Source organism: Amycolatopsis sp. PS_44_ISF1, from assembly GCF_032335455.1.
Lineage (GTDB): Bacteria > Actinomycetota > Actinomycetes > Mycobacteriales > Pseudonocardiaceae > Amycolatopsis.
This window is the reverse complement of record NZ_JANUXO010000004.1, coordinates 1-112,743: the sequence shown is the minus strand read 5'-3', so window position 1 is coordinate 112,743 and position 112,743 is coordinate 1. Positions and strand designations below refer to the sequence as shown.

At 71.3% G+C, this 112,743-nt stretch carries 106 protein-coding genes, 4 tRNA genes and 3 CRISPR repeat arrays (1 of these 113 only partly in view); of the genes, 53 read left to right on the top strand and 57 right to left on the bottom strand.

Annotated elements, in window-relative coordinates; translation table 11 throughout:
- Positions 1–107, top strand: the end of a protein-coding gene (locus NYF13_RS30450) for an iron-containing redox enzyme family protein (protein ID WP_315661378.1). Its footprint begins 931 nt before the window's first position; 107 of the gene's 1,038 nt are visible here — the last part of the coding sequence; the start codon falls outside the window, past its left edge; the stop codon is at positions 105–107.
- A gap of 136 nt (positions 108–243) precedes the next feature.
- Positions 244–552 (top strand): CDGSH iron-sulfur domain-containing protein, encoded by a 309-nt coding sequence (locus tag NYF13_RS30445; protein WP_315661377.1) that lies wholly within the window; start codon positions 244–246, stop codon positions 550–552.
- 74 nt (positions 553–626) lie between these two features.
- Here the strand turns inward: NYF13_RS30445 and NYF13_RS30440 are convergent, their stop codons facing one another.
- Positions 627–2,147, bottom strand: coding sequence for an alpha-L-arabinofuranosidase B (locus NYF13_RS30440; RefSeq protein ID WP_315661376.1), 1,521 nt, complete (start codon positions 2,145–2,147; stop codon positions 627–629).
- A gap of 638 nt (positions 2,148–2,785) precedes the next feature.
- Positions 2,786–3,541, bottom strand: a complete 756-nt coding sequence (locus NYF13_RS30435; protein WP_315661375.1) for an SDR family oxidoreductase — start codon at positions 3,539–3,541, stop codon at positions 2,786–2,788.
- Positions 3,542–3,619: 78 nt separating this feature from the next.
- Between NYF13_RS30435 and NYF13_RS30430 the strand changes: the two genes are divergently transcribed.
- Positions 3,620–4,048: a MarR family transcriptional regulator gene (locus NYF13_RS30430; protein WP_315661374.1), complete on the top strand. Its 429-nt coding sequence runs from the start codon at positions 3,620–3,622 to the stop codon at positions 4,046–4,048.
- 7 nt (positions 4,049–4,055) lie between these two features.
- Here NYF13_RS30430 and NYF13_RS30425 read toward each other — a convergent pair whose 3' ends face one another.
- The 4 genes from NYF13_RS30425 to NYF13_RS30410 all read right to left on the bottom strand — a co-directional run bounded on the left by NYF13_RS30425 (position 4,056) and on the right by NYF13_RS30410 (position 5,805).
- A complete protein-coding gene (locus NYF13_RS30425) occupies positions 4,056–4,697 on the bottom strand; it encodes a cation transporter (protein ID WP_315661373.1) in 642 nt (213 codons plus the stop codon).
- Entirely contained in the window at positions 4,694–5,056 is a 363-nt protein-coding gene (locus NYF13_RS30420; RefSeq protein WP_315661372.1) for a metalloregulator ArsR/SmtB family transcription factor, read from the bottom strand. Before NYF13_RS30420 ends, NYF13_RS30425 begins: the two co-directional genes overlap by 4 nt.
- Positions 5,050–5,268, bottom strand: coding sequence for an RlpA-like double-psi beta-barrel domain-containing protein (locus NYF13_RS30415; protein WP_315661958.1), 219 nt, complete (start codon positions 5,266–5,268; stop codon positions 5,050–5,052). Before NYF13_RS30415 ends, NYF13_RS30420 begins: the two co-directional genes overlap by 7 nt.
- Positions 5,269–5,382: 114 nt before the next feature.
- The gene (locus NYF13_RS30410; protein ID WP_315661371.1) at positions 5,383–5,805 is read right to left on the bottom strand and encodes a MarR family winged helix-turn-helix transcriptional regulator; all 423 of its coding nucleotides are present in this window, start codon (positions 5,803–5,805) and stop codon (positions 5,383–5,385) included.
- A 90-nt stretch (positions 5,806–5,895) separates the two neighbouring features.
- Between NYF13_RS30410 and NYF13_RS30405 the strand changes: the two genes are divergently transcribed.
- The 3 genes from NYF13_RS30405 (at position 5,896) to NYF13_RS30395 (ending at position 8,444) form a co-directional block, all read left to right on the top strand.
- Positions 5,896–6,714, top strand: coding sequence for an alpha/beta hydrolase (locus tag NYF13_RS30405; RefSeq protein WP_315661370.1), 819 nt, complete (start codon positions 5,896–5,898; stop codon positions 6,712–6,714).
- 165 nt (positions 6,715–6,879) lie between these two features.
- A complete protein-coding gene (locus tag NYF13_RS30400) occupies positions 6,880–7,569 on the top strand; it encodes a papain-like cysteine protease family protein (protein ID WP_315661369.1) in 690 nt (229 codons plus the stop codon).
- Positions 7,570–7,643: 74 nt separating this feature from the next.
- Positions 7,644–8,444: a hypothetical protein gene (locus NYF13_RS30395; protein ID WP_315661368.1), complete on the top strand. Its 801-nt coding sequence runs from the start codon at positions 7,644–7,646 to the stop codon at positions 8,442–8,444.
- A 164-nt stretch (positions 8,445–8,608) separates the two neighbouring features.
- Here NYF13_RS30395 and NYF13_RS30390 read toward each other — a convergent pair whose 3' ends face one another.
- Both NYF13_RS30390 and NYF13_RS30385 read right to left on the bottom strand, forming a co-directional pair.
- A complete protein-coding gene (locus tag NYF13_RS30390; RefSeq protein WP_315661367.1) occupies positions 8,609–9,553 on the bottom strand; it encodes an XRE family transcriptional regulator in 945 nt (314 codons plus the stop codon).
- Positions 9,554–9,734: 181 nt separating this feature from the next.
- Entirely contained in the window at positions 9,735–10,316 is a 582-nt protein-coding gene (locus tag NYF13_RS30385) for a helix-turn-helix domain-containing protein (protein WP_315661366.1), read from the bottom strand.
- Positions 10,317–10,386: 70 nt separating this feature from the next.
- On the opposite strand from NYF13_RS30385, the gene NYF13_RS30380 reads away from it, so the two are divergent.
- Entirely contained in the window at positions 10,387–11,421 is a 1,035-nt protein-coding gene (locus NYF13_RS30380) for a zinc-binding dehydrogenase (protein WP_315661365.1), read from the top strand.
- Positions 11,422–11,512: 91 nt separating this feature from the next.
- Here the strand turns inward: NYF13_RS30380 and NYF13_RS30375 are convergent, their stop codons facing one another.
- Positions 11,513–12,193 (bottom strand): DivIVA domain-containing protein, encoded by a 681-nt coding sequence (locus tag NYF13_RS30375; protein ID WP_315661364.1) that lies wholly within the window; start codon positions 12,191–12,193, stop codon positions 11,513–11,515.
- A gap of 570 nt (positions 12,194–12,763) precedes the next feature.
- Positions 12,764–15,436: a glycoside hydrolase family 97 catalytic domain-containing protein gene (locus NYF13_RS30370; protein WP_315661363.1), complete on the bottom strand. Its 2,673-nt coding sequence runs from the start codon at positions 15,434–15,436 to the stop codon at positions 12,764–12,766.
- A gap of 178 nt (positions 15,437–15,614) precedes the next feature.
- Here NYF13_RS30370 and NYF13_RS30365 point away from each other — a divergent pair, with 178 nt between their 5' ends.
- Complete coding sequence (locus NYF13_RS30365; RefSeq protein WP_315661362.1) at positions 15,615–16,181, top strand: hypothetical protein; 567 nt, start codon at positions 15,615–15,617, stop codon at positions 16,179–16,181.
- 51 nt (positions 16,182–16,232) lie between these two features.
- Positions 16,233–17,207 (top strand): adenosine deaminase, encoded by a 975-nt coding sequence (locus tag NYF13_RS30360; protein ID WP_315661361.1) that lies wholly within the window; start codon positions 16,233–16,235, stop codon positions 17,205–17,207.
- On the opposite strand, the gene NYF13_RS30355 is transcribed toward NYF13_RS30360, so the two are convergent.
- From NYF13_RS30355 to NYF13_RS30345, 3 genes are all read right to left on the bottom strand, one after another.
- Entirely contained in the window at positions 17,194–18,780 is a 1,587-nt protein-coding gene (locus NYF13_RS30355; RefSeq protein WP_315661360.1) for an alpha-galactosidase, read from the bottom strand. The two genes, NYF13_RS30360 and NYF13_RS30355, sit on opposite strands and share 14 nt — an antisense overlap.
- A gap of 211 nt (positions 18,781–18,991) precedes the next feature.
- Positions 18,992–19,609, bottom strand: a complete 618-nt coding sequence (locus NYF13_RS30350; RefSeq protein WP_315661359.1) for a chorismate mutase — start codon at positions 19,607–19,609, stop codon at positions 18,992–18,994.
- Between the two features lie 83 nt (positions 19,610–19,692).
- Entirely contained in the window at positions 19,693–20,313 is a 621-nt protein-coding gene (locus NYF13_RS30345) for a TetR/AcrR family transcriptional regulator (protein ID WP_315661358.1), read from the bottom strand.
- A gap of 185 nt (positions 20,314–20,498) precedes the next feature.
- Between NYF13_RS30345 and NYF13_RS30340 the strand changes: the two genes are divergently transcribed.
- Positions 20,499–21,080, top strand: coding sequence for a hypothetical protein (locus NYF13_RS30340; RefSeq protein ID WP_315661357.1), 582 nt, complete (start codon positions 20,499–20,501; stop codon positions 21,078–21,080).
- Here NYF13_RS30340 and NYF13_RS30335 read toward each other — a convergent pair.
- Complete coding sequence (locus tag NYF13_RS30335; RefSeq protein WP_315661356.1) at positions 21,058–21,912, bottom strand: alpha/beta hydrolase-fold protein; 855 nt, start codon at positions 21,910–21,912, stop codon at positions 21,058–21,060. The genes NYF13_RS30340 and NYF13_RS30335 overlap by 23 nt on opposite strands.
- Positions 21,913–22,088: 176 nt before the next feature.
- On the opposite strand from NYF13_RS30335, the gene NYF13_RS30330 reads away from it, so the two are divergent.
- The 3 genes from NYF13_RS30330 to NYF13_RS30320 all read left to right on the top strand — a co-directional run bounded on the left by NYF13_RS30330 (position 22,089) and on the right by NYF13_RS30320 (position 24,182).
- Entirely contained in the window at positions 22,089–22,664 is a 576-nt protein-coding gene (locus NYF13_RS30330; RefSeq protein WP_315661355.1) for a TetR/AcrR family transcriptional regulator, read from the top strand.
- 153 nt (positions 22,665–22,817) lie between these two features.
- A complete protein-coding gene (locus NYF13_RS30325; RefSeq protein ID WP_315661354.1) occupies positions 22,818–23,375 on the top strand; it encodes a TetR/AcrR family transcriptional regulator in 558 nt (185 codons plus the stop codon).
- 72 nt (positions 23,376–23,447) lie between these two features.
- Positions 23,448–24,182: a cupin domain-containing protein gene (locus NYF13_RS30320; RefSeq protein ID WP_315661353.1), complete on the top strand. Its 735-nt coding sequence runs from the start codon at positions 23,448–23,450 to the stop codon at positions 24,180–24,182.
- Between the two features lie 71 nt (positions 24,183–24,253).
- Here the strand turns inward: NYF13_RS30320 and NYF13_RS30315 are convergent, their stop codons facing one another.
- Entirely contained in the window at positions 24,254–24,685 is a 432-nt protein-coding gene (locus tag NYF13_RS30315) for a nuclear transport factor 2 family protein (protein WP_315661352.1), read from the bottom strand.
- Positions 24,686–24,723: 38 nt separating this feature from the next.
- On the bottom strand, positions 24,724–25,839 hold the full coding sequence (locus tag NYF13_RS30310) for an FAD-dependent monooxygenase (RefSeq protein WP_315661351.1): 1,116 nt from the start codon (positions 25,837–25,839) through the stop codon (positions 24,724–24,726).
- A gap of 176 nt (positions 25,840–26,015) precedes the next feature.
- Between NYF13_RS30310 and NYF13_RS30305 the strand changes: the two genes are divergently transcribed.
- The 4 genes from NYF13_RS30305 to NYF13_RS30290 all read left to right on the top strand — a co-directional run bounded on the left by NYF13_RS30305 (position 26,016) and on the right by NYF13_RS30290 (position 32,149).
- A complete protein-coding gene (locus tag NYF13_RS30305) occupies positions 26,016–27,224 on the top strand; it encodes a helix-turn-helix domain-containing protein (RefSeq protein ID WP_315661350.1) in 1,209 nt (402 codons plus the stop codon).
- Positions 27,225–27,376: 152 nt separating this feature from the next.
- Positions 27,377–29,776, top strand: a complete 2,400-nt coding sequence (locus NYF13_RS30300; RefSeq protein WP_315661349.1) for a molybdopterin cofactor-binding domain-containing protein — start codon at positions 27,377–27,379, stop codon at positions 29,774–29,776.
- A gap of 11 nt (positions 29,777–29,787) precedes the next feature.
- Positions 29,788–30,264 carry a 2Fe-2S iron-sulfur cluster-binding protein gene (locus NYF13_RS30295; RefSeq protein WP_315661348.1) on the top strand — a complete coding sequence of 159 codons (477 nt, stop codon included), beginning with the start codon at positions 29,788–29,790 and terminating at the stop codon, positions 30,262–30,264.
- A gap of 115 nt (positions 30,265–30,379) precedes the next feature.
- Positions 30,380–32,149, top strand: coding sequence for a chloride channel protein (locus tag NYF13_RS30290; RefSeq protein WP_315661347.1), 1,770 nt, complete (start codon positions 30,380–30,382; stop codon positions 32,147–32,149).
- Positions 32,150–32,204: 55 nt separating this feature from the next.
- Here NYF13_RS30290 and NYF13_RS30285 read toward each other — a convergent pair whose 3' ends face one another.
- Positions 32,205–32,690 (bottom strand): MarR family transcriptional regulator, encoded by a 486-nt coding sequence (locus tag NYF13_RS30285; RefSeq protein ID WP_315661346.1) that lies wholly within the window; start codon positions 32,688–32,690, stop codon positions 32,205–32,207.
- Between the two features lie 145 nt (positions 32,691–32,835).
- Here NYF13_RS30285 and NYF13_RS30280 point away from each other — a divergent pair, with 145 nt between their 5' ends.
- Positions 32,836–33,762 carry an XRE family transcriptional regulator gene (locus NYF13_RS30280; protein ID WP_315661345.1) on the top strand — a complete coding sequence of 309 codons (927 nt, stop codon included), beginning with the start codon at positions 32,836–32,838 and terminating at the stop codon, positions 33,760–33,762.
- A 48-nt stretch (positions 33,763–33,810) separates the two neighbouring features.
- Here the strand turns inward: NYF13_RS30280 and NYF13_RS30275 are convergent, their stop codons facing one another.
- Positions 33,811–37,116, bottom strand: a complete 3,306-nt coding sequence (locus NYF13_RS30275; protein ID WP_315661344.1) for a protease pro-enzyme activation domain-containing protein — start codon at positions 37,114–37,116, stop codon at positions 33,811–33,813.
- A 401-nt stretch (positions 37,117–37,517) separates the two neighbouring features.
- Between NYF13_RS30275 and NYF13_RS30270 the strand changes: the two genes are divergently transcribed.
- The gene (locus NYF13_RS30270) at positions 37,518–37,940 is read left to right on the top strand and encodes a hypothetical protein (RefSeq protein ID WP_315661343.1); all 423 of its coding nucleotides are present in this window, start codon (positions 37,518–37,520) and stop codon (positions 37,938–37,940) included.
- A gap of 105 nt (positions 37,941–38,045) precedes the next feature.
- On the opposite strand, the gene NYF13_RS30265 is transcribed toward NYF13_RS30270, so the two are convergent.
- The 8 genes from NYF13_RS30265 to NYF13_RS30230 form a co-directional block, all read right to left on the bottom strand.
- Complete coding sequence (locus NYF13_RS30265) at positions 38,046–38,441, bottom strand: STAS domain-containing protein (RefSeq protein WP_315661342.1); 396 nt, start codon at positions 38,439–38,441, stop codon at positions 38,046–38,048.
- A 175-nt stretch (positions 38,442–38,616) separates the two neighbouring features.
- Positions 38,617–39,045: an STAS domain-containing protein gene (locus NYF13_RS30260; RefSeq protein ID WP_315661341.1), complete on the bottom strand. Its 429-nt coding sequence runs from the start codon at positions 39,043–39,045 to the stop codon at positions 38,617–38,619.
- Between the two features lie 209 nt (positions 39,046–39,254).
- Positions 39,255–39,731, bottom strand: coding sequence for an ATP-binding protein (locus NYF13_RS30255; protein WP_315661340.1), 477 nt, complete (start codon positions 39,729–39,731; stop codon positions 39,255–39,257).
- A gap of 159 nt (positions 39,732–39,890) precedes the next feature.
- On the bottom strand, positions 39,891–40,808 hold the full coding sequence (locus NYF13_RS30250; protein WP_315661339.1) for a sucrase ferredoxin: 918 nt from the start codon (positions 40,806–40,808) through the stop codon (positions 39,891–39,893).
- On the bottom strand, positions 40,805–42,100 hold the full coding sequence (locus NYF13_RS30245) for a JmjC domain-containing protein (RefSeq protein WP_315661338.1): 1,296 nt from the start codon (positions 42,098–42,100) through the stop codon (positions 40,805–40,807). Before NYF13_RS30245 ends, NYF13_RS30250 begins: the two co-directional genes overlap by 4 nt.
- Positions 42,087–42,383 carry a hypothetical protein gene (locus tag NYF13_RS30240; RefSeq protein WP_315661337.1) on the bottom strand — a complete coding sequence of 99 codons (297 nt, stop codon included), beginning with the start codon at positions 42,381–42,383 and terminating at the stop codon, positions 42,087–42,089. The genes NYF13_RS30245 and NYF13_RS30240 overlap by 14 nt, the downstream gene beginning before the upstream one ends.
- A gap of 326 nt (positions 42,384–42,709) precedes the next feature.
- A complete protein-coding gene (locus NYF13_RS30235) occupies positions 42,710–44,449 on the bottom strand; it encodes a cytochrome bc complex cytochrome b subunit (protein WP_315661336.1) in 1,740 nt (579 codons plus the stop codon).
- 47 nt (positions 44,450–44,496) lie between these two features.
- Complete coding sequence (locus NYF13_RS30230; protein ID WP_315661335.1) at positions 44,497–46,572, bottom strand: glycosyltransferase family 4 protein; 2,076 nt, start codon at positions 46,570–46,572, stop codon at positions 44,497–44,499.
- A 58-nt stretch (positions 46,573–46,630) separates the two neighbouring features.
- On the opposite strand from NYF13_RS30230, the gene NYF13_RS30225 reads away from it, so the two are divergent.
- Together NYF13_RS30225 and NYF13_RS30220 are read left to right on the top strand one after the other, a co-directional pair.
- Positions 46,631–48,013, top strand: a complete 1,383-nt coding sequence (locus NYF13_RS30225; protein ID WP_315661334.1) for a glycosyltransferase — start codon at positions 46,631–46,633, stop codon at positions 48,011–48,013.
- 160 nt (positions 48,014–48,173) lie between these two features.
- Positions 48,174–49,097, top strand: a complete 924-nt coding sequence (locus NYF13_RS30220; protein WP_315661333.1) for a MerR family transcriptional regulator — start codon at positions 48,174–48,176, stop codon at positions 49,095–49,097.
- On the opposite strand, the gene NYF13_RS30215 is transcribed toward NYF13_RS30220, so the two are convergent.
- Complete coding sequence (locus NYF13_RS30215; RefSeq protein ID WP_315661332.1) at positions 49,049–49,366, bottom strand: DUF3099 domain-containing protein; 318 nt, start codon at positions 49,364–49,366, stop codon at positions 49,049–49,051. The genes NYF13_RS30220 and NYF13_RS30215 overlap by 49 nt on opposite strands.
- A 350-nt stretch (positions 49,367–49,716) precedes the next feature.
- On the opposite strand from NYF13_RS30215, the gene NYF13_RS30210 reads away from it, so the two are divergent.
- The 3 genes from NYF13_RS30210 to NYF13_RS30200 all read left to right on the top strand — a co-directional run bounded on the left by NYF13_RS30210 (position 49,717) and on the right by NYF13_RS30200 (position 52,409).
- Entirely contained in the window at positions 49,717–50,514 is a 798-nt protein-coding gene (locus tag NYF13_RS30210) for a DUF1295 domain-containing protein (RefSeq protein ID WP_315661331.1), read from the top strand.
- Between the two features lie 39 nt (positions 50,515–50,553).
- Complete coding sequence (locus tag NYF13_RS30205; protein ID WP_315661330.1) at positions 50,554–50,985, top strand: SRPBCC family protein; 432 nt, start codon at positions 50,554–50,556, stop codon at positions 50,983–50,985.
- A gap of 74 nt (positions 50,986–51,059) precedes the next feature.
- Entirely contained in the window at positions 51,060–52,409 is a 1,350-nt protein-coding gene (locus NYF13_RS30200) for a TIGR01777 family oxidoreductase (protein ID WP_315661329.1), read from the top strand.
- Between the two features lie 15 nt (positions 52,410–52,424).
- Here NYF13_RS30200 and NYF13_RS30195 read toward each other — a convergent pair whose 3' ends face one another.
- Entirely contained in the window at positions 52,425–53,804 is a 1,380-nt protein-coding gene (locus NYF13_RS30195; RefSeq protein ID WP_315661328.1) for a deoxyribodipyrimidine photo-lyase, read from the bottom strand.
- Between the two features lie 225 nt (positions 53,805–54,029).
- On the opposite strand from NYF13_RS30195, the gene NYF13_RS30190 reads away from it, so the two are divergent.
- Positions 54,030–55,307: an NAD(P)/FAD-dependent oxidoreductase gene (locus NYF13_RS30190; protein WP_315661327.1), complete on the top strand. Its 1,278-nt coding sequence runs from the start codon at positions 54,030–54,032 to the stop codon at positions 55,305–55,307.
- Between the two features lie 24 nt (positions 55,308–55,331).
- On the top strand, positions 55,332–56,825 hold the full coding sequence (locus tag NYF13_RS30185; RefSeq protein ID WP_315661326.1) for a cryptochrome/photolyase family protein: 1,494 nt from the start codon (positions 55,332–55,334) through the stop codon (positions 56,823–56,825).
- Positions 56,826–56,844: 19 nt separating this feature from the next.
- On the opposite strand, the gene NYF13_RS30180 is transcribed toward NYF13_RS30185, so the two are convergent.
- On the bottom strand, positions 56,845–57,312 hold the full coding sequence (locus tag NYF13_RS30180; protein ID WP_315661325.1) for a MarR family transcriptional regulator: 468 nt from the start codon (positions 57,310–57,312) through the stop codon (positions 56,845–56,847).
- Positions 57,313–57,368: 56 nt separating this feature from the next.
- On the opposite strand from NYF13_RS30180, the gene NYF13_RS30175 reads away from it, so the two are divergent.
- Positions 57,369–58,136, top strand: a complete 768-nt coding sequence (locus NYF13_RS30175; protein ID WP_315661324.1) for an SDR family NAD(P)-dependent oxidoreductase — start codon at positions 57,369–57,371, stop codon at positions 58,134–58,136.
- 24 nt (positions 58,137–58,160) lie between these two features.
- On the opposite strand, the gene NYF13_RS30170 is transcribed toward NYF13_RS30175, so the two are convergent.
- Positions 58,161–58,718, bottom strand: coding sequence for a MarR family winged helix-turn-helix transcriptional regulator (locus tag NYF13_RS30170; protein ID WP_315661323.1), 558 nt, complete (start codon positions 58,716–58,718; stop codon positions 58,161–58,163).
- A gap of 72 nt (positions 58,719–58,790) precedes the next feature.
- Here NYF13_RS30170 and NYF13_RS30165 point away from each other — a divergent pair, with 72 nt between their 5' ends.
- The 4 genes from NYF13_RS30165 to NYF13_RS30150 all read left to right on the top strand — a co-directional run bounded on the left by NYF13_RS30165 (position 58,791) and on the right by NYF13_RS30150 (position 62,906).
- A complete protein-coding gene (locus NYF13_RS30165) occupies positions 58,791–59,228 on the top strand; it encodes a nitroreductase/quinone reductase family protein (RefSeq protein ID WP_315661322.1) in 438 nt (145 codons plus the stop codon).
- On the top strand, positions 59,225–60,448 hold the full coding sequence (locus NYF13_RS30160) for an FAD-dependent oxidoreductase (protein WP_315661321.1): 1,224 nt from the start codon (positions 59,225–59,227) through the stop codon (positions 60,446–60,448). Before NYF13_RS30165 ends, NYF13_RS30160 begins: the two co-directional genes overlap by 4 nt.
- 146 nt (positions 60,449–60,594) lie before the next feature.
- Complete coding sequence (locus NYF13_RS30155; protein ID WP_315661320.1) at positions 60,595–61,719, top strand: polysaccharide deacetylase; 1,125 nt, start codon at positions 60,595–60,597, stop codon at positions 61,717–61,719.
- Positions 61,720–62,084: 365 nt separating this feature from the next.
- On the top strand, positions 62,085–62,906 hold the full coding sequence (locus NYF13_RS30150; RefSeq protein WP_315661319.1) for a GAF and ANTAR domain-containing protein: 822 nt from the start codon (positions 62,085–62,087) through the stop codon (positions 62,904–62,906).
- Between the two features lie 80 nt (positions 62,907–62,986).
- Here the strand turns inward: NYF13_RS30150 and NYF13_RS30145 are convergent, their stop codons facing one another.
- From NYF13_RS30145 to NYF13_RS30135, 3 genes are all read right to left on the bottom strand, one after another.
- On the bottom strand, positions 62,987–63,490 hold the full coding sequence (locus NYF13_RS30145) for a hypothetical protein (RefSeq protein WP_315661318.1): 504 nt from the start codon (positions 63,488–63,490) through the stop codon (positions 62,987–62,989).
- 64 nt (positions 63,491–63,554) lie between these two features.
- Positions 63,555–64,043, bottom strand: coding sequence for a pyridoxamine 5'-phosphate oxidase family protein (locus tag NYF13_RS30140; RefSeq protein ID WP_315661317.1), 489 nt, complete (start codon positions 64,041–64,043; stop codon positions 63,555–63,557).
- 474 nt (positions 64,044–64,517) lie between these two features.
- Complete coding sequence (locus tag NYF13_RS30135) at positions 64,518–65,018, bottom strand: hypothetical protein (protein ID WP_315661316.1); 501 nt, start codon at positions 65,016–65,018, stop codon at positions 64,518–64,520.
- 264 nt (positions 65,019–65,282) lie between these two features.
- Here NYF13_RS30135 and NYF13_RS30130 point away from each other — a divergent pair, with 264 nt between their 5' ends.
- Both NYF13_RS30130 and NYF13_RS30125 read left to right on the top strand, forming a co-directional pair.
- Entirely contained in the window at positions 65,283–65,660 is a 378-nt protein-coding gene (locus NYF13_RS30130; RefSeq protein ID WP_315661315.1) for an HPF/RaiA family ribosome-associated protein, read from the top strand.
- Positions 65,661–65,853: 193 nt separating this feature from the next.
- Positions 65,854–66,585: a hypothetical protein gene (locus NYF13_RS30125; protein ID WP_315661314.1), complete on the top strand. Its 732-nt coding sequence runs from the start codon at positions 65,854–65,856 to the stop codon at positions 66,583–66,585.
- A gap of 73 nt (positions 66,586–66,658) precedes the next feature.
- On the opposite strand, the gene NYF13_RS30120 is transcribed toward NYF13_RS30125, so the two are convergent.
- The gene (locus NYF13_RS30120; protein WP_315661313.1) at positions 66,659–67,126 is read right to left on the bottom strand and encodes an SRPBCC family protein; all 468 of its coding nucleotides are present in this window, start codon (positions 67,124–67,126) and stop codon (positions 66,659–66,661) included.
- Positions 67,127–67,250: 124 nt separating this feature from the next.
- Here NYF13_RS30120 and NYF13_RS30115 point away from each other — a divergent pair, with 124 nt between their 5' ends.
- Positions 67,251–67,841, top strand: coding sequence for a hypothetical protein (locus tag NYF13_RS30115; RefSeq protein ID WP_315661312.1), 591 nt, complete (start codon positions 67,251–67,253; stop codon positions 67,839–67,841).
- Between the two features lie 32 nt (positions 67,842–67,873).
- Here the strand turns inward: NYF13_RS30115 and NYF13_RS30110 are convergent, their stop codons facing one another.
- Positions 67,874–69,052, bottom strand: coding sequence for a cytochrome P450 (locus NYF13_RS30110; RefSeq protein ID WP_315661311.1), 1,179 nt, complete (start codon positions 69,050–69,052; stop codon positions 67,874–67,876).
- Between the two features lie 129 nt (positions 69,053–69,181).
- The gene (locus NYF13_RS30105) at positions 69,182–69,682 is read right to left on the bottom strand and encodes a MarR family winged helix-turn-helix transcriptional regulator (protein ID WP_315661310.1); all 501 of its coding nucleotides are present in this window, start codon (positions 69,680–69,682) and stop codon (positions 69,182–69,184) included.
- A gap of 107 nt (positions 69,683–69,789) precedes the next feature.
- On the opposite strand from NYF13_RS30105, the gene NYF13_RS30100 reads away from it, so the two are divergent.
- Both NYF13_RS30100 and NYF13_RS30095 read left to right on the top strand, forming a co-directional pair.
- Entirely contained in the window at positions 69,790–70,998 is a 1,209-nt protein-coding gene (locus NYF13_RS30100) for an FAD-dependent monooxygenase (protein ID WP_315661309.1), read from the top strand.
- Between the two features lie 447 nt (positions 70,999–71,445).
- Positions 71,446–72,255, top strand: a complete 810-nt coding sequence (locus NYF13_RS30095; protein ID WP_315661308.1) for a VTT domain-containing protein — start codon at positions 71,446–71,448, stop codon at positions 72,253–72,255.
- Between the two features lie 164 nt (positions 72,256–72,419).
- Here the strand turns inward: NYF13_RS30095 and NYF13_RS30090 are convergent.
- The 4 genes from NYF13_RS30090 to NYF13_RS30075 all read right to left on the bottom strand — a co-directional run bounded on the left by NYF13_RS30090 (position 72,420) and on the right by NYF13_RS30075 (position 73,228).
- A tRNA-Val gene (locus NYF13_RS30090) sits at positions 72,420–72,494 on the bottom strand.
- Position 72,495: 1 nt separating this feature from the next.
- Positions 72,496–72,566, bottom strand: a tRNA-Cys gene (locus NYF13_RS30085).
- A 24-nt stretch (positions 72,567–72,590) separates the two neighbouring features.
- Positions 72,591–72,663 (bottom strand) — tRNA-Gly (locus tag NYF13_RS30080).
- A gap of 139 nt (positions 72,664–72,802) precedes the next feature.
- Positions 72,803–73,228, bottom strand: coding sequence for an SsgA family sporulation/cell division regulator (locus NYF13_RS30075; protein WP_005159130.1), 426 nt, complete (start codon positions 73,226–73,228; stop codon positions 72,803–72,805).
- Positions 73,229–73,608: 380 nt separating this feature from the next.
- On the opposite strand from NYF13_RS30075, the gene NYF13_RS30070 reads away from it, so the two are divergent.
- Positions 73,609–73,680, top strand: a tRNA-Val gene (locus NYF13_RS30070).
- On the opposite strand, the gene NYF13_RS30065 is transcribed toward NYF13_RS30070, so the two are convergent.
- The gene (locus NYF13_RS30065; RefSeq protein ID WP_315661307.1) at positions 73,654–74,940 is read right to left on the bottom strand and encodes a multidrug DMT transporter permease; all 1,287 of its coding nucleotides are present in this window, start codon (positions 74,938–74,940) and stop codon (positions 73,654–73,656) included. The two genes, NYF13_RS30070 and NYF13_RS30065, sit on opposite strands and share 27 nt — an antisense overlap.
- A gap of 692 nt (positions 74,941–75,632) precedes the next feature.
- Between NYF13_RS30065 and NYF13_RS30060 the strand changes: the two genes are divergently transcribed.
- Complete coding sequence (locus NYF13_RS30060; protein WP_315661306.1) at positions 75,633–76,403, top strand: hypothetical protein; 771 nt, start codon at positions 75,633–75,635, stop codon at positions 76,401–76,403.
- A gap of 138 nt (positions 76,404–76,541) precedes the next feature.
- Here NYF13_RS30060 and NYF13_RS30055 read toward each other — a convergent pair whose 3' ends face one another.
- On the bottom strand, positions 76,542–78,107 hold the full coding sequence (locus NYF13_RS30055; RefSeq protein ID WP_315661305.1) for a tetratricopeptide repeat protein: 1,566 nt from the start codon (positions 78,105–78,107) through the stop codon (positions 76,542–76,544).
- A 317-nt stretch (positions 78,108–78,424) separates the two neighbouring features.
- The gene (locus NYF13_RS30050; RefSeq protein ID WP_315661304.1) at positions 78,425–78,829 is read right to left on the bottom strand and encodes a hypothetical protein; all 405 of its coding nucleotides are present in this window, start codon (positions 78,827–78,829) and stop codon (positions 78,425–78,427) included.
- 455 nt (positions 78,830–79,284) lie between these two features.
- Between NYF13_RS30050 and NYF13_RS30045 the strand changes: the two genes are divergently transcribed.
- Complete coding sequence (locus NYF13_RS30045; protein ID WP_315661303.1) at positions 79,285–80,010, top strand: hypothetical protein; 726 nt, start codon at positions 79,285–79,287, stop codon at positions 80,008–80,010.
- Between the two features lie 108 nt (positions 80,011–80,118).
- A CRISPR array of direct repeats spans positions 80,119–81,058; the repeat unit is 29 nt; unit sequence GTGCTCCCCGCGCCCGCGGGGATGATCCG.
- 269 nt (positions 81,059–81,327) lie between these two features.
- Here the strand turns inward: NYF13_RS30045 and NYF13_RS30040 are convergent.
- Complete coding sequence (locus NYF13_RS30040; RefSeq protein ID WP_315661302.1) at positions 81,328–82,329, bottom strand: IS481 family transposase; 1,002 nt, start codon at positions 82,327–82,329, stop codon at positions 81,328–81,330.
- A 283-nt stretch (positions 82,330–82,612) separates the two neighbouring features.
- Between NYF13_RS30040 and cas3 the strand changes: the two genes are divergently transcribed.
- The 9 genes from cas3 to NYF13_RS29995 all read left to right on the top strand — a co-directional run bounded on the left by cas3 (position 82,613) and on the right by NYF13_RS29995 (position 93,811).
- Entirely contained in the window at positions 82,613–85,432 is a 2,820-nt protein-coding gene (cas3, locus tag NYF13_RS30035; protein WP_315661301.1) for a CRISPR-associated helicase Cas3', read from the top strand.
- Between the two features lie 658 nt (positions 85,433–86,090).
- Complete coding sequence (gene casA, locus NYF13_RS30030) at positions 86,091–87,752, top strand: type I-E CRISPR-associated protein Cse1/CasA (protein ID WP_315661300.1); 1,662 nt, start codon at positions 86,091–86,093, stop codon at positions 87,750–87,752.
- Positions 87,749–88,420 (top strand): type I-E CRISPR-associated protein Cse2/CasB, encoded by a 672-nt coding sequence (gene casB, locus NYF13_RS30025; RefSeq protein ID WP_315661299.1) that lies wholly within the window; start codon positions 87,749–87,751, stop codon positions 88,418–88,420. Before casA ends, casB begins: the two co-directional genes overlap by 4 nt.
- Positions 88,421–88,427: 7 nt before the next feature.
- Positions 88,428–89,564 carry a type I-E CRISPR-associated protein Cas7/Cse4/CasC gene (gene cas7e, locus NYF13_RS30020; RefSeq protein WP_315661957.1) on the top strand — a complete coding sequence of 379 codons (1,137 nt, stop codon included), beginning with the start codon at positions 88,428–88,430 and terminating at the stop codon, positions 89,562–89,564.
- Entirely contained in the window at positions 89,561–90,298 is a 738-nt protein-coding gene (cas5e, locus tag NYF13_RS30015) for a type I-E CRISPR-associated protein Cas5/CasD (RefSeq protein ID WP_315661298.1), read from the top strand. Before cas7e ends, cas5e begins: the two co-directional genes overlap by 4 nt.
- Entirely contained in the window at positions 90,289–90,966 is a 678-nt protein-coding gene (gene cas6e / locus NYF13_RS30010) for a type I-E CRISPR-associated protein Cas6/Cse3/CasE (protein ID WP_315661297.1), read from the top strand. Before cas5e ends, cas6e begins: the two co-directional genes overlap by 10 nt.
- 38 nt (positions 90,967–91,004) lie before the next feature.
- Positions 91,005–91,916: a type I-E CRISPR-associated endonuclease Cas1e gene (gene cas1e, locus NYF13_RS30005; protein ID WP_315661296.1), complete on the top strand. Its 912-nt coding sequence runs from the start codon at positions 91,005–91,007 to the stop codon at positions 91,914–91,916.
- Positions 91,913–92,323: a type I-E CRISPR-associated endoribonuclease Cas2e gene (cas2e, locus tag NYF13_RS30000; RefSeq protein WP_315661295.1), complete on the top strand. Its 411-nt coding sequence runs from the start codon at positions 91,913–91,915 to the stop codon at positions 92,321–92,323. Before cas1e ends, cas2e begins: the two co-directional genes overlap by 4 nt.
- A gap of 73 nt (positions 92,324–92,396) precedes the next feature.
- Positions 92,397–93,402: direct repeats of the CRISPR family, unit length 29 nt; unit sequence GTGCTCCCCGCGGACGCGGGGATGATCCG.
- A gap of 235 nt (positions 93,403–93,637) precedes the next feature.
- Positions 93,638–93,811 carry a hypothetical protein gene (locus NYF13_RS29995; protein ID WP_315661294.1) on the top strand — a complete coding sequence of 58 codons (174 nt, stop codon included), beginning with the start codon at positions 93,638–93,640 and terminating at the stop codon, positions 93,809–93,811.
- A 270-nt stretch (positions 93,812–94,081) separates the two neighbouring features.
- Here the strand turns inward: NYF13_RS29995 and NYF13_RS29990 are convergent, their stop codons facing one another.
- The gene (locus NYF13_RS29990) at positions 94,082–94,303 is read right to left on the bottom strand and encodes a helix-turn-helix domain-containing protein (RefSeq protein ID WP_315661293.1); all 222 of its coding nucleotides are present in this window, start codon (positions 94,301–94,303) and stop codon (positions 94,082–94,084) included.
- 192 nt (positions 94,304–94,495) lie between these two features.
- Entirely contained in the window at positions 94,496–95,506 is a 1,011-nt protein-coding gene (locus NYF13_RS29985) for an SAM-dependent methyltransferase (RefSeq protein ID WP_315661292.1), read from the bottom strand.
- Between the two features lie 60 nt (positions 95,507–95,566).
- Between NYF13_RS29985 and NYF13_RS29980 the strand changes: the two genes are divergently transcribed.
- The gene (locus NYF13_RS29980; RefSeq protein WP_315661291.1) at positions 95,567–95,716 is read left to right on the top strand and encodes a hypothetical protein; all 150 of its coding nucleotides are present in this window, start codon (positions 95,567–95,569) and stop codon (positions 95,714–95,716) included.
- A gap of 65 nt (positions 95,717–95,781) precedes the next feature.
- Here the strand turns inward: NYF13_RS29980 and NYF13_RS29975 are convergent, their stop codons facing one another.
- The 4 genes from NYF13_RS29975 to NYF13_RS29965 all read right to left on the bottom strand — a co-directional run bounded on the left by NYF13_RS29975 (position 95,782) and on the right by NYF13_RS29965 (position 98,672).
- Positions 95,782–96,678 carry an inositol monophosphatase family protein gene (locus NYF13_RS29975; protein WP_315661290.1) on the bottom strand — a complete coding sequence of 299 codons (897 nt, stop codon included), beginning with the start codon at positions 96,676–96,678 and terminating at the stop codon, positions 95,782–95,784.
- Positions 96,679–96,739: 61 nt separating this feature from the next.
- Entirely contained in the window at positions 96,740–97,189 is a 450-nt protein-coding gene (locus tag NYF13_RS29970) for an NUDIX domain-containing protein (RefSeq protein ID WP_315661289.1), read from the bottom strand.
- Positions 97,186–97,872, bottom strand: coding sequence for a helix-turn-helix domain-containing protein (locus NYF13_RS36835; protein ID WP_396287764.1), 687 nt, complete (start codon positions 97,870–97,872; stop codon positions 97,186–97,188). Before NYF13_RS36835 ends, NYF13_RS29970 begins: the two co-directional genes overlap by 4 nt.
- The gene (locus NYF13_RS29965; protein WP_315661288.1) at positions 97,869–98,672 is read right to left on the bottom strand and encodes an SAM-dependent methyltransferase; all 804 of its coding nucleotides are present in this window, start codon (positions 98,670–98,672) and stop codon (positions 97,869–97,871) included. Before NYF13_RS29965 ends, NYF13_RS36835 begins: the two co-directional genes overlap by 4 nt.
- A 536-nt stretch (positions 98,673–99,208) precedes the next feature.
- Between NYF13_RS29965 and NYF13_RS29960 the strand changes: the two genes are divergently transcribed.
- The gene (locus NYF13_RS29960; protein WP_315661287.1) at positions 99,209–100,492 is read left to right on the top strand and encodes a helix-turn-helix domain-containing protein; all 1,284 of its coding nucleotides are present in this window, start codon (positions 99,209–99,211) and stop codon (positions 100,490–100,492) included.
- Positions 100,493–100,507: 15 nt separating this feature from the next.
- Here the strand turns inward: NYF13_RS29960 and NYF13_RS29955 are convergent, their stop codons facing one another.
- The 3 genes from NYF13_RS29955 to NYF13_RS29945 form a co-directional block, all read right to left on the bottom strand.
- The gene (locus NYF13_RS29955; protein ID WP_315661286.1) at positions 100,508–101,155 is read right to left on the bottom strand and encodes an HAD family hydrolase; all 648 of its coding nucleotides are present in this window, start codon (positions 101,153–101,155) and stop codon (positions 100,508–100,510) included.
- 542 nt (positions 101,156–101,697) lie between these two features.
- Positions 101,698–103,173: a ricin-type beta-trefoil lectin domain protein gene (locus tag NYF13_RS29950; RefSeq protein ID WP_315661285.1), complete on the bottom strand. Its 1,476-nt coding sequence runs from the start codon at positions 103,171–103,173 to the stop codon at positions 101,698–101,700.
- 242 nt (positions 103,174–103,415) lie between these two features.
- Positions 103,416–103,913: a hypothetical protein gene (locus tag NYF13_RS29945; RefSeq protein ID WP_315661284.1), complete on the bottom strand. Its 498-nt coding sequence runs from the start codon at positions 103,911–103,913 to the stop codon at positions 103,416–103,418.
- 391 nt (positions 103,914–104,304) lie between these two features.
- Here NYF13_RS29945 and NYF13_RS29940 point away from each other — a divergent pair, with 391 nt between their 5' ends.
- Together NYF13_RS29940 and NYF13_RS29935 are read left to right on the top strand one after the other, a co-directional pair.
- Entirely contained in the window at positions 104,305–107,898 is a 3,594-nt protein-coding gene (locus NYF13_RS29940; protein WP_315661283.1) for an ALF repeat-containing protein, read from the top strand.
- Positions 107,895–108,359, top strand: coding sequence for a hypothetical protein (locus NYF13_RS29935; protein ID WP_315661282.1), 465 nt, complete (start codon positions 107,895–107,897; stop codon positions 108,357–108,359). The genes NYF13_RS29940 and NYF13_RS29935 overlap by 4 nt, the downstream gene beginning before the upstream one ends.
- Positions 108,360–108,548: 189 nt before the next feature.
- Here NYF13_RS29935 and NYF13_RS29930 read toward each other — a convergent pair whose 3' ends face one another.
- From NYF13_RS29930 to NYF13_RS29920, 3 genes are read right to left on the bottom strand one after another with little or no spacing between them, the layout of a single operon-like run.
- Complete coding sequence (locus NYF13_RS29930) at positions 108,549–109,481, bottom strand: aminoglycoside phosphotransferase family protein (protein ID WP_315661281.1); 933 nt, start codon at positions 109,479–109,481, stop codon at positions 108,549–108,551.
- Entirely contained in the window at positions 109,478–110,257 is a 780-nt protein-coding gene (locus tag NYF13_RS29925; protein WP_315661280.1) for a hypothetical protein, read from the bottom strand. Before NYF13_RS29925 ends, NYF13_RS29930 begins: the two co-directional genes overlap by 4 nt.
- Positions 110,251–110,988 (bottom strand): inositol monophosphatase family protein, encoded by a 738-nt coding sequence (locus NYF13_RS29920; protein WP_315661956.1) that lies wholly within the window; start codon positions 110,986–110,988, stop codon positions 110,251–110,253. The genes NYF13_RS29925 and NYF13_RS29920 overlap by 7 nt, the downstream gene beginning before the upstream one ends.
- A 74-nt stretch (positions 110,989–111,062) precedes the next feature.
- A CRISPR array of direct repeats spans positions 111,063–111,667; the repeat unit is 28 nt; unit sequence GGACCACCCCCGCTCGCGCGGGGAGAAC.
- Between the two features lies 1 nt (position 111,668).
- Between NYF13_RS29920 and NYF13_RS29915 the strand changes: the two genes are divergently transcribed.
- Positions 111,669–112,094, top strand: coding sequence for an ABC transporter permease (locus tag NYF13_RS29915; protein WP_315661955.1), 426 nt, complete (start codon positions 111,669–111,671; stop codon positions 112,092–112,094).
- A gap of 4 nt (positions 112,095–112,098) precedes the next feature.
- Here NYF13_RS29915 and NYF13_RS29910 read toward each other — a convergent pair.
- A partial coding sequence (locus NYF13_RS29910; protein ID WP_315661279.1) for a hypothetical protein occupies positions 112,099–112,743 on the bottom strand: 645 nt, incomplete at its 5' end.

The window sequence follows — 112,743 nt, the reverse complement described above, 5'->3', positions numbered from 1 at the left end:
GCCGGATGCTGCTGGGGGAGTGGGCCCGGGGCCGGTCGTCGCTGCGGCCGGACCGGCCCACCCGGACGGCCGGGAGCGACAGCGGCGAGCTGGCCTTGAGCGGATGAGCGGGCAGGTCCCCGCCGATCGGGGAAAGGCCGGTGGGGACCGGTTTTCCCGGGTGGCGGGGGTGCCGCGATCAGCTCTTCGCCCCCGGGCGCTTCTCCGGGGGTGAACCCGGCCGGGCCGGGGTATCCGGGGCCGGTGGAAGACAACGCGGCACCTCCGACGATCACGCCCTACGAGGACGGTCCGCTGCTCGTGCGCGGCGAGGTCGAGATCCGCACCCCGGACGGCACGGTGATCGACCCGGGCCGGAGCACGGTCGCGCTGTGCCGGTGCGGGTTCTCGGCGGTCAAGCCGTTCTGCGACGGCACGCACAAGGTCCGGCGGTTCCGCTCGGGGCGGGCCGGCCGCCCCGCGGGCGAGCAGCACCGGGTCAGCGAGGTCGGCGGATCAGAGGCCGACACTGTCTCTCCGGACACCGGCGAGGACGGCCCGCGGCCTTCGTGAACCCGGGACGAGCCGGTGGCCCCGGCCACCCGGTTTGAGCCGGGTGGCCGGGGGAGCGGGGTCCGCGCTCCGGATCAGGACCAGGGCTGGGTGACCTCCCAGGTGGTGTCCTCGGCCCACGAGGCCGTGGTGTCCCACGGGTTGGCGCCGCCGTTGCTCGCGATGTAGACGTTGCTGTTGTAGTGGCGCACGTAGTAGCCGGGGTAGTTGTTCGACTGGAACGAGGTGTACGAACCGCTGTTGCCGGTCTTGGGGCAGAAGGTGGCGTCGTTGGTCAGCAGGGCGCTGCCGTCGTCGGGCTGGCGGTGCAGCTGGTAACCGGAGTGGCGGAGGTAGTCGCCGGGGTAGTTCTTCGATTCGAACGACAGGCACGAGTGGTTGGCCAGCCCGCGGCGGACGATCCAGGTGGCGTCCTGCTTGTCCAGCGCGGGGCTGCTCGCCGAGATCACCGAGGTGACCGCGTCGGCCGCGTAGTGGCGCAGGTAGCGGGTCGTGCAGCACGAGGTGGTGGCGCGCAGCGAGATCGACGACCCGGGGGTGAGCTGGCCGCCCGCCACGCCGTTCGAGCCGCCGTAACCGGCCGAGACGATGCTGGACTGCACGGCGTTGTCCGCGGCCTCGGTCGGCACCCCGGCGGTCATCACGCCTTCGAAGAACGAGCCGATGTCGGCGTTGCTGTTGTCCCCGCCGGTGCCGAGGACGATCGCGCCCTCCTGGTGCAGCGGCGAGTAGGTGTTCCGGACGGTCGGCTCGGAGCCGGAGTACGTCGTGGTCAGGCCGCCGGAACGGGCGTCGGCGCGTTTGAGGGTGAAGTGGTCCCGGCCGTTGTTGCTCAGCATCGCGGTGACGTACGGGGTGGCACCCGGTCCGGGGTCGTTGGCCGCGGTGCCGGTGTTGGACTGGAACAGCCCGTTCTCCAGGTCGGCGGCGACCCAGGGGCCGGATCCGTTGCAGTTGCCGAATTCGCAGCGCAGACCCAGGTACACCGCGTCCATGTGGCCGTCGCCGGTGTCCTGGTTGTTCGTCTCGGCGTTGCCGTAGTCGAAGCAGCAGCCGCCGTTGACGTGCGTCGCGGAAGCCACCATGTACATGCCCTCGGGCTGGCCCCCGACGGCGACGCCGGTCGTGGTGTTGTCCCGGTAGCCCATGCCCGGTGAGATCTCCACGCCGTAGGCGGTGTGCCCGCCGATGCTGATCGGCAGCGCGTCGGCCGGGGCTCCGACGTCGGCCTTCCCGGCCCCGCCCGCCCCTTCGATGGTCAGGTGGTTGTGCTGGGGCGACTGGTCGTAGATCTCGGAGATGATGCAGCTCGCGTTCGCGCAGAAGGAGTCCTGCGCGGCGGCGTTCGCGATCCCGCCCGGGCTGAGCAGCCCGATGTCGGTGGTGGCGCCGTCGGCGCGGCGGACCTGGTAGAGCGGGCCGTTGTACCCGGCGTAGAGGGCGCGCACGGTGCTGTGCGCCCCCACGCAGGGCGTGCCCGCGGAACCGTAGATGTCGCACGGCAGCGAAGCGGCGGCGCCGGCCGGTACTCCGGCGAACACGAGCCCGGCGAGCATGAGCACGAAGGAAAACAGGATGTTCCGCAGGCGTTTCATGACAGCCACTCCTGTTCGGCTGGCGCCGGGGCAGGGGTCACCACCGATTCCGCGGGCGACCGGCAGCTGGCGGCTGGGCGCGCGGGCACGGCGTCTCCCACGGCGTCGCGGGAGCTTCGGTCACCCGGTGCCGCACCGGAGTCCGGCGCGGGTCCCGGCTCGGGGACGGTGGGGAGGCCCGGGACGGCCGACCCGGCCGCTCCGGTACCGGCAATTTTTACATCGTTGGAACAACGTTGTAAAGGTCCATGCGGGTCGCAGGAGCCGGGCCGCGGTGGACGCGGCGGCGGCGGGTTCGGCCACGCGCGCCCTCGCCGATCGCCGCCGGGGCTCCGGCTCTCCCGCCGAGCCGTCCGCCCTCGCAGGAGCGATCCCGGGCGCCGGGCTTCGTACATTGTGGACAGATCCGGAGCCCGGCCCGTCCCTCGAACCGTTCGACGGCCTCGCGTCGGTCGGCTGGGATCGAAGGTGCGCCGACGATGTGGGGCCCGGGCGGAATTCGAGCCGCGCCGGACCCTGGCCGGGGAACAGGGGCAGCGGTCCGGTACGGCGCTGATCATCCGCACGAAAACGGTGACGCTCAACGGTTTTCGCGCGTTACGGGGACCGCCGGCTCGCTCGTGGTCCACCCCGTCCGGTCAGCGGGCCGCGTGCAGCCCGCCGGTCACCGGGACGACCGTCCCGGTGACGAAGCTTTCGGTGTCGTCGGCGAACGCGGCGATCACGCGTCCGACGTCGTCCGGCACGGCCACCCGCCGCATCGGCGTGTGCGCCCTGATGGCTTCGATGCGCCCGGCGGGGGCGTTCGCGGCCGAGCTGTCAGTGCGGACGTAACCCGGGGCGACGACGTTCGCGGTGATGCCGGACGGGCCGTACTCGACGGCGAGGTAGCGGGCGAAGGCGTCCAGCGCGGCCTTCGCCGTGCCGTGCGCGATTCCGGACGGCACGGCGGAGTGGGTCGCCATGTCGCTGGAGACGAACACCAGCCGTCCGTGCCCCTGCGCGGTCATCACCTCGAGCGCGGCGGCGGTGACGTGGAAGGCCGCGGCGAGCTCGTCGGTCACCTTCGTCGCCAGCTCGTTCCAGGCCAGCTCGCCGAACGGGGTGAACCGGACCGGCGTGGCCGCGTTGCACACGAGCGCGTCGAGCTGCCCGAACTCCGTCAGCGCCGTGTCGACCAGGCGCGCGGCCTGCTCCGGGTCGCGGACGTCGCCGGCCACCGCGACCCCGTCCCCGCCCGCCGCGCGTACGGCTTCGACGACCTGGCGCGCGTCCTCGGCCCGGGAGAAGTAGTTGACCACGATCCGGTAGCCGCGCCGGCCCAGCGCGACCGCGGCGGCGGCGCCGATCCCGCGGCCGGCGCCGGTCACCACGGCGACTGGGTGAGTGCTCATGGAAGGCCCTCCTATATCAAGTACTTGACATGTAACTCGGCGACCGCTGCCAAGTCAAGTGCTTGATACAGTCCCCGCATGCGTGACGTGAACCACGGCCTCGGTTACACGCTCTGGCAGCTCCAGCACCGGATCCAGCGGATGCTGGAGCGGGAGATGGGCGCTCTGCGGGTCACGCTGGCCCAGGCTTCGGCCCTGGCCCGGCTGGAGGAGGAGCCCGGCACCTCCTCGGCCGAGCTGGCCCGGCACCTGCTGCTGAGCCCGCAGGCGGTCAGCCTGATCATCGGCCGGCTGGAGGCGGCCGGGCACCTGGTCCGCGCGGCGCCGGCCGGGGGCCGCAGCCGGCCGCTGGCCCTCACGGAGTCCGGTCGCCGGATCCTCGGCGACGCGGAGCGGGCGATCCAGCGCGTCCGGGCGGCGGTGTTCGGTGGCTTGGACGCGGGTGAGCGGGAGGTGCTGCAGGACCTGCTCGACCGGTCCCTGGCGGCGGCCAAGGACCACGGCTGAGCCGCGGTCAGCAGCAGTGGTCACCCCGCCAGGCTTCGCGGCCTTCCTTGACCGCGACGGCGGCGATCACGAGCGCGGCCACCGGGTCGGCCCACGACCAGCCGAGCAGGCGGTTGAGCAGCAGCCCGGCCAGCAGGATCCCGGACAGGTAGGTGCACAGCAGCGTCTGCTTCGCGTCGGCGACGGCGCTGGCGGAGCCGAGTTCGCGGCCGGCGCGACGCTGGGCGCCGGACAGACCGGGCATCACCAGCAGCGACAGCGCGGCGAGCACGATCCCGGTGGTGGAGGGGTGCGCCGTCTCCGGTCCGAGCAGGGAGCCGGCCGATCCGGCGATCACGTAGGCGGCGAGCGCGAAGAACGAAAAGGCGATGACCTTGAGGGTGGTGCGTTCGCGGGCTTCGGGGTCGGCGCCGGAGAACTGCCAGGCCAAGGCACCGGCCGAGGCGACCTCGACCACCGAGTCGAGCCCGAAGCCGATCAGCGCGGCCGAGGACGCGTCCAACCCGGCGGTGATCGCGACGACCGCCTCGATCACGTTGTAGGAGATCGTCGCGGCGACGAGCCGGCGCACGCGCCGCTTCAGCACCGCCCGGCGATCGCTTGCGAGCGCGGCCGAGGTGCAGCACCCGTGCTCGCAAGCAGCCGTCACCGGGAGGCTCCGGTGGCTTCCGGAACGCCGGTGGTTTCGGCGGTTTCGTTCAGGCAGGGCTGTGCGGTGTCGACGGCGAGCACCACCTGGGCCAGCTCGTCGAGCGCGCGGGCCAGGTGCGGGTCGGCGAGCGCGTACCGGACCTGACGGCCTTCGTAGGCGGCCACGACCAGTCCGCAGCCGCGCAGGCAGGCCAGGTGGTTGGACACGTTCGAGCGGGACAGCCCCAGCTCGGCCGCCAGAGCCCCGGGGTACCGGGTGCCGTCCAGCAGGGCGACCAGGATCCGGCAGCGGGTCGGGTCGGCCAGGGCGCGGCCGAGCCGGGCCAAGGCGTCGCCGCGCGTCTCGCATTTCACCATGCGGGCAACTGTACAGCGGTGGATGAACTGTAGGAAACAGGCTGTCCGGTCGGGTGGAATCTCAGCTCACGTCGATGGGCCCGGGGGAGGGGGTGCTCGAAAGCGGGCCGGCTCAGGTCGATGTGGGTGCTGTCGCAGGTGGGGCCCTTGTCCTCGACCGGCACGGTGATCGTGGTGCCGGCGAAAATGACCGTGATCGACTTCCGGCACAGGGGGTCGTCGTTGGGGTCGGGCAGGCCGCAGGGTCCGTGACGGACCAGGTTGAGTCCCGTGTGGACGGAGACGGCCCCGGGTGCTCGCGCCGCGCCACGCCGCGGCCCGGACGGTCAGCCGGGCGGATCGGCGCCGAGGGCGGCGTCCAGCAGTTCGCCCAGCTGGTCGAGCTGGGCCGGGGACAGGCCGCGGAACGAGGACTCGACGATGGCATCGGCGATGTCCTGCCCCTCGGCGCGCAGCCGCGCCCCCTCCTCGGTGAGCCGGTGCCGCACGGCCCGGCCCGGCCCCGGGACCCGCTCGATCAGCCCGCGGTCGGTCATCCGCGTGGCCAGGGCGCCGGCGGACTGGTCGGTCTGGAAGGTCAGCACGGCGAGGTCGTGCAGGGACGCGTCCGGCTCGCGGTGCAGGTGCCGCAGGGTGTCCCACTGCGGCAGCGAAAGCCCGAGCGGGGCCAGCCCTTCGCTGAGCGCGCGGTGGTGACGGTGCTGCAGGCGTTTGACGGCCAGGGAGACCTCGGACGGGCGGTACCTCATGTCCGCACCTTAACCCACCGAGGTCCGGTTGCTTATATAAGTAAGCTGATATAAGTTTACTTATATAAACCCCGGACCGAAGAAGGAACCATGACCACGCTCCCCGAGGCCGGCGCGCTCCGGCCCGCCCGCACCCGAACCCACGCCCTCGGCCCGGTCGAGGTCACCGTCGAGGTCACCGTCGAGGACCGCGACCGCACCCGCCCGTTCCTGCTGCTGCACGGCGGCGGCGGGGTCGCGACGATGGCCGGGTTCGCCGGCCTGCTGGCCGAGCGCACCCGGTCCCGGGTGCTGCTGCCCACCCACCCCGGCTTCGGCGGCACACCGAAGCCCGAAAGCCTGACGAACGTCATCGAGCTGGCCCGGGTGTACGTCGCACTGCTGGAGCGGCTCGACCTCACCGGCGTGACCGTGGCCGGCAACTCCTTCGGCGGCTGGCTCGCCGCCGAGATCGCCCTGCTGGGGAGCCCGCGGGTCAGCGCTGCGGTGCTCGTCGACCCGGTCGGGCTGGAGGTCGAAGGCCACGCGCCGGCCGACGTGCGCGGGCTGTCCCCGGCCGAGCTGAGGGCCCTGTCCTGGCACGACCCGAGCAAGGCCCCGGTCGCGGACGACGGCGGCACCGGGCCGAGCCCGGACGTGCGGGCGCTGCTCGGCTACACCGGCCCCGCCATGACCGATCCGACCCTGGCCGCCCGGCTCGCCGGGCTCGACCTCCCGGTCCAGGTGATCTGGGGGGAGAGCGACGGCATCGTCAGCCCCGCTTACGGCCGGGCGTTCGCCGCCGCGATCCCGCGCTCCACCTTCACCGTGCTGCCCCGCACCGGCCACCTGCCCCAGCTCGAAACCCCCGAGGAACTCCTGGGCGCCCTGCTCGACTTCGGCCTCCAGCGTTGTTGTAAACAGTTTTAAAGAGAATAAAAAGTGTTTTCAACTTGAGCGGAAACGGACGTAATTCCTTGCCAGGTCGGGGACGGGATCGTTAATCTCCAACCTATCCCTGGTCGGCAATCCCGGCCACGGGGAGGTGGAATACCGCATCGCCGCCATTTCCCTGTAGTAAAAGGAGTCCCCACTGTGGAACGTCATTCCCGCCTCAACGCTTTCCGGGCCGCCGCCATCTGCGCGGGCACGCTGCTCGCCGCGTTGACCCTCGTCCCGGCCGCGGTGGCCGAGACCGGCAGCCGGCCGGAACCGGGCGCCGCGCCGTCCGGCATGATCGTCACTCCGCACGCGAGCGACGTGCAGCGGTTCCGGCTCGCGCCGGGCGCCGTGAGCAACAGCGCGCGCCCGTATTCGAAGCTGAACTACACCCAGCAGAAGCAGACGCAGAACGAATGGTGCTGGGCCGCCGACGGTTCCAGTGTCGAGCAGTTCTTCGGCGCGGGCACCACGCAGTCGCAGTTCTGCGCCGCGGGCAAGGGCACCAGCGTCGGGAACTGCCCGAACGACCCGGCCTACATGTCCGAGGTCGCGCGCGGCCTGCACAACACCGGTTTCTCCGGCACCGCGATCCAGGACGCGATCTCGTTCCGGGAGGTGCAGAACGAGATCAACGCGGGTGAGCCGATCATCACCCAGGTCGACTGGAGCAGCGGCGGCGGCCACGCCCGGGTGTTCTACGGCTACGACTCGTCGGCCCAGACGCTGAACTTCGGCGACCCGTGGCCGTCCTACCAGCGCTACCAGACCATGAACTACAACGACTACCTGCAGAACGGCGACTTCACCTGGTCCAACACCGTGTACGGCATCGACAAGCAGTAATCCCGGCCCATCCAGCCCCCGGGCCCCAGGCGACCCGACCCGCCTGGGGCCCGGGCTCGCCGACAGGAGGAAGCATGGCTACCGGACCGGTTTCACCCCAGCTCCGCCGGGTGGTCGTCCTGATCGCGGCCCTCGTCCTGCTCGGCGCGGGGCCGGCCCACGCCGAACCCGGGCGCGGCGTGCGGCCGGTCACCCCGGCCCAGGTGTCCGCGGCCGTCGCCGCGGCGCACTCGCCCCAGGCGGTCGGCTTCGTCCGGAGCAACCTGCGCCGCCCCGGCCAGTCCGAGGTCGGCCCGATCACCGTGACCGACCAGGGCGTGCCCGCCTACACCCTGAGCAAGGACTTCGTGCTCGAACGCCCGGACGCGCCCGCGGGCGAACTCGGGTACATCGCCGTGGTGGCGACCGTCCCGGGCGGTGAGCCGACCACGATCAAGGTCGTCCCCGACGGCCCCGGCTGGCACGTGATGGCCGCGCTGTCCGGCGATGACGAGCGGCGCCTGTCGGCCGGCCTGGCCCCCGGCGAGGTGCTGCTGTACGAGCCCCAGATCAACGGCTGGTACGCGCTCACCGGTGACGGCGTGCGGCTGCTGCAGTCCAGCCTGCCGCAGAACCCGGTGGGCCGGTTCGTGCCGCTTTCCCAGTACCAGAGCCAGGTGCACGCCCGGTACGCGGACAAGATGCCCGGCTCGGACTACCAGCGCCGGGGCGGGATCGGGTTCACCCAGGGCCAGGCCCAGCCCCAGTCCGCCGCGCCCGGGGGGAGCGGGGGGAGCGGGTGGTGGTGGCTGGGCGGGGCGGTGCTCGCCGCCGTGGCCCTGGCCGGGCTGGCGGTGCGGTACCGGCGGGTCCGGCGGGTCCGTTCGGCCGGGTGAGACCCGGCCGGCGACCCGGCGGGGCCTCCGGGCCCCCCCCGGCCGCTAAGACCGCCCGGCCCGCTAAGACCGCCCGGCCCGCCGGGACTACCCGGCCCGCCGGGGCCGTCCGGTGGCCGGAAGGGTCGCCCGGTGGCCGGAAGGGCCGCGTGGCCGCCGAAGAGTCAGTCCCACTCCCAGCGCAGCCCGTGGATCCCGCTCGGGGCGTCCAGCAGCAGGGCGTGCGCGTGCCCGGCGGAATCGATGCCGACTTCGGCCACGTCGCGGACCGGGAGGCGGATGCTGTCCCGGGTGGTCCGGTAGCAGCGCACCGGCGGCGCGGCCGGGTCGAAGTCCGCTTCGATCAGGTAGTGCTTCATCGGCTGGCCGAACCGCCGTTCCCACTGGTTCTCCCGCGGGCCGCCTTCGCCGAATTCGAAGCGGTTCTCCACCACGGCGGTCTCGCCGCGGGCGAGCAGCCGGTCCAGCCGCACCTCGGCCACGAGGATCCCGCTCTCGCCGTCCCGGCGGACCCGGCCCAGCCGTCCGCCGCGCAGCACGTCGATCCGCGGGGGCGGCCGGTGCGGGTCGTCCTCGTGCAGGAACACCAGCAGCCGGTCCACCAGCTTGGCCTGGGCGCGCAGCACGGAGCGGAACGTCATCCGGCGGCGGACGCCCGAACCGTCGACCGTGAGCCGGTCGTGGCCGCTGAGCAGGTGCAGCCGGTCGTGGTCGGGGGCGCCCACCTCGGCCACGAGGTGGCGCAGGGTCTCCACCGGCTCCCACAGCTGCCGGTACGCCGCGGTGGCCGGGGCACGGCAGCCCGGGCCGCGCGGGCGGGGCTGCGGGACCAGCCGGGTGAGCGTTCCGCCGGGCAGCGCGAGGATGTCTTCCAGCGCCGTCACCGCGCGCAGGGAATCGGCCCGCTCCGGCTGGGTGCGGTTGCGGGCCCAATAGGACAGAGTGGTCGCGCTGACCCGTATGCCCGCGTCACTCAGCCGCTGCTGGAGCTCGTGCAGGGTCAGCCGGCGGTCCAGGATGGTGGCCCGCAGGGCCGCGGCGAACGGGCCCGAATCCAGTACCCGGGCCAGATCCTCGTCGGGGGCGGGGGAAAGCCGGGTTCGCGCCATGAACGGTCACCTCCGAGAGCCGGGTAAACGACGTTCCGGTAGCTGGTGTTCGAACGGACAGTAAACCCGGCCCGCAGCGATCACAAGGCGCGTTCCCTCTGGCCGCAACTGGCTACGCGCATCCGCGCTGACCTGCTCGGCAACCGGCGGCGAGCGCCGGACTGTGAACAAGACTGAACGCCTACCGCGACGCGCTTCGAACGAGGGCGCGGGCCAGGTCGGTGCTCGTGGCCAGCGCGTCGACCGGGAGGGGTTGCGTGGTGAGAGGCTGGATCGAAAGCGCCCCCTCGTGCAGCACGAGGAGCTGCGCGGCCAGGGTGGCGGGCTCCGCGCGGTCCGCCGCGGCGGCCAGCTCCTCGAACAGCTCCAGCAGCCAGAGCTTCTGCCCCGCCGCGACGCGGTGGGCCGGGTGCGCGGGATCGGGGATCTCGGCCAGCGCGTTGAGGAACGCGCAGCCCCGGCGGTGGGTCCCGGTCCAGGTCCGCAGCGCGTCGAACGGCGCGGTGACGGCCTCGACCGGGTCGGCGGCGGCGTCCACCGCGGCGCGGACCAGCTCCCGCCAGCGCCGGTCGCGCCCGGCGAGGTAGGTCGCGACGAGGTGGTCCTTGGAGCCGAACTGGTTGTACAGGGTCCGCTTGGTCACGCCGGAGCGCTCGGCGATCAGGTCCACGCCGACCGCGGTGATCCCGTTGGCGTAGAACAACTCCTCGGCGGCCGCGAGGACGCGGCGGCCGGCCGGGGACAGGGCGGGGGCTTCGGGCATGGCGCGACCTTCACTGATCGGTGTACTGTGCGGTGAGTTGACCGATCAGTATACCTGCGAGGAGAGATCCATGAGCGAAACCATGCACGCGGTGCGGATCACCGGTCACGGCGGTCCGGAGGTCCTGGAGCCGGCGGAGGTGGCCGTGCCGGCCCCGGGAACGGGAGAAGTGCTGGTGCGGGTGGGCGCGGTGGCGCTGAACAACACCGACCTGTGGACCCGGGAAGGCGCGTACGGCCGGTCGGGGCGGCCCTCGGGCTGGCGCGGCCCGATCCGCTTCCCGCGCATCCAGGGCGCCGACGTCGCCGGCCGGGTCGTGGCCACCGGCCCCGGGGCGGACGGACGGCTGGTCGGCCGCCGCGTGGTGGTGGACCCGGCGGTCTACGACTCCGAAGGCCCGCAAGCGAATCCGGTCGGTCTGATGGGTAGCGAGCGCGACGGCGGGTACGCCGAGTACGTGACCGCGCCGGCGGGGCAGGTGCACGACGTGACGGAGTCCCCGCTGACCGAGGACCAGCTCGCGAGCCTCCCGACCGCCTACGGGACGGCGCTGGGCATGATCGAGCGCGGCCGTCTGCGCGAGGGGGAGACCGCGCTGGTCACGGGCGCGTCCGGCGGCGTCGGCCTCGCCCTGGTCCAGCTCACCCGCGCCCGCGGGGCGCGGGTGCTCGCGGTCAGCAGCGGGTCCAAAGTGGACGCGGTGCGCGAGGCCGGTGCCCACGAGGTCGTCGACCGCGGGCAGGACGTCGCCGGCCGGCTCCGCGCCGCGGCGCCGGAAGGCATCGACGTGGCCCTGGACGTCGTCGCCGGGGACCTGCTGGACGAGGGCCTGCCGATGCTGCGCGAAGCCGGTCGCTGGGTCGTCGCGGGCGCGCTCGGCGGCCACTCCGTGACGTTCGACGTACGCCGCCTCTACCTCCACAACGCACAGCTGATCGGCTCTTCGATGCACACGCGGGAGCACTTCGGGCTGCTGATGGCCCTCGCCCGCCGCGGCGAGTTCCAGCCCGTGGTCGCCGCGGCGTTCCCGCTGGCGGAGGCCGCGCGGGCGCAGGAGGAGCTGGCCCGGCGCGAGCACGTGGGGAAGCTCGTCCTGCACCCGTGAGCAGCCGGGCCCGGCCGGTGCCGGGCTCAGCCGGGCGTAGCGGGCCGGAAAAACTCTAGCGGAACTGGGGTGTCGCAGTGGTCGCCGGACCTCACCGGGGGCGCGCCGAACCGGCCAGCAAAGGCCGGGGCTTCGGGGCTTGCGCCTTGACCTCGGCGTCTACTTCGGACTTGTCGGCGGCGTCCACTTCGGACTCGGTGGCGGCGTCCGCCTTCGCCTCGGCGTCCGGTTTCGCTTCCGGCTCGGTCTCGGTCTCCGCCTCGGGCTCCTCGACGTACCGCTTGCGCACCTCGCTGAGGATGGCCGCGATCTGGCCGAGTTCGGTCAGCGCCGCGTGGTGGGTGGTGCGGATGATGCCGGCTTCCTCCTGCGCCTCGGAGACGAGGCGGGCCGCCTCCTTCCCGGCGGCGCGTTCGGTCTCCTGGCCGGCGGTGTCCACGTCGGCGGCGGTCTTCTCCGCCGCGGCCAGGATCTTCGCGGCCTCCTCCCGGGCCAGCCGCTTGATCTCCTCGGCCTCGGACTTGGCCACCTCGAGGATCTTCTCGATGCGCTTGCCCAGCCCGTTGGCCGGGTCCGCCTCCCCGGCCCGGGGCGCGGGGACCTTGGCCAGCTTGCGCTCGGCCATCCGCCGGGCCTTTTCGTGCCGGTCCAGCCGCTTTTCCGCGACCCGCACGTATTCGTCCACCTGACGGCGGTCGTATCCGCGCAGGACGACCGGGAACCGGACGTCGGAGTCGGGTGCTGTCTCGGATTCGGAAACCACGTTCTCCATGGGTTCGAGTGTCGGCACCCGCGTCCGGACCGGCAATCCGAAATCCCTGATCGGCGGGACAAGCGCACTATCGGTGGAACGGCCGGTGGCCGCAGCGGACCCGCGCCGGGGCGTCCGGGCTTCACTCGATGAGGGCGGTTTCCACCGCGGCGATGGCGATCGGGCCCGGGCGACGCGAAAAGGGTCACCCAGCGTCGCCACCGGAAACCGCAGGGCCGGGGGATTCACTCCACGGCGCCGTTGGCATTGCAGCGCGGGCCATCAGCCTCACGGGGTGTCCACCACCTGCGGTCGCCGCGCCTCCCTCCTCGACTGGCGACGGCGGAGCGGTGAAGCGAGGCTGTGCGCACCAGGCCTCCGTGAAGGCTTCCGCGTCCGGTAGCGTCCCCGACCGCTGTCGGACGGCAAGAGCGGAAGCCGGTGAGGCCCGGCGCCGCCGGGTCCCGTGCGCCGGGCCTCACCTCAGCCGTGACCACTGTCCTGAGCGGACAGTCCCAAGAGGACCTGCCGGTCGTGGATCCGGCCTTGGCCGGGGCACCACGGAACGACACCCGCGTAGCGGTCCTCGGATCAGCTCCGGCAGGTGAGCTCCGGGGCGGCCCAGTCTCCGTGGTCGAAGGCGCTGCCGTTGCCGCCGTCGCCGAGGACCAGGTCGAGTTCCTGGGCGCCGGTGACGTCGGCGGTCAGCCCCACCGGGCCGCTCGCGCTGGTGAGGACGGGGGTGGCGGTGCGGGTCTTGCCGTCGCCGAGGACGCTGAAGGTCACCGAACCCTGGGCGGAGGAGGCGACTTCGTCGTCGATGCCGACCGTCGCGGTGAAGCCGGTGCATCGGCCGCCGAGGAAGATCTTGACGTCGCTGGTGGCGTTCGCGCCGATCCCGCGGGGGTAGACGGTGCCGTGGAGGGTGAGGGGCCGGCCGTCGCCGGCACCGGTTTCGCCGTTGGACCGGTCGCGTTCCACCGGGCCCCAGCCGTTGGTGGCGGACTCGAACGGGAGCGTGCTGACCCCGACGGTGCCGTGCGGCGGGACCTTGACCGAGACGACCTGCTCGACGTGCACCGGTTCGTGGCCGGGGCGGGCGTAGGTGGCCGCGACCGGGACTTCCACGACCGTGCCCTGCTGGGCGGCGGGGACGGTGACGGTCCACCGGCCGGTCAGCGCCGTGCCGGCCCGCAGGGTGCCCGCGCGGACGGTGCGGCCGGTCGCCCTCCACCCGGCGGGCAGCCGGTTCGCTTCGAGGTCGAGCCGGACGTCGTGCAGCGGAGCGCCTTGGGGCAGGACGAAGCTCGCGCCGATCGGGAGGGTCGATCCGGGTGCGGCGGCGGCGGTCGACGGGGTGAGCGTGAGCGTGGTCGCCGGGGCGGGCACGACCGGGTTGTCGCAGGTGGTGCGGCCGTAGGCGGCGGGGCAGGCGATGGCCGCGAAGCCGCCGTTGGCCGGTGAGGTGAGCTTCAGCGTGTCGGCGGCGGTGTGGGTGCTGGTGGTCCGGGTCAGGGTGCCGCCCTGGTCGCTGGTGGTCTCGACCAGCCACCGGCCGCGGCCGAGGAAGCCCAGGGGAGTGCTCAGCACGCCGGCCGGACCGGCCAGGAGGCCGCCGATGAACCAGCGATCGCCGTTGCGCCGGGCCAGGACCACCTGGCGGTCGCCGTTCGCGTCCCGCTCGGGGGAGCCGGCGGCCAGGCGGGTGTCGTCCCAGGTGGTCGGGAGCTGTTCGAAGTACCGCTCGGCCGCGGGCTGGGTGGCGAAGCCGGCGGGGTCGTCGCCGAGGTGGGTCCAGCCGGATTCGAACACCACCGCCTGGGCGAGTTCGTGGCCGGGCGAGTCCTGGCGGCCGGGGCGGGAGAACCAGGCCGGGGTGTAGTCCATGGAGCCGACGATGTTGCGGGTGAAGGCGAGGAAGACGTCGCGGTCGGCGTCCTGGCCGTTCTCCTCGCCGCGGACGGCTTCGACGCTCATCACCTGCGGCCAGGTGCGCTGCAGGCCGCGGGGCACGGTGGCGCCGTGGAAGTCGATCATCAGGTGCAGCCGGGCGGTGTCGGCGAGGATGGCGTCGTACCACCGGAACTGGGACTGGGCGTCGGAGTTCATGTAGTCGACCTTGACCCCGGCCACGCCCCAGGACTTGAGCTCCGGGAGCCAGCGGTCGCGCTGCTGCTGGGTTTCGAGGTCGGTCCAGGCGAACCACAGGACCAGGTCGACCCCGCGGGCGCGGGCGTAGCGGACCAGGCCGGGGATTTCGCTTTCCTGCCAGCCGTAGTCGACCAGGGTGTAGGACAGGCCGTGCGCGGCGGCGTAGTCGATGAAGGAGCGCTGGGTGGCGGCGCTGGCGCTGGCTTCGACGCCGCCGGTCAGCCACGACCAGTCCGCGACGCCGGGCTTGATCCACGAGGTGTCGCGCACCTTCGAGGGCGGGGCGAGGTCGTCGACCAGGGTGGAGCGGACCACGGTGTCGAGGCTGCCGACGATCGCGGTGCGCCACGGGGTGGCGAGCGGGCCGTTCGCGGTGACGGGCCGGCCGTCGGCCAGGGCGACGGTGTAGGCGGTGGCGCCGTCGGCGTGGTCGAGGTGCGTGCCCGAGTAGCGTCCGTCTACATCGGACTCGGTCAGCAGCGCGTAGCGGCCGCCGGTCTTGAACAGGGTCGGGTAGCCGAACGAGCAGGTGCTGCCGGTGCACGACCTCGGCTCGGCGGTGTTCGCGCCCGCGGCGGTGGTCTGCGTGCGCTCGGTCTCGTAGGCGCTCTGGTAGGGCTGCACCCAGGCTTCGGCGCCGGCGGGCAGCTCGAAGGTGGACGCTTCACGCTGCACCGTGACCGGGCCGGAGCCGCCGAGGACGTAGCGGTAGGCGATGCCGTCCCGGGCCGCGCGGACCACGACCTCGACCGTCGCGCGGTCCGCGGTCCGGAAGGTGAACGTCGACTCGCTCATGGTCGCCGACCGGTCGAGCTGCTTGCCGGTGACCATGGCGTAGGACTCGCGCACCAGCCGGTCCCGGCGGCCGGCGAAGGACAGGCCCGAGTCGAAGGCGTGGGCGCTGGTGGTGATCCCGAGCCGGCCCGGGGCCAAGACCTGGGCGCCGCCGTCGGCGACCGCCAGGTGCAGCTCGCCGGCACCGTCGAGGTCCAGCGTCGCGCTGACGCGGCCCGGGCCCCGGACGGTCCAGGCGTCGGGCGCGGCTTCGGCGGACGGGGCCGCGGCGACCCCGGCGAGCAATGCGAACGCGAGGGCGGCAGTGCCCAGCTTCATCGGCTTCACGAGGTCCAAACAACGCCTCGGCTGTTTGGTTCGTCAAGGTTTTTGTTGGTTTGTGTCCGTTCCTGTCAGCGGGAACACCGCATCGGCCCAGCCGGGCCGGCCTGATGTCCAGTGTGGACGATGACGGGCGGCCCGCGCTCCGGACGGGATCGTCCTCTAGGCTCGCCCGATGGCCAGCGGACCGACCGAACGCGCCCGGCTCCTGGGTCTGACGTGCGAATTCCTGCTCGCCCACGGGGTGGTCGAGCTGTCCCTGAGCGAGCTCGCCCGCGGCATCGGGTCCAGCAACCGCATGGTGCTCTACCACTTCGGCTCGCTCGACGGGCTCCTCGGCGCGGCCGTCGACCGGATCCTCGGCGGCACCTCGCTGCTCGACCGGCTCGCCGCCCTCCTCGCCGGGCCCGGCCCGTCGGCGGACCGGGTTTCGGCGGCCTGGCGCCACCTCGCCGATCCGGCCCGGCTACCGCACCTGCGGCTGTTCTTCGCCCGGTTCGGCACGGCCGCCGACGTTCCCGGCCGGCACCCGGAGTTCCTGGCCCAGACCCGGGAACGCTGGACGGCGGTGGTGTCGGAGGCGCTGCGGCGCGATCCCGCCGTGGCCCGGCCGGACGACACGGCGAGGGCGATCGTCGCGCTGTGGCGCGGTTCGCAGATGATGCTGATCTGCGGCGAGCCGCGGGCGGAGGTCGACGCGGCGCACGACCGGGCCGTCGCCGCCCTGCTGCCCGGGGTGTAGCCTTCCCGAAGAAGTGAATCGATCAGTTCACTTCTGCGGGAAGAGGACCGCATGACCGCGTTGCCCAAGGCCGAACTGCACGTCCACCTCGAAGGCACGCTCGAACCCGAGGACCTGGCCCGCTTCGCCCGCCGCAACGGACTGACCCTGCCCTGGCCCACGGCCGGTGAGCTGCGGGCCGCGTACTCCTTCACCGGCCTGGAGGACTTCCTGGCGGTGTACTTCGCGGGCTGCCGGGTGCTGCGGACCCGCGAGGACTTCCACGACCTCACCGCCGCCTACCTGCGCCGGGCCGCCGGCCAGGGGGTCCGGCGGGCGGAGATGCTGTTCGGCCCGCAGGTCTTCCTCGACCACGGCGTCGGCCTCGAAGCCCAGCTCGGCGGCATCACCGACGCCATCGCCGAAGCCCGCGAGCAGTCCGGCATCGACGGCGCGCTGCTGGTGAGCGCCCACCGGCACCGCCGCGAGGCCGACGCCCTCGAACTGCTCGACCTGGTGCGGCCGTGGCGCGAGCACGTGCTCGGCGTGGGCCTGGGCGGCGCCGAACGGGGCAACCCGCCGTCGAAGTTCGCCCGCTACTTCGCCGCCGCCCGCGCCGAGGGCTACCGCACCACCTGCCACGCGGGGGAGGAGGGCCCGGCCGCCTACATCCGCGAGGCGCTGGAGGTCTGCCGGGTCGAGCGGATCGACCACGGCTACACCGCCACCGACGATCCCGGCCTGGTCGCCCGGCTCGCCGACGAGCAGGTCACGCTCACCCTGTGCCCGCTGTCGAACCTCCGGCTGCACGTGACCGAGGACCTGGCCGCCTACCCGCTGAGGGCCCTGATGGACGCGGGTGTGCCGGTGACGGTCAACTCCGACGACCCGTCCTACTTCGGCGGGTACGTCAACGAGAACTACGCGGCCGTGACCGAGGCGCTCGGGCTGACCGGGGACGAGGTGGAAGTGCTGGTGCGCAACAGCTTCACCGGGTCCTTCGCCCCGCCGGAGGAGATCCGCGCGGCCCGGCTCAGCGGGGCTTGAGCTGCCAGTTCTGGTTCGCGTCGTCGTTGCAGCCCCACAGTTCGAGCTGAACGCCGTTGACGTTGCCGGCCGGCCGGTCGCCCCCGGTGACGTCGAGGCACAGGCCGGTCTGCGTGCTGGTGATCGACCCGTCGGGGTTCAGCTTGAACTGCTGGTTCGCGCCGCCGTGGCAGGTCCAGGCGATGAGCTTGGTCCCGGCGGTGGTGCCGCCGTGGTCGGCGTCGAGGCAGAGGCCGTTGGACCTGAGCTCACCGGCGCTGGTGGGCGTCCAGGACTGGTTCGGCCCGCCGTCGCAGTCCCAGATGTCGACCTGGGCGCCGGGCGTGGTGACGTTGCCGTTGAGGTCGAGGCAGCGGGCCGAAGAAGCGCCTTGCAACGGCCGGGCGGTGCCGATGCTGGTGCCGCTCGCGTTCGGGGTCACGCGGTAGGCGACCGTGCTGTGCGAAGGAACGTTCGCGCTGATCGTCCCGGTGCTCGTGGTCGGCTCCTTGGACCACAGGTTGCTCAGCCGGTAGCTGCCCGCGGCGGGCAGCCCGGCCGCGGCGGCCGTGGTCGAGACGGTGCGGGTGTCACTGTTTTCGTTGAACAGCACGACGGCGACATCCCCGCCCTGCAACGGTTTCGCGAGCACGTCGAGGCCGCCCGAGGAGGAGATCCGGGTGGCCTGCCGGCCCAGCGGGTCCTGGTCGAGGGCGATGACGTCATCGTTGAGGTAGGTCGAGAAGGTGGCGACGCTCGCGGAACGGAGATCGGCTCCGGCGATCAGGGGCGCGGCCATCGCGGCCCAGAGGGTGAAGTGGGCGCGGTCCTCCTGGAAGTCCATGCCGTTGCCGACCTCGAGCATGTCGGGGTCGTTCCACGCGCCGGGTTTCGCGGCGGCGGCGAGCCCGACGTTCTGGCGGTAGATCGAGTCGACGCTGCCCCAGTTGTTGCTGATGTCGCCGGTGGTGCGCCACAGGTTGCCGACGTCGGCGGCCCAGGACGAAGGGGCGAAGTTCCCCCACTCGCAGAGGCTGTAGGTGATCGGTCGGCCGGTGGCCTTGAGCGCGTCGCGCATCGCGGAGTAGCGGCGCACGTAGTCCGGCTGGGTCTCACCCCCGGGACTGCCGCAGTTGTCGTACTTCAGGTAGTCCACGCCCCAGCCCGCGAAGCTGTTCGCGTCGGCCCGCTCGTGGCCGAGGCTGCCCGGGTAGTGCTGGCAGGTCTCGGTGCCGGCGCTCTCGTAGATGCCGAACTTCATCCCGCGCGCGTGGATGTAGTCGCCGAGCGCCTTGAGCCCGCTGGGGAACTTCGCGGGATCGGCGACCAGGTTCCCGGCGGCGTCCCGGCTGTGGGTCATCCAGCAGTCGTCCAGGTTGACGTAGTCGTAGCCGCGGTCGCGCATACCGGAGCTGACCATCAGGTCGGTGGTCTGCTTTACCAGGGTCTCGTTGATGTTGCACTGGAAGGTGTTCCAGGTGTTCCACCCCATCGGGGGCGTCCGGGCGAGCCCGTTGTCCAGGGCCTGGGCGGGCGGGCTCAGCAGCCCGGCGGCGGCCAGAGCGGTGGCGAAGACGGCGAGGGTTCGGCGCATGGGGGGCTCCCGGCCTGACGACGGTGTGAGATCCGAGGAGCAGCATCGGTGTTGGGTGCTGGTTGGTCAAGCGCCATTTTGGTGATTCTTGTTGGATTGCCGACTAAAGTTGCACCCGGTCGCGGTGCGGCGGAAACCTGACGGTCGCGGGAATCCGCGATGACGGACGCCGGCCCAACCCCTGAGGCCGGCCTGGCGCGACTGCGGAGGTTCAGCCGCCGCACACCGAGTGCACCGCGGTGCCGAGGGCCCGCCGGTGCAGCGCGTCCAGCCGTTCCAGCACCACCGCCGAACCGGCGGCCACGGCGAGCTGAACGGTGCACGGGACCCGCTCGGACCGTAGGTCCACAGTGGCCTTCAGCCGGTCGAGCAGGTCTGCGGTCAGCCGGTCGAGCCGGGTGCGGATCGGCCCGAGGTCCGGACGGGTGGTGGGCGCCTGGTCCGGGTGCGCCGTCCAGCGGGCGAACCGCCCCCGCTGCACCACCTTGCTCGCGGTGATCTGGTCGCGGAAGAACGCGGCCGCGGCGTCCGGGTCCAGCCCGAGGGCGGTGGCCCGGGCCCGCACCTGGTCCAGCACCTGCTGCTCGCGGCCGGGGTCGTCGATGGGCGAGGTGGTGCCGAACTTGGCGGCGGCCACGTCGTCGCTCACCCGGAGGCGTTCGACGACGAGGCCGATCAGCGGACCGAGCCGGCCGAACGCCGGGGGCGCCGCGACCACCGCGGGCTTCGCCGGGGGTTGCGCGGCCGACGCCGGGAAACCGGCCACCGCCAGCGTCGCGGCCACGGTCAGGGCGGTGGTGGCGATGCCACGACGGGTCCGGGTGCTCATGGTCGGCCTTACAGTTCTCGGGCGGACGGGTGCCGTCCGTGAGTCTCCCGGACCCGGCTCGCCGCCGCGCCTGTGGCGGCGGGTCAGCGCTTCTTGGCGGCGGCCTTCTTCGCGGCGGGCCGCTTGCGGGAGGACGGCTTGATGCCGGGGGTTTCGCGGTACTTGAGCAGCCCCTCGACGCCGAGCCGGAAGGTTTCGCAGATCGGTTCGGGGTCGGTGAGGCAGCCGGCGGTCATCGCGCCGTCGCGGAGCATGACGAAGTGGCGGGCGGCGGGTTCGGGTGCGGTCTCACCGGTCGTGGCCAGCAGTTCGGTGACCGTGCCGAGGAACCACCGGCGGTGCTCGAGCACGGCCTGGTGCACCGGGTGCGTTTCGGCGGGGTACTCGGCGGCCGCGTTGAGGAACGCGCAGCCGCGGAACCCGTCGGACCGGATGGCGTCGGTGATGGTGCGGCCGACCGCGCGCACGAGGCCGTCCGCGGACTCCTGCGCGGCGCGGGCCGCTTCGACCTGGGCCCGGATGGCGTCGTCCGCGGCGGTGAGGTAGGTGACGACCAGCTCGTCCTTGCTGGGGAAGTGGCGGTAGAGCGTCGCGCGGGTCACCTTGGCCTCGGCCACGATCCGGTCGATGCCGACGGAGTGCAGCCCCTGGGTGTAGAACAGCCGGCCGGCCGTGCCGAGCAGCCGATCGCGGGCCTCGGACACTTGAATCACCTGCTTCCTCGCGCGCGGCTCACTATACGGGGAGAACGGTCGGTGTCGCCGGATCGTGGCCCGTAAGATTTCGGATAGAACGGTCGGTCTTGACCGGGGCGGGGGCGCCCGGCCATCCTTGAAAGAGACAGAACGATCAGTCTCTTTGAGGGTTCGTCCCTCCTGGTGAAGGAGCCATGGTGACCACAGTCGATTCCCCCGCCGTCCACGGATCGGCCCCGGTGCTGCGCCGGTTGTACTTCGTGCGGTTCGGGTTCGCCCTCGGGTGGGCGGCGGTGCTGTTCGCCACGGCCGGACCGGGGCTGTCGCCGCTCGGTGCCGCCCTGGTGATCCTGTACCCGCTGTTCGACGTGGGATCGGCCATTGTGGACGCTCGGTCGTCGCGGGTTTCGGGGCCGGCGCCCGGGTTGTCCGTGAACGCGGTGATCAGCGCGGCGGCGGCGGCCGGTATCGCGGTGGGCGCGGCGTCGGGTGTCCCGGCGGTGCTGCGGGTGTGGGGTGCGTGGGCCGTCCTCGCCGGTCTGGTGCAGTTGGTGGTGGCGATCGGCCGCCGCGGGATGGGCGGGCAGTGGCCGATGATCCTCAGTGGCGGGATTTCGGTGCTGGCGGGGGCGAACTTCGTCCTGAGCGCGGGGGCGGGGAATCCGTCCCTGTCCACTGTGGCCGGTTACGCGGTGCTGGGTGGCGTCTTCTTCCTGGTCTCGGCGATCCGGCTCGGCCGCTCGGTACCCGGCCTCACCGGGATCGGCAGGTCCTGAGGTAGCTCAGGAACGAGGCGGTCAGGCCGGTCACGTGCGTTTCGCGCAGGACCGCGCTGGTCACGGCTTCGCTGCGGGCGCTGAGACGGTGCAGCAGGGCCGCCGTGTGCTGCGTGAGCTGCTGGTAGACGGGCAGGTCTCCCAGCAGCTCACGCTCGTTGAGGGTCACGTGCAGCTTGGTGGTTTGCCGGCCCTCGTCGAGGACTTCGAGCTGCGCGAAGACCCGGCTGTCCCGGCCGGCGACGCCGGGGCTGCCCGCTCCGATGGTCTCGAACAGCGTGCAGCCGGAGAGCCAGGTGTAGAGGCCGAAGAGACCGCCGTAGGAATAGCCGAAGAGGCCGTGGCCACTCGCGGCGGTGCCGTAATCGCGTTCGATCCGCGGGTGCAGTTCTTCGGTGAGGAAACTCAGGAACACATCGGCGCGGCTGTCGCTCAGCTCGGCCAGGTAGGCGGCTCCCTCCTCGCGGGTCATCCGGCCGGTTCGGACGTTCGCCGCCACGGCGTCGGTGAACTCCGCGGCGACGGGTTCGCCGGGCGGCACGAGGTCCCGGTTGCGCAGCCGGGCCCAGTGCTGCGCCTGCTCGCCCGCGTAGCCGACGGTGACCTGGAGGTAGGGCCGGATGGGCTGCAGGGGGTCGAGCTGGGTGACGATGAGCGGGGCCGTCAGGCCCACCGCCCAGTTGCCGTCGAGCACGTACACCACCGGTGCCGGCGCGGCGGCCGGGTCGTAGTGCGGCGGGGTGGTGACCCACACGCCGTAGTCGTGCCCGCCGCGGGAGCGCAGCTCGAAGTAGTCGGTGTCGGCGAGGCAGCCTTGCCAGATGACGCTCATCGGAGATCCTTCACGACTCGTCCGGTGTGGACGGCCACCAGAGCGGCGGCGGGGTGGGCGGACGGATTCGGGTCTTCGATCGGCTTTCCCTTCCAGGGCAAGCAGGCCGGGGGCGCGAAGCTGCTCACGGTTCCCTCCGTCGTGCCTTTGTCTTTTCCAATGGATAAACTGCGGGAGTGATCCTGTCAAGTTCGGAAGGCCGGGGCGACGCGCGCGAGCGCCTGCTGGCCCGGCTCCTCGACGCCTTCGGGGTGGACCTCCCTTCGCCGGAGGTGTCGCTGCGCGAGATCGCCGCCCGCGCCGGAACCAGCCACGCCCTGCTGCGGTACCACTTCGGCTCGCTTTCGGGCGTCTTGGCCGCCATGCTCGGGCAGCAGCGCTCGCGCGACAACGCGAGGCTGATCGAGGCCGCTCGCCACGGCACCTTCGACGACCTCGTCGTGGCGATCTGGCGGGCCTACCTCCGTCCGGAGCAGTTGTCGCGCGCCCGCGCCTTCTTCCACGTCGTCGGACTGGCCGCCCACCGCCCGGAGGAATTCCGCGAGTTCATCGCCTCGCTCGACGACCTGACCGGGCTGCTGGCCTCGCTCGCCGAACGCGAGGGGCTCGGCGCCGAGGCGGCGCTGACCACGGCCACCGTCACCATCGCCGCGCTGCGCGGACTGCTCCTGCAGGAGGTGCTGACCCCGGGCGCCCACTCGGACGGCGCGGCGGACGCGGTCGCGTTGATCCTGCGGATGCGCCGGTCCTGACCCGCCGTCCCGCGAGGGAGTCCGGGGTGGTGGCGATCCGCCGGCGGGCTCTGCGGCCCCTTGAAGGCGTCCTCCGCTTTCGTCATCGCGGAGCCGTCCCCACTGCTCAGGCTGGACCTTGATTCTGTACCTACTAGTAGGTACAGTCTGGTCGTGGAGACTCGGGATCAGCTCATCGCCAGTACGCGCGAGCTGTTGTGGGAGCGGGGTTACGTGGGCACCAGCCCCAAGGCCATCCAGCAGCGCGCGGGGGCCGGGCCGGGCAGCATGTACCACCACTTCTCCGGGAAGCGGGAGCTGGCGCTGGCCGCCGTGCGCCGCAGCGCGGACGAGCTGCTGGACGCGGCCGAGGCCCAGCTGGGCCGGCCCGGTCCCGCGCTGGAGCGGGTCCGGGCGTACCTGCGCCGCGAGCGAGACGTGCTCCGGGGCTGCCCGATCGGCCGGCTCACCCAGGACCCCGACATCGTGGCCGACCCGGAGCTGCGCGCCCCGGTCGGCGAGACCTTCGCCCGCCTGCGCGCGCGGTTCACCGAGGTCTTCGAGGAAGGCCGGTCCGCCGGGGAGCTGCCCGGCCACCTGGACAGTGCCGCGCTCGCCGCCACCGTCGTCGCCGTCCTGCAGGGCGGTTACGTCCTGGCCCGCGCCGCCGATTCGCCCGAGCCGTTCGACCAGGCGATCAGCGGGGTGCTCGCCCTGCTCGCCGCCCCCTGAATCCCCTGCACCCCGAACCCTCTGCACCTCGACGAATCCTGCTGAGCCCCATCGGATCCCGGGAGCCCTCCGTTGACCGTCCGCCGTGTCCCGCCCAGCAGCGTCGCCGCGCCCGCCGACGTGATCACCGGCAGCGCGTGGGTCACCTCGCTCGCCGAGCCCGACGGCCCGTCGCGGACCTGCGTGCAGAGGGTGCTGTTCGCCCCCGGCGCCCGCACCCGCTGGCACCGGCACCCGCTGGGCCAGGTCCTCGTCGTCACCGAAGGCACGGGCTACCTCCAGCTCCGCGGCGGCCCGGCCACGCTGATCCGGCCGGGTGACACGGTGCGCGTCGCGGCGGGCGAATGGCACTGGCACGGCGCCACCGACACCACCGCGATGACCCACCTCGCCATCGAAGAGCTCTCCGAAGACGGCGCGCGCACCGAGATCGGCGAGCCGGTCGCCGGTTCCGGGCCGGGCCCGGCCCCGGCCGAGCCCGTCACCCGCACCCTCGTGCTGGACCAGCGCCTGCCGGCACCCCGGCCGGTCGACCGCGTCGAAGTCCGCCGCATCACCATCGCCCCGGGGCACCGCACCGGACTGCACGTCCACAATGGACCCGTCTTCGGCAGCATCGAGTCCGGTTCCGCCGTCTACCGGATCGAAGGCGGCCCGGAGTCGGTGCTCACCCCCGGTGACGTCTTCTACGAACCGGAATCGACGCGCATCGCCCGCTTCGACGCCCAGGACGAAGGCGTCACGTTCCTCGCCCACTTCCCGGCGGGACCGGGCGAAACCCCCACGCTGACTCCGCTCGACCGCTGAAACCGGTGCGCCGTCCGCCGGGGGAGGCGAAGGTGACCCGGGCCCGCCGCCTTCGTCCGATCCGCAGCCCGCTACCGGTTCAGCGTCTCGGCCAGCTCCCGGGTCCGGCCCAGCATCCGGGCCAGGGCGATCGGGTCGATGTAGTCGTCGTAGCTGACGATCCGGCCGTCCCGCACGCGGACCACGGCCAGCGCCCGAAACGTGTAAGGCGCCCCGGTCGCGTGCGACCGGCCGTGGTGGCCGATCTCGGCCACCACCACCTCGGGATCGTCGGTCTCGTGCACCACGGCCGTCACCTCGGCCATCTCGACCAGTCCTTTGCTCGTCTCACCGGCCCGGTAGAACTCGCGGATGGCGTCGTGCCCGCGTAGTTCGGCGGGGGTGCCGGGCGGGGCGAAGGGATATCGGACCACGCCATCGGGGGCGAACAGGGTGGAGAACTCGGGCCCGTCGCCGGCGATCATCCGGCGGACCTCTTCGATCACTTCACGGGGGGTTCGCATGGTTGCTCCTTCGTGTGCGGTCGAATCACCGGTGCGGCCTACTGCGGGCAGACCGCGCGGAACCGGGCGTTGCGGGCCTCGATGGCTTCCCAGGTGGCGGGGACCATGAGGTCGGCCCCGCTGCGCGCGAACTCCTGGGCCGCGGCCGCATGAGGACGCTGGCGTTGCTCGTAAGCGGCGAACGCCGCCGCGAGGTCGGCACCGTGGCGGCCGAGTTCTTCGGTCAGCGCCCATGCCCCGAGCAGGGCCAGCGAGACGCCCCGCCCGGCCATCGGGGTCGCGCAGTGCGCGGCGTCCCCGATCAGCACGACCCGGCCGCGGTGCCAGCCCGGCATGACGATCTGGGCGATCGCGTCGAAGTAGAGCTCGGGGTCGTCCAGGGCGGTCTCGAGCAGTTCGGGGACCTTCCAGTCCTCGATCCCGGCGAAGGCCTCGGCCAGGATGCGCTTCTGCGCGTCCGGATCGTGGTAGTCGTAGGCGATCGGCGCGGACCGGAATTCGAAGATGCCCAGTGCCCGGTCGTGATAGCGGGCCACCCCGGCGAAGCGCCCCGGCAGGTTCAAGATCTCCGTCACCCGCGCGGGGCCGGAATCCACCTGGCCGGGCGCGTCCCCGATGGCGACGTACACCCCGAGGTGCTCGGTGAACTCCCGCTCCGGGCCGAACACCAGGCGCCGCACCGCCGAGTGCACCCCGTCGGCGCCGACCACGAGGTCGTAACCGGCCTCGCGCCCGGAGGCGAAGGTGACCGCGACCCGATCGCCTTCGTCGGACAGCGCCGCGATGGACTCCTCGAAGCGCAGGTCCACCTGGTCGGGCAGGGCGCCGCGCAGGATGGTGATCAGGTCTTCGCGGGGGAGTTCGAGGTCGTCGGCGGACTCGTTGATCTGCGGCCCCGCCAGGGGCGCGACGGCCGCCCCGGACCGGTCGACGAACACCGTCTGCTCGGTCATGGTGATCCGGTGCGCGCGCACCGCGTCCAGGATTCCCATGGCGCGCGCGGTCTCGAGCGCCGCGCCGCGCACGTCGATGGGCGAGCCGTTGACCCGCAGGTGGTTCGCCCGCTCCACGATCTCCACCGCGTGCCCGGCCCGCGCGAGGTCGATGCCGGCGCTCAGCCCGGCCGTTCCCGCGCCACTGATCAGGATCTTCATCGTGCCCTCCCGGGATCGCTGTGCTGACCCGGCAACTATAGCAACAAATTGTTGCTTTAGTCGACCGCGATGGGAGTACGCGGCCGGTGCCGTGAGGACGTAGGCTCCTGCGATCCGGGCCGATCGGCGTGGTCGTCGGGGCCGGCTCCCTTCGCGGGCGACGATGGTGGGTGCGGATGGCTGGTGCGCAGCTCGACGGCGGGGACACGGCGCGGTCGCTCGCGGCCAGCGTGCTGGACCGGCTCGAACCGCTGACCGAGGTCCTGGTCTCGGTGATCGGCGAGCAGAATCCCGGTTACCGCCTGGTCGATGTGGTGCCGCGCAACGATCTGTGGCATTCGTGCCACGACAACCTGCGGCGGGTGCTGCAACTGATCGGCCAGTCCGGCTCCGCCGAGGACTTCTCCGACGCGGCGCGCGCGACCGGGCGGCGCCGGGCGGAGCAGCAGTTGCCGCTCGACGATGTGCTGCGCTCGTTCCGCCTCGGCGGGCGCCTGGTCTGGCAGGCGCTGACCGACCAGGCGCGGGCGGCCGGGGAGGTGAACAACGAGGCCATGCTCGACCTCGCGACCCGGGTGTGGGAGGTGGTCGACGCGATCTCGGCCCAGGTGGCCCAGGCCTACCACGCGACCGAGCGCGCCCTCGTGCGCGCGGACGAGCAGCGCCGCGCGTCGCTGTGGGAAGGGCTGCTGCAGGGACGGGCCGGGGACACCGGGTTCGCCTACGAAGCCGGCCGCACGCTCCGGCTGCCGATTTCCGGGCCCTACGTCGCTGTCGCGGCGGCGGGCGCGGGCCGCGGGGACTGTCTCGAACCGCTGGGGGCCGCGCTCGAAAGGCACGGCTCGGACTCGGCCTGGCAACTGCGGGCCGACGCGCTCGTCGGCCTGGTCTCCCTGCCCGGCCGCGACGTCACCGCGGTCACGGCGGCCGTGGGGTCCGTGCTGGCCACCGCGGCCGGGGTGTCGCTGGTCGTCGACGGGCTCGCCGCCGTGCACACGGCCTACCGCCAGGCGGTCCTGGCCATGCGGACCGTGCCGCCGGGCCGCGCCGAGGTCGTGGGCCTGGCCGAACGGCTGCCCGAGGCCCTGCTGCTCAGCTCACCGGAATTGACCGAAGCGTTGCTGCACACCCATTTGCGCGGGTTGCTGGACCTGGGCGGGGAGGAGCGCGGCTTCCTGCTGGAGACCCTCGCGGCCTGGGTGGCCAGCGGCGGCTCGGCGACGCGCTCGGCGCAGGTGCTGCACTGCCACCGCAACACCGTGCTCAACCGGATCCACCGGATCGAGGGGCTGATCGAGCGGCGGCTCACCGGCGGGGAACTGCCGCTGGAGTGGGGGCTGATCGTGCGGGCCCTGCCGTTCCTGCCACCACCGCGCGTGCCCTGACCGGTACCCGCTGTGCACGGTGCACAACGGCACTGGGCCAAATGTAGGCAGCCCGGGCCTTCTTTCGGCGGTGTGACCTGTGTAACACTCCGGCTCGGCGGCGTTCAGCCCCGCACTTCTCCGACACCGTCGTTCGAGAGGACCAGCCGCTCATGGCCCACCACGTCCCCGCCGCCCAGCCGCCCGATGCCCAGCCTTCCGATACCCAGCCCCCCGACGACCGGGCCGCCGCCGCCGATGGCCGGCCGCCCGGTGACCCCGGGCCGCGCACCCTCGGCCGCCGCCGCTTCCTCGGCTTCGTGCTCGCCGCGCCGACGCTCGCGGTCGCCGCGCAGGTGGGCGCCGCCGAACTCACGCCCGGCCGGGCCGAAGCGGCGATCCCCTCGCTGCCCCAGCCGGAAGACCTCTTCGACCTCGGCGACCTGCAGAACCTCGCCGCGCTGCCGACCTCGGGCCTGATCGCCGTCCGGGTCGGCACCGACGGGCGCGCGTCCTTCGCCGTGCCGCGGGCGGAAGTGGGGCAGGGGATGACGACCGCGGTCGCGATGATGATCGCCGAGGAACTGGACCTGCCGCTGGACCGGATCGACGTGACCCTCGCCGACGCCCGGCCGGAGCTGCTGATGAACCAGCTCACCGGCGGGTCGAACTCGATGCGCAGCATCTACACCCCGGTCCGCACCGCCGCCTCGATCGCCCGGCAGCGGCTGCTGGCCGCGGCGGCGGCGCGGTGGGGCGTGCCGGTTGCGCAGCTGACCACGTCCGCCGGCACGGTCCGGCACCCCGGCGGCCGGCAGGCGGGGTACGGCTCCCTGTCGAAGGCCGCGGCGTCGGCCACCACGGTCGGCGTGGTCGCCACGCTGAAGGCGCGCTCGGAGTTCACCGTCCTCGGCACCCCGCAGAACCGGATCGACGCGCACGACGCGGTCACCGGCCGCAAGCGGTTCACCCTCGACCTCGACGTCCCGGACGCGTGGCCGACCATGGTCGCGCGGCCGCCGACGATCAACGGCACGCCGCAGGCGATCGCCAACGCGGCGCAGGTCAAGGCCATGCCCGGGATCACCGACGTGGTCGCCATCGCCCACGGGGTGGCGGTGCGCGGGCGCACCTTCGGCCACTGCATCGACGCGATCCGGGCGCTGGAGGTGACCTGGGGACCGGGCACAGTGGACGGTGAGTCCGACGCCACCGTGCTGGCGCAGCTCAAGGCGGCCCAGCTGCCGATGACCGTGCCCGGACTGCTCGACCTCCACCTCGACGCGGAGTTCACCTTCGCGGCCGCGAGCAACAGCCCGCTGGAGACCGGCTCGGCGATCGCCGACGTGCGGCCGGACCGGGCGGAGATCTGGTCGTGCCTGAAGGTGCCGATCGTGGCGCAGGAGGACATCGCCAAGCAACTGGGCCTGCCCCTGGACGCGGTGAAGGTGCACGTGACCCAGGGCGGCGGCTCGTTCGGCCGGCACCTGTTCCACGACGCGGCCGCCGAAGCGGCGGAGGCGTCGCAGAAGATGGGCAAGCCGGTCAAGCTGATGTGGTCGCGCACCGACGACTTCCGGCAGGGCCGCATCCACCCGATGTGCGTTTCGCGGGTGCGCGCGACCTACCTGCTGGGCAACGTGGTCAGCTTCGAGCAGCGGCACACCAGCGTGCAGACCGAATTCAGCCACGGGCTCGGCGAGATGCTGACGGCCTTCGCCTCCCGGCTGCCGATCGCCGGGAACCTGAGCTTCGCCGAGTCGATCTTCCTGCTGACCCAGTCCTCGCCGTACAACTTCGGCGTGACCACCCAGCTGCTCAACGAGATCCCGCTGAAGTTCAACACCGGCAGCATGCGCAACATCTACTCGCCCAACCTGGTGACCGCCGAGGAGCTCGTGGTCGACGAGCTGGCGAAGAAGTTCGGCCGGGACCCGGTCGCGTTCCGCCGCGAGTTCCTCCGGGACGACCGGCTGCGGGCGGTCCTCGACCGGGCCGCGGAGGCCGGGAACTGGGGCCGGGCCATGCCGGACGGCACCGCCCAGGGCATCGCGCTGCACTCGGAGTACCGCGGCGCGATCGCGGTGCTGGTCGAGATCGACTGCCGGCCCGAGACGGTCGGGCGAAAGATCCCCGACGCCGTCACCGGCCCGCGCGTGACCAAGGCGGTCGTGGTGGTCGATCCCGGGTTCGCGATCAACCCGCGCGGGCTGGAAGCACAGATGATCGGCGGGCTCAACGACGGCATCGCAATGTGCCTGACCTCGAGCGTGCACATCGAGAACGGCATCCCGCTGGAGGGCAGCTGGGACAACTACTTCTACACCCGCGAGTGGAACACCCCGCCGCAGACGCAGGTCATCGTCATGCCGAACACCTCGGCCAGCCCGGGCGGCGCCGGCGAGCTCGCGGTCGCTCCGTCGTTCGCCGCGGTCGCGTGCGCCTACGGCCGGGCCGTGGGCCGGATGCCGACCTCGTTCCCGATCAACCACGGCACGCTCGGCTTCGAGCCGCTGCCGCTGCAGCCGTCCACGCCGCCGTCGCCCACCGACGGCCTCGACCACACCTACTGAGGGAGCGAGCCGTGCCGCACCACACCTTCAAGGTCAACGGCAGCCAGGTCACCGTCGACGCCGACGACGACCTCCGGCTCCTCTGGGTCCTGCGGGACCTGCTCGGCATCACCGGGCCCAAGTACGGCTGCGGCCTCGACGTCTGCAAGGCGTGCACCAGCCACCTCAACGGCAAGGCGTTCAACCCCTGCTCGGTGCGGGTCGCCGACCTCGAGGACACCGACGAGATCACCACGATCGAAGGCCTGCCCGCGACCGTGGGCCAGGACCTGCACCCCATGCAGGAGGCGTGGCTGGAGCTGGACGTCGCCCAGTGCGGCTACTGCCAGCCGGGCCAGATCATGGCCGCGGTCGCGAAGGTCCGGCAGGCCACCGCCGCCGGCCACGAGATCACCGACGCCGACCTCGACGAGATCCGCAACATCTGCCGGTGCGGCACCTACGCCCGGATCCGGGAGGCGATCCGGGCCGGGGCCGCGAAGATGTGACCGGGGGCCGGCCGGTCCGGTGGGGTGCGACGGCGCGCGGGCCGTCCCCGGCCGGGCCCGTGATCGCTGTGGGCGACGTCGCTTTCGATGACCAAGACAAGTGTTGCATACTGCAATGGTGTCTACGGTTGGCGGTGCGGCGGAGCGGAAGCCGGTGGTCCCGGCCCGGCCGCCGCTGGGGCGGTGGCTGCGGGCGAGCCCGACCGGGCTGATCGGGCTGGCGCTGGTGATCGGGGCCGGCGCCGGTCTGGGCGCGGTGGCGTTCCGGTGGCTGATCACGACGTTCACCCACCTGTTCTCCGGGCAGCCGGACTACTCGGCGGCGGGGCGGGTGGCGCATCCGTGGTTCCCGGCGCTGGGGCCGTGGTTCCTGCTGCTGGCCCCGGTGGTCGCGGGACTGGTGTACGGGCCGCTGGTGCAGAAGTTCGCGCCGGAGGCCCGCGGGCACGGGGTGCCCGAGGTGATGTACGCCGTGGCGGAGCGGGGCGGGCGGATCCCGGCGCGGGTGAGCGTGGTCAAGGCCCTGGCTTCGGCGCTGACCATCGGCTCGGGCGGCTCGGTGGGACGCGAGGGCCCGATCGTGCAGATCGGCTCGGCGCTGGGCTCGGCCCTGGGGCGGAGGGCGAGGGTGCCGGAGTCGCGGTTGCGGGTGCTGGTGGCCTGTGGCGCGGCGGGCGGGATCGCGGCGACGTTCAACGCGTCGCTGGCCGGGCCGTTCTTCGCGATGGAGCTGATCCTGCGGGACTTCGCCGCGGAATCGTTCGGCGCGGTCGTGCTGGCCAGCGTGACCGCGAGCGTGGTGGGGCGGGCGGTGTTCGGTGACGTGCCGTTCCTGGACCTGCCGCCGTTCACCCTGCGCAGCCCGGTGGAGTACCTGCTGTTCATCGGGCTCGGCCTGGTGGTGGGCGCGTGCGGGGTGCTGTTCACCCGCGTGCTGTACCTGGTCGAGGACGCGTGCGACGCGCTGTGGCGGGGGCCGGAGTGGCTGCGCCCGGCGGTCGGCGGGGTGTTCCTGGGGGCGCTGCTGCTGGCCCTGCCGCAGCTGTACGGCGTGGGGTACCCGGTGCTGCAGAACGCGCTCGAGGGCCGGTACCTGATCGGGTTCCTGCTGCTGTTGCTGGCGGGCAAGATCGTGGCCACCAGCCTGACGATCGGGATCGGTGGTTCCGGCGGGGTGTTCGCGCCGTCGTTGTTCCTCGGGGCGATGGCCGGCACGGCGTTCGGGATCGTGGTGCACGCGTGGCTGCCCGGCCTGACCGCCTCGCCGGGGGTGTACGGGCTGATCGGGATGGGCGCGGCGTTCGCCGGTTCGGCGTGGGCGCCGATCACCGCGGTGATCGTGCTGTTCGAGCTGACCGGCCAGTACCCGATCATCCTGCCGATGCTGACGGCCATCGTGATCGCGACCGCGACCAGCCGGGCGTTGGGCCAGGACACGATCTACACCCTGAAGCTGCGCCGCCGCGGCGTGGACCTCGACCGGCACCCGGACTCCCGGAGGCTGGCGGGGACCCGGGTCGAGGCCGTGGCCGAGGCGTTGCCGGAACCCCTGGCCGGGGACCTGCCGCTGGAGCGCGCGGCCCACGCGCTGGCGGTGTCCGGGCACGGGATCCTGCCGGTGGTCGGGCCGGACGGGCGCTACCAGGGCTGCGTCACGGCCCGCGCCGTGGCGGAGGCTCTGGCCGGCGGCAGCGGCGGAGTGGCCGGTGACCTCGCGGAGCTGCCGCCCCTGGTGACCGCGCAGAGCAGCCTCGCCGACGCGCTGACCGCGTTGACCGACGCGCCCGGCACCGGGCTGCCCGTGCTGTCCGGCGAGGACCGGCTCAGCGGCTGGATCACCCACCAGGCGGTGCTCACCGCGCTGGAGCCGGACGCTGCCCGCTGAAGGTGGTCCGGCCTCGGGCCTTCTCGAACGCCTCGTTCCCCGGCCCGGCGGTCGCTCAGGCCCAGATCGCCTCGGCTCCGGTGCCCGCGGGTGGTTCGCCGCCCGCTTCGGCGAACGCGGTGAGGACGTCGATCAGCCCGTGGCGCGCCGGTTCCGGCATCTTGGCGACGATCTTGGCGATTTCGCGACGCCGGCGCTGGGTGACCAGGCGGACCACCCGGGCGCCTTCACCGGTCAGCTCGACCGCGATCTCCCGACGCGAGGACGGGCTGTCCTGCCGGGTGACGAGGCCGGCGGTGACGAGGCGGTCGACCATGCGGCTGGCCGTGGAAGGGTTGACGCCCAGCAGTTCGGCGAGCGCGGCGTGCTTGAGCGGCCCGCGCGAGTGCAGCACGACCAGCAGCCGGAACTGCGGGAGGGTGATCAGGTCGCCCGCGGCGGCGATGGACCGGGCGGAAACGGCCACCAGCAGCCGCGACGCGGTGAGCACGGCGTCGGTGACCGCGTCGACGTCGGCCGCGGCGGTCGTGGGACGGGGCATGGCCCCAGTGTGCCGCACCTGGGGCGATTCCCGCCGACGAGGCCCGGCCCGTCCGGCTGCGGCACGAGGCGCCCGGGCTCGCGGTACTTGTCCGGCGCGGGGTGAGGGGCGATAGTGGGGCGTGGCGCCGTCCCCGAGGAGTCCTGTGCCCGCCGACCGCGTCTCCACCGCCCGGCCGGTCGATCGGGAGTTGCGCCGGCTGCTGCGCCAGGGCACTTTCGCCCAGGTGCTCGATCACTGCCTGAACGTGCGCGGGTTGAGCCTGAAGCGCCTGCAGGACGACCTCGAAGCCCGGGGCGCGCACATGAGCCGGGCGGCCTTGAGCTACTGGCGCAACGGGCAGTGCCGGCCGGAACGCGACGAGTCGCTGCGGGCGGTGCGGGCGCTGGAGGAGTTGTTCGGGCTGCCCGAGTCCGCGCTGGTGTCCCTGCTCGGGCCACCCCGCCCCCGGGGCCGGGGCGCGGAGCCGGGTTCGGTGGACCGCAAGCGGATGTGGCCCGGGCACGATCCGCTGGTGGCCTCGCTGGCGGTGTCCGCGGACGAGGGACTGCGGCACCTGTCGGTGCACGAGGACGTGCGGGTGGGCGCCGACCGGAGACTGGCCGAGGTCAGCACCCGGATGGTGGTGGAGGCGGCCCGCGATCACGTGGACCGCTGCCTGGTCTACCAGTGGGTCGAGGAGTCGGAGCTGCCCGAGCTCGCGGCCTCGCGGTTCTGCCGGCCCGGCCGGACGCGCCGCGACGAGACGGCCGGGGCGACGGTGTGCGAGCTGGTGCTGGACCAGCGGCTGATGGCCGGGGAACGGACCGTGGTGGAGTTCACCTGGAAGTTCGCCGGCGGCCCGGAGCTCACGCACTACCACCGCCGGTTCACCCGGCCGGTCCGCGAGCTGGTGCTGCAGGTGGAGTTCACCGGGCCCGCGCCGGCGAACTGCGTGCCCTACCGGCAGCGCACCCCGGCCGACCCGGCCCGTCGCGGCCATCCACTGTGGATCGGCCTGACCGGGGCCGCGCACCTGGTGGTGGAGGACGTGCGGCCGGGGATCGCCGGGCTGAGCTGGGAATGGGACTGACCGGTGGCCCTCGGGGAGGGCCACCGGTCGTCTCTCACCCCCCGGGGATCAGTAGACGAACCAGGAGAACTGGTCGCTTCCGCTGGTGCCCGAGCTGTCGGTGGCGGTCACCGACACCTGGTAGGTCTGCCCGGAGCTGCTGGGCTTCCCGCTGATCACCCCGGTGCTCGCGTTGATCGACAGTCCGGACGGGAGCCCGGTGGCGGTCCACCGGTAGCCGCCGGAACCACCGGACGCGGACATCGGCAGGTTGACCTGCTGCCCGTGCTGGGTGAACTGGAAGCCCGGGTCGGCCACGGTCACCGGCCCGCTGCTGCCCTTGGTCACGGTCAGCGTGAACGTGGCGTCGTGGCTCGCGGTGGCGTTCTTGCCGGTGACGGTCACCTTGTAGGTGCCCGCCGGGGTCGACGCGCTGGTGGAGATGGTCAGCTTCGACGAGCTGCCCGCGTTGACCGAAGTCGGGTCGAACGTCGCGGTCGCCCCGGAAGGCAGCCCGCTGGCCGAGAGCGCGATGTCACCGTTGCCCGGCGGGGTGGAGCCGATCTGGGCGTTGGCCCAGTCACCCATCGAGCCCCAGAGCTTGCCGTGCACGTTGTAGGACGCGCAGTCGGTGCGCAGCCAGGAGAACACGCCGTAGATCTTGCCGTTGTAGTAGTACGGCCCGCCCGAGTCGCCCTGGCACAGGCCCTTGCTGCCGTCTCCGTAGCCGTCGCAGAACATGTAGTCCGGCTTGAAGGCCGAGGAGTCGATGCCGCGGCAGTTCTGGCCGTCGACGGTGGGCAGCACCGCCTCGCGCAGCTTGGTGTTCTTGTTGCTGTCGTTGGCATCGGTCTTGCCGTAACCGATGGCGGTGCCCTGGGTGCCCAGCGCCAGCGTGTCCGAGGACGACGCGATCGTCGGGTAGGTCATGCCGGCGGGCACCGGGATGTCGGTCTTGGTGAAGATGATGGCCACGTCGTTGCCGTTGCGGAAGCCCTCGTCGCTCTGCGGGGTGTAGTCCGGGTGGATCCGGAACTCGGCGATCTCGATCCGGGTGCCCTTGCTGGTGTCGGCCAGGTCGTCACGCCCGTAGATCAGGTACTTCGGGTCGCCGTCGGCGAACTTGCAGTGCGCCGCGATCAGCACGGCCCGCTTGGCGACCACGCTGCCGGTGCACGACTGCTCCTGCGGGCGGACCCCGCCGGTGCGGCTTTCGGAGATGATGAACGGGTACTTGGCCACGGTCGTGGGCTGCCCGTTGATCACGTTCGGGTTCGCGCCCCGGCCGCCGGGGGCCGCGGCGGTCGAGACGGTGGCCGAGGTCGACTGCCCCGCCGCCACGGTGGCCGAGCTCGGGCTGACGCTGAGGGAGAAGTCGCCCTTGCCGGAGCCGTTGACCGTCAGCGACACCGTCGCGGTGTGGGTGGCGTCGGAGCCCTTGCCGGTCACGGTGACCGAACTCGGCCCCGGCGAGGCCGAAGAGGCCGCGGTGAGGGTGAGGGTCGAGGACTTGCCCGCGGTCACCGAGGCCGGGTCGAAGGACGCGGTCACCCCGGCCGGCAGGCTGCTGGCCGACAGCGCCACGGTCTGGGCGCTGCCCTTGGTGACCTTCGTGGAGATCGTCGTCGTCACGGTCTTGCCCGGGTCGACGCTGACCGAAGCCGGGTCGGCCGCCATGGAGAAGTCGTTGGCGGCCGGCGGCGTCGTGCCGCCGATCAGGGAGTCGGCCAGGGTGTCACCCTGCATGGAGCCCCAGCCGGTGCACAGGTCGTAGCCGGTGCCCGCCGAGTAGGTGCCGTTGCTGCCGGAGGTGACGTCGTGGAAGTTCGACGAGTACGAGCTGCCCTTGCCGATCGAGTACAGCGTCGGGTTGATGCCGCCGAGGTTCGACTTGCCGCCCGCCTTGGCCTTCTGGTTGACCATGGCGATGTAGCCGGCCCACAGGGGCGAGGACAGGCTGGTGCCGCCCACGTCCTGCCAGCCGCCGTTCATGTAGACCGACAGCGCGCCGGCCCCGTAGTCGGCGTCCATCGCGACGTCGGGGACCGAGCGGTGCGCGTTGTTCCCGGTCTGCCACTCGGGCCGGTCGTAGATCATCGAGTAGCCGCCACCGGAGCGGGTGTTGCCGGTGCCGCCCTGGTTCCAGCAGGACTCCGAGGTGTAGGTGCCCGCGTTGTCGGCGGTGCGCAGCTGGGTGCCGCCGACGCCGGTGAACAGCGGGTCCGACGGCGGGTAGTCGGCCTGGATGGTCGAGTTGTCGCCGTTGTAGCCACAGCCGGTCGCGCCCCAGTCACCCGAGGCGGACAGCATCGTCACGCCCTGCGCGGCGAGCTGGGTGTAGGAGTCGTGCGAAGAGGCGATCGGGTCGGACTCGCACTTCTCGCCCAGCAGCCAGGAGTTCGACAGCACGGTGATCGCGTTGTCGCTGGCGATCTTGGCCATCTCGTCGACCCACGCGCTGTCGCTGTTGGGGGCCTCGTAGACCACCTGGGCGGCGCCCGGGGCGGTCGCCGCGACGGCCTCGACGTCCAGGGTCACCTCGAGCTGGTTGCTGCCCGGGCTGGACACGCCACCGTCGACCGGGGTCACCTTCGGGGTCACCGAGGGCTGGCTGAAGTAGTTGGTCCAGGAGTTGATGTCGGACTGCTTGAACGCGTCGAACTCGATCAGCCCGACGGTCTGCCCGGACCCGGTGTAGGAGGCGGACAGGTTCTTCATGTTGTAGGCGGTGCGGAACTGGGCGGGGGTGTAGCCGCCCCCCGGTCCGGCGGGGCCGCCGGGGGCCGAGGCGCGGTGGGCGACCTCCCGGTTGGTGAGGCCGGTCACGCCGCGCACGGTGGCGGCGAGGTCGGCGGGCACCTTCGGCGCGTTGTCGTTGGCGTAGAACTGCCGTCCGTCGCCACCGGTGTAGGCGCTCAGCCGGGTGCTGAAGGCCTGGTCCACCGAGTCCGCGGAGCCGGAGGCGTCGACGACCTGCCGGTTGCCGGACACGTCGTCGACGTGAAGACCCTTGGCCCGCAGGTAGTTCGTCACCTTGTCCACATCGGACTGACGTGGCGCGAACAGGTCGTTGTACTGGTTCGAGGTGAGGAAGTGCCGGTAGGCCGGGGACTGCGGGTCGTTGACCGACGCCACGAACCGGTCCAGGCCGGACTGGTCGTGCGGCCGCAGCGCCACCGCGACGTGCACTGCCTGGGCATCGGGCAGCGCGCCGTCGCGGTGGGCGCCGGCCGGTATCGAAGCGCCGTGTGCGGCGAGCGGGACCAGCGGTGCCGGTGGGGCGCCACTGGCTGTTCCGGCTGCCGCCGAGGTGGCCGCCGTGACGAGACACGCCGCGACCGCGACGGCTCGGATGGCGGGCAGGGATCTTGACACCGTTCCTCCACGTGGTGAGGGGAGAGATCGCCGGGTACGAGGCCGGCGATCGCCGATGCCCGAGGACGCTAATTGCGTCTCAGCCGCTTGGTATGCACGGCGTGAACGTTCAGTGACATTCACTTCGGAGTTCCCGCGGTGGGTGGTAAACGCAGCTCAGGGACGTTTTTGTTCAGTGACAGTCCAGATTTGGCCGGTGAGCGTCAAGGAACTGGCGGCCGGGTCACCGGCCCGGAACGGCCGAAAGCGGCATACCGGCGCGGCCCGGGGCGATGCGCGGTCCGGCGGTCCGGTTCCCCGGCGGGGCGGGTAACGGTCCGGTCGCGCCGTCGTGGCCTTCACCGGGGTGGGGTAAGTGGCCGGCTGTGACCACTCGAACTGGTGCGGTTCCGCGCGGAGCCATGGACGGGGGCACCGCGGTGCGGCCGAGATCGGTGACCATCGCGCTCGGCCTGTGGCCGGCGAGTTCGGTGGCGTCGATCGTCGGCGCGATCCTGGCGTTGACCGAGACGGACGTGCGGATCGACGACCAGGCTCAGGGCGCTGCGTCGGGCCAAGCCGTGGCCGCGCACTCGGTGGTGCTGACGGTGGTCACGCTGGTGCTGGTCGCGCTCTGGCGGGTTTTCCTGTTCGCGATGCGCGCGGAGAGGAACGGGGCCCGGGTCGTGCTCACCATCCTGGGCGCGTTGTCGATCATCTCGCTCGGCCTGGGCGGGATCGGTGTGGTGGAAGGGATCCTGCAGATCGCCGGGTCGCTGTTGACGCTGCTCGCGATCATCTTCCAGCACCGGCCGGACGCCAACGCCTACTTCCGGAAGCCGTGAAGCCACCACGGGGGGCCTGAGCGGCACCCGGCCAGCGCTGGTGACGCGAACCGCCGGGCCCACCTTCACCCAGTGCCGGGTGAAGGTGGCGCCCGGGTTTTCGCGTCAGCGCTCGGAGGTGCGGGCGGGGCGGGGCGGGGGCTGGAGCCGGGTGAGGGCGTGACCGAGGGTGGGGGCGAGGTCGAAGGTCATGCCGAGCAGGGCGATGGGGCGCAGCAGGGCCGGCTGGCCGGTGACGAGGAGCAACGCGCTGCCGTGGCCGGCGGCCTGCCGGTGGGCGGTGTGGAGGATTTCGAGGCAGCCGGCGCTGCAGAACGTGGTGGCGGTCAGGTCCGCGATCAGCGCGGCCGGGGGACCGTCCGCGCTCGCGCGGGTGGCGGCGAGCGCGGTGGCCGTGCTCGCGGTCAGTTCGGGTTCGGCGGTGAGGTCGAGTTCGCCGGTGACGGTGATGACGACCGGTTCGGCGGTGTGGTGCGGCCGGGTGGTGATGGTGAAGTGCACGCGGAGCCCCTTGTTCGTCGGAGGGGGCCGGTAGCTCGTGAAGCAGGTCGCGGCCGCATCAGGGGCGGGCGGTGCCGGCGAGCGCAGCGGGATGGGTACTGGGGCGCGTGGTTGGACCCCGGGGGTGTCGGACGGGTTCACCCTACGCGGGAGCACCGACGACAACGGTGGCGTCTCACCCGTCGGAGTCGATGGCGGCCGGCTCGGGCTGGTCGGTGGCGGCCCGGTCGAGCCGGGCCCGCGCGGCGGCGACATCGCCGGTGATGGTGAGCACGCGGTCCAAGCGCAGCAGGTGCAGGGGACGGCGCAGAGCGTGGGCCTCGGTGGCGAGCACGAGCCGGTGTCCGGCCGCGGCCAGACGCCGGTGGACGGTGTGCACGAGCCCGATGATCGCCGAGGAGCAGAAAGTCACCGCTGTGGCGTCGAGGATCACGTCACCGCGGGTGCCGGTGTCGGTCAGCGCGGCGGCCAAGGCGTCATGGGCGACGATGTCGAGGTCTCCGCCCGCTACCACCACCACGATGGGGCCGCGGGGCCCGTCGAGCGTGCTGGTGGCGAGGGTGTAGTCGAGAGGATGCGGCGGTGGAGGGACGGGCGAGGTCAAGACGGGCAACTCCGGCCTTCGGTGGGTAGCTCACGGCCGGCCTCGCCCAGCGGGGCATCAGGCCGTGACGGAACCGGTGCAGGGCTGGAGTTTCAACCACGCAACCCGATCAGCCTAAGGCCCGGCCCGCGGCCCCGGCGGCAACACGCCCGGACTCCGCGCGGGCCACGCCCGTTCGGTCGACCGCTTTCGCGCATTCAGCCGATCGGTCAACCGTGGTCGTCGCCCGGACGCACGGGGAGCTCGGCCCACACGGTCTTGCCCTCGGTCCGGGGCTCCTGCCCCCACCGGGTGGCGATGGCGTCGATGAGGGTCAGCCCGCGCCCCCCGTCCTGGTAGGCGTCGCGCGGCTGGGCCGGCTCGGTGCTGGTGTCGGACACCTCGATCAGGAGCCGGTCCTGGTGCAGGGTCAGGGCCAGCCGGTACGGCGCGCGGGCGTGGCGCAGCGCGTTGCAGGCCAGCTCGTCGACCACCATGCGCAGGTCGGACACCGAATCCATGCCGGAATCCGGGCAGTGGCGGCACATGAACGCCACCGCCCACGCCCGGGCCTCCCGCAGCCGGGTCAGCTCCGCGGGCAGGTCCATGCTGGACCGCATCGGCCCCGGCCCGGCCCCGTCGCCGCCCGGCTCCGGTGCTCCCGGTCCGGTCATCAGGTCGTGGTGCCGGTCACTGGATCCACTCATGCTCGATCGTTCCCTCTCAGGTCACCCGTGCCCCGGTCCCCAGTGCCCGGAGCGCGTAACGTCCGCCGGCCGGCAGCACCGCCGCGCGGTGGAACGAACGCGGCAGCTCGTGGTTGAACCACCCGGCGTCGCTCTTCGACTACCCGCGAACGGATTCCCTCAATCGGGGCGATCGCCGGAACGGCCGGGCGCTGAAGTCCGCACGTCGAGCAGCGCGAACTCGCGGAGCTGGCCGGGGGCGGCCGCGGCGCAGGTCAGCGGCCGGTCGACGGGGGTGCGGTGCTCCTGGAGCAGCACCGAGCAACCGGGATCGGTGAACTCGACCCGCCACCGGCCGGCACCGGCGGGCTCGAGGGCCGACGGCCGCAGTTCGTCGATCCCGCAAGCGCCGGTGGCGCGCCGGGCGTGGTGCTGCGCGGCCTGCACCGCCGGGGGAAAGGCCGAGCGCCCGCGCAGCCATCGGGTGTCCAGCCGCCCCCGGACGTAGTCGTCGACGATGCCGGCGGCGTCGGCGGGCGGCACTCGGCCGAAGGTGAAGCCGTGCGGCAGCACCACGGCGGTGGGCGCGAAACGGCAGCCACCGAGATGCGTGCACTCCCAGGTGGTTTCGGGGCGGGCGGCGGCCAGCGCGGCCACCAGGGGACGGCCCCGCACCGCACAGCAGGCGTCGTGCCTGCCGTGCGCGCAGACCAGGGTCAGCGGCCCGGTGAACGGGCGGCCCTGATCGGCCGGGACCGCGGCCAGCCCGCGGGCGTCGTGGAATTCGCCGGTGCGGATGGCTTCCCGCCCAGGACGGGCGTCGACCAGGAACCACTGCCGCGACGCGGTGTCGCGGACCCGGGGGCCGGGCCGCCGGATCAGCACGATCCTGGCGTCGGCCGGCCCGGCCCACGCGGTCACCGCGGCGACGGCGGCCGGATCCAGCCCGGGCGCGTCCAAGGCCTTCCGGCTCCACGACCCGGGGTGCTCGATCAGCAACCAGCGGGACGCGGGAGGCGCGGTACCGGCGAGGGCGTCGCCGGCCGCGTCGGCGAGTTCGGCGCATCGGCGCCACTGCGGTGCTCTCGGTCCGGTCATGGAGTGGCTGCCACGAGCACACCTTCTCGCAGCAACCGGCGCACGAGCACCACCTGATCCGGTTCGTCCAGCCCGGGCAGCCGCCCGACCGGCCACGCAGCGCCGTTCAGCACCGCGCGGAGTGCTTCTCCGGTGGCGGTGGGCAGCGAGAGCTGCCGATCCGGCAGCTCCAGCACCACGGAGTCCTTCCCGGGGACCAGCCGGTGCCCCAGGCCCGCGCGCAGCCGCACGACGTCACCGGGTTCGAGCCGGCCGGCGAACGCCGCGGCGGCCAGCGGGCCGATCGGCTCGGGGCGGCGGCCCGACCAGACCCGGCCGCGCACCCGCCGGGCGACGTCCTCGGGGGAGACCCGCCGGACCGCCTCGATCAGCGCGGAGCGGACGTGGTCGAGCTGCGGGGCGAGCTGCGCGGGATCGGCGACGTCCACGCCGAGGGGCAGCGACGCGCGCAGCCGCTCGTCGGAGGACACCAGCGAGGTCAGCGCTTCGACCAGCGCGAACTGCGTCACCACGTGCACCCCGAGGGTCAGGTGCGCCGACACACCTCCGAGGGCGACGGCGGAGTGCAGCCAGCCCCGGGGCAGGTACATCACGTCGCCCGGTTCGAGCACGCTGTCGATGGCCGGGGCGTCGTCGCGGGCACTGGCGGTGACGGCTTCCCGGTGCTCGGTCCACGGCTGGCTCCGCAACGGGGCCGGGTGGACCGGGGCGTGCACGGTCCAGTGCTTGCGACCGGCGAGCTGCAGGACGAACACGTCGTGGACGTCGTAGTGCGCGGAGAACCCCTGCGAAGACGGCGGGGTGAGGTAGGCGTTGGCCTGCACCGGGTGGCCGACCCGGTCGGATAGGTCCACCACGAAGTCCAGCACCCCGGGCCAGGTGCGGTGCAGCGCCTGGAGCACGATGGTGCTGCCTTCGGCGAACAGCGCCGCGACCCGGTCGTCGCGCACCTGGTCGCCGATCTCGGCGCCGACCCCGGCGCCACCGGTGAACGAGCCCGAATCGATCAGCTGCCCGTTGCGGGCCATCCGCAGGAACGGGGTCCGCAGCCCGCGGCGCGACAGCAGCTCGTCCACGTCGTCCAGGTCGATCAGATCCCGGAAACCGGTCCGGTCGGCGCCGCGGCGCAGCAACGGTTTCCGGCTCCAGTGCTCCTCGGCGAAAGCGGGGACGTCGGGGCCGACGAGGCGTTCCAGCGCCCCGCCCGCCGGACCGGCGCCGACCGGTGCCGGGACCGCCTGGGCGGAGGTCCCGGCACCGGCCGCAGGGCCGCTCAGATCAGCGTGCCCCACCGTCGGCGCCTCCGTCGTGCTGGCCCGGGACGCCGTCGCCGGCACCGGAGTCGGCGGGGCCTTCGGCGCCCGAGTCGGCGCCTCCGTCCGCGCCGCCGTCGTGCTGGCCCGGGACACCGCTGCCGGCACCGGAGTCGGCGGGGCCTTCGGCGCCCGAGTCGGCGCCTCCGTCCGCGCCGCCGTCGTGCTGACCCGGCACGCCGCGACCGGCGCCCGAGTCGGCGGGGCCTTCCGATCCTCCGGTCGTGGACGTGGTGGTGATGTCCTCGTCGCCGAGAGCCATAGCTGTCTCCTTCTTCATCCGGGAACTGCGGGATAGCTGCCCCGGGAGTACCCACTACCAGCGCCCGGCGATCATGATTCCGGCCACTCGATGAGGGAATTTTTTCGCGGGTCCGCCGACGGCGGCGCGGGGCCGGTGAGTCCGAAGTGGATCTCCGGACGGTCGCGGGGCTCCACCGGGTCGCCGGAGACGGGCGAACAGCCGCGACCGCACGGGGGCCGGTGCTGGTGCCGCCGGGCCGGGGCGAGATCGGGCTGAGGGGCCGCACCCGGCCCGGCGGCAGTCCGCGGTGGGGGAGAGGGGCGCCGGTCACCCGCCCCCGGGGCTCAGCGCGGCCCGATCTGGTGGGTTTCGGGGTGGGCTTCCTGGGGGGTTCCGCCGATGTCGTCCTGCCCGGCGTGACCGTAACCGTTGCTGCCGGGCCCGTGCCCGTTCCCGTTGTGCCCATTGCCGTTGCCGTTGTGCCCGTTGCCGTTGGTGTGGGAAGCGCGGTGCAGCGCAGCCGACTCCTCCGGCGGGTCCGGGGTCCACAACGACCCCGGCACCGCGTGCCCGGCGGTACCGAGCTTGTTCATCTTCTTCGGCACACTCGCACCCTGATACGCCAGCGCCACCGCGTGACCGTGCCCGTCCACCCCGCCCAGCGGCTGGTGGACCTCGATGAACTCACCATGCGGCAACCGCTTGATGATCCCGGTCTCCACCCCGTGCTCCAGCACCTCACGATCCGCCCGCTGCAACCCCAGGCACAACCGGTACGTCAGGTAATACGCCACCGGCGGCACCAGCAGCACCCCGATCCGCCCCGCCCACGTCGTCGCGTTCAGCGAAATGTCGAACTGATCCGCGATGATGTCGTTGAACCCCGACAACTCGATCACCAGGAAGAACCCCAGCGCCATCGCCCCCAGCGCCGTCCGCACCGGCGCGTCCCGCGGACGCTGCAGCAGATTGTGATGCGCGGTGTCCTTCGACAACCGCCGCTCCAGGAACGGATACGCCAGCAGCAACCCGATCAGCACCGGCATCCCCACCGCACCCGGGAAGAACACCGCCGGAATCGTGTAATTCCCCAGATACACCTCCCACGCCGGCCAGATCCGCAGCATCCCGTCCGCCCACGCCATGTAGAAGTCCGGCTGCGACCCCGCCGACACCTGCGCCGGGTTGTACGGCCCGAAATTCCACACCGGGTTGATCTGGAACAACCCCGACATCAACGCCAGCACCCCGATCACCAGCGTGAAGAACGCCCCGCCCTTGAGCGCGAACACCGGCATGATCCGGATACCGACGACATTGGTCTCCTTGCGCCGCACCCCCGGGAACTGCGTGTGCTTCTGATACCACACCAACGCCAGATGCGCCCCGATCAACGCCAGCATGATCCCCGGCACCAGCAGGATGTGGATCGTGTACAACCGCGGGATGATCTCCGTGCCCGGGAACTCCCCGCCGAACAACGCCCAATGGATCCAGGTACCGATCACCGGCACCGACAACACGATCCCCGACAACGTCGCCCGGATCCCCGTCCCCGACAGCAGGTCATCCGGCAGCGAATAGCCGAAGAAACCCTCGAACATACCCAGCACCAGCAACAAACTGCCGATCACCCAGTTCGCCTCACGCGGACGCCGGAACGCACCCGTGAAGAAGATCCGCAGCATGTGCACCATCATCGACGCCACGAAGATCAACGCCGCCCAGTGATGCAACTGCCGCACGAACAAACCACCACGCACATCGAACGAAATGTCCAACGTGCTCGCGAACGCCTTCGACATCTCCAGACCCTGCATGTTCTGGAAACTGCCGTGATAGACGACCTCCTCCATCGAGGGATCGAAGAACAACGTCAAATACACACCCGACAGCAACAAAATGATGAAGCTGTACAACGCGATCTCACCCAGCAGGAACGACCAATGCGTCGGGAACACCTTGTTGAACTGGTGCCGCAAACCCTTCGCCATGTGATAACGCTGATCAGCGCTGTCCGCAGCCAGACCCAGCTGCTTCTCCAGCGCGCTCGTACCCTTGGTGGGCGTGGTGAGAGAACTCATGCGCACCTCTCGGGCTGAGCGGTCGGCGGCGGGTGCCTCCCTGATCGTCACACTTCTGCATCGCGAGTGCAACGGGGGTGCCCGGACGGGCGGGGGGCGGCGATGGTTTCCCGGTAGGCGTCGGCGAACCGGGCGGCGACCCGGTTGATGTCGAACCGGGTCAGCACGGTCGCCCGCCCCGCTTCACCGATGGCCCGGGCGGTGCGCGGGTCGGCCGTGAGCATCCCGGCCAGAGAGGCGAGATCGTCGGCGAAGCGGGCCGGATCGCCGGTGTCGGCGAGGAACCCGTTCTCGCCGTGGCGGATGTAGTGGCCCAGGCCGCCGCGCCGGGGCCCGATGACCACGAGACCGGCTTCCATCGCCTCGAGGACTGCGATGCCGAACTCCTCCTTTTCGCTGGGGCACACGTAGAGGTGGGCGGCGGGGGCGGGCAGGAACCGCCGCAGCCCGTGCTCCAGCCGGCGGACGCTGCTGTTCGGCAGCGCGGGGAGCAGGGCGAAGCGGCCCTCGGCTTCGGGGACCGTGGCGGCCAGCGCCAGGATCCGGCTCTGCACGAGCCGCTCGTCGGGGGTGGGGTCGGTGAGGTCGCCGCCGATGATCGCCAGCGCGTAGTGCCGGTAGAGCCCGCGGTCGAGCCAGGCCCGCAGGAGCAGGTCCTGCTGCTTGACCGGGTGCAGCCGGCCCACCGACACCATCAGCGGGAGCCCCCGCGCGGCCGCGGACAGCCTCGGCCGGTCCCGGTCCCGGGTGAACAGGGACTGCGCGAGCTGTTCCTGCCGCGCGAAGCCGTAGGTCTCCCCGGGCGGGCTCAGGGTGATGCCCTCCTCGATGGCCGTGGTCGCCCGTTCGCCCCGGGCCAGCGGCGGGAAGTAGCGCTCCAGCTCGCCGGGCGCGCGACCGGGCAGGGTGAGCAGCGTGTCCGCGGCGGTGATCAGCCGGTCGGCCGCGTACATCCGGTGCAGGTCGGTCCCGGCCGCGGCCGGGTCGGGATCGGTGCCGGGGCCGTACCGGCTCGCCAGCGCCCGGTGGGGATCGGCGGTGAGGGTGAACACGACCCGGGCCCCGAGCGCGCGGGCGGCATCGGCGATGGCGACCGAACCGTCGTCGGCGTAGCGCACGTGGACGAGTCCGGGCACCAGCCCGGCCGCCGGCAGCAGGTGCCGGGTCCAGAAGGTGATCGAGGCCCGGTGCCGGGCCAGGTCGGCCTGGGCCGGGGGGACCTCGTGGTCGACGGGTATCCGGACCGTGAGGTGGGCACCGTCCCCGGTGACCAGCGGGAGGTCGTGGCCGAGCTGCGGGGCCGGGCACAGCACCAGGGTGAGCACCCGGCCGATGCCCGGCCGGCGGCCCAGCGCGTCGCCGAGACCGCTCAACAGCACCGTGAGGCCGCCGCTGGCCCCGGCCCCCGGCCGGTCGGCCGGACCGAGCAGCATGGACTGGGCGACGGTGAGCCCGTCCACGGCGGCCGCCCGCCGGACCGGCCACCCGGGGCCTTCGAGCACCGGCCGGTCTGTCCCGGCGAGCGCCACCGCGGCCAGCAGCCGGTCGTAGCCGCTGTGGGCCGAGGCGTGGAAGTCCGCCAAAGCCGCCGCCGCGGCAGGATCGGGGCTCCGGGAAGAGAGGTACCGAACGGCGGCGTGACGGTGACTGCGGCCGTCCTCGGCGGCCGCAGCGACCTCGGCGACCTCGAAGCAGGCCAAGCCGTGTCTCTCGGCCGCGTCCAGCAGGAACGGCCGCAGCTCGCGCGGTCCGTCGCGAAAGGCTTGCCGTAGCGCCGTCGCCGCGGCTTCCTGCCCGGCTGAGGCGAGCGAACCGGCGAAGGCGTCGAACCCCACCGAAAGGGCGAGAGCGCCTGCGGGAGTGTCGGGATTCACGGCGGACAGTTCGGCGAGCAACGCCTCCGGGGTCTGGCCGGAACCGGTCCGCACGAGCCGGCGCAGCCGCGCCGGAAGCAGTTCCGCGGAGGTCAGCGGGCCGGCCGGGGCGACTCCCGCGTACTCCAGGAAGGCCGGCGTCCGGAACCGGGGGTGCAGAGCCGCCGGCTCGTCCCCGGGGACGGTGGAGCCGGAGTTGCGCAACGCGGCGATCGGGTCGGGGGCGGGTCTCGTCAGCGACTCAGGCACGAGGGGATCTCCTTCATGGCAGTCTTGCGGGGTGGCCGAGCACCAGCGGGGAGAGCGGATGGACGTCACGACCGGGAGCCGGCGGCAGCGGATCGTGGTGATCAGCCCGCCGTTCGCTTCGCACGCGCGTCCACTCGCGACAGTCGCGGCGGCGTTGGGCGCGACGGGTTCGGCGGAGGTGAGCTTCGCCTGCGCACCGGAGTTCGAGGGTCTCGCGGACTCGCTCGGGGTGCCGTTCCGGCCGCTGGTGTTCGGTGACAACGCCAACACCGGGATCGCCGAACGCACTCGCCAGGACCGGGCCGGCGCGGCGCGGCTGGCCGAGTTCCTCGCGGCGACCGCGGAAGGGGCCCTGCCCGCCCTGCTGACCCAGGTGCGGCACCGGCGGGCCGACATGCTCTCGGCGCCCGAAGCGGTGCTGGGCGCGATCCGCGCGCTCGACGAGCGCCTGCGCCCGGACTGGTACCTCGTCGACCAGCTCGCTTACTCCGTCACCCTGGCCCTGCACTGCCTGGGCGCGCGCTGGGCCACGTTCTGCCCGGGCCACCCCAGCTACCTGCTCGACGGGCCCGGCCGGTGGTTCGGCGTGCCGCCCTACTGGCCGGAGGCCATCACACCGGATCCCGTCCGGCTGCGTGAGCTGCGGGAGACCGCGGCCGAAAACGACGTGCTGTTCACCCGGCTGTTCGCCGAGTTCACCGCGGAGCACGCGCCGGGGCGGCCGGCGCCGGGCCGGGCGTTCGCGCTCACCTCGTCCGAGGCCGTGGTGCTCAACTACCCGGAGCTGCCCTGGCTGCCCGCCCTGCCGAGCCGGCCGGTGAAGATCTTCGCCGGCCACTGCACCAGCGGCACCGATGGCACCGAAGCCCTGCCGCCCGGGTGGCTCGACCGCATCGCCGGGCTCACCGGCGGTGGCCGCCGGCGGCTGGTGCTGGTGTCGTTCGGCACGTTCCTCTCGGCCCGGGACGACGTGCTCGTCACCGTCGCGCGCGGGGTGCTGCGCTCGCCCGGCCTGGCCGTGCTCGTGGTGGCCGGGGACCGGGTGGCGGCGGTGCGGGCCGCGCTGGGGCCGGACGAGCGCGTGCTGGTCGAAGACCACGTGCCGCAACGCGCGCTGCTGCGGCACACCAGCCTCGTCGTGCACCACGGCGGCAACAACTCGTTCACCGAGTGCCTCGCCGCCGGCGTGCCCGCCGTGGTCCTGCCGTTCTCCAGCGATCAGTTCGCGATCGCGCACGACGTGGAACGCGGTGCGGCCGGCCGGGTGCTGGACCCGGCCGCGCTGACCCCGCAGCGGGTCCAGCAGGCCGTCGCGAGCCTGCTGGGACCGGCCGGGCCGGTCCCGGGGGCGGATCAGCACCCCGCGGTGGCGCCGGGCGCGAGCGGGGGACCGGCGTTCGCGGCGGCCCGGTTGCTCCAGGTCATGGGTTCTCCCGGGTGATCGATGCAAGTGCGTTGCAAACCTACGGGCTCCGCCCCCGCCGTGCAGCCCGGCGAGGAACACCGGCCCGGTGCCGTTGTGAGCGTGATCGGGCAGTGGGACAATCCCCGCTTCGACGATCGTTTCCGGATCCGGGCGACAGGGGCGGGTGAGGCTGACCATGGCGGTCCCGCCCGCGCGCACCCCGGCCCGCTGGAATTCCGCGCAGGTGGCCGAGATCCTCGGGGTCCCGCAGGTCACCCTCCGGACCTGGGACAACCGCTACGGCATCGGGGCGAGCCACCGCGACTCCGGGGACCGGCGCTGGTACTCCGCCGCCGATCTCGACCGGCTGCGCCGGATGCGCGGCCTGCTCGCGCAGGGATACCCGGCCCGCACGGCGGCGAGCACGGCGCTGGCCGGCACGGCCGCGGACGTGCCCCCGCACGCCCGGATCGCCTCGATCGGCTCGGCCGCCGGCCGGCTCAGCTCGGGTGCCCTGGCCGGCCTGCTCGACGATGCGCTCGCCACCCTGGGCGCGGCCCGCACCTGGGGTTCGGTGATCGCCCCGGTGCTGCGGGACCTGGGGGACCGGTGGAACGACGGCGAGGACTGCATGGCCGCGGAATGGACGTTGTCCGCCGCCGCTTCGGCCGCGCTCGACCGCCACGTCCCGGTCGTGGACGAGGCTTCGCTCGCCGAACCGGTGGTGCTGGCGTGCAGTCCGGGCGAGCGGCACGAGCTGCCGGTCAAGATGCTCTACGCGGCGCTGCGGGAGACGGGTGCCCCGGCGGTCTACCTCGGCGGCATGGTGCCGGGACAGGTGGTCTCGGAGGTGGTTCGCCGGTTCCGCCCGCCGCTGGTCCTGCTGTGGTCGATGACCTCCTCGACCGCCGACCTGCCGCTGCTGCGCGAACTGCGCGGGGCCGGGATCGGCGTCTGCCCCGCCGGACCGGGCTGGGTGCCCGCGGTGAACGGGCCCGAGCCGGTCGCGGAAACGTTCGACGACGCGCTCCGGGTCGCGTCCGGGGCACGGGCGCGAGCCCGCGCCGTGGCTCAGCGGCCGCGCAGGCGCCGCTCGTCCCCGGTGCCCAACCGGCGCTGACCCGGCCGCAGGCGCGGCACGGGGCCGGAGCGCAGCGCCGGGCCCTCGTTGGCCAGCATCACCGCCAGCCACGGCAGCGGGACCGAGGCGGCCAGGAAGATCACCGCCAGCCACCAGGTGTGCGCGAAGACCCCGGCCAGCACCAGGCAGGGGATCCGGCACAGCATCATGATGGTGTACCGGCGTTTGCGGGACCGCAGCTCGTCGGCCGGAGAAGGGGCCGCGTCGGTGATGAGCACCGGCTCGGCCGCGTCGCGGGGACCCCGCATCCTGACCGTCCTTCCGGTGGTCCGCCGGCTTTCCGGGTGAGCGTCCGCTCGCGTTTCGCCGACGACGCCGACTCTACGCCTCGTCCGGCGGGCACCGCGTGGGTCAGCCGCCGCGCTTTTGCCGGACGGGACCGGCCGGTCTCGAGGGGCGCGGCCGGTTCGGCGGGCCGGCTGCCCCGCTCCCGGGTACCGTTTCACGGGCGATGCAGGGCGGCGATGCGGGTCGAGCCGTCGCCCTTTCCGGCGACCGGGTGGAGGAATGGGGCAGTGATGGGGCGGGAGCGGACCGGGCCGGCCGGCCTGAGCGGTTCCGGGGCCGGGCGGTGACGGGTTTCGCCGGCGCTGCCTTCGTGGCGTCCCTGGGGTGGACGGGCGGTGTGGTGGTCGGGCTGATCGCCGTCACCGCCGGGCTCGGCGTGCTGGCCGGGCGCCACAACGTGGTCGACACCGCCTGGGGCCTGCTGTTCGCCGGGGTCGGTCTCGCGGCGTTCGTCACCTCGCAGGGCCACGGTGACCCGGTCCGCCGCTGGGTCCTGGTGGTCCTGGCCGGGGTGTGGGGAATCCGCCTGGCCGTGCACCTCGGCCGCCGGTCCGCCGGCCGGGGCGAAGACCCGCGCTACGAGAAGCTGCTCGGCTCCGGGCGGGCGCACCCGTTCCTGAACGCCGTGCTGAAAGTCTATGCGCCCCAGGCGGTGCTGGCGTTCGTGATCTCGGCGCCGCTGCAGGTCGGCGCGTTCGAGGCCGGGCGGGTAGGGCCGGTCGCCGTCCTCGGCGTCGTGCTCTGGTGCGTCGGGATGGTGTTCGAGACCGTCGGCGACGCGCAGCTGGAGCGGTACAAGCGGTGGAAGCGGGCCCAGCCGCCCGAACAGGTCGCCGCCAGTGTCATGGACCGCGGGCTGTGGCGGTTCACCCGGCACCCCAACTACTTCGGCGACGCGTGCGTCTGGTGGGGGATCTTCCTGGTCGCCGCGGACCACTGGCCGGGGGTCCTCACCGTGCCCGCCCCCCTCCTGATGACCTACCTGCTCACCCGGGGCTCGGGGAAGAAAACGCTCGAACGGTCCATGATCACCCGCCCCGGTTATCCGGCCTACATGCGCCGCACCAGCGGGTTCCTGCCACTGCCACCCCGGCGGGCCGGCCGCTAGCCGGCCCGGCCGCCGTGATCACCGAAAGGATTCGCCGCCATGGTCGAGGTGGAGCGCATCATCCCGGTGCGCAAGCCGGTCCGCGTCGTCGCGGACTACCTGCGGGACTTCGCGCACGTGGAGCAGTGGGATCCGGGCACGCTGTCCTGCGTCCGCCTGGACGAGGGGCCGATCCGGACCGGGTCCCGGTGGCGGAACGTCTCGCGGTTCCGGGGCAAGGAGACCGAGCTGCGCTACGAGCTCGTCCGCCTGGAGCCGGAGCGGCTGGTCTTCGTCGGGAAGAACAAGACCGCGACCTCCACCGACGACTTCACTATCGGCCCGGCCCCGGGCGGCAGCGTGATCGGCTACCGGGCCACCATCGTGTTCCACGGGCTCGCCAAGCTGGCCGGGCCGTTCCTGGTCCGCGAGTTCGAGAAACAGGGTGACGGCGTGGTCGAGGCGATGACCGGGACGATCAACGCCCTCTGAAAGCAACGCCCTTTGAAAGTCCGGCGGCCCGCCCGGTCCGGGACCGCGCTCTGCTCTCACGGTGAGGTGCTCAGGTGTCTCTGAAGTTCTCCAGTGTGGTTCCCGCGCCCCTGGACGAGGTGTTCGAGTGGCACGCGCGGCCGGGGGCGATCGCGCGGCTGTCGCCGCCCTGGCCGCCCGTTCGCGTCGGTTCGGAGTCCGGGTCCCTGCGGGACGGCCGCGCGAAGCTGATCTTCCCGGGCGGGGTGAAGTGGACGGCCGAGCACCGGGCGGAGGGCTACCGGCCGCCGTCGCAGTTCGTCGACCGGCTCGCCACCCCGGGCCTGTCCACGGTGCTGCCCTGGCGGCACACCCATCGGTTCGAGGCCGACGGCCCGGAGCGCACCGTGGTGACCGACGAGGTCGACACCCCGTTGCCCGCGGTGGTGCTGCGATCGATGTTCGCCTACCGCCACCGCCAACTCGCCGCCGACCTCGCGGCTCAGCACCGGTACCGGCACGAGCCGATGACGGTGGCCGTGACCGGGGCGAGCGGTCTCGTCGGCTCGGCGCTGACCGCGCTGCTGACCACGGGCGGCCACCGGGTGGTCCGGCTGGTGCGGCGCGAACCCCGGACCCGGGACGAGCGGACATGGCGCCCGGCCGACCCCGATCGGGACCTGCTCGCCGGGGTCGACGCGGTGGTGCACCTGGCCGGTGCTTCGATCGCGGGCCGGTTCGGCGAGCGGCACCGGCGGGCGGTGCGCGACAGCCGGATCGGACCGACTCGGGCGCTGGCCGAGCTCGCGGCCCGCACCCCCGATGGACCACGGGTGTTCGTCGCCGCTTCCGCCGTCGGCTACTACGGCGCCGATCGCGGCGACGAGGTGCTCACGGAAGGCAGCGCCGCCGGTCGCGGGTTCCTCGCCGACGTCGTCACCGACTGGGAGGAAGCCGCCGCGGCCGGCGGGGACCTGCGGGTGGTGCGGGTGCGGACCGGTCTGGTGCTCAGCCCTCGCGGCGGGGTGCTGCGGCTGCACCACCCGCTGTTCGCCGCCGGGCTGGGCGGACCGCTCGGCGAGGGCCGGCAGTGGATGCCGTGGATCGGCCTCGACGACCTGACCGACCTCTACCTGAGGGCGGTGACCGACGAGCGCCTGGCCGGCCCGGTCAACGCGGCCGGTCCCGATCCGGTCCGCAACGCCGAGTACACCCGCACGCTCGCGGCCGTGCTCCGGCGGCCGGCGGTGCTGAAGGTGCCGTACCTGGGGCCGCGGCTGCTGCTCGGCGAGACCGGCGCCCGCGAGCTGGCCTTCGCCGATCAGCGCGTGCGACCACAGCGGCTGCTCGATCTCCGGCACGTCTTCCGGCACCGGCGGCTGGACCAGGCGCTCGCGCACGTGCTCGCGACCACGACACCGGACACGGCGGGGGAACCGGGGTGAGCGCCCTGTCCCGGTTCACCGGCCGGCTTTGGACTCCTCGCGGGCGTCCCGGAACCGATCGGCGCCACTCCGGAGGTCGACGATCGGGTCCGGGTAGCCGGTGTCCGGGCGCTCGTCGCCGGACAGCTTCCACGGCTGGTGGACGGCGCTGCCGGGGATCCCGGACAGCTCCGGGACGTACTTGCGGACGTAGTCGCCGTCCGGGTCGTAGCGCTCGGCCTGCCGCAGGGGGTTGAGGAGCCGGTTCGGCCGCGTGTCGGTGCCGGTGCCGGCCGCCCACTGCCAGTTCATCTGGTTGTTCGCCGTGTCGGCGTCGACGAGCAGGTCCGTGAAGTGCCGGGCCCCCAGCCGCCAGTCGAGGTAGAGGGTCTTGGTCAAGAAGCTCGCGACGATCAACCGGGCCCGGTTGTGCATCCAGCCCTCGTCGGTGAGCTGGCGCATCGCGGCGTCCACGATCGGGAAGCCGGTGCGGCCTTCGCACCACGCGGTGAAGTCGCGGTCCGAGCGGCGCCACCGGTCCCCGCGGGACCGGTAGTCGCGGGTGGCGCATTCGGGCCGGGCCGCCAGCACCTGGTGGTGGAAGTCGCGCCAGGCGAGCTGCCGGGTGAACGCCTGCGCGCCGGAGGACTCCGAACCGGTGCGCTCGATCAGCTCGGTCACCGAAACCGTGCCGAAGTGCAGGTGCGGGGACAGCCGGGAGGTGCCGTCCCCGGCGAGGTCGTCGTGCCGGTGCTCGTACTCGCGGACTTCGTGGTCCACCCACCGGCTCATGATCCGTCGCCCCTCCGTCTCGCCCCCGGCGGCCAGGTGGGGCGAGCGCTCACCGGCGCAGAGGTCCTTGAGCGACGGCAGGCTGCCGGTGCGCAGCTTCGGCAGGGAGAGCCGCTTCGGCGGGCGGATCACCGACCGCTTCCCGGCTTCGGACCATTGGCGCAGGTAGGGGGTGAACACCGCGAAATGGTCCTTGCCGCTGCCGGTGGGCGTCAGCGAACCCGGTGCGACGACGGTGATCGAGGAGTCGTGGACGTGCAGTTCGACGTCTTCTGCATCGAGGGCCTCGCGCAGCGCGTCCTCGCGGCGCCGGGCGAAAGCACTGACGTCGGCGGCCACGTGGACCGACCGCACCTGGTGCTTGCGGACCAGCGACAGGACTTCGTCGACCAGCCGGCCCCGCCGCACGACCAGGTGCCCTCCGGCGCGGGCCAGGCCCTCGTCGAGGTCCCGCAGGCTGTCCAGGAGGAAGGCGGCCCGGTTGGGCCGGTTGAACGGGCCCTTCAGGATCGCGTCGTCCAGGACGAACAGGGGGATGCACTGCTCGGCTTCGGCGGCCGCGGCGAGTACGGGGTTGTCGTGCACACGCAGGTCGCGCGTGAACAGCGCGATCGACACCGTCATCGCCGTGAAAACTCCTGTGCTGGGGGAAAACCGGACCGGGGGACAACGGTCGCACAGGGCGTGACGGCTGTCCATTCGAGCCTCGCGGCGATGCGCGCCAGACAGCCTCCCCATCGCTGGTGCCGTACGGTGCTCAGGGGGGCCCGGTCCGGCGCGCGTCGCCGGGACCGGGAGCGCACAGTCCACAGTGAACAGTGCTGAGCCGGCTCGGATTGGAGACCGCCGATGCGCGCGGAGCCCGACACCGATGTGATCGTGGTCGGGGCCGGCCTGGCCGGTCTCGCGGCCGCGGTCGAGCTGCAGCGCCGGGGGCACCGGGTGCGGGTGTTCGAGTCCGCCGACCGGCCCGGCGGGCGGGTGCGGTCCGACGTGGTCGACGGGTTCACCCTCGATCGCGGGTTCCAGCTGCTCAACCCGGCCTACCCGGCGGTCCGGGCGCTGATCGACCTGCCCGCTCTGGCTCCGCGGCGGTTCTGGCGCGCGGTCCGCCTGGTCGACGGGGACCGGTCCCGGCTGCTCGGCCATCCCTTCGACACCCTCCGAGCGATTCCCGGCCTGCTGGAACGGGGTCCGGTCGGAGTCCGGGACGTGCTGGCGCTGGCCGCGCTCTCGGCCCGGGACCTGGCCGGCCCGGCCCGGCTGCTCACCGGGGCCGCGGACCAGACGACCCGGGCCGAACTCCGCCGCTGGGGCTTGTCCGGCCCCTGCGTCGATCAGGTGCTGACGCCGTTCCTGGCCGGGGTCTTCGCCGACGCGGAGCTGACCACCTCCAGCCGGTTCTTCCACCTGGTGTGGCGGAGTTTCCTGCGCGCCGCGCCCGTGCTGCCCGCCGGGGGGATGGGCGCGCTCCCGCAGCAGCTCGCCGATCGCCTCACCCCGGGGACCCTCTCGCTCGACACCCCGGTCGACGCGGTCGCGCCCGGGACGGTCCTGACGGCCGGCACCGCCCACCGCGCTCGCGCGGTCGTCGTCGCGACCGATTCCACCGCCGCGAACCGGCTGATCCCCGGGCTGGCCGTACCGGACTGGAACGGGCTGCGCACCTTCTACTACCGCACCACCACGCCGCCGCTGCGACAGCCGGTGCTGACCATCGACGCCCGCCGCGACGGGCCGGTGTGCAACACCGCCGTGATCTCCGCCGTCGCACCCGGCTACGCACCCGAGGGCCAGGCGCTGATCGCGGCCACCACGCTGGCCTCCTCCAACACCGGCGCCGCCACCGACACCGGGGACGAGCGGGCCGTGCGCGACCAGCTGGCCCGCCTCTACCGCACCGGCACGCGCACCTGGGAACTCCTGGCCGACTACCGGATTCCGCACGCGCTGCCGAGCATGGCGCCGCCGCACGAGCTGCGCCGCCCGGTCTGCCTGGAGCCCGGGCTGTACGTCTGCGGCGACCACCGCGACACGAGCTCCATCCAGGGAAGTCTCGTCTCCGGCCGCCGCACCGCGCGGGCCGTCAGCCGCGATCACCCCACCGGGGCGGCGGGCCGTGGCTGAGCGACGCGCGACCCGGGGGCACGGATGAGCGACCGGCCGCCGCTGTGGTTGTTCGCCGACCAGCTGGGACCGCACTTCCGCGACGGTGACCTGGCCGGCCGCCGGATCGTGCTGATCGAGTCGGCGCACGCGTTCGCCCACAAGCGCTACCACCGCCAGAAGCTGCACCTGGTCCTGGCCGGTCTGCGCGGGCTCGCGGCCGAGCTGCCCGACCGGGTGACGCTGATCCGGGCGCCGGACTACCGCACCGGTCTGGCCGAGGCCGGTGAACCGGTCGTGGTGCACGAGCCCGGATCGCACGCCGCCGACCGGCTGGTGCGCCGTCTCCACCGCGAGGGGCTGGTTGCCGAAATCCGGCCGGCGGCCGGGTTCGCCCGGTCCAAAGCCGACTTCACGAGCTGGGCCCGCGGCCGCGGGCGGTTCGTGATGGAGGACTTCTACCGGGACCAGCGCCGCCGGTTCGAGGTGCTGCTCGAACCGGACGGAGAGCCCGCGGGCGGGCAGTGGAACTTCGACCGGGACAACCGCAACCCGCCTCCGAAGCGGTCCGAGCTGGGTGTGCCCCGGCCCTGGCACCCGGAGGAGAACGAGGTCGACGAGCGGGTCCGGGCGGACCTGGACGCCTGGACCCGCGACGGGCTGATCACCACGGTGGGCGCCGACGGCCCCCGGCGGTTCGCCGTCAGCCGGGCCGAAGCCCGCCGGGCGCTGCGGAAGTTCCTGGACGACCGCCTGCCCTCCTTCGGCGCCCACCAGGACGCGATGCTCGCCGGGGACTGGGCGATGTCGCACGCCCTGCTCTCGGTGCCGCTCAACCTCGGCCTGCTCCACCCGCTCGACGTCGTCGAGCAGGCCGAGCGGCGCTACCGGGAGGGCACCGCCCCACTGCCGGCTGTGGAGGGTTTCATCCGGCAGGTGCTCGGCTGGCGCGAGTGGGTGTGGCACCTGTACTGGTACCTCGGGCCGGACTACCTCCGCCACAACGAACTCGGGGCGCACACCCCGCTTCCCGGGTGGTGGCGGGACCTCGACCCCGGGGCGGTCGGCGCCCGCTGCCTGCGGACCGCGCTGGCCGGGGTCCGCGACCGCGGCTACGCCCACCACATCGAACGCCTCATGGTGCTCGGCAACCACGCCCTGCAGCGGGGTTACGACCCGGGGGAGCTGACCGAGTGGTTCGCCACGGCGTTCGTCGACGGCTTCCCCTGGGTCATGCCGGCCAACGTGATCGGGATGAGCCAGTACGCCGACGGCGGCATCGTCGCGACCAAGCCGTACGCGGCGGGCGGGGCCTACGTCAACCGGATGAGCGACCACTGCCGTGGCTGTCCGTTCGACCCGAAGCGGCGGCTCGGTCCCACGGCCTGCCCGTTCACGGCCGGCTACTGGGCCTTCCTGGACCGCACCGCCGATCGTCTCCGCGGCAACCAGCGGATGCGCCAGCCGCTCAACGGGCTGGCCCGGCTGGCCGACCTCGAAGCCGTCGTCGAGCAGGAACACCGGCGGACCGAGTTCTGAGCCGGGGCCCGGGCGCGCCTCAGTGCGGGCCGGGCGGCTGCGGGTGCTCTTCGGTCTTCGCGGCGATTTCGTGGATGACGCCCCAGAACTCATCGGATCCCGCGGCGCCGGCGGGCCCGAACAGGGCGCGGCGAACGGCCCGCGCGTGGGCCGGGCGGGCGGCGGCGAGGGCGGTCCGGCCGTCGTCGGTCACCACGACCAGCACGCGCCGGCCGTCGCCGTCTTCACGCCGCAGGAGTCCGCGCCCGGCCATGCGGGAGAGCTGACGCGACAGCCGGGCGCGCTTCCAGTCCAGCATGGCGCCGAGGTCGTGCTGGGGCAGGCGGCCGCCGCCGTTCTCCACCACGCGGGAAAGGACGGCGAAATCGGCCGCGGACAGCCCGGCCGCGCCTTGGATCTCCCGGGCCACTGCGGCCAGGATCGCGTCGTTCGCCCGTTTCCAGGCGGTCCACCGCGCCATTTCGGAGTCGTCGAGCAGCCGCGTCATGCCGACACCCTACCCCGGTGTTGCCATGTAAACGGAAACGGTCCATGCTGGTTTACATGACAACTCACTTGAAGCGCGCGGTGCTCGTCACCGGTGGTGGCTCGGGCATCGGCCTCGGCCTGGCCGAGCGGTACCTCGCCGCCGGGCACCGCGTCGTGATCACCGGCCGGGACTCCGGCCGGCTCGCCGAGGCGGCCCGCCGCCGGCCCGGCCTGGAAACCTTCACCAACGACCTCGCGGCCCCGGACGGGCGACGGCGGCTGGCCGACCACGTCGGCCGGGTGATGCCGGAGCTGGACGTGCTGATCAACAACGCGGGCCTCCAGCGGCGGACGGGCATCGCATCCGACGGATCCCCGTGGTCCGAAGAGCAGCACGAGATCGACGTCCTGTTCGCCGCGCCGGTCCACCTGAGCCGGTTGCTCGTGCCGCGGATGCTGGCCCACGGCCGCCCGGGTGTGCTGGTCAACGTCACCTCCGGCGGGGCGTTCGTCCCGCAGCCGTTCGCTCCGCTCTACAGCGCGGCCAAGGCGGCCCTGCACAGCTACACGACGAACCTGCGCCATGCCCTGAAAGCCACGCCGATCCGGGTGGTGGAGCTGATCCCCCCGGCGGTGGCCACCGGGCTCGCCGGGCCGGGCCCGGCCCACGGCGCCGATCCGGCCGAATTCTGCGACGCGGTGTTCCCCGCGCTGGACGGTTCCCGCCCGGAAGTGGGTTTCGGCCCGACCGCGACCGCCGAATTCACCGGGCGGCGCGCGGCCGAACAGCAGGTCTTCGACGACCTCTCCGGCCGCTTCGACGTACCGGTCTACGGGGCCTGAGCCGGTGCCATCTCCAGCGGGGTTTCAGCCGGCTTCGTCCCGGTCGGCGTGGTCAGGCTCCTGGCCGGTGCGCTCTCCGGCACCGGGAATTCGGGGCGAACGGGCCTGGACCGGCTGCGGCCGGCTTCCGGCGGCGGGGTCTCGGTGGCTGCGCAGGAGGGTCAGCGAGCGGTCCAGGAAGTCGGCGACGGTGGCGGCTTGCTCCTCGGTGAGGCGCTCGATCAGGGTGGCGAGGTCGGTCAGCATGGGCCGGAGGGCGGCGTGGACCGCGCCTTGGGCGGTCTCGCTCACGGTCAGGGTGACGCGGCGCCGGTCGCTGGTGTGGGCTTGGCGGCGCACGTGCCCGGCCGCTTCCAGCCGGTCCACCAGGGACGCGGCCGACGCCGACCGGATGCCGAGCAGGTGCGCGAGTTCGACGGTGCCGATCGGCCGGCCGGCCGAGGCGAGGTGCTGGAGCGCCTGGGCGTCGGTCTTGCCGATGCCCAGCCTCGCGGCCATGCCCTGCTGGGCCGGACCGGCCTCGGCCAGCAGGTCGCGCAGGGCCTGGCTGATCCGCAGTGCTGAGTCTCGTCGGTCGCCCACCGGGCAATCCTAGTCTTCGCTAGATAAACTAGCTATATTTGCTAGATTCTCTAGCGAGATGCGGGAGGTTCGATGGATGTCCAAGGGATGAACGCCGAGATGGTGGCCAAGCTGCTTCAGGCGCCGGCCGAACCGGTGGCCGAGGGCGAGTACGCGCTGCGGGTGGTCGAGACCCGGGGGCGGGCGTCGCGGCAGGCCCGGCTCGTGCCGCTGGCCGTCGTCCGGCGAGGTGGACGGCAGTTCCTGGTCTCCCCGACGCGCGAACGCGACTGGGTTCGCAATCTGCTCGCTGATCCGGCCTGCGCGGTGCTGGGGCGGGATTCGCGCGAGGACCGGCTCGCGGTGGCGGTCCCGGACTCGCCGGCGGCCGAGGTGGTGTCGCAGTACCTCGCGTCGATGAGCGTCCCGTGGGCCATCCGCGCGTTTCCGGTCGCCCCGGACGCCCCGCGGGAGGAGATCAGGGCCCACCTCGGGGAGATGGCCGTGTTCGAGCTGGTGGCGAGGCCGTGACCGGCGAAGGCAACCCGCAGGTGGTCGTGGCCGGCGGCGGACCGGGCGGGATGGTGCTGGCCTACCTGCTGGCCCGGGCCGGGGTCTCGGTGACGGTCCTCGAATCGCGCTCGGACTTCGATCGGGACTTTCGCGGCGATTCGCTGCACCCCTACACCCTGGAACTGCTCGACCGGCTCGGCCTGGCCGAACGGCTGCTGCGGCTCGAGCACTTCAAAGCCGGCTCCTTCCGGTTCCACACCCCGAAAGCGGTGTTCGAGACGGCGAGCTACGACCGGCTTCGGACCCCGTACAACTACGTCGCGCTGATGCCGCAGGTCCGCTTCCTGGACTTCCTGGCCGAGGAGTGCGCGAAGCTGCCCGGCTTCACGCTCCGGACGGGCTGCAAGGTCACCGGGCTGGTGCAGGACGAGGCCGGGGTGGTGCGCGGCGTCCGCCACCGCGGCGGCGAACTCTCCTGTTCGTTGCTCGTCGGCGCCGACGGCCGGTACTCCACCGTGCGGCGGCTGGCCGGCCTGACCGCCCGCAACCTCGGGGCGACCACGGACATCCTCTGGTTCCGGCTGCCGCGCCGGCCCGGCGATCCGCCCGAAGCGGACCTGGATTTGTACTTCGGCCACGACAGCTACATCGGGGTGCTCGGCGGGGTGCGCGACTGGCAGGTCGGCTACAGCCTGGCCAAGGGCTCCTACGCCGAGGTCCGGGACGCGGGGGTCGAGCCGATCCGCCGCTTCGTGCGCGAGCACGTCCCCTGGCTGGCCGATCGCGTGCACCTGCTGGCCGATTTCGCGCAGACGACCCTGCTGTCGGTCGACATCTCCCGGGTCGAGCGCTGGTACCGCCCGGGGCTCCTGCTCATCGGCGACGCCGCCCACGTCATCTCCCCGGTCGGGGGCAACGGCATCCTGATGGCCGTCCAGGACGCCGTCGCCACCGCGAACCGCCTCGTGCCGGTCCTGCGCGCGGGCGCGGCGCCGGCCGTGGCCGACCTGGCCGGAGTGCAGCGGGACCGGGAACCGGCGATCACCGCCGTGCAAGCCCAGCAGGTGCGGGTGGAGCAGAAGTCCGCCCGGGCCCGCGCCCGCGGCCGCTCGGCCGCCCCGCCCGGGTTCCTGCGCTGGCTGTTCGCCGTGCCCGCCCTCCGGGCCCGCGCCGCGCGGGACAACGCGTACGGCCCCCATCCACCACAGCTCGACCCCGGCCGGCTTGACCTCGGGTGATCCGGGCCGTCCGGCGAGCCGGGGCCGCCAGGAATCACCCGGACCGGCCGAGGTTGCCTCCGTAAGAGGAATCACACAGACGTGCATGGCCCGGTGAGCAGCGGGAACCACGCCGGAAGGGGAGGATCCGAGCAGGGGGTGGGGCGATGGCGCACGTGTTCCGCAAACCGGGTGCGTGGTTTTCGATGGGCGTCGCGGCGGTGCTGGTGGGCGTCCTGCTGGTGAAGCTGGACGGCCACCGGTCGCCGGAGTGGCCCGCGTCGTCGGCGCCGCCGGTGTCCGTACCGGCGCCGCCGGCCGAAGCGGCGTCGTGGATGCACAAACTGGGCCCGGGGGAGAAGCCACCGCAGTTCGTGCTGTTCTCCTTCGACGGCGCGGGTTCCCACGACCACTGGCAGCGGGTGCTGCCGCTGGCGAAGTCCGTGCACGCGCACTTCAGCGGGTTCCTGTCGGGGATCTACCTGCTGCCGAACGCGCAGCGCGGCCAGTACACCGGGCCCGGGCACCCGACGGGCAAGGCGTCGATCGGGTTCGGCGGCTCCGAGGACGAGGTGCGCACCCTGGTGTCCGACCTGAACACGGCCGTGGATCAGGGCGAGGAGATCGGCACCCACTACAACGGCCACTTCTGCACCGGGGCCGAGCCGAGCGTCGGGCATTGGAGCACCGCCGCGTGGGACCGGGAGCTGCGGCAGTTCTTCGGCTTCGTCGACGGCGCGCGCACCGGCCGCGGCCTGCGCGTGGACCCCGCGGCGATCAAGGGCGGCCGCACCCCCTGCCTGGAGGGGGACTGGGCGCAGGCTTTCCCGGCGATGCGCGACTCGGGGCTGCAGTACGACTCCAGCCGGCCGTCGGACGGGGTGAAGTGGCCGTCCCAGGTGGACGGGCTGTGGGAGTTCTGGATGCCGTACGTGAAGGTCCCGGCGCTGGGCAAGAAGGTCATCATGATGGACTACAACCTGTGGTTCCAGTACAACCACGCGCAGGAGGACAGCTCCCACACGGCCGAGTACACCCAGGACACCGTGGAGACCTACCGCGGGGCCTACCAGGCCGCCTTCCAGGGCAACCGGGCTCCGCTGGTCGTGGGCAACCACTTCAACGACTGGGCGGGCGGCGCCTTCGCCAAGGCGACCGAGGACTTCATGGGCGAGGTCTGCGGCAAGCCGGAGACGGTGTGCGCCACCTACAGCGAGGTGATCCGCTGGATGTCCCTGCAGGACCCGGCCGTGCTGGATCGGTACCGGCAGATGCCGGCCGCGCAGCCGTGAGGGGCGGCCTGAGCCGGAGGTGACCCGGCGAGCCGTCGCCGGACCGGCTCGTCGGATGGGGCCGGCCGGTGAATTGGGTCACAGCGGTTCTCCGAGTTGCCGATCGGCTGCGTGAGCCTCCCACGGCCGGGGTAGGCGTAAGTGCCTCACCTGATGGCGAGGCGCGTATAAAGGGTGGCGCCGGTTGAGCCAGCAGCCGGCGCCACCGCTCGTCTCGGCCGGACCACGCCGGTTCGCGCAGCGGCACGGCCGCCGGACGGCATCAGCCGGGCCGGTCCGAGGAGGGTTCGGCCCGCCGCACCGTGGGATCGAGCTTCGCGTCGCGGGAGTCGTCGGCCTTGAGGCCGTCAGGGGAGGGAACAGTTGTGACCGAGGTGGATGCGCAGGCCGACCAGGGCTGGGCCCCGGATCGGGTCGCCTTCTGCGCCGAGCCGGTCGGCGAAGACTGGGATCGCTGCTCCGTGTCGGCCGACGGCCCGCTGGCCCAGCGGTTCGGCGCGCTGGCCGGGGTGCTGCTCCGGGCGGAGACCCTGCACGAGGCGATGACCCAGGTGGTCTTCGCGGCTTCGCGGATAGTGCCCGAGGCGGACCTGGTCAGCATCACCCTGCGATCTCCCGGCGGCGGTTTCCACACCCCCGTCAGCACCAGCGAGACCGCCGACGAGCTGGACCGCATCCAGTACCGGACCAGCGAGGGCCCGTGCGTGGCCGCGGCGGAGCAGGACGGTCCCGGTCACGCGCTGGCCAACGACCTCGGGCGCTCGTCGGACTTCCCGCGCTTCGGTCCGCAGGCCGCGGACCTGGGATTCGGCTCCTTGCTGGCCACCACCCTGCTGCCGGATCGCTCGGCCGACCGGCAGCCCGGGGCGATCAACCTCTACAGCCGCAGAATCGGGGCGTTCGGCGCGGCCGCGATCGACCACGCGCTGATCCTGTCCGCACACGCCTCCGTGGCCCTGGCCGGTACCGCCGCGCACACCGCGGCCGCGTTGCGGGAGCAGCACCTGCGTCAGGCGGTCGACAGCCGCGACGTGATCGGGCAGGCGAAGGGCATTTTGATGAGCCGGCGGGGGGTGTCCGCCGAGGAGGCGTTCGACATCCTGCGCCGGACCTCGCAGGAGCTCAACGTCAAGCTGAGCCGGCTCGCGCGCACCCTGACCGAACGGCACCACGAGCTGGACGGCTGAGGTTCAGGTCACGTCCGGGTACGAGACGGGCCGATGGCCGTAACCGGCCGGCGCGCCTCGGCCAGGATCGAGGCCCGACGTCAGCCGGTGAAGGTGCCGCGGTGGTGGAAGGTGCAGCCGACGAGCCGCCGGGTGGCGTCCTGGGCATGGGTCACGCACAGGACACCGGACTCGCCGTCCTCGTCGGTCACGGTCACCGTGGCCGGTTCCGTGCACGGGCTGTGCAACCGGTCGTAGTCCCATTCACGGCCGCAGCCGGGGGCGGTGCACCGGGTGCGGTCCGCGTCCGCGCGCAGGGTGGTCCCGTGCTCCGGGCAGATGCCCCAGGGCACGTCGCACAGGTTCGGATCACGGGCCACGCGCACCCGGGCCAGGTATTCGGCGGTCCGGGAGACTTCCTCGGTGTAGCCGTCCAGCTCGTCGGTGGCCCGGACCATCGGCCGGGCCAGCCGGTTGAGCTGCCCGTCGTCGGCGGCCTTCAGCCGGGCGGCCATCTCCGCGGTGCGAAGGGCGAGGGTTTCGGCGTCCGCGGCCAGCGCGCGCAGCTCGGCGGGCAGGGGCTCGGGTGTTTTCGGTTCGGGCATGGGGGGTCCTGAAAAGGGGAGGGCCGACGGGGGAGGGGCGACTTGGCTCGGTGGTCCTCGCGGCTCAGTGGTCCTCGAGGGAGACCGTGCCGTGGTCCCCGGGATCGGGCTCGGTGCCCGTCAGCCGGGCTTTCGCCATCGCGAACAGCGCCCTGGGCTTGCCGCCGGGGGTGTTCCAGAACTCCGCGGAATCGGCGTCGACCTTCAGCAGCACCACGTCCTGGTCCTCTGGGCCACCGGGGAACCACGCCTCGACGAACTCGTTCCACAAGTCCTTCTTGCGATTCTCGTCGTCGACCACGGAGGCGGTCCCGCTCAGCGAAAGCCAGGAGCCGGAACCCGCGTAACCGATGTTGACCCGGCTGTCGCGAGCGACTTCGGCCACCAGATCCGCTTTCCTCGACACGAAGAACCACGCCGTGCCGTCGAAATCCACCTGCTGGGTGGTCATGGGCCGGCTCATCAGCTTGCCGTCGGAGCTTCGGCTGGTGATCATCGCCGTCCGGACTTCACGGGCGATCTCCGTGACGGTCCGGTGGTCGTCGTCGCTCATCGATTCTCCAGTCGCGGGGTTTTCGCCATGACCGCCGCGCAATTGCGCGGGGAATCCGCGAGTACCCAGGAGGTCCCGGTTCCAACCCTCCGGCCGGCCGGCCCCTCCGCCCCGGTCACGAACCGCGCGATTGAGCGGCGACCAAGGCCGCGCAGTGACCGAGGGAAATGTGCCGTTTCCGCGCCATTTCGCACAAGGCGGCCCGGGCCCGGTGGGGCGGCACCCCACGTCCGGCCAGAACCGACAGCGCCCGGTCGACCTCGTCGACCCGGACGGCGAGCTTCCTGCGGACGTGCACCGGCAACCCCCTGAAAACAACGACGGACGAACGACTTCCTGTACCCAATCAGGCCGGTCTCAAACCCGGTTGCCCGATCGAGCGAGAAAGCAGGGCCCGCGGGATGCGGCAGCCGGAAACCGCATCCCGCGGGTCGTGCCCGCCCGGTGGCACCGGGGCCGGCTCGTGGTCCGGCGTCAGCGCGCAGTCTTGACCGCGGCGAAATAGCGGTTGGACTCAGGCAGGAACGACAGGACGACACCGATCACCGCGACCACCGCGCTGAGGTAGCCGACGATGGAGCCCTGGCCCACCAGCAGGGAAAGCACCTGCAGCACGGTCAGCACGGTCAGCACGATCCGGGCCCAGTTCCGGCCGGCGCGCAGTTTGAAGGCGAACAGCAGGTGCAGCAGGGCGAAGACGATCGCCACCACGGCGCCGGCGACGATGCCGATCGTCACCGCCTGGTCGATCTGGGCGTCGGTGAGCTTGGTGGCGCTCTGGGCGTTGCTCGTCCGCATCGCGTCGGTGATCGATCCCCGGGTGAAGAACAGCAGCACGCCGCCGACGAGTCCGACGAGCATCGAGACGATGAACGCCCAGAACGCGCCGTTGATCGTTCCGGGCCGGGGCGAGGCCGCCGCGGCGGCCGGTTCGGTTCCGGCGCCGGGTGCGGGGTAGGAAGGCATTTCGGTCATGCGCGGAAAGGTAGCGCACCCGCCCGACCGCCGTGGCGCAACGGGAAAACCCGAAAAGTTCGGTCACCGTGGCCCGGCCGATCGTCCCTGAGGGCAGAAATGTGGTTTGAGCCGGTGCGGTAACGGGTACCGGTTCGGGTTTCGCAGCCGACCGGATCCGGAGCGGGCGCGGCCGGACGCGCTACCGCGAACCTCAGCCCGTTTAGGCCGCCGATCTCCGTGGTAGTGAGGGAGACCGTTGTCGTCCCACAGTGGAGGGTGCTCGTGCAGATCCAGGTCAACACCGATCACAACATTCCCGGCGGCGAGGGATTGGCGGACCACGTGACCACCGATCTGGAGGACGTGCTGTCCCGGTTCGGCGGCTGGCTGACGCGGGTGGAGGTGCACTTGAGCGAGGACGGCGGGGGCAAGCCGGAGGACAAGAAGTGCGTGATCGAAGCGCGGCCCGGCGGCAAGCAGCCCGTCGCGGTCACCCACCACGCCGACACCGTCGACGAGGCGTATGCCGGCGCGGCGCACAAGCTGGCCCGGCTGCTGGATTCCCGGTACACCCGGGCCCACGACCACAAGGGCAGCGACACCATCCGGCACATGCCCGCTCCGCCGGAGCTGGAAGTGCCCGCCACGGAGCCGAGCTGAGCCGGACGCGGGCGATCCGTTCGGTTTCGCGCCGCCCGGCTCCGAGAGCCGAAAACGCCGGTCAGTCGATGAACACCGGCGAAAAACGGACCGAGCCCTACTCTGGGAAGGGAATTGCGGAAGACGGTTCCCTTCCCGGAATCCGGGCGGTTCGAAGGTCCACCCTCCACTCCGACCTGTCCTGGGAGCGATGATGCCGGCCACGGTTTCCGATGAGCACTTGACGGCGGTGCTGCGCACGTTCGTCCGGACCGCCGCGCCCGTGCTGGACGCGGTCCGCGAGTCCGGACCGCAGGACATGGTCGCCGAGGTCCGGCCGGACCGTCCGCGCGGCCTGCCCCGGCGGCTGCTGCACGTCGTGGCCGGGGTGCGGATCCCGGGCACGGCCGCGTGGGCCCGGATGGACCCCCCGCGGCGCATCCGGTGGTGGACCGGGCCGTTCGGCCGGCTCACCGCCGCCATCACCGCCATCCCCGGCCTCGGCGGCGTCCTCGCCGACCGGCTCCCCGTCCAGGACCTGCTCGGCACCGCCGCCCAGGGACTGATCCTCTGCGCCATCGCCGGAGAATGCGGGGTCACCGATCTCGACACCCGGACCAGGCTGCTCGCCGCCGTCCTGTTCGACCGCACCCTCGAGACCACCCCGGCCGGGGTTCCCGCGGACCCGGCCGGTCACGAGGTCGAGCAGCCGTCGGGCCACCACCGGGCGCCCGCGCTGGCCCGGCTGGGTGGCGCCCTGTGGCGGCTGGGGCAGGAACTGCGCGGGATCACCGCCCTGCTCGGCGCCCGGCCCGCGGGACGCTGGTACCACCGCGTCCTCGGGTCCCTGCCCGTGGTCGGGGTGATCGGTCACTACCTCGCCGAACGAGCGGGCACCCGCACCCTGCGCCGGCGGGCCCTGACCTGGCTCACCGCCGGCGCCTGAACCGGACCGGCCCTCGCACCGCACACCGGTGGCGCCCCCGTGGGGCCGCCGCCGGGTGCGGCTTCGCGTCAGCTCAGGAAGGGATGGCCGCGGCCAGGTTGGCCAGCGATTCTTCGAGCTGGGTCTCGCTCACGAGCGGGAACGACACCTTCTGCAGGATGGCCTTGTCGGTGACCTTGCTCCAGTCGTAGGTGAGGGTGACCACGGTGGAGTCGGGGCCCTCCGGGTCGAGCTCCCACAGCCACTCCCACCCGGGCGGCTCGGTGCCGGCCGGCGCGGTGGTCCAGGCCACCAGCTTGTTCGTGTGGTAGGCGGTGACGTGGTTGTCGGTCTGGTAGTCACCGCCCATGTGCTCGCCGGTCATGTTCATGGTGAAGGTCTGCCCGGTTGCGGTGATCCGCTGCGGGTGGTCGGCGGAGCGCACGAAGCCCGAGCCGTCGATCGCCTGGTGCCGGTCGGGGCGGGTGAGCACGTCGAAGATGTCGTGAGCCGGCGCGTTGATCGTGCGCTCGACGGTGATCTGCTTGTCGTGGGTCGTCATGGGGACAGTGTTCCGCAGATGGCGCGCCCGGACGACTCGGATGGGGTGGTCTCCGGCGAAATTCCGCGGGCCGGTGCGGATCCCGGCCCGCGTCCGCCCCGGGTTGGTCGTATCGTCTCCGGTCATGGGAATGATGCGTGGGGCGCACCGGCGCAACGGCGGCGGTCCGGATCGGACGGTCGTGCGGGCCCGGGTGCGCCAGGCCTACCGCGAGCGGATGAGCGCCACCCAGCGCTCGGTGGTGATCGCCTGGGGGGCGTTCACCGCGACGTTCGGCGTGACCCGGGCGATCACCTACACCCTGCACCGCGAAGGTGCGGGCGGCTCCGGCGGGATCGCCGTCGGCGGACGCCACATCCACCACTACAACTTCGGCATCGCCGCGTTGTTCGCGGTCGGTGCGGTCGCCGTCCGGGGCGACGAGCGGCTGCGGCGGCATCCGGCGACGGCCGCGGCCTACGGCGGCGGCGTCGCGCTGGTCGTGGACGAGCTGGCGTTGCTGGTCGACCTCAAGGACGTCTACTGGGCCAAGGACGGCCGTCGCAGCGTGGACGTGGCCGGCGGCCTCATCGGTCTCACCGGCCTGTACCTGGCCGGGCAGGAGTTCTGGCACGCCGCCGGCCGGGCCCTGCTCGCCGGGCGTCGCGAGCAGCCGGACCGGCCCGCCCAGGCCCGGCCGGACGGTCCTCGGGCCTCCGGCGGCCGACCGGCCTGAGCCGGTCACCCCGGTCCCGGGCGCGCCCGGGTTCAGGACGCGGTCTCGACCGTGACGTCGAGGCGTTCGAGCCCGCGCAGTCCGTTGTTGATCATCGGACGGCGCTCGCGGATCTCGAACCGGGCCACGCGCTCGGCCAGTCTTTCCAGCAGTGCGCCCATTTCCAGCCGGGCCAGGTTCATCCCGACGCACACGTGCTCGCCGTGCCCGAAGGCGAGGTGGTCCGAAGGCCGGCGGGTGATGTCGAAGCGGGCGGGGTGCGGGTAGTGGCGTTCGTCGCGGTTGGCGCAGGCGAACAGCAGCGCGACCCGTGAGCCCGCCGCGAGCGGGAAGCCGCCGATCTCGTGGTCCTCGGTGAGGACCCGGCTGAACTGGGGCACCGGGCTTTCCACCCGCAACGACTCGTTGATCGCGTGCGGGATCAGCGAGCGGTCCGCCCGCAGCAGGTCCCACTGCTCCGGGTGCTCGGCGAACAGCGCGATCAGGCCGGTGATGGCGAGGATCGTGGTGTCCAGGCTCGGGACGACGTAGTCGAGCATCATCCCCGGGCACTTCTCCCGGGGGATTTCCCCCCGGTCCGCGGCCGCGTAGAGCCGGGCCGCCCAGCCCTGCGGATCGAGCCGCCCCGGCACGGCGTCGTTCGCGGCGAACTCCAGGAAATCGGCCACGATCGGGCCGGCCGCGGCCGCGCGGTCGTCGGCGGGACCCTGGGTGTCCCAGACGGCCGCGGCCCACTCCAGCATCTTCGCCCGCCCGCGGTCGGGCAGGCCCACCAGATCGGACACCACCGTCATCGGGAGGTGCTCCGCCAGCTCCGTGACGACCTCGAACGCGCCTCGGCCGACCAGGCGCTCGACGACCCGATCGGCCTCGGCCTCGATGCGCGGCGTGAGCTCGCGCAGGTCTCCCGGGCGCAACGGCCGCCCCAGCACCGAGCGCATCGCCGTGTGCTCCGGTGGGTCGCTGCACAGGGTGATGCCGGACAGGGCGTCGTTGACGTCCGGGTCCACGAACACCCCGCGAGCGGACGAGAACGTCGGCCAGTCCAACAGCGCGGCACGCACCTCGTCGTAGCGGGGCAGCGCGTACAGGTCGTAGCGGGACAGGTGCACCACCGGCCCGAGGGCCCGCAGCCCGGCGTAGATCTCGTACGGATCGATTCGGGCCTCGGTGGTGTAGAGGTCCACATCGCTGACGGGGATGGCGGGCACGGGTTCTCCTCAGGACGGGCGGGATGCTCCTCGGGGATATCACGGCTCCGGTCCGCCCCATGGCCCAAAAGGACTTTCGGGTACCCGTCCGGTCCCGAACGCACTGGCCCGGGGGAGCACGCCGGGATTTCAGGTTCCGGCGCCCGGATCCGGACGGCCGCCGTGGTGCATGGCCTTCGCGAGCCGGCGCAGCAGGTTCAGCGCGAAGGTGCGTTCGGTGCCGGTGAGGGAGCGGGAGATCTCGTCGATCCCGCGGATGGCCGGGAGCCAGGCCGTGAGGGAGGCGGTGCGGGCCGATGCGGTCACGGTGAGGGTGATCCGGCGCCGGTCGGCGTCGTCCCGGACGCGTTCGAGGTAGCCGTCGCGCCGGAGGCGGTCGACCAGGACGGTGGTGGAGGCGAGGGTGATCCCCAGGCGCCCGGCGAGCTCGGTGGCGCCCAGCGGCCCGTGCTCGGAGAGCAGGAGGATCGCCCGCATGTCGGTGACGTTCATCCTCATCTCCCGGGCCATGCGCACGGTGAGGTCCTGGGAAGCGCTGATGAGCGCGTTCACCGCCAGCGTGGTCTCGTCCAGCGCCGCCAGCGCCGGCTCCCGGCGGATCGCCTCGTTGCGGAGGGCCTCTTCGCTCATGACCGCACATCCAAGCATGCCTGATCGCTGAGAAAAACTAATGGTTAGAAATTCTAACCATCTGGTAGCGTGACCGGACCAGGTCCACCACGGGAAAGGGCATCGCCATGGGCATCCCGAACGTCTTGATCTCCGGTTCCGGCATCGCCGGGCCCGCGGCCGCGTCGTGGCTGGCCGCGGCCGGGTGGGACGTGACCGTGGTCGAGCGGTTCGACCACGTGCGCGACGAAGGCCAGAACGTGGACGTGCGCGGCGTCGGGCGCGAGGTCATCCGCCGGATGGGGCTGGAAGACGCCGTGCGCGCCGAGCACACCAGCGAAACCGGCATGACCTTCATCGGCCCCGGCGGCCGCCCCGTCGCCTCCTTCCCGGTGGGTGCCGAAGATTCGGCACCCACCGCCGAATTGGAGATCCTGCGCGGGCGGCTCGCCCGGCTGCTGCACGACCATTCCGCGGCCTCGGCCGAGTACGTCTTCGGCGACCGGATCACGGCCCTGCACGAAGACGGCCGCGGCGTCCACGTCGATTTCGCCCACGGCCCGGACCGCCGCTTCGACGCCGTGGTCATCGCCGAGGGCGCCCGTTCACGGACCCGCGGTCTCGTCCTGCCCGAGGCCCGGGTCCACGAACTGGGCCTGCTCTGGGCCTACTTCACCATCCCCAGGACCGCGGACGACGACCGGCAGTGGCGGATGCACCTGGGCGGCCGGGGGCGCATCGTGCACCTGCGCCCCGACAACCTCGGATCGACCCGGGCCATGCTGAGCCTGCGGTCCGACGTCCTCGGCTTCGACCGGCTCGACCGCGAAGGGATCGTGGAAGTCCTGCGAGCGACCTTCGGCGATCTCGGCTGGGAAACCCCGCGCATCCTCGACGCCCTCGAGAACAACTCGCCCGGGGACACCGCGCTCCACGTCGACCAGATCGCGCAGATCCGGCTCCCCGTCTGGCATCGCGGACGCGTGGCGGTGCTCGGTGACGCCGCGTGGTGCGCCGGCCCGTTCGGCACCGGCACCACCAGCGCGCTCGCGGGAGCCTACGTGCTGGCCGGGGAGCTGGGCGCGACCCCGGACGAGGTACCGGCGGCGTTCGCCCGGTACGAGCGGCTCCTGCGGCCGATGACCGGTGCCGCGCAGAAGTCCGTGCCCGCACACCCCCGCTCGGCCTGGCAGCGCGCTCTGCTCCACACCGGGTTCCGGGCGCTGGCCCATCCCGTGGGCCGCACCCTCGCGCGCGTCACGGGCCTCGGGCCCAGCCTGCCGGTCCAGGACCTCGTCCTCCCCGATTACCGGTTCCGGCTGCCCGCCCGATCCTGAACCCGCCCCACCCGGCCCTCCGCCCGGATCGGTTGTCGCGCAAGCGATCCCCGGCAGCAGACCCGGCGCGGCCGAGGCTCATCGGGTAGAAAATCTGCCCCATCTACCCGGTTGGCCGGGCTCGGCGGCCGCCTCGACCTCGCCCCGGCCCCGGCGGGCGACCGGCACTCGCGCCCGGACGCGGTCCTCCGCACGGAGGCGGACACGATTCGACAATCGCCTGGTCACCGGCCGTGTCGCTCGGTGTCTCCGGCCGCTCTCACCGGCGTCCCGGCCGGTCGCCACCCACCCGGCCGCGGCCCTTCGGCACCGTCGCGGACCGGAATCCGGGGGCGGTGCGCTGACGCGGCACGCCCACCCCGGCCGTGGCAAGGTTTTCCGGGTACACGCGAGTCCACAATGGCTTCACCGGCGGCGGCACCGGTTCCGATTGCGCGAGGAGAAGTGATGACCCAGGTCTCCCAGGGTGGCGAAGGCGCCGCACCGGCCCGGCCCGGAGGAGCCACCGGACCGCAGGAAGGCGAGCGCGCGCACCGCACCTGGTGGGGCCGGACCTACAGCCCGCGGGAGATCGAGGCCGCGAAGCAGCAGTGGCAGGAGCTGCGGCCGTGGGACAGCCCGATGGCCTGGGCAGACAAGGTGCTCATCGGCACGATGGTGGCCGCGATCGTGCTGGCGGTGGTTTCGCTGCCGTTGCGCCCGTTCCTGCTGGGTTCGCACCCGGTCGCGACGGCCGCGGTGACCGGCAGTTCCTCGGCGATCGGGGCCGGTGCCGCGTTCGCGCGGCTCGGGCAGGCGGAGTTGTGGGTGGTGATCGCCGCCGGGATCATCGGGAAGATCAAGTTCGACTGGCTGTACTGGTGGGCGGGCCGCCGCTGGGGTGGGAAGGGCGTGCGGTTCTTCGTCCCGACCGACCGGGCGCAACGGCTCGTGCCGCGGCTGCGGTCCTGGCCGGCGTGGGGGAAGTTCCTGCTGGTCATCGCCGCCTCGGTACCGGGCGTGCCCTCGATCCTGACCTTCCTGCTCGCCGGCTTGGCCGGTATGTCGCTGCCCACCTTCCTGCTGGCGGACGCGCTCGGCGCCGGCCTCATGACCGGTCTGGTCGCCGGCCTGGGCTACGGTCTCGGCCAGCAGGCGGTCGACGTGGTCCTGCTGATCGACCGCTACGCCCTGTGGATCACCCTCGCCTTCGCGGCCGTCATCGCGGTTCAGGCCACGCGCGCGCAACTGGCCCGCCAGAAGAAGCAGCAGGCTTGAAAACCCGGCTGCGTAAGGACTTTCCGGCGAGGCCCGCATTCTCCGCAGCGATGTGATCACCGAACGCCAGGGGCGGGTCATCCCGCCGGACAGGTGCCCAGTCGCCCCGGTTGGCCGCTCCAACGTAAAAAAGCCCCCGTCCTGCTGTAGGACGGGGGCTGAGCTGGTGCGCGATACTGGGATTGAACCAGTGACCTCTTCCGTGTCAGGGAAGCGCTCTCCCGCTGAGCTAATCGCGCGAGGTGGAGACGGGATTCGAACCCGTGTACACGGCTTTGCAGGCCGTTGCCTCGCCTCTCGGCCACTCCACCGTGTCAAGGCTCGGAAGCCTTTCGAGCGGACGACGGGATTCGAACCCGCGACCCTCACCTTGGCAAGGTGATGCGCTACCAGCTGCGCTACGTCCGCACTATCCGCAGTTTCGGTGATCCGGTCAAGGGCCTTTCGGCTCTGTTCCTTACCCCGTCGCCGTGGTGTGGAAGAACCATATCGGACCCGGGAAACCGGCCCGTCACCGGGGGGTCACCTCTCCGTCGCAAGGCCGTGATCAGGCGAGATCGTTCGGGATCAGGTGGGTCAGGGCGTCGTCGACGTCGACCCACAGGTGTTCGTTGCCCGGGAGCACCACGTCGTAGGTGCGGTCGAGGAAGTCGGCCAGCTCCTGGGCCGAAGCCTCGAACATGGCGTGCCCCGAGGGGGAGTTCAGCTCGATGAGGACCGACTCCGGGTCTTCAACCGAGGGCCGGATGCGCACGTCTCCGTCGCCGGCGTCGGCCAGGAGGCCGTCGGCGAGGAGGTCGCGGGCGTAGACCCATTCGACCCAGCCGGCCCGGCCGGTGCGGAAGGCGGCGACCACCGCGTACGGATCGCGGGTGTCGTAGCGCAGCTCGACCTTCACCGGAACCGCCGGGGTCCGCGGTGCCAGCAGATCGAAGACCGCCGTCGAGCGGAGCGTCACGTGATCGTTGCGCATCGTCCTACCCTTCGTCTCCCTTCCCGGCCCGGACGACCGAGGACGACGATGAGACGCACGAGTCCGCCGATCCGGACGTGGGTTCTCCGAAGATCACCCGTCCGGGGGCAAGCCCCGCTGGTCCGTCGTCGCCCGTGCCGCGCAGTCCCACGCGCGCCCGCTGAGCGGCCACCCGTACATACTGCGCGGTTCAGCCGCCGCGCGATAGCACCGTCGCACGGGTGTCGAACCGCTCCGCGCGCGGCCCCGCCGTACCCCGACCCCGGCTAGCTCGGGTTTGTTCGTTCCGTATTCGCTGGTAGACGGAGGGTGCTCGCGGTTAACCACCCGTTTGCAGGGCCCCGAAAGTCGTGTTGTAGAGTCTTCCTCAACACCGCAAGGGGCGATTAGCTCAGGGGGAGAGCGCTTCGTTCACACCGAAGAGGTCACTGGTTCGATCCCAGTATCGCCCACAGTGTGTTTCTACTGGTCAACGGCCTGCCGATGGTTCTCGTCGGTGGGCCGTTGATAGTTTCGGGGAGCAGATGGGGAGCAGGGACTGCTGACCTCAGATGAGAATCCGAAGAGGTCACGCCGCGCCGCCAATCTGAGTGTGACATTCGTCCCACATCCAGCCGCCGTCCTGTTCCCAGCGGCTTTGGAGGGCGTCGAGGAGCTCGCTGATCATGGGGCGGGTGATGTGGGAGTACAGGTCGTCGGTGTCTTTGCGTTTGTGTCCTAGCCGGACGAGCCGCAGGATGCGGGGGATTCCGGGTTCGACCAGCCAGGTTTCGTGGGTGTGGCGGGAGGTCGTGGAAGTGCATGTCCTGGTTGAGGGGGGTCCATCCGCGGGTGTCGTTGCCGGCCAGGGCGGGCAGCCAGACGCGGCGCCGGAAGTTGGAGCGGCGGTGTAACCCGCCGCTGGCTCCGGTGAAGACGAACCGGGCGTCGGGGTGACGGGCGCGGTGGTGGAGGAGTTCCCCGGCGAGGAAGGGCGGCGGGTGGACCGTGCGGGCGCTGGCGGGGGTTTTCGGTGGCCCGAGGGTCAGTTGTCCGCGGGGTTCGTGCAGGGCTCCGATCTGGGGGTCGATGTCGATGCGGGGATTGTCGCCGAGGTGGGTGTTGATCCATTGCAGTCCGGCCAGCTCACCCCATCGCAGGCCGGTGTAGGCGGCGGTGATGCTCAGCAGCCCGTCGTCGGGTGTCATCCGCCCGGCCAGTGCGTCGACTTCGTCGGTGGCGGCGTGGGGCCGTTCGGGGCGGTCGGTGAAATTGATCCGCAGCTTCCGGCAGGGGTTGGTCCCGATCAGGTTTTCGTCGACGGCCTCGCCGAGGATCATCGACAACAGCACCAGGATGTCCTGGACGCTTTTGTCGGCCAGTTTCCCGCGCAGAGTTTTGTTCACCCACCCTTTGACCGCGATCCGGCTGATGTCGCCCAGGGCGGTGCCCGACCAGCGGGGCAGGATGTGGTTGCGCAGGTGGGACTCGTAGGTCGCCCGGGTCACGTCGCCGGTGCGGTGGGCATCTGACCAGGCCCGGATCCACTCATCGATCGAGGTCCGCGCCAGGCGGGGATCGGTGAACTGCCGCCGGCGCTGATCGGACTCCACATCCGCAGCCCGGTTCTCCGCTTCATGCCGGGTGGCAAACCCGTTCTCGGAGAAAACCGCTCCGTCGGCCAGCCGGTAACGGACCCGGAAACCGTCACTCCGTTGTTCTGTCCATGCCATGACATACTGCTTTCGTTGCAGGTGAATGTGACTGCGCCGATAAACGGCACAGTCACATTCACGCTCCATTGTTCAAAGAGAGCAAGCTAAATGTGTTCGCGTCTGTGGGCGATCTCGCGGCACGTCAGTGAATCGCGATCGACGTGACGGGTTTACCGGGCCGACGAATGCGACCGCCGCGAGCCGCGCCCAGCCTGGGCTGTGATCTGGCGGCTGCGGCCAGGTATAAGTTCCCGGTACTCAAGACCGAGCGCGCCGTGATGAACGAGGTGCCGTGCCGGCGATAGCGTCGAGGTCATGCCGGGAGAAACGCAGGTGCTTATCCAGGAACCGGCACGGGACAGCGCGAGCCGCCGCTTTCCGTCGCAAACATGACGGACGAACCTGAAGTAGCTCGGCCGCTTGCTCCGCGGTGTGTAGCAACGGCTCCACCCTGCCGGTATCCGCTTCCGGAAGCTCAGGCTGCGCTGATAACCCCGTCGCCGGATCGGGTGCCGGACCGCGGTGGGTACCGGCACGTCCGGGCTGAGTCGATGCGAGCAGGGGAGGCGCCGCGTGCGGTCGCAGCGGCGGCACCTCTGGTGAAGCCGGTCGTGCCTGGTCGGCCTGATGTGTCCCGCGTCTGATGGTGTTGCTGTGGGTATGCCCGTCGGTCTGATCGGTCATGGCTGCCTCGGTCTCAAGTTCGGGGGTTGTCGTGGACACCCCTGAACTCCGGATTTCGAGCCCGTTGGGGACAGCACACGTCCCACTTTTTTCACCGTTGCGTCTGCGGCAGGCCCTGCGGCGACGCGCAGCCGACACCTGCTCGATCCCCTCATCGCGCAGGAGCGGGAAGAAAACGCGACCGGACTCGCCGGGCAATCACCAACATCGATGTCAAGATCAAAAGGGTCATCCGCAACTTCGAGCTTGTCGATGAACCCGATGAGGACTTCGTCCGCGACATCCGCGAGCGGCGTAACGAACTCCGCGCTCAGCGTGACCAGCTGGAGACACGACTGGCAGAAGCGGAGCGTCACGTTCAGGTCGCCCCCAACCCTGATCTGCTCGATGCACTCCCCGTGACGAAGATCAACGTCGATCAGCTGCCCGAGGAACTCGCTCGGGCCCTGTTCGACGCCCTCCGGCTGGAGATCCGCTACAACCGTGACACCCACACCGCCACCTGCCGGGTCACCCTGACCGGCCCTGCCATCACCGCCGCCAGCCGCACCGCCCGTGACGCGGCCGTCGTGTCGCTGGACTATGCGCGACAACGCTGTGAACAGCGGAAACAGCAGGCAGAACAGGCCCACCACCCGGCGGGTGGTGGGCCTGTTCCCATCCTTGTGGTGCCCTCGGCGGGAGTACCAAAGGATGGGAACAGGGCTGACCAGCGAATTCGCACCGGCAGTTTGGTTGTGGAGGCGTGTTTCGCGCTGGCGGGGTCGGATGTGTCAGGATGCGGCGGGGGTAGGTAGAGGCAGGTGCCGACCCGCTCGGCAGGACCAGTCGTCAGGAACAGGCCACAGCTCCGCAGGCTGTGAACGTCCGCTTCTGCCGAATAGCGGACGTCGGCGCCACGTCGGCCAGATCCCTAACGACCGCATGTGGCGGCTTCAGGCCGATCGCGCCTCGTCGAGGTCCGAGCGGATGGCCGAGGTCGTGGGGTGATCGGGGCCCAGCACTCGCTCACTGGCGGTGAGGGTGGCCTCCAACAGTGGGATCGCCCGTCCCAGATCACCCGCCGCCTGGTAGGCGGCCGCCAGGTTGTTGCGCGTGCCCAGGGTGTTGGGGTGGTCGGGGCCCAGCACCCGCTCGCAGCCGGCGAGGGTGGCCTCCAACAGCGGGATCGCTCGCCCCAGATCACCCACCGAGTTGTAGGCGTTCGCCAGGTTGTTGCGCGTGCCCAGGGTGTCGGGGTGGTCGGGGCCCAGCACCCGCTCACTGGCGGTGAGGGTGGTCTCGTACAGTGGGATCACCCGTCCCAGATCACCCGCCGCCTGGTAGGCGGCCGCCAGGTTGTTGCGCGTGCCCAGGGTGTTGGGGTGGTCGGGGCCGTGGAGGCGTTGGTAGCTGTCGGCGGCGCGGGTGAGGTAGGCGATCGCGGTGTCGAGGTCACCCTGCCCTTCGAGGTAGCGGCCCAGCCCGTTGAGTAGGCGACTGGTGTGGGTGGTGTCGGTTTCGGGCGTGGTGTGTCTCAGCAACGCCCGCGCATGGGGAAGAACCCGCTGGTAGGCAGGCCAGGCTGTGGGAACGCGAGCATCGATGCCGGCGAGGGCGGCCGCCAGCGCAGTCGCGGTGTTGTCGCGGGCGGCGGCGATGTCGGCGGATTGACGGTGCGGGTCGGTGGGGTCGGGGGTGCGGGTGACGGCCTGCACTAGGCGATGCACGGCGACGGTGTCCTCAGTCCAGGTGGTCATGCTGTAGGCGGCCAGGCGACCGAGCGCCTCCGACAGCTCCGGCTCCCCCACCACACCGGCCAGCAGATCCCGCGGGATGTCGTCCGGGGCGAACCACGCCAGCTGCCGCAACACCCGTCCTGCCGTGGGGGTGTCGGTGAGGTGGTCGAGGGTGACGTGCCAGACCCGCGCCATCGTCCGCTGCGCGTCTCCATCTTCCGCCGTCGCGGTGAACATCCTGCCCGGGAACCGGGCCAGCATGTCGAGGTAGGCGGCCGGGCCGGTGCGGGTCTGGGCGACGTAGGCGGCCGCCTGTTCGATTGCCAGCGGCAGCCACCCCAGTTCACGGCACAGCCGGTCCGCGCCGATCAGGTCCGCCTCCTCGGGCCAGTCCGACTGCACAATCCCAGTCAGCAACGCTGTCGCCTCGTCCTCGGCGAGCACATCCAGCGCCACCGTCTCCGCAGCCCGCCACCCCGAGCGTTGACGGCTGGTAATCACGACCGTGCCCGTCCGCACCCGGCTCAACAGACTCGCCACGTCTTGAGGGCTGGTGATGTTGTCCAGTACCAGCAGCCAGTCCTCGTGGGTGGCCAGCCACCGAACTCCCAGCGCACTGCGCTGCTCCACCGGCAACTCCGCGGCAGCGGGCAGGATCGCCTCGGCCAGCTCGGCCAGACCGGTGTCAAGGGCGGCCAGGGAGTCCGCGGTGATCCACCACCGGAACCTAAACCGGTCGGCGTGGCGGTGCGCGAACCGGGCCGCCAGCGTGCTCTTACCCACCCCACCCCACCCAGCCCATGCACCGCAACCACCACAGCTCGCCCCGGCCCGTCTAGCACCGCCTCAAGCTGGCCCAGCTCATCGGTACGGCCGACGAACAGCGTCGTGTCGAGAGGGATCCGAGACAGACCCGGCACCGCCTGCACCGACTCGATCGCTGGCAATGGAGCCTGCGTGACGGAGTTGTTCTGGGTGTTGTTGTTGCCGATCTGCACACCCTGGCTGTTGTTCACCTGCTGCACGGGCGGCGCTGAGCCGACCGGCTCGTGAGGTTCCGGGTGCGGGGGCGGCGGGGTGGCGGTCATCGAGGGCCCAGGTCAGTGGAAAGTGTTGGTCTGGGTGTTGTGCTCACCCACCTGCACACCCTTATTGCCGTGCAGCACGACCCGGTACTTGCCCGCCTGGGTCCCGTCGGGATCAGTCAGCTCCAGCACCCTCAGCGCCGCCGCCACCAGCTCCTCATCGGCCCCGGCGCCGGCCGCGGTCAGTGCAGCAGTGAGCTCCCGGCGCCCGGTGGCATCGCTGTCCTCCGGAGTGACCGCGTCAGCTTCCACCGCCTTCGCAGCCTCAGCCGGCACCGGCTCCGCGCGGCGCATCGTCCGTACCGCCGGTGACTTCACCCCCGCATAGGCGTCCTTGACTGCCGTGGACGCGGTCTCTTTCGCACCTGCCGCAGCACCCGCTGCCAGCGCGGTCACCACCAGCTCTACCGACTCGATCACACCAACCCACCTCGCCCGGACGCCGCACTCTCAGCTACCAGTATCGGCTGAACCGAGCAGACCGCTACACACCACACCGAACCACCCGCTTCGCCAATGTCTGCTCATGCCGCCGTTGCGAGCGTTCGTTCAGGCTGCTTGCCGATGTCGGTGCTGGCCACGGTATGTCCGCAAAGGTGAGCCTGACCCCTGCGGGTTACGAGACCGGATTGGTGGTGCGTTCATAGAGGCCAGTGGCGGCGGCATTTTCACCCTGCAGTGGGTGACCTCGGTACGCGCCGCCGCCCTGGCCGGGCCTCGGGGAGGGCACCAACCTGCGCGGAGGTCGTTGTGCGCCTGGCCGGGCCTCGGGCAGGGCACCACAAGGATGGGAACGGGTCTGACCAGGGATTTTATGTCGGCACGTTGGTGGTCGAGGCGAGCTTCGAGTTGCCTGGCCGGGGTGGGGGCCCGTCATGAGCTCAAACTCGGAGGCAGTTGCGCGGTTTGTCACGGTCACGATGGGCCTGGTCATCGGGCTCACATTCCTGTTTGGGTTTGGGAACGTCCTCAACCTGGCGTTGAAGCTACAAGTACCGGCGTTCGTGGCGCCGCTGGTGGCGCCAGCTGTTGACCTGACGGTGCTGGGGTTGCTCGTCGGTACGCGGTACCTGGCGCTGTCCGGGGCTAGCGAGGAGGTGCTGCGGCCGGTGCGACGTTTGCTGTTAGCGGCGACCGTGGTGACCTTGCTGTTGAACGTCGCCGATCCGGTGTTCGCTGGTCATTGGGGAGAGGCCGCGTTCGACTCGGTTGGCCCACTCCTTCTTGTCGGGGTTTGCGAAGCGGGTCCCGGCCTCCTTCGGGCGTTGAGCGCCGCGACCACCGATCTAGGGTCGGGGCCGCCGACCGGGTCTTCGTCTGTGGATCTGGTGGGTGACAGCCTGGAGCAGGACGCAGCGAACCTGACAGGCCTGGAGCGACACGGGCGGGTTGGACCAGCGACTGGCGAGGCCGCTGGTCTTGACGAGGAACTCGTGAAGCGTGCTCGTCGGGCGGATGCTGAACATTGGCGACAGTACCGGCGACCCATTTCTGCGGAGACGTTGCGGAAGCAGCTTCGGGTCGGCGCGGCGACGTCGCGGAGTCTCGTAGCTGTCGTGCGACCTGAGAGCGCGCCGGTAGATGCGTCTGGTCATTCTTGACTTCAACCAAGGAGAGGTCCCTGCCCGATGAATGTTGGGTGCGCCCTGAGTGCGAGGAAAGTGAAGTAAAGTCGGTAGGGTGACACGTATAGTCCCAGGTCAAGAAGTGTGCTCCCCGCGCCCGCGGGGATGATCCGGAGGCGCAGCTGCGGGTGGACCAGATCGAGCGTGCTCCCCGCGCCCGCGGGGATGATCCGACGCCGGCCGAATTCCCGGCCCCGGCGAAACGTGCTCCCCGCGCCCGCGGGGATGATCCGGGGTCGACGTCGTCGGGAAGGCCCGTCTTCTTGTGCTCCCCGCGCCCGCGGGGATGATCCGGAGAGTGGGTGGTGGAGAAAGCGCCGGCGACGTGCTCCCCGCGCCCGCGGGGATGATCCGCCGGGCTGAACGGCGCGATCACCATGCTCACCGTGCTCCCCGCGCCCGCGGGGATGATCCGATTGCCGGCTACCCCGGCGTTGTCACCGCCACGTGCTCCCCGCGCCCGCGGGGATGATCCGCTCGGTCGAAATCCGGGCAGAGCGCCGCGCTAGTGCTCCCCGCGCCCGCGGGGATGATCCGGTCTGGCGGTGGGATTCGAGCAGGAGCTTGCGTGCTCCCCGCGCCCGCGGGGATGATCCGTTCGGGAGCAGCTGACTCATTTGGCTGACCTGGTGCTCCCCGCGCCCGCGGGGATGATCCGACCCACCACGCCAGCGCGGCTCCGGCCGGGCAGTGCTCCCCGCGCCCGCGGGGATGATCCGTTCGGCATCGGGCAGTGACGACGGTCGTCTACGTGCTCCCTGCGCCCGCGGGGATGATCCGAACGGGACTCGACGGCGCGAGCGGCGGAGACGGTGCTCCCCGCGCCCGCGGGGATGATCCGGAAACCCCGGACCCGTCGTCATGGCAGGGTCCGCGCTCCCTGCGCTCGCGGGGATGATCCGCTGCTCTACATGGGCGACCATCATCAGCTCGCGTGCTCCCCGTGCCTGCGGGGATGATCCGCGCAGAAGGGCTTCGAGGCGGTCAATGCGATCGTGTTCTCCGCGTCCGCGGGGATAGTCCGCAGAAGCAGTCCATACGGCGCGAGAAGGGCTGTGCTCCGGCGTCCCCAGACGGAGCGGACAGGCGGACGTGTCGTTGAGTCGCCGTAACGATTGGTCGGCCGCCGGAGACTAGTTAGCACGACTTGTGGTTGGCCGCTGTCGGCGCGACGGGGCTGGGTTGGCCACTCGGTGAAAGGTCGTTGCCGAGAATGATTGAGTTGGGAGGATCTGCGTTCTGCGCGGTTGGGCATCAGCCTGCTGTGCGGTGATCGTGAGTCATACCTTTCTGCTAGTTGTATGAGGCCGTGACGTTGGTGACGCCGGCGTGGAGTCGGGACGCTGGTGGCTGGTCTCCGGCGGCGGTGTGGGGCCGATGATAGTTGTAGTGGATGTTCCAGATTGCCAGTGCCGCGGTGCGGTGGGTTTCGCTGACCCAGACGTGGGCGTAGAGAAATTCTTCGGCCAGGGTCCGGTTGTAGCGCTCCACCTTCCCGTTGTAGCGTGGATTGTAAGGCGTGATCCGCTGATGCCGTGCTCCGCGCAGGACGGTGGCGAAGTCTGTCGCGCGGTAGCAGGACCCGTTGTCGGTGACCAGGCGGTGGATGTGGGTGATGCCGTGACGGGCAAAGACCGCCCGCGCCCGGTGGACGAACCCGATAGCGGTCCGGGCCTTCTCAGCGGCCAGCGCTTCGGTGTAGGCGAGGCGTGAGTAGCCGTCGACGGCGGAGTGCAGGTAGGTGTAGCGGGGCCGCTGGCCTCGGGTTTTTCCCCGAGCAACGAGACGGTCTTGGTCGCTGCCTTTGCCGTGGACGCGCCAGCCGCCGCCGTCGGGGATCTGGCCGGTCTTCTTCACGTCGAGGTGGACCATGTGCCCGGGCCAGCGGGCGATGATCCGCCTCGGCGCCCGGTTGGTGGCGCCGGTTGGATCGAGGAACCGGCGCCGGTTCAGGCCCAGCTGCAGCAGATGCCGGCCCACGGTCCGCACCGAGATCGTGATGCCTTCGGCAGCAAGTTCGGTGGCGATCCGTCGGGCGGAGAATTTCCGCTGGCGGCGTAGCTGCTCGATCCGGACCACTACCTGCGCCGACGTGGCGGTGGGCTGGCGGCGCGGGACGCTGGGTCGGTCGAGCAGGCCGGCATCGCCGTGGCGGCGCCAGCGGTTGACCCACTTGCTGGCGCATTGGCGGGAGATGCCCATCTCGGCGGCGACGTGGGCGATCGGGCGGGTCCGACAGCGCGCGACGAGCCGGCGGCGGCCCTCGACAGATAGCGGGGCGTTACGGTGGTGCACGGACGGGTCTTTCTGTTCGGCGGACGAGTGGGTCGCACTTCTCATCCTGCCGCCGAAAGACCCGTCCCTCGCCTCAGGCCCTCGCCCGCGTCACCAACGTCACGACTCGCAACAGCTAGTTGGCAAGCCGCTAATGAGATATCTGATTCGTAGGAGAGGCTCGTCTGGAGAGCGGATCCTGATGTGTAGGCGGGCTTCCTGCGTTGGAGTCGCGTGCCTGCCGGTTTTTGTCGGTGGCTTGTGCGATAGTGCGCGCTCTCGAAGGTCTGCTTGGAGGTGGGCGGTGCCGGTGTCGGTGAGTGCGGCTGGACGGTCGGTCTGGGCGAAGTCGGTGGATGAGGGCGGCGGCTGGTTGCCGTTGTGGCAGCACCTGGACGACGCAGCTGGGGTCGCGGATGCGTTGTTCGGGGGTTGGCTGGCGCCGAGCGTGGTCCGGTTGCTTGCCGCAGATTTTGGTGGTGATGTCGAGCAGGCGCGGGCAGCGGTCCGATTTTTGGCCGGCTTGCACGATCTGGGTAAGGCGACACCGGCGTTCGCCGTGCAGTGCACGCTGCTTGCGCAGCGGATGTGTGACTACGGCCTGTACATGCCGTTGAGTAAAGGGGCTTTGCCTGAGCGGTATGCAGCTCACCATTCGGTTGCCGGCCATCATCTGCTGGTTCGCTGGTTGGTCAGGCAAGGGTGGTCGAGGTCTGCGGCCCGGACGTGGGGTGTGGTGCTGGGTGGCCATCACGGGGTTCCGCCGGACGCCGATGCGGAGCGGGCGGCGACGCCGGTGGGTGTGCCGTGGTTGTACGGCGAGGGCCGCTGGACGACTGTGCAGGTCGAATTGGCCGAATGGATGACGAGCCATTCCGGCGCGGACCGGTATTTAGAGTCCTGGCGGGCCGTCGAGTTGACGACGCAATTTCAGGTGCTGGCCACAGCCGTAGTGATCGTGTCGGACTGGATCGCGAGCAACAGTGACCTGCTGCCGTTCCATGATGATCCGTTGCCAGCGTTGGCGGATTCTTCGGAGCGAGTTCGGCAGGCGCTGGCGACGTTGCGCCTTCCGCAGCCGTGGCGGCCGCAGATACCGGACACGGGGGCGTTGTTCGCGACGCGGTTTCGGCTGCCGGCTGGGGCGGTAGCTCGCCCGGTGCAGATCGCGGCGTGTGAGGTGGCGCAGAGCATGCCCGAGCCGGGCCTGCTGATCGTCGAGGCGGCGATGGGTGAGGGCAAGACCGAGGCCGCGCTGGCGGCGGCGGAGATCTTGGCCGCCAGGTGGGGCGCGGGCGGGGTGTTGGTGGCGTTGCCGACGCAGGCGACCAGCGATGCGATGTTCGACCGGGTTGTTGCGTGGCTGGACGCGATGTCCGCGGCTGAGCAGCGGGTCGGTGGTTCGATCATGCTGGGGCATGGTCGAGCGCGGTTCAACCGATTGTTCCAGGGCTTGGTGCGGGCGGGTCGGCTGGCGGAGATCGGGTGTGATGATGCGCCGGGTAATGGCGCGCATGCTGTGGCGGCGCATGGCTGGTTGTCTGGGCGGAAGAAGGCACTGCTGGCCAATTTCGCCGTGGTGACGATCGATCAGGTGTTGTTCGCGGGGCTGAAGGCGCGGCACCTGATGCTGCGGCATCTGGCGTTGGCGGGCAAGGTCGTGGTGATCGACGAAATCCATGCCTACGACGCGTACATGAATTCGTATCTGACCAAGGTGCTCACCTGGCTCGGGGCCTATCGGGTTCCGGTGGTCGCGTTGTCGGCGACGTTGCCCGCGGCGCAGCGCCAGGCGTTGGCACGGGCGTACAGGGCAGGCCAGGCCCCGGGCAGCCCCGCGGATCTGAGCTGTCTGGATGGTGACATCGGCTATCCGGTGCTGACCTGGACCGCGGGTGCGTCGGTGTCGTCGCGGGTTGCTCGACCGTCTGGCCGGTCGACCGACGTGCGGGTCGAGACCTTCGCCAGCGGACTCGACGATCTGGACGAACTCACAGAATTGTTGCGCGAGCGGCTGTCCGACGGCGGAACGGCGTTGGTGGTGCGTAACACCGTGCGGCGTGTCCTGGACACGGCCGACCGTCTGGAGGCGGAGTTCCCGGGCGAGGTGACGGTGACGCATGCCCGGTTCATCGCCGCGGACCGGATGCGCAAGGACAAGGCGCTGCTGGACAGTTTCGGCCCGCCGGACCGTGCGCTCGGGCGGCCGCACCGGCACATCGTCGTCGCGTCGCAGGTGGTGGAGCAGTCCCTGGACGTCGATTTCGACCTGCTGATCACTGACCTCGCTCCGCTTGACCTGGTCCTGCAACGAATTGGGCGGCTGCACCGACACCAGCGCGGTGAAAACCAGTCCGATCGGCCGGCTCAACTGCAGACGGCTCGGGTATTCGTGGCGGGTGCGGACTTCACCCAGGATCCGCCGGAGTTGGAGCAGGCAGCTCAGCGGTACGTCTATTCCGCGCACACCCTGCTGCGCGCCGCCGCTGTGCTGCGAGAACGGTTCGGCACGGGCATCCGGCTTCCCGACGAAATCGCGCCCCTCGTCCAGCGCGCCTACATGGCCGAACCCGTGGGCCCCGACCGATGGCAGGACGCGATGAACGCCGCCCGGCAGTTGGCGCAGGATCGCGCGGCGCGACGCGAGAGCAGAGCGGAGACATTCCAGATCGCGAACCCGAGCCCGCCGGGCAAGGCGATCAGCGGCTGGGTCTCGGCCGGAGTGGGTGAAGTCGACGACACACAGGAAGGCCGCGGGCAAGTACGGGACGGTGCGCCGAGTCTGGAAGTCCTGGTGGTCTGCGACGACGGATCGGGCGACTGGCATACGCCGGGCTGGCTCGCGGACGGATACGGCCGGCTGTCGATTCCCCGGGCGAACACTCCACCGGAGACGGTTGCGGAGGCGATGGCGTCGTGCGTGCTGCGGCTGCCACTGACGTTCAGCAATGCCGAGGCCGAGGAGCAGTTGTGGCAGGTTACCCCGCCGGCCTGGGAGGACTCGCCGCTCATCTACTGCCAGCCCGCCCTGATCGTCGACCGTGACGGATACGGCCAGATCACCGACCGCCGGGTCCGCTACACCCCGGAACGAGGACTGGAGGTGCTCGACCGTGCCAACTAACCAGGACACTCGCCTGCCTCGGCGTTTCCGCAGGCAGGTTAGTATGGCGCCGCATACGGCGATCAAAATCAAAGGGCCGAATGCTAGTGCTAGCATCGTCTCGCACGCGGGCGGCTGTTCCCTGTGGGCGAGGACAGGGGTGACCCGGGCCGAATGCTGGGCGTCGGCCGATGGTGCTCGTGGTCCCCGCGTCAGGCGGGGATGGAGAAGGGCGGGACGTCCACCGTGAGGTGGGCGGCCTCGCTGGAACGAGGCCGCCCTTCTTCCCGTGTGCAGTCCGATACGGCGACAGGGGAAGACGATGGCCAGTGTAGATCAGGACGGTGTTGCGCAGCTGCGTCCGCAACCCGGTACGTGCCAGTGTGAATGTCTGTTCACCAGCAGATCGTTGACGATTTTGTCCGTGGCGGCCGGGGTGGCCTTTTTGCCCTCCGCCTCGCTATTCGTTGCAGCCCGGGCTGTTGTGCATGGGATGAATCCAGTTTGGGTGATCGTGACGTTGGTTCCTGCTCTGCTTGTGTGGAGATTTGGGTTTGTGCGGTGCGCTGTGTGGTTGAACCGGGTCCTCTGCTGATTTGGTGTTCGTGTGTTTGCCTGACGGTGGTCCTGACCGTGGAGTATCCATTGCGTTGCTGGCTCTGACAACGGAGATGTATCAATGAGGATGATGGCTAGTGGGCGGGCTTCGAGTGGTTTCAATCTGCTGGACGAACCGTGGATCACTGTGCTCACCGGCGATGGGCAGGAGAGGGATGTCTCGATCCTCGAGGTGTTCGAGCAGTCGCATGCGCTGTCGGTGATCGGTGGTGAGGTGCCGACGCAGGCGTTCGCGATCACCCGGCTGTTGGTCGCGTTCCTGCACCGCGCCCTCGACGGCCCGGCGGATCAGCCGGCCTGGGCAGCGTTGTGGGAGCAGCCGGCGTTGCCGATGGAACGGGTGCACGCCTATGCCGATCGGGTGCGGGATCGGTTCGACTTGTTCGACGCTGGGGTCCCGTTCTTTCAGGTGGCCGGGCTGCGGACGGCGAAGGACGAGGTGTCCGGGTTGGAGAAGATCGTCGCGGACGTCCCGAACGGCGAACCGCTGTTCACCACACGCTCGGCGGCCAGTCTCGCCCGGATCACCGCGGCCGAGGCGGCGCGGTGGCTGGTGCATGTGCAGGCGTTCGACCCGTCGGGGATCAAGTCCGGTGCGGTGGGCGACCGGCAGGTCAAGAACGGCAAGGGATACCCGATCGGGCCGGGCTGGTCCGGCCAGATCGGTGGCGTGCTGGCCCAAGGCGCCGACATCCGGGAGACCTTGCTGTTGAACCTCATCGCCCGTGATGCGGAGACCTATGTGCGCGTCGGCGGAGCCGCAGATGTGCCGCCCTGGGAGTGCGATCCGGACGGCGCCGCCTGGGCCGAGGAGCGGCCGGTGGCTGGGGCTATCCAGTGCTACACCTGGCAGACCCGCCGGGTCCGGCTGCAGGGGAGCCGTGACGGTGTGACGGGGGTGGTCCTGGCCAACGGTGATCGGATGGCGCCGCAGAATCGGCAGAACGTCGAACCGCATACCGCGTGGCGCTACAGCGAGCCGCAGAGCAAAAAGGCCGGGCACCCGGTGTACATGCCGCGCCGCCACGACCCGAGCCGGTCGGTGTGGCGAGGCCTCGCGGCGCTCCTGCCGTCGATCTCGCCGCGCCTGAGCACCGGCGGTGACCCGGCACGGCTACTGGCGCCCGGCGTGCTGCAGTGGCTGAGCGAGCTGATCGAGGAAGGTCACCTGCCGGACACTTTTGTCGTCCGGCTGCGGGTGCACGGGATGGAGTACGGCGCGCAGAACGCGACGTGCGCGGAGATCCTCGACGACCTGCTGCCGCTGCCTGCGGTGCTGTTGCGGCAGGGCCGGCCCGCTGCGGGGCGGACGGCGGACGGCGCGGTCACCGACGCCAACTCGGCCGCGAGCTGTGTGTGGCGGCTGGCGGAGAACCTGGCTCAGGCAGCCGGCGCCCCACCGCAATCCGGCGCGGGTGCTGCGGCGCAGGAACGGTTGTACGCCGCCCTCGAGCAGCCGTACCGGACGTGGCTGGCCGGCCTGCGGCCCGGCTGCGATCTCGTCGAGGCTCGCTCAGGGTGGCAGCGCACCGTCCGTGCTGCGTGCTGGCCGATCAGAGACGAGCTGGTCGCGGGTGCCCCGACGGCGGCGTGGACGGGCCGGCCGGTGAATCAGCGCCTGGTGAACGTGCCCTTGGCCGAGGTGTGGTTCAACAACGCGCTTCGCGGCGTCCTGCCGCTGGCTTACATCGAGGCGAAGGCTCCCGTGGAGGTGGCTGGATGACAACGACATCGACCGACGTGCCCGACAACGGCTCGTCGGCGGCAGCGCAGCGCCCGCGGCGGCTGGGGCCGCTCGGCCGGGCCCTGGACGGCCGGATCGACCGGCTGCAGCGGGACTATCTCCGCGGTTCGCCGGCCGCGCGGGCCGACCTTGCGCGGCTGCGGCGCGGCTTGGGTAAGCCAGCCGGGAGCGTCCCCGAGATCTGGGCTCTCACCGTCGGGTCGGTGCCGGAGAGCCTGTCCTGGCAGGGAGATGAGCCGAACTGGGCCGAGCAGGCCGCGCACGCCGCGCTCACCCTGTATGCCTTGCACCAGCAGTCTTCCGCCGCCCCCGCACACGTGCCAGGGACCTCCTTCGGATCCGCGATGGCACGGCTGCGCTCCAGCGGACAGCGCAGCGAGGACGCGGTGACCCGGCGGTTCATGGCCGCCGCGACCGCCGGATCGATCGCGGAAGTCCTCACCCACCTCCGCGGCTTGATCTCCCTGCTGCGCACCGAGCGTCAGGGCCTCGACTACGCCCTGCTCGCTGATGACCTGGCGCGGCTGGTCGCGCCCGGGGGCGCACCGGCCGTGCGGCTGGCGTGGGGCCGCGCGTTCTACCGCAATAACACCCCGCAGGACGACGACCCCGAACCGGCCGCCGCATCGACCGACCCTGAGAAATGAGGCATTCGTGCACCGCACCCTGATCGACATCCACATCCTGCAGACCGTGCCGCCGAGCAACCTCAACCGCGACGACACCGGCAGCCCGAAGACGGCCACCTACGGCGGCGTCCTCCGGGCCCGGGTGTCCAGCCAGGCGTGGAAACGCGCCACCCGCGTCGCGTTCCGCGATCACCTCGACAGCTCCGAGCTGGGCGTGCGCACCAAACGCATCGTCGAACTGCTGGCCTCCGAGATCACCACGCGAGCACCAGAACTGGAGGCACGGGCTGGTCAGCTCGCGGCGGAGACGTTCCGCGCGGTCGGCATCGAGGTGAAGGCGCCGAAGAAGACCGGCAAGGACAAGACCGCGGCCGAGGAAGCCGGTTACCTCGTCTTCCTCAGCACACGCCAGATCCAGAACCTGGCCGACGCCGCGATCCAGGCCGCCGGCGCCGACGATGTGGCGAAGGCGCTGAAGGCGGCGAAGGTCAAGGACCTCGCCGATCGCGACCACTCCGTTGACGTGGCCCTATTCGGCCGTATGGTCGCCGACCAGGCCGACATCAACGTGGACGCCGCAGCCCAGGTCGCGCACGCACTGTCCGTGCACGCCGTGGAAACGGAATTCGACTACTTCACCGCGGTCGACGACCGCAACACCGAGGACGAGACCGGTGCGGGCATGATCGGCACCGTCGAATTCAACTCCTCCACCCTCTACCGATACGCCACCGTCGACGCCAACCGCCTGCTCGACAACCTCGGCGACCTCGACGCGACACGCCGCGCGGTGGACGCGTTCGTCGAGGCGTTCGTGCGGTCGATGCCGACCGGGAAACAGAACACCTTCGCCAATCGCACCCTGCCAGAAGCGGTCGTCGTGCAGGTTCGTGACCGCCAGCCGATCAACCTGGTCGGCGCGTTCGAGAACCCGGTCCGTGAGCTGGAGAAGGGCGGCCGGATCAAGGCCGCTGCGGAAGCGCTGCGCGACGAGGCCCGGGAGATCGCATCCAGCTATGCCGAGGAGCCCGTAGCGGCCTGGGTGACCCGGGTCGGTGCCGACACTGCCGCGCTCGACGACCTGGGCACGAAGGTTGCGTTGCCGGAGCTGGTGACCGAACTCGGTGCACTCGTCGCGGCACGGCTCACGGAGCCGTCGTGAGCGTCGTCGCCCTGCGGTTGGCCGGCCCGATGCAGTCCTGGGGCGTGGGAAGCCGTTTCGTCCGCCGCACCACCGAGACTGCCCCCACCAAGAGCGGGGTCATCGGACTGCTCGCAGCCGCCCTCGGAATCCGCCGCACCGATCCGCTGGAAGACCTGCTGCACCTGCGGCTCGGTGTGCGGATCGATCAGCCGGGGGAGCTGATGCGTGACTTCCAGACCGCGCAACGTCCCCGCTATGACCGTGCCGGCACCTTGACGTGGCAGTCGCTGCCGCTCTCGGCTCGCTACTACCTCGCCGACGCCGTCTTCCTGGCCGTGGTGGAAGGCGACCGCTCGATCGTCGAGAGCCTGGACGGGGCGGTGCGGGGACCGGAGTTCCCGCTGTATCTCGGACGCCGTTCCTGCCCGCCTGCCGGCCCGCTCGCGCTGGGTGTCTCGGACGTGTCACTGGACGAGGCACTCGTGACCTGGCCGTGGCTGGCGAGCACCCGCGTTCAGAAGCAGCGCCGTGACCGGGTAGTCCAGCTCGCCACCGTACGCGATGCCGATCCCGGCGAGGTCGCGACCGAATCCATTCGGGACACCCCGGTGAGTTTCGACCCCAACCGGCGCCAGTACGCCTGGCGGCCGATTGTGCGCGACATCGTGGACGTCACCAACCCGCACGGCACGGCCGAGTCGCCGCCCGAGCACGACCCGATGAGCTTGCTGGGAGGCGAGGCGTGTTCCTGACGAAAATGCAGATCAACCCACGGCGCCGAGGAGCGCAGAAGCTGCTGTCCTCCCCGCAGGCCATGCACGCAGCCGTGTTCGCCGCATTCCCCGATGCACGTCCCACCGACGACGGACGAGTGCTGTGGCGGGTCGACACGCATGGCTCCCACCGGGTGCTCTTGTTCATCACGAGCCCGGACAAGCCGGATCTCACGCACCTCGTCGAGCAGGCTGGCTGGCCGACCATCCAGACCTGGCAGACCGCCGCCTACGACGGAATGCTGGGCAGTCTGCGCGCAGGCCAGCGCTGGCAGTTCCGGCTCACCGCCAACCCAGTCCGATCCGGACGCTGCGACGGCTGGAGCGACACCAAACCCCTCGGCCACGTGACCGTCGCCCAGCAACAGCAATGGCTGCTCGCCCGCGCCGAACGCCTCGGATTCCGCATCGTTCCCAGCCCAGCTGACCCGGCCGAACCAGACCTGGCCGTGATCGACCGCAACGTCCGCCGCTTCGGACGGGGCGGTACACAGGTCACCATCTCGACCGCGACCTTCGAAGGCCACCTGGAGATCCTCGACATTCCGGCGATGCAGCGGTCGCTGACGTTCGGGATCGGCCGGGCCAAGTCTTACGGCTGTGGCCTGCTGACGCTGGCCCGCCCTGCTGCGAACGGAATGTCGTGAGCACCGTCGGTCGCCGGCCCACGTCCCCGAAGGAGCTCGTGCGGGCGGCAGACCGGATCTCGTTCGTGTACCTGGACCGCTGTGTCATCAACCGGGACAGCAACGCCATTACCGCCACGGACGAACGCGGCACCGTGCACATCCCGGCCGCGGCGGTGGGGGTCCTGCTGCTGGGACCCGGCACGACCATCACCCACCAGGCGATCGCGCTCATGTCCGACAGCGGATCCACGGTGGTGTGGGTCGGTGAACGTGGCGTCCGGTATTACGCCCACGGCGCATCACTGGCCCGCACATCGCGCCTGGTGCAGGCGCAGGCCGAAGCGGTCAGCAACTCACGCTCTCGGTTGCGGATCGCGCGAACGATGTACGAGATGCGGTTTCCCGACGAAAACGTATCGGAGCTGACCATGCAGCAGCTCCGCGGTCGCGAAGGTACGCGGGTGCGCAGAATCTATCGGGAACATGCGGAACGGACAGGAGTCGAGTGGACCGGTCGAAGCTACGACCGGGCAGACTGGGACAACAGCGATCCGATCAACCAGGCCTTGTCCGCGGCGAACGCAGCGTTGTACGGGGTCGTCCACTCCGTGATCGTCGCACTCGGCTGCTCGCCGGCCCTCGGGTTCGTCCACACAGGACATCACCGCTCGTTCGTCTATGACATCGCGGACCTGTACAAGGCCGACATCACGATCCCCGCGGCCTTCGAAATCGCCGCCGGGTCGAGCCTCGACGTCGCCGGCGAAACCAGGCGCCAGATGCGCGACGCACTCCACGAAGGCAAGCTCTTGCAGCGATGCGCCCATGACATCCAGCTCCTTCTCCTTGGCGAAGATTCCGACGACACGAACACTTTCGAGTACTTCGAAATCGACGCGATCGCATCACTGTGGGATGAACGGCAGGAACCTGTTTCAGGCGGAGTGTCCTACGGAGACGAGTCGTGACCGTCATCGTTCTCACCGCAGTACCGCCAGGTCTTCGCGGGCACCTGACCCGATGGCTGCTCGAAATCAGCCCCGGCGTATACGTCGGGTTCGTATCAGCCCGAGTACGCGAACTCATGTGGGACAGAATCGTCGAGTACGTGGCTGACGGCCGCGCCCTGATGGTGTACGCCACGCAGGGTGAGCAGCGGCTCGAGTTTCAGGTGCACGGACACGACTGGACACCCGTCGACTTCGACGGCATCACCCTGATGCGCCGACAGACCGCGCCTGACTACGTGCCAGGAAAGACCCGCAGGTGCAACAACACAACACCGGCCGGAGAAGCTCCCGAAGGCGCAACGACCCGTGATGAGGCTGTCTGGAAGCGGCGCAACACACGCCGCAAATTTCGCAAAAAGGACTGAACGTATTCAGTGTCGCGTGACGAAACCGAAGCAAAAAGCGGCATGTCCCGCGTATCACTGCAGGTCAACAAGTGTGCTCCCCGCGGACGCGGGGATGATCCGCCGGTGATAGGCGCGCGCGGTGTCCAGCGCCGTGCTCCCCGCGGACGCGGGGATGATCCGTCGACGTCTTCGAGGCACGCGCGAATCTCGTCGTGCTCCCCGCGGACGCGGGGATGATCCGCCGACGACCCCACCCACCCCCTCCACGACCTCGTGCTCCCCGCGGACGCGGGGATGATCCGCAGTTCGTGCGGGACTGGAGCCTGACCACAGGGTGCTCCCCGCGGACGCGGGGATGATCCGCGAGTTCGCCGGTGGGCAGCTCGGTGACGTGCGTGCTCCCCGCGGACGCGGGGATGATCCGTCGAGGTCGGCGTAGGAACCGATCATGTTGCAGTGCTCCCCGCGGACGCGGGGATGATCCGGGGGGACCAGTGGTCCGCACCACCTCTCGATCGTGCTCCCCGCGGACGCGGGGATGATCCGGGACTGGCCGCGCTGTGGGGCACGCTCACCGTGTGCTCCCCGCGGACGCGGGGATGATCCGGCTAAATGGTACCTGCGGGCCTTGACGGGGCCGTGCTCCCCGCGGACGCGGGGATGATCCGGCCATCGATCAGGCCGAAGTTGCCTCCGACCCGTGCTCCCCGCGGACACGGGGATGATCCGAACGTCGACTAGGAAGGCCCGCCATGACCAGCGTGCTCCCCGCGGACGCGGGGATGATCCGGGGTTACCACCCTCCGGTGGTGGTGTCGTGGCGTGCTCCCCGCGGACGCGGGGATGATCCGACCGTGGAGCGCGGGCCGACGCTGGAGCTGTGGTGCTCCCCGCGGACGCGGGGATGATCCGAACGCCGCCGCCAGCACGGAGCCCGACGAAGAGTGCTCCCCGCGGACGCGGGGATGATCCGTCGGACAGCCGACGCGCGGCATCGGCATACAAGTGCTCCCCGCGGACGCGGGGATGATCCTCCGCCACTTCCAGCGAGAAGCGACAGTGAGATGTGTGCTCCCCTCGGACGGGGAGTCCCAGACGCCACCCGGAAGTTGGGCAGGTCAGTGACTACAAAGGATCGGGCAAACACCGTGCCGTCTACGAACTCCTGATCTGAGCTGGCCGCGCGGGCCAGGCCGCGCGGTTGAGCCTTGGCACAGGACGTATCTGCGAAGAGGCGCCAACAACTGTGTTAGAGACCTTCACCGCTCACGATCTTCATGTGCGGGCAAAAGCGCGGCCTGCCAAGGCTCATCGGCTCGGCGGGGTGTTGGGATGCGCGGCCTGCCCCTGGGCGCCACCGGCGTCCGCACCCGATGCGACATCGACACCGAACCCGGACGCGGACAGGCCATCCTCGCCGCGCTCTGGGTACTGCAAGCGGCCCTATGGGCACTGGCCACCCTCACCGTCACCTCCTACACCGGCCTCGTCCGCAAACCAACCTGACCAAACGGACGCCCACCGACCAGCACCGACGCCGACCTGATCGCCATCGCGGACTGTCACACGCCCGCTGCGGCAGAGTTCGTGCGGCCGGCAGCGATGTCCTCTCCGTTCCGGGCAGCGCAATCGAGCGAGGAGCTTCCCCGTCCCGTGCAAACTATCACCTGTTTTTGGTGCCAGCCGTTACCTGTCGTTCGAAGAGATTGCCAGGTCGCGCTGTGACCGCGATGCCGATTAGCGCCTGTAGTCACACCCGTCAAGCAGGGTTCCGGCCTATGAGACGGAGATTTTCCTTCGAACGTCGCCGCCACGCCCGCGCAGCACCACGCCGGACTCCCGCAAGACCTGATGTATGAAGCCGTACGAGCGGTCGGTGGCTTGGGCCAGCACGCGGATACTGGCACCCTTTTCGTATTGCCTCTTCAGGTCTGCGGCCATCTGGCTCCGGGCTTGCCCGGTGATGCGCTTTCCCCTCAACGTGTTGCTCGCTGTCATGTCATTCGCTCCTGTTCATTCCTGGGTAGTGGGACAGTCTGAGCTGCCGTGTTGTTGCTCGTTCACGGCGATGTGGTTGCGGCGGTGCCGGGGACTGATCCGGACCTGGTGGTGCGGGCTCGGCCGTGCTGGGTGCACCGGTCCCGCGACACCCGGTCGGCGCCGGGGCTGCGGGAGTTCGGGGAGCCGGGTTCAGCCTTCGTGTGCTCGCCTGCGGGGGTCAGGAGATGTCTGGCTCGACAGCGGGGTACGGACGCGGCCGACGGCGGCCAGGGTGTAGGGCGCCCGAGGCCGGTGGGTGTTGTCGGGTGCGGGCCAGTGCCCGGGGGTGGTGATGCCTGGGGCCAGCAGGTCGAGGCCGGTGAACAGGCCGGTGAAGTCGGCATGGCTCCGAGGGCGCGGGTACGGACGGGCGCACCGGTGATGTGCCCGGCACCATTCGGTCGTGGTTGTGCGCAGCCTGGTCCGGGTGGTGGTGCTCGCGGGTGCGGGGAGGGGCTCGGCGGTCAGATGCGTCGCGGCGAACAGGCTGCCGGGGGCGAGGCGGCGGGCGAGGCGTCGCGGGACGGTGCGGATGTCGATCTCGGGCTCGGCGAAGTGCAGGATGTCGACCGCGAGAACACACACCCGCTGGCTGGGATCCAGTAGCCCTTGTGCGGTCAGGCTGTTGAGCATTGCGCCGATCGCGAAGACGTTGCCCTCCACGAACGTGGACCGCCGCCACTGCTCGGGCCGCTCTTGTTCATCTGCCCATGCGCGCGCGTAGACGATGGGGTCGTGGTCGACGAGCACGATCGTTGGCGCGGGGTGGGTCTGGGCTCGGCTGACGGTGGCGTGCGCGGCGCTGATGTGCGGGTCTCCGGACCCCAGCTCCAGGAACTGCGTGATGCCCAGCGACAGGGCGTGCTCGATCACCCGGGATGTGAACAGGTGCCTCCGATGGAGCGCAGTCGTGGTCTGAGGTGCGATTCTTACCAGCTTTTCGGCGGCCTCGCGGTCGGCCAGCCATGTCCGGACCCGGTCACCGGGGTCGGAGATCGCGACCTCCACCCGGGCCACGTGCGGATAGCACGCGTTCACCGGTGGCAGCGCTGTCCAGAATCGCTGCTCGCGGAGTCGCCGGTGAACCTTCCCCGAGCGAGGCCGCGACGTGACCGCGCTGCTCGCCTCGAGAGCTTCATGGTGGATGTCGTATGCAGTCACGGGAACCCGTTCTTCTCAGATGCGGCGAAGTGCCCGCAAGACCCGATTCAGGAGCGCGAGGTGCTCCTCGTCGGTGCGGTGGTGATGCTGCAGGGCGACCTTGAGTGCGGCAGCACGCTCTGCGTCGAGGCCCAGGAGTTCCGGGGCAGGCAGGTCTCCAAGGCTGGGCAGGTATCGCGTGAGCACATCGTGGCTGGCGGGACCGGGTGAACAGTCGCCGGCCTGGCGCGAAGCAGGCTGCGGTAGGCCGGACGAGCAGCGCTGAGCAGGCACGGTTACCACGGTCGTGTCCTGGTCATGGAACCTCCAGGACCGGCAGGTGCGGTGGGCTGTTCGACGGCGTCGGGTGCGTCGTGATCGGGCCAGAAGCGGCTGCCTCGCAGTACCCGCATGAGCGGCAGCATGTCGTCGCGTAGCTTCGGCGTCATCGCGATCGCGCAGCGCGACCTGGTCGTGTGCGGGCTGCCGTCGGCGTCGAGGACCAGGGCACCGGCCTCGCGGGCGATGACCGCGCCGGCCGCGGTGTCCCAGGTGTGGTTGCCGAGCAGCACGCAGGCATCCAGGGTGCCGTCGGCGACCCAGACCAGGTCCAGCGCCGAGGATCCGTACCGGCGCAGCCCTTGCGCTCGGGCGGTGAGTTCGTGGTCGACCGCGGCGCACAGCACGTCGCGCAGTCCATCGTCGGGGCCGCTGCCGTAGTCGCTGAGCCCGACCAGGGCCGTGTTCAGCGCGGCGGAAGATGAGGCGCTGACCGGGCCGTCGTCGCGGTGGGCGCCGTGGCCGTGGGCCGCCCAGTAGCGGTGGCCGAGGAAGGGCAACGCGGTGACGCCGAGGACAGGCTGGTCCTGGTGGATCAGGCCGAGCGCGATCGCGCACAGGGGGTTGGCGTGGTGGTGGTTGATCGTGCCGTCGATGGGATCGAGCACCCAGTAGGTGTCCCGGTTGCCGAACGGTCCAGTCTCTTCGCCCACGAACCCGATGTCGTGATGCGCGCGGATAGTGAGCCGCTGGCGGACAAGCTGCTCGACGCTTTCGTCCACTTCGGAGACCGGGGTGCGGTCGCCCTTGTACCGGATCGCGCGGGGTGGGTGGCTGAGCACGTGCTCGACCGCGAGGTCGATCGCGGCGTGGGCTACCGGCAGCGCGGCGGTGAGATCGGGTGCCGAGGACATGGTTCCTTCGATGGGGTCGTGGCGACACGGGCGCGCCGAGCGGAGGGCGGTCGAAGTCCGGTCAGGAACAGTCAGGCCACCACGGGTGGCCGTCGCCGGTGAGGCCATCGCGACGCATCCGGTCGTGCAGCCGGGCGGGCCGGAGGTCGAGCTGGCCGAGTTCGGCGTCGGTGACCCAGCGTGCTTCGCCGCGACCGGCCTTGATCGCACCGGCATCGGTGAGGGTCACGTCGAACAGCAGCGCCAGCTCGAACACCGGGGGAGTGGCGCTCCCGCGATCGCCGCGCAATTCCACGAGAGCGGAAAAGTCCCAGTGCGCCACCGGGTTACCGGCCTGTTCGCCGACAAGACGCCGTAACGCGTCTTCGGCAGCTTCATCGGGTCGTACGAGGCCGCCCGGCAGCCGGTGCGTGGCGGCGCCCGGATCGCTGAGGACCAGAAGACGATCGTCGTGCCCGACGAGGCCGTACACAGCGACAAGCGGGCCTAACGCGTAAGGGGTACTGGTCATGGCGCTTCCACAGTCGGCGGGCGGGAATGTTGTCGGCCGTGGACCTCGGGCAGTTCCGGCCTGTCTCCGGCCGCCCGTGCGAGGGACGGAGCAGGAGCCGGGGCCAGCGTTGGTGCGCAGTCAGGGCACGGGAGCGCGCCGGAAGGAACGGGCGCGTCGACGAGACCCACGCGGGCGCACCGGGTCATGGCCGCTGTGTACTGGCCGGTCCAGGTAGGCACGGGCCGGTCGTCGATCGTGTGGATCAGGTCCGGTGTGGTGAACCCGACGCACGGCTGGCCGGGTGTGGCTCTCGCCAGAGGAGGCGGGGTCCACGGCCTGCGCGGGACGTCGACGTCGATCGACGGCCACATCGAGACGTCCGCTGCAAGGTGGGGTTCGGGCGCGCCGGGGTGGAGCGGGTGAACGGTCGCCGATGCGGGCTTCATGGCTCGCTTCCGGGGCGGGAGGCCGCCGGTTGCCGTCGAGGTACCGGCGGACCCGGTTCGTGTCCTGCGGCCGGGCGGGCGAATGCGTACTCCGGCGGCGACCAGCAGAGCGCGAACGGTCCGTACGGACATGTGGTAGCTGCAGGCCAGCTCCCTCAGCGAAGCACCCGCCTCGTAGCGGGCCGCCAGGCCCGGCGGGGGCAGCCGCCGACGTGGTCCGCGTGCGGTGGCGGCTCTGGCCGCCGGGCTGGTCACCGTGCGGCCTGAGGCGCTGGGATGCGGGCGGCGGCGAAGTGCAGGAAGGGATCGTGCTGGCCGACCGGTACAGGATCAAGTCCGGCCAGCCAACCGTTGAGGACCAGAGCGATGCGGGGATGGAGTGGGTGGCCGGCGTCGCGGAACAGACGCCTCGCGGCGGACAGGCGCAGGCGGTCCCCGGGCTCGCCGGGGTCGGTCACGTGGGAGAGCGCGAGGTAGCTGCCGGGGGCCACGCGGTCGCGGTAGCGTGCGAGGACGTTGCCCGGCGAGTGCTCGTCGGGGACGTGGTGCAGGACTGCGGCGGCCAGCACGAGCACTGGCTGCGACAGGTCGAGGATCGCGCGTACTTGCGGGCTGTACAGGACCGCGTCGGGATCACGAAGGTCCGCGTGGAGCACCGCGCTGCTCGGATCGGGGTGTTCCTCCAGCGTGGCGATGCAGGCGTTGGTGACCACGGGGTCGTAGTCGACGAACACCGCGCTGAGTCCGGGGAGTCCTGCCGTGCGGTGGTGACAGGCAGGTCCGGTGGGCATTCCGCACCCCAGGTCCAGGATCTGCCGCACACCATTGTCGAAGGCGTGGTGCAGTGTCTCGGCAATGAAGGTGAGGTTGCGGCGGACCACGAGGTCGACGGGCAGAACGAGACTGACCTGTTCGCCGAATTCCCGGTCGATCGCGGTGTTGAAATCGCCGCCTGCTGCCCAGTCGTAGGTCCGGGCGATGTTGGGATTGACGTCGTCGAGAGGGCTGGGGGTCGGCCATCGTGGAGTAGCTGGAGACGAGGTATCAGTGGGCACGGGCGTTCTCCCACCACAAGATGTACAACCGGGAGGCCAAGTTGCCGCTGCGATGTCCTGGTGCGATCGAGTGTTCGACAGTGGCCTTGTGCAGCATGAGGAGAGGTGGCGCCACGCTTGGCCGGCTGATCACCGCCAGGGCTCGGCTGGGTATCGCGTCGTGCATCTCCACCGGAACAGCTCGCTTTCCCTCGAGGTTGAGGCCCGGTCTGGTATGGCCTGCGGTGACCGGTCGGAGGCGATCACCGCAGGCCATGGACCCAGTCAACGGCGCGGCCCGTGTCGATCACCAGAGCGGCGGTGGGGCGCATACGGGGCGTCCGTGAGGCGGCATAGCCTCTGACCTCTACGTTTTGGTCATTCATGCCGTCGAAATGGATCCGAATGGATGGCAGGTGGAGTAACTGCGCCTGACGTGGTCCTTGACCGTGCGGGTACAGACCGGCCGTCAGGGATGGGCGGGGGTGACACGGGGCATACGCTGCGGAAACAGGCGGGTACTGTACGCGAATAGGGGCCGGAGGGAGGGACGGGCGATGGGAACACGAGCGCTCACCCCGCTGGCCGCCGCCCGCGAAGCCGCTGGGCACACCCAGGAAACTTTCGCCGCAGCCCTGAAGGTCGAGCGCAGCACGATCGGACGGTGGGAGCGCGGAGTCCAATCCCCGAAACCCTGGCAGCGGCACGGCCTCGCCGACGCACTAGGGGTGTCCCTCGGCGAACTGGACAACCTGCTGCACCGCACCACCCGACGACCCGAGACGGCCGTCCGCCACGCCGAGGCCACGGAGCGAGTGCAGACCAGCCCCGAGCCCGACGGTCCAGCACCCCTCCTACGAGACACGGACGGCCTCGCACCAGCGGCCGATGTCGATGTCATCCACGCCGCCATCCCGCGTCTGCGCCGCGCTCTGGACCGGCTGGACCTGCCCGACGACGGATCGACGAGAACCCCGGCCAACCTGCGCGGCGAGATCGTTCTCGCCAGCGACGACCGGCTGCAGTCCCGCTACCGGAGCCTGGCCTACCGCCTGCCCGGCCTCATCGCCGAAATCGCCCGCGCCGGCCAGCGTGGCGACGCCACCGATCGCCGCCATGCCGCCACGCTGCTGACTCTCGCACTGCGGGCAGCGGACGGGATCGCGTTCAAGTTCGGTTACCTGGATCTTTCCGCGCGGCTGATCGACCTGATGCGCTCTGCCGCCCAGCGCGCCGAAGACCCGCTCCTGGTGGCAGCGGTAGCCTACGTGCGCACCGAGACGTTCTTCGCCACCGGCGATCTCGGCGCCGCCGCCCGTGCCCTCGAACTCGCCGCCGACCAGCTGCCCGCCCTGGATACCGCCTCGTCCTCGGCGGCGTTCGGCGCCCTGCACATGCGAGCCGCGGTCGTCGCCGCTCGGGCGGGCAAGCCCGACCGAGCGGCTGACCACCTGCGCGAAGCCCGCCGCGCCGCCGCCGTCGTCCCCGAGGGCGTCTACCACGGCACCGTCTTCGGTCCGGCTTCCCTGCGTATCCACGACCTGGCTGTCGCCGTCGAATCACGAGACCCTGCGGGCATCGAACGCGCAGCGGCCTGGCAGCCACCCGACGAGCTGCCGGCCGAACGCCGCTCCCACTATTTCATCGACCTCGCGCGCGCCCAGCTCACCCTCGGCAGGCACCAGGACGCCTACTTATGCCTGCAAGCCGCGCGCCGCAGCGCGCCGGAGCACACCCGGGCGCATCCGCAGGTCCGCCGGTCCCTGTCGGCGCTGCTGCGCACCCATCCCGCCCCCAGCTCCCAGCTGCTCGACCTCGCCGCCTGGGCCCGCGCACGCTGAGCCCCCACCGGCCCGTCAGGGTGCGGTCAGCAACCCCGATAGGTCACGCAGGGAGTCAATGACCCAGTCCGCGTCCCGCCGGACCAGCGGATCGTCGGCCCAGAGGTAACCCCACGGGCCACGCCGGATCAACGCCGTACGAAACCCCGCTGCTTTCGCCGCGACGATGTCATTGTCACGGTGATCCCCGACGTACACCGCCGCGTCCGGGCGCCCACCGGGCACCATCGACGCGACGCGGGCAAAGAAGTCCGCTGAGGGCTTGGCGACACCCCACTCACCCGAGGTGGCGATCCGGTCGACCGGCAGGTCCAACGCACGCAGCAACTCGGCCGCACGAGCGGTCTGGTTCCCGGCCACCCCGACCCAGAGACCGCGCCCGCGCAGCTCGGCCAACGCCGGCCGGACATCCCGGTACAGGTCGGACTCCTCGATCCGCTCACCCAGGCCGGCATCCTCGCGTAGCTGGCGTTCACGTCCGAGGTCGAAGCCTGGCCGGAAGTACTGGAAGGTCTCGGCGTTATCCCGACCAGCGGCGGTGACCGCCCCCAGCACGGTGGAGAAAGTGTGACGGGGCACCTCAAGCCAGTCAGCCCACGCACCCCACTCGCGCGAGTCGTCCAGCAACGTCTCGCCCACATCGAACACCACCGCGGTCACCATGCCACTACTCCTACGTCACTCGAGAGCTCCGCGCCACAGCGGGTGGCCCACCTCGCCCGACGACCTCGCCGATGCGAAGGCCAGGCAACCTGTCGCGCGACCTGAGTGCCATCGCGGCCATGCAGCCTCCACTAACAGGCCCAGCTCAGGCTGTTGTCCTTAATTGCGAAGAGCGGAATCATAGTGACGGCTATCAGCGGCTAATGAAAATCCCCGCAAATCGCCACTTATTGTGGCCAGTTGCACTCTCCGGTCGTGGCCATTTGTGCTATTCATGACCTCTGACTAGCGCTGGCCACAGCAGACGCGGCATGCCACACCCTCATGATCTTATACCGGATGTAGCTCTGGTGTCGCTTCAGTGGTGCGCTGCCCGAAGTGGCTAAATGCTCCGTCAGGTCGTCCAACAGTTCGATCAAGACCTGGAGCAGCAACACGGCCGCAGGACGTCCGTCCTCGTCTAGCACACCGCGGTCAATGCTAGCTCCGCGCGGGAACCGTTCAGAGGAGCAGGCAGTACCCGCGCAATGCGAGCTTGGTTTCTAGCCGCCTAACGTCCATTGCTGGCTGGTGTTGCCGGGCCGAGCGGTAGCGATGATCACCGGAGTGCCTTCGGCGTTGGAGCCGAGGTCCATGACGAGGCTGTTGTAGTTGCGGATGGTGCCGTCGGCCATCACACGCCATTGCTGGCTAGGGTTGCTGGCCTGGCAGGCGGTCATGCCAACGGTGGTGCCGGGGTCATTGGCACCGAGGTCCATGCACAGCCCGTTGGTGTTGCGGAGCGTGCCGTCGATCGGCGCGCTCCAGTGCTGGCTGGCCCATTCGGCCGGCCGGCAAGCGGTCATGCCGACGATGGTGCCGGGCTTGTTGGAGGACAGGTCCGCGCACAAGCCATTGTGGTTGCGGATCTTGCCGCTGACCTCGTGCAGGTCACCGACACTCCATTGCTGGCTGGCGGCACCACCGCGGCAGGGTGCGATGACCACGGTGGTGCCGGGCGCGTTGGCACCCAGATCCGCGCACAGACCGTTGTAATTGCGGATGGTGCCGTCGGGGCGGGTCCAGTGCTGGCTGGTGTTGCCGGGCCGGGCGGTGGCGATGATCACTGGGGTGCCTTCGGCGTTCGAACCGATATCCAGTGCCAGGCCGTTGTAGTTGCGGATGGTGCCGTCCGGGAGCGTGCGCCACTGCTGACTGGTGTTACCCGCTCGGCAGGTCGTGGTAACCACCTTGGTGCCGGGGTCGTTGGCACCGAGGTCCATGCACAGGCCGTCGGCGTTGCGGATCGGCGTGCTCGCGAGCTGCTGCTGGACCCAGCCGGTGAGGTCGTCCACCCGCGACTCGACACTGCCCTGACGGGTCTCGCCGACCGTTAGGCAGCCGTGCTGCCAGGATGTGCTGTGTACCGCGACCAGTTCGGTCTTGGCCGCGGACTGCCGCAGCGCGGGGCCACCGGCGTCGCCCTTGCAGGTGTCCACGCCATTGGCGCCGGTCAACGTCGCGGTGGTCCCGGTCGTGGCGTTCACCGTGAACGACGCGATGCGCGCCTGTTCCGGTAGCCAGGTGTCGCTGGTGCGGCCGTAGCCGACGCCGGTCAGAGACTCACCGACCACTGGCCCAGTGGAACCGAGCGGTGCCGGCGTGATGCCGGTGACCGGGGTGTCGAGAAGGGCAAGCGTCACGTTTCGGTCGGTCCGCGGGATCAGGTACGACACGCCGCGGACCGCGCGAGTGGAGGTGGGGGTGGCACGGCTGAACGTAACGGTGGCGGGTTTGGGCGGCGGACCGGAATGAAGTGAGGTGTCTGCGAAGCAGGTACTTGTGGTGATGATCCAGGAAGGGTCGATCAACGTGGCGCTACAGGCGCGCCCGTCGATGCCGGGCTGGCCGACATCCAGCCGGCCGGTGAACGCGTAGGTGCCGTCGGGTGCTGCTGTGCCACCGCTGATTGCCTGGGCTGGCGTGGAGAGAACGAGCCCCGCAGCGGTCGCCGCCGCCATGACCGCGGGGATGAGCACGCCTCGGGAGCGCAGAGATGACATGAGAATCCTTGCTTAGCTTGGGTGTCGTTGTCCAGCGACATCGCGATTTCCACTCAAGTGGCTGCGGTCGGGAACATTGCGCCGTGAACGTATCCGGCACGTGCGGCAGTTCCTTGGGGTTGGAAAAATCGCCCGCGGGAACGGCAGGAATGCTGGTCTGTGAATGAACTCCGAAGAAGCTTGGTGAACGCCGTACCGGGTCGTGCTTCGAGTGCCGGTCAGGCCGAAGCGTGCAGTTCCAGAAGTGTCGAGGGGTCGGTTCCGGCGCCTTCGCCGATCCCGGTCCAGCCGTTCTTGGTCACCGGGACGGTGCTGCTCTGGCCGTTGATCTCGATGGTCGCCTGTACGGTGTGGTTGTCGCCCTTCACCTGGTAGGCGAACGGCACCTCGAGGCGCAGGACTCCGGTTGGGCCGGAGACCTTGAAGCAGTAGTGACCGGGGTCCCGGCTGTGGTCGGCGGAGTTGTAGGCGTGCACCTCGAGCAGGCCGGCCGGACCGCAGTCGGCGAGCACGATGTGCCCATCACCGCTGATCAGGGTCAGGGCGCGGTCCTGAAGGATCTTCGCGGCGTCCGGGTAGGAGTAGTCCTCGACGATGGACGGTGGCGTGTCGTCCGCTGCGGAACCGGTCGCAGCCGAGGCGCTGAAGGCCGGTACGGCGACGGCTGCCGCGGCACCTGCTATGGCCAGTGCGAACAAACGCGCGTGAGAGCGCATGACTTCCCCCTGCTGTTAAAAATGGCACGACGGAGTCGCGGCGGAGCATTCGCCGCGACAACGCATCAAGAGTTCGTGGCCGACCCCGAGCGGACACTCGAACCGGACTCTAATCAGATACCCGGCACGCAGTCAAGAAATTTCCGCCGACCTGACCCGGGTCACCAGGGTGATCTTGACTGTAATCTCTTGCTTACTCGATTGCGGCTTTCGTGGGGTTCCTGGTTCCTGCTACTTTTCGACCGCTTTGGGGGGAGACCAGGGCGGAACCCAGGAGCGGGAAAGCTCTTTCTTCGTGCGCGGAAACCGGCGGCTCGCTGGGCCCGGTCCGACGCGCAGGCGTCCCCCCGCGGCAGTGAGTTTTTCGGTGCGCACGGGAGGTCTGGGCAGGATGCGAGTCAACAAGCCGTTCGGCGGCGCGAGAGCGCGCACGGCATTGGCGGTCACGTTGGTGGCCGCCATCGGAGCGGGGCCGGTCACGGTGCCCACGACGGCGTCGGCGGCGGAACCCGCCGGGCCCGCCGAACGCGCGCAGGTCGTTGCGCTGTGGCAGGCAGGCGGCCCGGCCACGAAGGACGCGGCGGCCGCGGCCATGGTGGGCTCGGACGCTGAGGTCCACACCTTCCTGACCACGGGTAAGGCCGTCGCGGCCGAGCACGACGACCGGATCAAGCTCAGCCAGTTGCTGACGGTGGCCGGGTCGGGGCTTCGGCGGGCGGCGCAGACGGCGCTCAGCGGCTCCGCGGCCGACGTGCACACCTTCCTGGCGACCGGCTGGCAGCAGCCGTGGCGCGACGACGACCGGGCCCAGGTTTCGCGGTACATCACCACCGGCGGGCACTGGGTCCAGGTGGCGGGCCAGAAGGCGCTCGACGGCACCGACGACGACATCCGCACGTTCCTCGGCTCCGGGCGGCAGCAGGCCCAGAACGACGACGATCGGATCAAAGTCAACCAGTTGCTGACCACCGGCGGCCCGGAGGTCAAAAAGGCGGCGCAGCGTGCGCTCGACGGGACCGTCGAGGACGTCCAGGCGTTCCTGGAGACCGGATACGCCCTGGCGGCGGAACGGGACCAGGAGATCACGTCGGTTGCGCACCTGGCCGATCTCGCCCGGGTCGCCGGCGCCCAGGCCCTAGAGCAGACCAAGCAGGCGCAGGACGCGGCGGATCGTGCGATCGCGGCGGCGCAGCGGGCGAAGGAGGCCGCGCAGCGGGCGAAGGAGGAGACCCAGGCAGCGCGTGACTCGTCGGTGCAGGCCGCGGGTGCGGCGAGCCGGGCGGCCAACGCGGCGCGTGGCGCGGCGGACGCGGCGAAGACCGCGATCGGCGCGGCGGCCGAGGCGAATCGCGCGTCCCGGGTGGCGGCGAACGCCGCGGCTCAGGCCGCAACGGCTGCGTCGATGGCAGAGCAGGCTTGTTCCCGGGCGTACTCGGCGGCTTCGGCCGCGGCAGCCGACGGCACCCACGCGGCGGAAGCCCGCAAGGCAGCGGTAGATGCTCGCAACGTGGCGGCAGGCGCCCGCGCGGCGGCGGACGCGGCGAACGCGGCGGGCCAGGCGGCAGATGCCTCGGGCCGCGCGGCGGGAGCGGCCCGCAGCGCCAGCTCCAACGCGGACGCGGCAGCCGCGGCGGCCGACGAGGCTGCCGGCTATGCGCGTTCGGCGGGAGCGAATGCGAGCCAGGCCGAGCAGGCGGCGGCAACGGCCCGCGCGGCGGCGGCCCGCGCGAACCGAGCGGCGAACGCGGCGGAGTCCTTGGCGGGCCGGGCGGCGGCGGCGGCTCGTCAGGCCCGTGACGCGGCGAACGTGGCGGCGGCCCACGCGGAGGCGGCAGCGAAGGCCGCCGACCAGGCGGCAGCAGCGGCGGATCAGGCGAAGAAGGACGCGGAAGCGGCATCCCGGTACGCGGCGGCGGCCAAGACGGCGGCCGACACGGCGACGACGGCGGCCACCCAGGCGGCTGAACTGGAGAAGATGTCCCGTGCCGCGGACGCGGCCCGTCTGGAGGCCCAGAAGGACCAGGCGATCGCGGACGCTGAGGCGGCCAAGCAGTCCGAGGACACCCGCAAGGCTGCGGGTGAGTGGAAGGCGGGCGAGGCCGCGGACCGTTCGGCGGAGACGCAGCGGTTGCTCGATGAGGCGGCGAACCCGGCTACAGCTCCGGAGACCGTGATCCTGGACATTCGTAAGGCAACGGTCCAGCTGCTGCGGAGCGGCGGCCCTTGGACTCAGGCGGCAGCCGCGTCAGCGCTCGGCGGGGATGACGCGCAGGTGCGCCAGTTCCTGCACACCGGCCTGAATTCGGCCACAGAGCAGGACAACCGGTCCAGTGCTCTCGCGATTTCCGATACCACGTCCAACAACCGGCTGATGCGGGCGGCCCTCGGCGCCTTCGACGGGACCGCGGGCGAGGTCGCGGAATTTCTACGTACCAAGGATTATCAGGGCAAGGCCGACGACGACCGGGTGGCAGTGCAGCTCCTGCTCAACAACGGCGGCCCGGCGACCAAGGAGGCGGCCAACCGAGCGCTCAGCGGCACCCCGGCGGATGTGGCGGAGTTTCTCCGCGCCGGCCAGTACGTCGCCGCAGAGCACGACGATCGGATCGCGGTGACCGCTGCGATGACCGCGGGCGGTCCTGAGGTCAAGGCCGCTGCCGAAGCCGCGCTGGCCGGTCCTGCCTCTTACCTCGGGAAGTTCCTCCAGACCGAGCAGTACACGGCTCAGCAGCGTGACCTCGACACGGCGATCCACGCCGCCGACGTCCACCGGTACGTTGCGGAGGCGGCCGGCGTCGCCGCGAAGGCCCGGGCCGACGCCGCGCTGGCCGCCGGGGCTGCGGCTAGGGCGCACAACGCCGCGGACGAGGCCACGCGGGCGGCTGCGGACGCCAGGACACAGGCCGAGCTGGCCAAGACCTACGCGGACCAGGCGCGGCAGTCCGCCGCCGACGCGCAACGCTCGGCTGACGCCGCGGCCCAGTCGGCGAAGCAGGCCCGCTCGGCGGCCCAGAGCGCCCAGCGGGCCGCCCAGTCGGCCGCGTCTTCGGCGACCCAGGCCCGTACCTCCGCGGCCCGGGCGCAGCAGTCGGCCGACCAGGCCGGGACCTACGCCGCGCAGGCGCGGACGGCAGCGCTCGCGGCAGGCAAGGACGCGGAGGAGGCCGAGCAGGCGGCGGCGGATGCCAGGATCCTCGCCTCGCGAACACTGGCGAACGCCGATCTGCAGGCGCGGCTCGACAAGCTGGCGCGGGGTGAGCAGACCGGGCCCCTGAGCCCGGCGGACGAGGCCGCGCTGCGGCAGGCGGGCGGGCAGGAGCTCGTCGACCAGTACAAGCACGCCCAGGAGGTGGCGGGCAAGACCGTCATCGACTGGATCATCGAGAACGGCGGCCAGATTCTGGTCGACCTGTTCATCGGCGGGATCAAGGCGTGCCTGAGCGACCCGGGCATCGTCAACTGCATCATGGGCGCCATCGACGTCGCGTCACTGGGACTGGTCGCGGTCAAAGCGTTCGAGGTCGGCAAGGCGCTGTGGCGCATCGGCAGTGGCCTCGGGAAGTTCATCGAAGAGAGCAACATCGCCCGCAGGACGATCCAAGAGGGCTTCGCGGCCATGAACTCGGCACGCAACGGCGTGCTCACCTTCGGTGCGGACGCACCCGGGTGGTGCCTGCCCAAGGGCGGCGGCGGAGCGTTGATCGGCGGCCGTTGGTTCTCCGAGCACGCGCTGGAACGCATGGCACCGTCCACACCTGAGGTGATGGCCGAGTTGGAGGCCAGGTTCCACGCTCGGGTCGCGGCGGCGGGGGACAAGCTCAAGGACCCCGCGAAGTACAAGGATTTCTACGACCACAACTTCCCGGCGCCGCGGGGAGTGCCACCGTCGGTGGTGGAGGCGGAGATCGCCAACCCGGGTTCGACGGGCCGGGTTAGGGTTATCCTGAACGACTCGGGCGACGTGGTGACGGTGATCTTGAAGTGAGTGATGTCGACAACGATCAGTTGTCCTCGGTGACCCTCGGCGCGAGGGGTGGTGATCGGCTGGTAATTACAGTACTGGGCCGGATGCACGCCGGGGCCACCGACTTCTGGGACGGCAACTGGCTTTTCAGCCCGGTCGAGATCACCGCAGGCGGGTTCACCGCGCGCGTGCCCGCCGGGTTGCGGGCCGATGAATTGCGGACTTTCCGCGAGCAGCTGGCCAAGGCTTACGACGACTTCGGCGGCGTCGCCCGGTTGACGTCGATGGAGGAGTGGCTCGAGCTGACCGTCACCGTGGCGAAGTCCGGCCAGGTCGAAGTCGCAGGCGAGGCCATCGACGGGAACGCTACGGGCAACAAGCTGTCCTTCCGCATCGGCGGGCTTGACCAGTCCGGACTACCGGCGATCCTGGACGACTTGTCCTCGATCGAGGCGGAGTTCCCAGTGTTCGGCAAACGCTGAGCACTGATGTAGGACGAGGTAGGCTTTCCCGGATCACCGGGAGGGCCTACCTCGGTTGCTGGACCCGACGACTTGACCCAGGACGGCACCTGGAACAAGAGCTGTTCATGCTTGCGCCGATCCTGGGCGTCGATGAAGGCGACCCTGCAACCGTAACGAGGTTGCTGGCGGCTGATGGGCGGTCGTGATCTAGCTTTGGAGGACCAGGACCCGTTCGTGCAGCACCATGAATTCTTCGATCCGCTGGGTTCGCTGCTTCCAGAGCACGGCGAGCCAGCGCAACGCGATGGTGCGGCGCGCGGCTTCGAATCGGGCTCGGTTGCCCGGTGTGATGCCGAGCTCAGCTTCGGCGTTGGTCCAGATCTCGTCGGGAATGGCGCGGGCGCTGATGTGCTCGACGTGGTCGGCGGCGTCGACGGCGATGTCGGAGTAGCCGCTGAACTCGAAGTCCGTGACGTAGGTGGTCTCGCCGTCGTGGAGCCAGTTGAGCAGGTTCGCGTCACCGCGGGAGTAGACGCGGGGGGCGGGTCGCGCGAGCAGGTCGGCGTCGCCGCTGTTCTCCCATCGGCGCAGGAGGGCGAGCATGTCCGGTGTCTGCGGGTCGTCGGCGGCGTCGGCGAGCTGGCCGGGCCAGACGTCGGTGAGCCGGGCGATGTAGTGGCCGATGGAGTCGACGCGCTCCAGGCTGGTCAGCGGCTCTGTCAGCGGGACGCGCTGCAGGGCACGGGTGATGCCGGCCAGCGACGTGATAGCCGACGTCGGGTCGAGGACGTCGAGGATCGGAGAACCGGGCAGCAGCGTCATGCCGAGGGCCGGCTGCTTGGAGTCCTCGTCGAGCCACAGCTGCTCAGGCGCGCTGCCCAGGCCGGCAGCGTGGGCGAGGCCGTGCCATTCGCGTTCGACGCGCTGCCGATCGGTCTTCTTGTAGAGCTTGATGCAGATCGGTGTGGGGCCCGCGGTCCAGGCGAAGACGTCGTTGTTGCGGCCACCGTCGAGTGCGCGCAGCCCGTGTTCGTCGAGTGTGGCGGTGAGTGCGTCGGGTCCGGCCGTGCGTGCGGTGCGCAGGGCGTTGAGCAGCTCGGTGGGAGCGGCAGGCTCGTGGTGGCTGGTTGGCGTGGTCATCGTTGTGGACTTCCGGTTTCGGCTCGGCGCGGCTGGACGGGGTCTGGCGTGGTCAGCGTAGGAGGAGGCCCGGCGGGTTCGTGGTGTCCTGTGCACGGGCTCGAGACGATGTCGCCCGTCTGGCTGACTCGGCGCAGGGCGGCGTGAATGGCCAGGTGGGTTTCGGCTGGGTCGAGGTTGGTGACCTCCAGGACGGTGAGTTGGGGGTCTCGCTCGGCCAGCAGTGTGTAAGCGTGGTCGACCCAGGTGAGGTGGGAGCGCTGCTCGCCGGTGAAGGCACGGGGGAAGTCGCCGCCGCGGTCGTCGGCGCGGCGGGCGGCGGCCTTTGGGGGTATCCGCAGCCATAGCGCTCGGGTGGGGCGCGGGCCGGCCAGGGCGGTGAGGGCGCTCAGCCAGTCGAGGGCGACGTCGGTGGGGGCGTGGTGCTGGCGGAGCAGGGCGGCGATCGCGTAGGAGGCCATCATGTGGATGCCGCGGTCTTCGATCACGACGGCGGCGGGGTTCTGGGCCAGCGCCGGATCGAGGACGGTCGCGACGAGGTCAGTCCGGATTGCGGCGGTAATCATGGTATCGGTGATGGCGTCGCCGGTGCGCAGGAAGGGGTCAGAGCCGGTGCGGAGCAGGTCGACGAGGGTGGCCGCGACGGGGTCGGTGTCCAGGGTGGCGAGGTCGGGCAGGACGGTGACGGGCTGGCCGCTGGCTTCCAGGCACCTCGCAAGCATCCGGACTTGGGTGCTCTTGCCCGCTCCAGGCACCCCTTCAAAGGTGATCAGCACGCCAGGTCCTCCTGGCCGGTGAAGCCGGTGACCGTGCTCGCGTGCTGAACGATGCCGAGGATGTCGTCGATCAGGGCGGGGGCGGCGGCGATGGTGCAGCGTGAGGCGGTGGTGTGGTCGGTGCCGTCGAGATCGGTCACGTGGGCACCGGCTTCGCGGGCGATGACAGCGCCGGCGGCCATGTCCCAGGTGCGGTTGCCCAAGGTGATCGACGCGCCGAAGGCGGAGTCGGCCACCAGCGCGAGGTCGGCCGCGGCGGTGCCGAGCATCCGGATGCGTTGCGCTCGGGGCGCGAGGGCGGCGTGGATCTCCAGCATCGCCGCGTTGCGCACGGCAGTGTCGGGTCCGGCGCCGTAGTCGCCGATCGCGATCATCGCTTCGTCCAGCCGGGCCGGGCCGGCGATGCGGATCGGGTGACCGTCCCGGCAGGCGCCGAGGCCGTCCGCAGCCCAGTACGTGCGGCCGAGCTGGGGCAGGGCGATGACGCCGAGCAGGGGGTCCTCGTCGGCGACCAGGGCGAGGGAGATGCCGGTCAGCGGGATGTCATGGGTGAGGTTGGCGGTGCCGTCGACCGGGTCGAGTACCCAGCGGGTGCCGCTGGCGGGAGCACCAAAGGATGGGAACGGGGCTGAGCAGCGGTTTCGTGCTGGAAGCCTAGTAGTTGAGTCGCATTTCGAGTTGTCTTCGCTCCCGTGACGGCCACCTGGGGCGGGGCGACTAGCCCGCCCCAGGTTGGCAGGACCGACTGTCAGAAGCTGCGTGGGGAGACTGCCACGGTGCTTGTGTCCATGATTACTTCGGCCAAGGACCACCCCCGCTCGCGCGGGGAGAATTCGGAATCCGAACGGATTCCACCCCCTGTCTGTGGACCACGCCCGCTCGCGCGGGGAGAACGCCAGCACGAAACGGCCGGCCAAGGGCATGAACGGACCACCCCCGCTCGCGCGGGGAGAACTTCCACGCTCAGCGACGCCAGGTCCTTGGCCAGGGACCACCCCCCGCTCGCGCGGGGAGAACAAATACGGTTTGCAGCAAAAGGGATCGACACCAGGACCACCCCCGCTCGCGCGGGGAGAACCGTAGCGGAGGGCCTGGCGTGAGCTGAGTCCGGGGACCACCCCCGCTCGCGCGGGGAGAACGCGGTGGCGATCTCCTGGCGGTCGCGTTCGTTGAGGGTGTCGAAGAAGGACCACCCCCGCTCGCGCGGGGAGAACGTCTACGCGGTGTTCGCGGTGATGGAACTGGCCGGACCACCCCCGCTCGCGCGGGGAGAACCAACCCAAGCGTCGCGCTGGCGGTCAACGCCGCGACGGGACCACCCCCGCTCGCGCGGGGAGAACGCCGCACGGGCCCGGTGACCGTGGTGGTCGCCCGGTGGCTGGTGTACACCCCCGAGGCGGTGCTGGCCGGGCTGCTGGCCGTGGTGGTCGCACCGCCGTTGCTGGGCGAGCCGGAACTGCTGGGGCCGTTGCTGGTCAGGCTGCCCGAACTGCTCGCGCTCGCGCTCGCTTCGGCGTGCTTCGGGGTGTTCGTCGCTTCGGCCGCGGCCTTTTCCGGACGGGCCCAGACCGGCGTGCTCGCGGCGAGCGCGGCCACGTACCTGACGCTGGTCGTGTGCGGTGTGGTGGCTCCATTGCCCGACCTGCCGGTGCTGCGCGAGATCGCCGCGGTGCTGCCGATGACCCACGGGATCGGCGCGCTCCGCTCGGCCGCGGCCGGCCCGGAGCTCCGCGCGGAGACGGTGACCGCGCTGTCCTGGCTGGCGCTCGCCGTCGTGGCGATCCGGGTCCGCTCCCGCCGGGCAGCGCGATCGGGCGGAGACCATGACCAATTCTGACGGATCACCCACGCCGCACGATGAACCCGGCCACGCCCGCCCGGTCCGGTTCGAGCTCCACGCAGACTTCAGCGAAGCCGTCGGCGACGGCCGGGCCGATTTCGGGACAGCAGCCGAGCACCGCGGCGTGGACCCGGTCCCGCAACTGCGCGGCCGCGGCGGGGAAGAGGTTCGGGTCGAACGCCGGCACGGCCCGGACGGTGATCCGGACCGGGCCGTCCCCGGTCCACTCGGTGTGTACCAGCGGGGGCCCGCCGTGCAGCGGCGAGGTGATCCGCGGGTGCAGCGGGGGCCGGGCGATCTCGGGGAACCGCTCCAGCGCGTCCCGCAACCCCCTGGGCCGCAGCACCACCCGGGTGCGGCCGCCGTCACGGGCCACAGGGGTCTCGGCCCGGCGGCCGACGAACGAGACGGTGACCTCGTCCGGCTCGCAGCCACCCGCCACCCGCTCGACGAGGTCGCCGTTGTCGTAGCGGAGCAGCGGTTGCACCTGGGAGAACGGGTGCAGCTCGGTGAGCACCATCCGGCCGATACCCGTGGTCACCGGCGAATCGTCGTCCAGCGCGACGATCTGGGGCACCACGACCGGGTCGAAGTGCAGCGCGTCGCACGCCGGGCAGACCGTCGCACCGCCGACCACCTCGGACAA

Coding starts and splice junctions, on each gene's coding strand:
- NYF13_RS30395 (WP_315661368.1), top strand. CDS start 7,644: ATGGCTACCGGACCGGTTTCACCCCAGCTCCGCCGGGTGGTCGTCCTG.
- NYF13_RS30430 (WP_315661374.1), top strand. CDS start 3,620: ATGCGTGACGTGAACCACGGCCTCGGTTACACGCTCTGGCAGCTCCAG.
- NYF13_RS30215 (WP_315661332.1), bottom strand. CDS start 49,366: ATGCGGGGTCCCCGCGACGCGGCCGAGCCGGTGCTCATCACCGACGCG.
- NYF13_RS30100 (WP_315661309.1), top strand. CDS start 69,790: ATGGGCATCCCGAACGTCTTGATCTCCGGTTCCGGCATCGCCGGGCCC.
- NYF13_RS30270 (WP_315661343.1), top strand. CDS start 37,518: ATGGACGGGGGCACCGCGGTGCGGCCGAGATCGGTGACCATCGCGCTC.
- NYF13_RS29930 (WP_315661281.1), bottom strand. CDS start 109,481: ATGACCACGCCAACCAGCCACCACGAGCCTGCCGCTCCCACCGAGCTG.
- NYF13_RS30435 (WP_315661375.1), bottom strand. CDS start 3,541: ATGAGCACTCACCCAGTCGCCGTGGTGACCGGCGCCGGCCGCGGGATC.
- NYF13_RS30140 (WP_315661317.1), bottom strand. CDS start 64,043: ATGAGCGACGACGACCACCGGACCGTCACGGAGATCGCCCGTGAAGTC.
- NYF13_RS30205 (WP_315661330.1), top strand. CDS start 50,554: ATGGTCGAGGTGGAGCGCATCATCCCGGTGCGCAAGCCGGTCCGCGTC.
- NYF13_RS30185 (WP_315661326.1), top strand. CDS start 55,332: ATGAGCGACCGGCCGCCGCTGTGGTTGTTCGCCGACCAGCTGGGACCG.
- NYF13_RS29960 (WP_315661287.1), top strand. CDS start 99,209: ATGGGAACACGAGCGCTCACCCCGCTGGCCGCCGCCCGCGAAGCCGCT.
- NYF13_RS29995 (WP_315661294.1), top strand. CDS start 93,638: ATGCGCGGCCTGCCCCTGGGCGCCACCGGCGTCCGCACCCGATGCGAC.
- NYF13_RS29955 (WP_315661286.1), bottom strand. CDS start 101,155: ATGGTGACCGCGGTGGTGTTCGATGTGGGCGAGACGTTGCTGGACGAC.
- NYF13_RS30115 (WP_315661312.1), top strand. CDS start 67,251: ATGGGAATGATGCGTGGGGCGCACCGGCGCAACGGCGGCGGTCCGGAT.
- NYF13_RS30375 (WP_315661364.1), bottom strand. CDS start 12,193: ATGGAGAACGTGGTTTCCGAATCCGAGACAGCACCCGACTCCGACGTC.
- NYF13_RS30380 (WP_315661365.1), top strand. CDS start 10,387: ATGAGCGAAACCATGCACGCGGTGCGGATCACCGGTCACGGCGGTCCG.
- NYF13_RS30105 (WP_315661310.1), bottom strand. CDS start 69,682: ATGAGCGAAGAGGCCCTCCGCAACGAGGCGATCCGCCGGGAGCCGGCG.
- NYF13_RS30405 (WP_315661370.1), top strand. CDS start 5,896: ATGACCACGCTCCCCGAGGCCGGCGCGCTCCGGCCCGCCCGCACCCGA.
- NYF13_RS30120 (WP_315661313.1), bottom strand. CDS start 67,126: ATGACGACCCACGACAAGCAGATCACCGTCGAGCGCACGATCAACGCG.
- NYF13_RS30310 (WP_315661351.1), bottom strand. CDS start 25,839: ATGAAGATCCTGATCAGTGGCGCGGGAACGGCCGGGCTGAGCGCCGGC.
- NYF13_RS30350 (WP_315661359.1), bottom strand. CDS start 19,609: ATGAGCACCCGGACCCGTCGTGGCATCGCCACCACCGCCCTGACCGTG.
- NYF13_RS30360 (WP_315661361.1), top strand. CDS start 16,233: ATGACCGCGTTGCCCAAGGCCGAACTGCACGTCCACCTCGAAGGCACG.
- NYF13_RS30290 (WP_315661347.1), top strand. CDS start 30,380: ATGGTGTCTACGGTTGGCGGTGCGGCGGAGCGGAAGCCGGTGGTCCCG.
- NYF13_RS30190 (WP_315661327.1), top strand. CDS start 54,030: ATGCGCGCGGAGCCCGACACCGATGTGATCGTGGTCGGGGCCGGCCTG.
- NYF13_RS29990 (WP_315661293.1), bottom strand. CDS start 94,303: ATGACAGCGAGCAACACGTTGAGGGGAAAGCGCATCACCGGGCAAGCC.
- NYF13_RS30340 (WP_315661357.1), top strand. CDS start 20,499: ATGGTGACCACAGTCGATTCCCCCGCCGTCCACGGATCGGCCCCGGTG.
- NYF13_RS30420 (WP_315661372.1), bottom strand. CDS start 5,056: ATGGTGAAATGCGAGACGCGCGGCGACGCCTTGGCCCGGCTCGGCCGC.
- NYF13_RS30315 (WP_315661352.1), bottom strand. CDS start 24,685: ATGCGAACCCCCCGTGAAGTGATCGAAGAGGTCCGCCGGATGATCGCC.
- NYF13_RS30145 (WP_315661318.1), bottom strand. CDS start 63,490: ATGCCCGAACCGAAAACACCCGAGCCCCTGCCCGCCGAGCTGCGCGCG.
- NYF13_RS30305 (WP_315661350.1), top strand. CDS start 26,016: ATGGCTGGTGCGCAGCTCGACGGCGGGGACACGGCGCGGTCGCTCGCG.
- NYF13_RS30440 (WP_315661376.1), bottom strand. CDS start 2,147: ATGAAACGCCTGCGGAACATCCTGTTTTCCTTCGTGCTCATGCTCGCC.
- NYF13_RS30355 (WP_315661360.1), bottom strand. CDS start 18,780: ATGCGCCGAACCCTCGCCGTCTTCGCCACCGCTCTGGCCGCCGCCGGG.
- NYF13_RS29945 (WP_315661284.1), bottom strand. CDS start 103,913: ATGCGCTCTCACGCGCGTTTGTTCGCACTGGCCATAGCAGGTGCCGCG.
- NYF13_RS30365 (WP_315661362.1), top strand. CDS start 15,615: ATGGCCAGCGGACCGACCGAACGCGCCCGGCTCCTGGGTCTGACGTGC.
- NYF13_RS30370 (WP_315661363.1), bottom strand. CDS start 15,436: ATGAAGCTGGGCACTGCCGCCCTCGCGTTCGCATTGCTCGCCGGGGTC.
- NYF13_RS29940 (WP_315661283.1), top strand. CDS start 104,305: ATGCGAGTCAACAAGCCGTTCGGCGGCGCGAGAGCGCGCACGGCATTG.
- NYF13_RS30195 (WP_315661328.1), bottom strand. CDS start 53,804: ATGACGGTGTCGATCGCGCTGTTCACGCGCGACCTGCGTGTGCACGAC.
- NYF13_RS30155 (WP_315661320.1), top strand. CDS start 60,595: ATGGCGCACGTGTTCCGCAAACCGGGTGCGTGGTTTTCGATGGGCGTC.
- NYF13_RS30175 (WP_315661324.1), top strand. CDS start 57,369: ATGACAACTCACTTGAAGCGCGCGGTGCTCGTCACCGGTGGTGGCTCG.
- NYF13_RS30410 (WP_315661371.1), bottom strand. CDS start 5,805: ATGAGGTACCGCCCGTCCGAGGTCTCCCTGGCCGTCAAACGCCTGCAG.
- NYF13_RS30135 (WP_315661316.1), bottom strand. CDS start 65,018: ATGACCGAAATGCCTTCCTACCCCGCACCCGGCGCCGGAACCGAACCG.
- NYF13_RS30165 (WP_315661322.1), top strand. CDS start 58,791: ATGGATGTCCAAGGGATGAACGCCGAGATGGTGGCCAAGCTGCTTCAG.
- NYF13_RS30285 (WP_315661346.1), bottom strand. CDS start 32,690: ATGCCCCGTCCCACGACCGCCGCGGCCGACGTCGACGCGGTCACCGAC.
- NYF13_RS30075 (WP_005159130.1), bottom strand. CDS start 73,228: ATGCGCAACGATCACGTGACGCTCCGCTCGACGGCGGTCTTCGATCTG.
- NYF13_RS30250 (WP_315661339.1), bottom strand. CDS start 40,808: ATGACCGGACCGAGAGCACCGCAGTGGCGCCGATGCGCCGAACTCGCC.
- NYF13_RS30385 (WP_315661366.1), bottom strand. CDS start 10,316: ATGCCCGAAGCCCCCGCCCTGTCCCCGGCCGGCCGCCGCGTCCTCGCG.
- NYF13_RS30225 (WP_315661334.1), top strand. CDS start 46,631: ATGGACGTCACGACCGGGAGCCGGCGGCAGCGGATCGTGGTGATCAGC.
- NYF13_RS30095 (WP_315661308.1), top strand. CDS start 71,446: ATGACCCAGGTCTCCCAGGGTGGCGAAGGCGCCGCACCGGCCCGGCCC.
- NYF13_RS30235 (WP_315661336.1), bottom strand. CDS start 44,449: ATGAGTTCTCTCACCACGCCCACCAAGGGTACGAGCGCGCTGGAGAAG.
- NYF13_RS30240 (WP_315661337.1), bottom strand. CDS start 42,383: ATGGCTCTCGGCGACGAGGACATCACCACCACGTCCACGACCGGAGGA.
- NYF13_RS30335 (WP_315661356.1), bottom strand. CDS start 21,912: ATGAGCGTCATCTGGCAAGGCTGCCTCGCCGACACCGACTACTTCGAG.
- NYF13_RS30045 (WP_315661303.1), top strand. CDS start 79,285: ATGAGCTCAAACTCGGAGGCAGTTGCGCGGTTTGTCACGGTCACGATG.
- NYF13_RS29975 (WP_315661290.1), bottom strand. CDS start 96,678: ATGTCCTCGGCACCCGATCTCACCGCCGCGCTGCCGGTAGCCCACGCC.
- NYF13_RS29970 (WP_315661289.1), bottom strand. CDS start 97,189: ATGACCAGTACCCCTTACGCGTTAGGCCCGCTTGTCGCTGTGTACGGC.
- NYF13_RS30065 (WP_315661307.1), bottom strand. CDS start 74,940: ATGGCATGGACAGAACAACGGAGTGACGGTTTCCGGGTCCGTTACCGG.
- NYF13_RS30180 (WP_315661325.1), bottom strand. CDS start 57,312: ATGACGCGGCTGCTCGACGACTCCGAAATGGCGCGGTGGACCGCCTGG.
- NYF13_RS30220 (WP_315661333.1), top strand. CDS start 48,174: ATGGCGGTCCCGCCCGCGCGCACCCCGGCCCGCTGGAATTCCGCGCAG.
- NYF13_RS30125 (WP_315661314.1), top strand. CDS start 65,854: ATGCCGGCCACGGTTTCCGATGAGCACTTGACGGCGGTGCTGCGCACG.
- NYF13_RS30300 (WP_315661349.1), top strand. CDS start 27,377: ATGGCCCACCACGTCCCCGCCGCCCAGCCGCCCGATGCCCAGCCTTCC.
- casA (WP_315661300.1), top strand. CDS start 86,091: ATGAGGATGATGGCTAGTGGGCGGGCTTCGAGTGGTTTCAATCTGCTG.
- NYF13_RS30255 (WP_315661340.1), bottom strand. CDS start 39,731: ATGAGTGGATCCAGTGACCGGCACCACGACCTGATGACCGGACCGGGA.
- casB (WP_315661299.1), top strand. CDS start 87,749: ATGACAACGACATCGACCGACGTGCCCGACAACGGCTCGTCGGCGGCA.
- NYF13_RS30390 (WP_315661367.1), bottom strand. CDS start 9,553: ATGGCGCGAACCCGGCTTTCCCCCGCCCCCGACGAGGATCTGGCCCGG.